This window comes from Microbacterium sp. G2-16M, assembly GCF_055809115.1.
Map to the genome: position 1 here is coordinate 3,408,206 of NZ_CM147897.1, position 103,863 is coordinate 3,512,068.

General features: G+C 71.1%; 104 protein-coding genes (1 of these 104 running past the window's edge). 83 read left to right on the forward strand and 21 right to left on the reverse strand.

Going from position 1 to position 103,863, the window contains the following annotated elements:
- The 3 genes in view from AC0L6F_RS16045 to AC0L6F_RS16055 are tightly spaced (each overlapping or abutting the next) and all read left to right on the forward strand, a layout consistent with a single transcriptional unit that may run on beyond the window.
- Positions 1 to 214 carry the end of a nucleoside/nucleotide kinase family protein gene (locus AC0L6F_RS16045; RefSeq protein ID WP_473538650.1) on the forward strand. Its footprint begins 308 nt before the window's first position, so 214 of the gene's 522 nt are visible here — the last part of the coding sequence; its start codon lies off the left edge, out of view; the stop codon is at positions 212 to 214.
- A complete protein-coding gene (gene truB / locus AC0L6F_RS16050) occupies positions 211 to 1,119 on the forward strand; it encodes a tRNA pseudouridine(55) synthase TruB (protein ID WP_473538651.1) in 909 nt (302 codons plus the stop codon). Before AC0L6F_RS16045 ends, truB begins: the two co-directional genes overlap by 4 nt.
- The gene (locus AC0L6F_RS16055; RefSeq protein WP_473538652.1) at positions 1,116 to 1,484 is read left to right on the forward strand and encodes a hypothetical protein; all 369 of its coding nucleotides are present in this window, start codon (positions 1,116 to 1,118) and stop codon (positions 1,482 to 1,484) included. The genes truB and AC0L6F_RS16055 overlap by 4 nt, the downstream gene beginning before the upstream one ends.
- 5 nt (positions 1,485 to 1,489) lie before the next feature.
- On the opposite strand, the gene AC0L6F_RS16060 is transcribed toward AC0L6F_RS16055, so the two are convergent.
- On the reverse strand, positions 1,490 to 2,704 hold the full coding sequence (locus AC0L6F_RS16060; protein ID WP_473538653.1) for a peptidoglycan DD-metalloendopeptidase family protein: 1,215 nt from the start codon (positions 2,702 to 2,704) through the stop codon (positions 1,490 to 1,492).
- A 162-nt stretch (positions 2,705 to 2,866) separates the two neighbouring features.
- On the opposite strand from AC0L6F_RS16060, the gene AC0L6F_RS16065 reads away from it, so the two are divergent.
- The 7 genes from AC0L6F_RS16065 (at position 2,867) to AC0L6F_RS16095 (ending at position 9,449) form a co-directional block, all read left to right on the forward strand.
- Complete coding sequence (locus AC0L6F_RS16065) at positions 2,867 to 3,316, forward strand: hypothetical protein (protein WP_274637535.1); 450 nt, start codon at positions 2,867 to 2,869, stop codon at positions 3,314 to 3,316.
- Positions 3,313 to 4,272, forward strand: coding sequence for a bifunctional riboflavin kinase/FAD synthetase (locus tag AC0L6F_RS16070; RefSeq protein ID WP_274637536.1), 960 nt, complete (start codon positions 3,313 to 3,315; stop codon positions 4,270 to 4,272). Before AC0L6F_RS16065 ends, AC0L6F_RS16070 begins: the two co-directional genes overlap by 4 nt.
- A 93-nt stretch (positions 4,273 to 4,365) precedes the next feature.
- Positions 4,366 to 5,307 (forward strand): sugar-binding transcriptional regulator, encoded by a 942-nt coding sequence (locus AC0L6F_RS16075; RefSeq protein ID WP_473538654.1) that lies wholly within the window; start codon positions 4,366 to 4,368, stop codon positions 5,305 to 5,307.
- Positions 5,304 to 6,071, forward strand: a complete 768-nt coding sequence (locus AC0L6F_RS16080) for a hypothetical protein (RefSeq protein WP_473538655.1) — start codon at positions 5,304 to 5,306, stop codon at positions 6,069 to 6,071. Before AC0L6F_RS16075 ends, AC0L6F_RS16080 begins: the two co-directional genes overlap by 4 nt.
- Positions 6,068 to 7,069, forward strand: coding sequence for a deoxyribose-phosphate aldolase (gene deoC, locus AC0L6F_RS16085; protein WP_473538656.1), 1,002 nt, complete (start codon positions 6,068 to 6,070; stop codon positions 7,067 to 7,069). The genes AC0L6F_RS16080 and deoC overlap by 4 nt, the downstream gene beginning before the upstream one ends.
- An 11-nt stretch (positions 7,070 to 7,080) precedes the next feature.
- Entirely contained in the window at positions 7,081 to 8,601 is a 1,521-nt protein-coding gene (locus AC0L6F_RS16090) for an aldehyde dehydrogenase family protein (protein ID WP_473538657.1), read from the forward strand.
- Complete coding sequence (locus AC0L6F_RS16095) at positions 8,598 to 9,449, forward strand: aldehyde dehydrogenase family protein (protein WP_274637541.1); 852 nt, start codon at positions 8,598 to 8,600, stop codon at positions 9,447 to 9,449. The genes AC0L6F_RS16090 and AC0L6F_RS16095 overlap by 4 nt, the downstream gene beginning before the upstream one ends.
- A 124-nt stretch (positions 9,450 to 9,573) precedes the next feature.
- Here the strand turns inward: AC0L6F_RS16095 and AC0L6F_RS16100 are convergent, their stop codons facing one another.
- Positions 9,574 to 10,974 carry an MFS transporter gene (locus AC0L6F_RS16100; protein ID WP_473538659.1) on the reverse strand — a complete coding sequence of 467 codons (1,401 nt, stop codon included), beginning with the start codon at positions 10,972 to 10,974 and terminating at the stop codon, positions 9,574 to 9,576.
- An 85-nt stretch (positions 10,975 to 11,059) separates the two neighbouring features.
- On the opposite strand from AC0L6F_RS16100, the gene AC0L6F_RS16105 reads away from it, so the two are divergent.
- The 5 genes from AC0L6F_RS16105 to AC0L6F_RS16125 all read left to right on the forward strand — a co-directional run bounded on the left by AC0L6F_RS16105 (position 11,060) and on the right by AC0L6F_RS16125 (position 18,584).
- Entirely contained in the window at positions 11,060 to 11,269 is a 210-nt protein-coding gene (locus AC0L6F_RS16105; RefSeq protein ID WP_259611625.1) for a heavy-metal-associated domain-containing protein, read from the forward strand.
- A complete protein-coding gene (locus AC0L6F_RS16110; protein WP_473538660.1) occupies positions 11,266 to 13,554 on the forward strand; it encodes a heavy metal translocating P-type ATPase in 2,289 nt (762 codons plus the stop codon). The genes AC0L6F_RS16105 and AC0L6F_RS16110 overlap by 4 nt, the downstream gene beginning before the upstream one ends.
- A 270-nt stretch (positions 13,555 to 13,824) precedes the next feature.
- Positions 13,825 to 15,981 carry a DEAD/DEAH box helicase gene (locus tag AC0L6F_RS16115; RefSeq protein ID WP_473538661.1) on the forward strand — a complete coding sequence of 719 codons (2,157 nt, stop codon included), beginning with the start codon at positions 13,825 to 13,827 and terminating at the stop codon, positions 15,979 to 15,981.
- Between the two features lie 96 nt (positions 15,982 to 16,077).
- Positions 16,078 to 17,106 (forward strand): ATP-dependent 6-phosphofructokinase, encoded by a 1,029-nt coding sequence (locus tag AC0L6F_RS16120; protein ID WP_259611626.1) that lies wholly within the window; start codon positions 16,078 to 16,080, stop codon positions 17,104 to 17,106.
- Positions 17,107 to 17,543: 437 nt separating this feature from the next.
- Positions 17,544 to 18,584 carry a hypothetical protein gene (locus tag AC0L6F_RS16125; protein ID WP_473538662.1) on the forward strand — a complete coding sequence of 347 codons (1,041 nt, stop codon included), beginning with the start codon at positions 17,544 to 17,546 and terminating at the stop codon, positions 18,582 to 18,584.
- Between the two features lie 109 nt (positions 18,585 to 18,693).
- Here the strand turns inward: AC0L6F_RS16125 and AC0L6F_RS16130 are convergent, their stop codons facing one another.
- Positions 18,694 to 20,823 (reverse strand): S9 family peptidase, encoded by a 2,130-nt coding sequence (locus AC0L6F_RS16130; protein ID WP_473538663.1) that lies wholly within the window; start codon positions 20,821 to 20,823, stop codon positions 18,694 to 18,696.
- A 174-nt stretch (positions 20,824 to 20,997) separates the two neighbouring features.
- On the opposite strand from AC0L6F_RS16130, the gene AC0L6F_RS16135 reads away from it, so the two are divergent.
- The 5 genes from AC0L6F_RS16135 (at position 20,998) to AC0L6F_RS16155 (ending at position 26,124) form a co-directional block, all read left to right on the forward strand.
- Positions 20,998 to 22,482, forward strand: a complete 1,485-nt coding sequence (locus AC0L6F_RS16135) for an anion permease (RefSeq protein WP_473538664.1) — start codon at positions 20,998 to 21,000, stop codon at positions 22,480 to 22,482.
- Positions 22,479 to 22,811 (forward strand): peptidase, encoded by a 333-nt coding sequence (locus tag AC0L6F_RS16140; protein ID WP_473538665.1) that lies wholly within the window; start codon positions 22,479 to 22,481, stop codon positions 22,809 to 22,811. The genes AC0L6F_RS16135 and AC0L6F_RS16140 overlap by 4 nt, the downstream gene beginning before the upstream one ends.
- Before the next feature lie 60 nt (positions 22,812 to 22,871).
- Complete coding sequence (locus tag AC0L6F_RS16145; RefSeq protein ID WP_473538666.1) at positions 22,872 to 23,795, forward strand: metallophosphoesterase; 924 nt, start codon at positions 22,872 to 22,874, stop codon at positions 23,793 to 23,795.
- A 112-nt stretch (positions 23,796 to 23,907) separates the two neighbouring features.
- Complete coding sequence (locus AC0L6F_RS16150; RefSeq protein WP_274637550.1) at positions 23,908 to 25,380, forward strand: aspartate ammonia-lyase; 1,473 nt, start codon at positions 23,908 to 23,910, stop codon at positions 25,378 to 25,380.
- A gap of 120 nt (positions 25,381 to 25,500) precedes the next feature.
- A complete protein-coding gene (locus AC0L6F_RS16155; protein ID WP_274637551.1) occupies positions 25,501 to 26,124 on the forward strand; it encodes a DUF4190 domain-containing protein in 624 nt (207 codons plus the stop codon).
- A 49-nt stretch (positions 26,125 to 26,173) separates the two neighbouring features.
- On the opposite strand, the gene AC0L6F_RS16160 is transcribed toward AC0L6F_RS16155, so the two are convergent.
- Positions 26,174 to 27,040, reverse strand: coding sequence for a fumarylacetoacetate hydrolase family protein (locus AC0L6F_RS16160; RefSeq protein WP_274637552.1), 867 nt, complete (start codon positions 27,038 to 27,040; stop codon positions 26,174 to 26,176).
- 60 nt (positions 27,041 to 27,100) lie between these two features.
- Here AC0L6F_RS16160 and AC0L6F_RS16165 point away from each other — a divergent pair, with 60 nt between their 5' ends.
- From AC0L6F_RS16165 to AC0L6F_RS16175, 3 genes are all read left to right on the forward strand, one after another.
- Positions 27,101 to 28,291 (forward strand): PrsW family intramembrane metalloprotease, encoded by a 1,191-nt coding sequence (locus tag AC0L6F_RS16165; RefSeq protein WP_473538669.1) that lies wholly within the window; start codon positions 27,101 to 27,103, stop codon positions 28,289 to 28,291.
- Positions 28,292 to 28,485: 194 nt separating this feature from the next.
- Positions 28,486 to 28,854: an FKBP-type peptidyl-prolyl cis-trans isomerase gene (locus tag AC0L6F_RS16170; RefSeq protein ID WP_259611630.1), complete on the forward strand. Its 369-nt coding sequence runs from the start codon at positions 28,486 to 28,488 to the stop codon at positions 28,852 to 28,854.
- Positions 28,855 to 29,002: 148 nt separating this feature from the next.
- Positions 29,003 to 29,569, forward strand: coding sequence for a YceI family protein (locus tag AC0L6F_RS16175; RefSeq protein WP_274637554.1), 567 nt, complete (start codon positions 29,003 to 29,005; stop codon positions 29,567 to 29,569).
- A 63-nt stretch (positions 29,570 to 29,632) separates the two neighbouring features.
- Here AC0L6F_RS16175 and AC0L6F_RS16180 read toward each other — a convergent pair whose 3' ends face one another.
- Positions 29,633 to 30,940 carry an MFS transporter gene (locus tag AC0L6F_RS16180; RefSeq protein ID WP_473540024.1) on the reverse strand — a complete coding sequence of 436 codons (1,308 nt, stop codon included), beginning with the start codon at positions 30,938 to 30,940 and terminating at the stop codon, positions 29,633 to 29,635.
- Between the two features lie 203 nt (positions 30,941 to 31,143).
- Between AC0L6F_RS16180 and rpsO the strand changes: the two genes are divergently transcribed.
- On the forward strand, positions 31,144 to 31,413 hold the full coding sequence (gene rpsO / locus AC0L6F_RS16185; protein ID WP_274637555.1) for a 30S ribosomal protein S15: 270 nt from the start codon (positions 31,144 to 31,146) through the stop codon (positions 31,411 to 31,413).
- Positions 31,414 to 31,532: 119 nt separating this feature from the next.
- On the opposite strand, the gene AC0L6F_RS16190 is transcribed toward rpsO, so the two are convergent.
- Positions 31,533 to 31,949: a 2-oxoglutarate and iron-dependent oxygenase domain-containing protein gene (locus AC0L6F_RS16190; RefSeq protein WP_473538670.1), complete on the reverse strand. Its 417-nt coding sequence runs from the start codon at positions 31,947 to 31,949 to the stop codon at positions 31,533 to 31,535.
- Between the two features lie 235 nt (positions 31,950 to 32,184).
- Here AC0L6F_RS16190 and efeU point away from each other — a divergent pair, with 235 nt between their 5' ends.
- The 3 genes from efeU to efeB are packed head-to-tail and all read left to right on the forward strand — an operon-like array spanning position 32,185 to position 35,689.
- Complete coding sequence (gene efeU / locus AC0L6F_RS16195; protein WP_473538671.1) at positions 32,185 to 33,165, forward strand: iron uptake transporter permease EfeU; 981 nt, start codon at positions 32,185 to 32,187, stop codon at positions 33,163 to 33,165.
- Entirely contained in the window at positions 33,162 to 34,391 is a 1,230-nt protein-coding gene (efeO, locus tag AC0L6F_RS16200) for an iron uptake system protein EfeO (RefSeq protein ID WP_473538672.1), read from the forward strand. The genes efeU and efeO overlap by 4 nt, the downstream gene beginning before the upstream one ends.
- On the forward strand, positions 34,388 to 35,689 hold the full coding sequence (efeB, locus tag AC0L6F_RS16205; RefSeq protein WP_473538673.1) for an iron uptake transporter deferrochelatase/peroxidase subunit: 1,302 nt from the start codon (positions 34,388 to 34,390) through the stop codon (positions 35,687 to 35,689). Before efeO ends, efeB begins: the two co-directional genes overlap by 4 nt.
- Positions 35,690 to 35,976: 287 nt before the next feature.
- Here efeB and AC0L6F_RS16210 read toward each other — a convergent pair whose 3' ends face one another.
- Positions 35,977 to 37,116, reverse strand: a complete 1,140-nt coding sequence (locus AC0L6F_RS16210) for an IS110 family RNA-guided transposase (RefSeq protein WP_473539975.1) — start codon at positions 37,114 to 37,116, stop codon at positions 35,977 to 35,979.
- 216 nt (positions 37,117 to 37,332) lie between these two features.
- Between AC0L6F_RS16210 and AC0L6F_RS16215 the strand changes: the two genes are divergently transcribed.
- Both AC0L6F_RS16215 and AC0L6F_RS16220 read left to right on the forward strand, forming a co-directional pair.
- Positions 37,333 to 38,529: an LLM class flavin-dependent oxidoreductase gene (locus AC0L6F_RS16215; protein ID WP_473540025.1), complete on the forward strand. Its 1,197-nt coding sequence runs from the start codon at positions 37,333 to 37,335 to the stop codon at positions 38,527 to 38,529.
- The gene (locus tag AC0L6F_RS16220; RefSeq protein ID WP_473538674.1) at positions 38,526 to 39,170 is read left to right on the forward strand and encodes an FMN reductase; all 645 of its coding nucleotides are present in this window, start codon (positions 38,526 to 38,528) and stop codon (positions 39,168 to 39,170) included. The genes AC0L6F_RS16215 and AC0L6F_RS16220 overlap by 4 nt, the downstream gene beginning before the upstream one ends.
- Positions 39,171 to 39,172: 2 nt before the next feature.
- Here AC0L6F_RS16220 and AC0L6F_RS16225 read toward each other — a convergent pair whose 3' ends face one another.
- Together AC0L6F_RS16225 and AC0L6F_RS16230 are read right to left on the reverse strand one after the other, a co-directional pair.
- Positions 39,173 to 39,331: a hypothetical protein gene (locus tag AC0L6F_RS16225; protein WP_473538675.1), complete on the reverse strand. Its 159-nt coding sequence runs from the start codon at positions 39,329 to 39,331 to the stop codon at positions 39,173 to 39,175.
- A 44-nt stretch (positions 39,332 to 39,375) separates the two neighbouring features.
- On the reverse strand, positions 39,376 to 39,561 hold the full coding sequence (locus AC0L6F_RS16230; protein WP_274637561.1) for a DUF5302 domain-containing protein: 186 nt from the start codon (positions 39,559 to 39,561) through the stop codon (positions 39,376 to 39,378).
- Between the two features lie 320 nt (positions 39,562 to 39,881).
- On the opposite strand from AC0L6F_RS16230, the gene AC0L6F_RS16235 reads away from it, so the two are divergent.
- From AC0L6F_RS16235 to AC0L6F_RS16245, 3 genes are all read left to right on the forward strand, one after another.
- Entirely contained in the window at positions 39,882 to 42,155 is a 2,274-nt protein-coding gene (locus tag AC0L6F_RS16235) for a polyribonucleotide nucleotidyltransferase (RefSeq protein ID WP_473538676.1), read from the forward strand.
- A gap of 238 nt (positions 42,156 to 42,393) precedes the next feature.
- Positions 42,394 to 43,458, forward strand: coding sequence for an aldo/keto reductase (locus AC0L6F_RS16240; RefSeq protein ID WP_473538677.1), 1,065 nt, complete (start codon positions 42,394 to 42,396; stop codon positions 43,456 to 43,458).
- A 94-nt stretch (positions 43,459 to 43,552) separates the two neighbouring features.
- On the forward strand, positions 43,553 to 44,155 hold the full coding sequence (locus tag AC0L6F_RS16245) for a histidine phosphatase family protein (RefSeq protein ID WP_274638528.1): 603 nt from the start codon (positions 43,553 to 43,555) through the stop codon (positions 44,153 to 44,155).
- A gap of 4 nt (positions 44,156 to 44,159) precedes the next feature.
- Here the strand turns inward: AC0L6F_RS16245 and AC0L6F_RS16250 are convergent, their stop codons facing one another.
- Positions 44,160 to 44,630: a GNAT family N-acetyltransferase gene (locus AC0L6F_RS16250; protein WP_473538678.1), complete on the reverse strand. Its 471-nt coding sequence runs from the start codon at positions 44,628 to 44,630 to the stop codon at positions 44,160 to 44,162.
- Between the two features lie 53 nt (positions 44,631 to 44,683).
- Between AC0L6F_RS16250 and dapB the strand changes: the two genes are divergently transcribed.
- Both dapB and AC0L6F_RS16260 read left to right on the forward strand, forming a co-directional pair.
- Positions 44,684 to 45,427, forward strand: coding sequence for a 4-hydroxy-tetrahydrodipicolinate reductase (dapB, locus tag AC0L6F_RS16255; RefSeq protein WP_473538679.1), 744 nt, complete (start codon positions 44,684 to 44,686; stop codon positions 45,425 to 45,427).
- Positions 45,424 to 45,876: a tetratricopeptide repeat protein gene (locus AC0L6F_RS16260; protein WP_259611635.1), complete on the forward strand. Its 453-nt coding sequence runs from the start codon at positions 45,424 to 45,426 to the stop codon at positions 45,874 to 45,876. Before dapB ends, AC0L6F_RS16260 begins: the two co-directional genes overlap by 4 nt.
- Here the strand turns inward: AC0L6F_RS16260 and AC0L6F_RS16265 are convergent.
- From AC0L6F_RS16265 to AC0L6F_RS16280, 4 genes are read right to left on the reverse strand one after another with little or no spacing between them, the layout of a single operon-like run.
- The gene (locus AC0L6F_RS16265) at positions 45,834 to 46,784 is read right to left on the reverse strand and encodes a TIGR01777 family oxidoreductase (RefSeq protein WP_473538680.1); all 951 of its coding nucleotides are present in this window, start codon (positions 46,782 to 46,784) and stop codon (positions 45,834 to 45,836) included. The two genes, AC0L6F_RS16260 and AC0L6F_RS16265, sit on opposite strands and share 43 nt — an antisense overlap.
- Entirely contained in the window at positions 46,777 to 47,202 is a 426-nt protein-coding gene (locus AC0L6F_RS16270; RefSeq protein ID WP_473538681.1) for an OsmC family protein, read from the reverse strand. Before AC0L6F_RS16270 ends, AC0L6F_RS16265 begins: the two co-directional genes overlap by 8 nt.
- Positions 47,203 to 47,254: 52 nt before the next feature.
- Entirely contained in the window at positions 47,255 to 47,728 is a 474-nt protein-coding gene (locus tag AC0L6F_RS16275) for a DUF4395 domain-containing protein (protein ID WP_473538682.1), read from the reverse strand.
- Complete coding sequence (locus tag AC0L6F_RS16280; RefSeq protein ID WP_259613369.1) at positions 47,721 to 48,155, reverse strand: thioredoxin family protein; 435 nt, start codon at positions 48,153 to 48,155, stop codon at positions 47,721 to 47,723. The genes AC0L6F_RS16275 and AC0L6F_RS16280 overlap by 8 nt, the downstream gene beginning before the upstream one ends.
- Before the next feature lie 73 nt (positions 48,156 to 48,228).
- On the opposite strand from AC0L6F_RS16280, the gene AC0L6F_RS16285 reads away from it, so the two are divergent.
- The 17 genes from AC0L6F_RS16285 to dapF all read left to right on the forward strand — a co-directional run bounded on the left by AC0L6F_RS16285 (position 48,229) and on the right by dapF (position 64,677).
- Positions 48,229 to 49,032 (forward strand): thymidylate synthase, encoded by an 804-nt coding sequence (locus tag AC0L6F_RS16285; RefSeq protein WP_473538683.1) that lies wholly within the window; start codon positions 48,229 to 48,231, stop codon positions 49,030 to 49,032.
- A 1-nt stretch (position 49,033) separates the two neighbouring features.
- Positions 49,034 to 49,564 carry a dihydrofolate reductase gene (locus AC0L6F_RS16290; protein ID WP_259611639.1) on the forward strand — a complete coding sequence of 177 codons (531 nt, stop codon included), beginning with the start codon at positions 49,034 to 49,036 and terminating at the stop codon, positions 49,562 to 49,564.
- 94 nt (positions 49,565 to 49,658) lie between these two features.
- Entirely contained in the window at positions 49,659 to 50,417 is a 759-nt protein-coding gene (locus AC0L6F_RS16295) for an SDR family NAD(P)-dependent oxidoreductase (RefSeq protein WP_473538684.1), read from the forward strand.
- A gap of 42 nt (positions 50,418 to 50,459) precedes the next feature.
- Entirely contained in the window at positions 50,460 to 51,437 is a 978-nt protein-coding gene (gene dapA, locus AC0L6F_RS16300) for a 4-hydroxy-tetrahydrodipicolinate synthase (protein ID WP_274637572.1), read from the forward strand.
- Entirely contained in the window at positions 51,434 to 53,113 is a 1,680-nt protein-coding gene (locus tag AC0L6F_RS16305; RefSeq protein ID WP_274637573.1) for a ribonuclease J, read from the forward strand. Before dapA ends, AC0L6F_RS16305 begins: the two co-directional genes overlap by 4 nt.
- Positions 53,114 to 53,377: 264 nt before the next feature.
- A complete protein-coding gene (locus AC0L6F_RS16310; protein ID WP_473538685.1) occupies positions 53,378 to 56,077 on the forward strand; it encodes a DNA translocase FtsK in 2,700 nt (899 codons plus the stop codon).
- A gap of 23 nt (positions 56,078 to 56,100) precedes the next feature.
- Positions 56,101 to 56,667, forward strand: a complete 567-nt coding sequence (gene pgsA / locus AC0L6F_RS16315) for a CDP-diacylglycerol--glycerol-3-phosphate 3-phosphatidyltransferase (protein ID WP_473538686.1) — start codon at positions 56,101 to 56,103, stop codon at positions 56,665 to 56,667.
- Entirely contained in the window at positions 56,664 to 57,209 is a 546-nt protein-coding gene (locus AC0L6F_RS16320) for a CinA family protein (protein WP_473538687.1), read from the forward strand. The genes pgsA and AC0L6F_RS16320 overlap by 4 nt, the downstream gene beginning before the upstream one ends.
- A 154-nt stretch (positions 57,210 to 57,363) precedes the next feature.
- On the forward strand, positions 57,364 to 57,672 hold the full coding sequence (locus AC0L6F_RS16325; RefSeq protein ID WP_259611643.1) for a helix-turn-helix domain-containing protein: 309 nt from the start codon (positions 57,364 to 57,366) through the stop codon (positions 57,670 to 57,672).
- Positions 57,673 to 57,675: 3 nt separating this feature from the next.
- Positions 57,676 to 57,903 carry a DUF3046 domain-containing protein gene (locus AC0L6F_RS16330; RefSeq protein WP_473538689.1) on the forward strand — a complete coding sequence of 76 codons (228 nt, stop codon included), beginning with the start codon at positions 57,676 to 57,678 and terminating at the stop codon, positions 57,901 to 57,903.
- Between the two features lie 413 nt (positions 57,904 to 58,316).
- Complete coding sequence (gene recA / locus AC0L6F_RS16335) at positions 58,317 to 59,369, forward strand: recombinase RecA (RefSeq protein ID WP_473538690.1); 1,053 nt, start codon at positions 58,317 to 58,319, stop codon at positions 59,367 to 59,369.
- Positions 59,366 to 60,190 carry a regulatory protein RecX gene (locus AC0L6F_RS16340; protein WP_473538691.1) on the forward strand — a complete coding sequence of 275 codons (825 nt, stop codon included), beginning with the start codon at positions 59,366 to 59,368 and terminating at the stop codon, positions 60,188 to 60,190. Before recA ends, AC0L6F_RS16340 begins: the two co-directional genes overlap by 4 nt.
- 46 nt (positions 60,191 to 60,236) lie before the next feature.
- Complete coding sequence (gene miaB, locus AC0L6F_RS16345) at positions 60,237 to 61,796, forward strand: tRNA (N6-isopentenyl adenosine(37)-C2)-methylthiotransferase MiaB (RefSeq protein WP_473538692.1); 1,560 nt, start codon at positions 60,237 to 60,239, stop codon at positions 61,794 to 61,796.
- Positions 61,793 to 62,779, forward strand: coding sequence for a tRNA (adenosine(37)-N6)-dimethylallyltransferase MiaA (miaA, locus tag AC0L6F_RS16350; RefSeq protein WP_473538693.1), 987 nt, complete (start codon positions 61,793 to 61,795; stop codon positions 62,777 to 62,779). Before miaB ends, miaA begins: the two co-directional genes overlap by 4 nt.
- Entirely contained in the window at positions 62,776 to 63,201 is a 426-nt protein-coding gene (locus AC0L6F_RS16355; protein ID WP_274637582.1) for a GNAT family acetyltransferase, read from the forward strand. Before miaA ends, AC0L6F_RS16355 begins: the two co-directional genes overlap by 4 nt.
- A gap of 39 nt (positions 63,202 to 63,240) precedes the next feature.
- Positions 63,241 to 63,789 (forward strand): dihydrofolate reductase family protein, encoded by a 549-nt coding sequence (locus AC0L6F_RS16360; protein WP_473538694.1) that lies wholly within the window; start codon positions 63,241 to 63,243, stop codon positions 63,787 to 63,789.
- 24 nt (positions 63,790 to 63,813) lie between these two features.
- Entirely contained in the window at positions 63,814 to 64,677 is an 864-nt protein-coding gene (gene dapF / locus AC0L6F_RS16365; protein ID WP_274637584.1) for a diaminopimelate epimerase, read from the forward strand.
- Between the two features lie 33 nt (positions 64,678 to 64,710).
- Here the strand turns inward: dapF and AC0L6F_RS16370 are convergent, their stop codons facing one another.
- Both AC0L6F_RS16370 and AC0L6F_RS16375 read right to left on the reverse strand, forming a co-directional pair.
- Positions 64,711 to 65,694: a zinc-binding dehydrogenase gene (locus AC0L6F_RS16370; RefSeq protein ID WP_274637585.1), complete on the reverse strand. Its 984-nt coding sequence runs from the start codon at positions 65,692 to 65,694 to the stop codon at positions 64,711 to 64,713.
- Positions 65,691 to 66,581, reverse strand: a complete 891-nt coding sequence (locus AC0L6F_RS16375; protein WP_259611647.1) for a haloalkane dehalogenase — start codon at positions 66,579 to 66,581, stop codon at positions 65,691 to 65,693. Before AC0L6F_RS16375 ends, AC0L6F_RS16370 begins: the two co-directional genes overlap by 4 nt.
- A 58-nt stretch (positions 66,582 to 66,639) precedes the next feature.
- Between AC0L6F_RS16375 and AC0L6F_RS16380 the strand changes: the two genes are divergently transcribed.
- Positions 66,640 to 67,110 (forward strand): MarR family winged helix-turn-helix transcriptional regulator, encoded by a 471-nt coding sequence (locus AC0L6F_RS16380; RefSeq protein WP_259611648.1) that lies wholly within the window; start codon positions 66,640 to 66,642, stop codon positions 67,108 to 67,110.
- Between the two features lie 74 nt (positions 67,111 to 67,184).
- On the opposite strand, the gene AC0L6F_RS16385 is transcribed toward AC0L6F_RS16380, so the two are convergent.
- Positions 67,185 to 67,826: a methyltransferase gene (locus AC0L6F_RS16385; protein ID WP_274637587.1), complete on the reverse strand. Its 642-nt coding sequence runs from the start codon at positions 67,824 to 67,826 to the stop codon at positions 67,185 to 67,187.
- Between the two features lie 53 nt (positions 67,827 to 67,879).
- Between AC0L6F_RS16385 and hflX the strand changes: the two genes are divergently transcribed.
- The gene (gene hflX, locus AC0L6F_RS16390) at positions 67,880 to 69,376 is read left to right on the forward strand and encodes a GTPase HflX (RefSeq protein ID WP_473538696.1); all 1,497 of its coding nucleotides are present in this window, start codon (positions 67,880 to 67,882) and stop codon (positions 69,374 to 69,376) included.
- A 17-nt stretch (positions 69,377 to 69,393) separates the two neighbouring features.
- Here the strand turns inward: hflX and AC0L6F_RS16395 are convergent, their stop codons facing one another.
- On the reverse strand, positions 69,394 to 71,295 hold the full coding sequence (locus AC0L6F_RS16395; protein ID WP_473538697.1) for a S9 family peptidase: 1,902 nt from the start codon (positions 71,293 to 71,295) through the stop codon (positions 69,394 to 69,396).
- A gap of 275 nt (positions 71,296 to 71,570) precedes the next feature.
- Here AC0L6F_RS16395 and AC0L6F_RS16400 point away from each other — a divergent pair, with 275 nt between their 5' ends.
- Positions 71,571 to 72,575: a methylenetetrahydrofolate reductase gene (locus tag AC0L6F_RS16400; RefSeq protein ID WP_274637590.1), complete on the forward strand. Its 1,005-nt coding sequence runs from the start codon at positions 71,571 to 71,573 to the stop codon at positions 72,573 to 72,575.
- A complete protein-coding gene (metE, locus tag AC0L6F_RS16405) occupies positions 72,572 to 74,905 on the forward strand; it encodes a 5-methyltetrahydropteroyltriglutamate--homocysteine S-methyltransferase (protein ID WP_473538699.1) in 2,334 nt (777 codons plus the stop codon). Before AC0L6F_RS16400 ends, metE begins: the two co-directional genes overlap by 4 nt.
- Positions 74,906 to 74,967: 62 nt before the next feature.
- Here metE and lexA read toward each other — a convergent pair whose 3' ends face one another.
- Positions 74,968 to 75,660 (reverse strand): transcriptional repressor LexA, encoded by a 693-nt coding sequence (lexA, locus tag AC0L6F_RS16410; RefSeq protein WP_274637592.1) that lies wholly within the window; start codon positions 75,658 to 75,660, stop codon positions 74,968 to 74,970.
- A gap of 255 nt (positions 75,661 to 75,915) precedes the next feature.
- Here lexA and AC0L6F_RS16415 point away from each other — a divergent pair, with 255 nt between their 5' ends.
- Genes AC0L6F_RS16415 through AC0L6F_RS16440 form a run of 6 tightly spaced genes read left to right on the forward strand, consistent with a single transcriptional unit; the run spans position 75,916 to position 80,203 of the window.
- Positions 75,916 to 76,299, forward strand: coding sequence for a LysM peptidoglycan-binding domain-containing protein (locus AC0L6F_RS16415; RefSeq protein ID WP_259611653.1), 384 nt, complete (start codon positions 75,916 to 75,918; stop codon positions 76,297 to 76,299).
- A 31-nt stretch (positions 76,300 to 76,330) separates the two neighbouring features.
- Positions 76,331 to 77,425, forward strand: coding sequence for a histidinol-phosphate transaminase (locus tag AC0L6F_RS16420; protein ID WP_473538701.1), 1,095 nt, complete (start codon positions 76,331 to 76,333; stop codon positions 77,423 to 77,425).
- Positions 77,422 to 78,033, forward strand: a complete 612-nt coding sequence (gene hisB, locus AC0L6F_RS16425; protein WP_259611654.1) for an imidazoleglycerol-phosphate dehydratase HisB — start codon at positions 77,422 to 77,424, stop codon at positions 78,031 to 78,033. The genes AC0L6F_RS16420 and hisB overlap by 4 nt, the downstream gene beginning before the upstream one ends.
- Positions 78,030 to 78,683 (forward strand): imidazole glycerol phosphate synthase subunit HisH, encoded by a 654-nt coding sequence (gene hisH, locus AC0L6F_RS16430; RefSeq protein ID WP_259611655.1) that lies wholly within the window; start codon positions 78,030 to 78,032, stop codon positions 78,681 to 78,683. The genes hisB and hisH overlap by 4 nt, the downstream gene beginning before the upstream one ends.
- Before the next feature lie 4 nt (positions 78,684 to 78,687).
- Positions 78,688 to 79,437 (forward strand): bifunctional 1-(5-phosphoribosyl)-5-((5-phosphoribosylamino)methylideneamino)imidazole-4-carboxamide isomerase/phosphoribosylanthranilate isomerase PriA, encoded by a 750-nt coding sequence (priA, locus tag AC0L6F_RS16435; protein ID WP_274637594.1) that lies wholly within the window; start codon positions 78,688 to 78,690, stop codon positions 79,435 to 79,437.
- Entirely contained in the window at positions 79,421 to 80,203 is a 783-nt protein-coding gene (locus AC0L6F_RS16440; RefSeq protein WP_274637595.1) for an SseB family protein, read from the forward strand. Before priA ends, AC0L6F_RS16440 begins: the two co-directional genes overlap by 17 nt.
- Before the next feature lie 9 nt (positions 80,204 to 80,212).
- On the opposite strand, the gene AC0L6F_RS16445 is transcribed toward AC0L6F_RS16440, so the two are convergent.
- Positions 80,213 to 80,608 carry a DUF1844 domain-containing protein gene (locus AC0L6F_RS16445; RefSeq protein WP_274637596.1) on the reverse strand — a complete coding sequence of 132 codons (396 nt, stop codon included), beginning with the start codon at positions 80,606 to 80,608 and terminating at the stop codon, positions 80,213 to 80,215.
- Positions 80,609 to 80,808: 200 nt separating this feature from the next.
- On the opposite strand from AC0L6F_RS16445, the gene infC reads away from it, so the two are divergent.
- From infC to AC0L6F_RS16545, 20 genes are all read left to right on the forward strand, one after another.
- A complete protein-coding gene (infC, locus tag AC0L6F_RS16450; RefSeq protein ID WP_473540026.1) occupies positions 80,809 to 81,471 on the forward strand; it encodes a translation initiation factor IF-3 in 663 nt (220 codons plus the stop codon).
- A gap of 68 nt (positions 81,472 to 81,539) precedes the next feature.
- The gene (rpmI, locus tag AC0L6F_RS16455) at positions 81,540 to 81,734 is read left to right on the forward strand and encodes a 50S ribosomal protein L35 (protein ID WP_259611657.1); all 195 of its coding nucleotides are present in this window, start codon (positions 81,540 to 81,542) and stop codon (positions 81,732 to 81,734) included.
- 32 nt (positions 81,735 to 81,766) lie between these two features.
- Positions 81,767 to 82,147 carry a 50S ribosomal protein L20 gene (gene rplT, locus AC0L6F_RS16460; protein WP_274637597.1) on the forward strand — a complete coding sequence of 127 codons (381 nt, stop codon included), beginning with the start codon at positions 81,767 to 81,769 and terminating at the stop codon, positions 82,145 to 82,147.
- 85 nt (positions 82,148 to 82,232) lie between these two features.
- Positions 82,233 to 83,048 (forward strand): TrmH family RNA methyltransferase, encoded by an 816-nt coding sequence (locus AC0L6F_RS16465; protein ID WP_259611659.1) that lies wholly within the window; start codon positions 82,233 to 82,235, stop codon positions 83,046 to 83,048.
- Positions 83,049 to 83,099: 51 nt separating this feature from the next.
- A complete protein-coding gene (locus tag AC0L6F_RS16470) occupies positions 83,100 to 83,891 on the forward strand; it encodes an amino acid ABC transporter ATP-binding protein (protein ID WP_473538702.1) in 792 nt (263 codons plus the stop codon).
- Positions 83,892 to 83,921: 30 nt separating this feature from the next.
- Positions 83,922 to 84,824 (forward strand): glutamate ABC transporter substrate-binding protein, encoded by a 903-nt coding sequence (locus AC0L6F_RS16475; RefSeq protein WP_259611660.1) that lies wholly within the window; start codon positions 83,922 to 83,924, stop codon positions 84,822 to 84,824.
- Between the two features lie 78 nt (positions 84,825 to 84,902).
- Positions 84,903 to 85,586, forward strand: a complete 684-nt coding sequence (locus AC0L6F_RS16480; protein ID WP_259611661.1) for an amino acid ABC transporter permease — start codon at positions 84,903 to 84,905, stop codon at positions 85,584 to 85,586.
- Positions 85,583 to 86,458, forward strand: coding sequence for an amino acid ABC transporter permease (locus tag AC0L6F_RS16485; RefSeq protein WP_473538703.1), 876 nt, complete (start codon positions 85,583 to 85,585; stop codon positions 86,456 to 86,458). The genes AC0L6F_RS16480 and AC0L6F_RS16485 overlap by 4 nt, the downstream gene beginning before the upstream one ends.
- Before the next feature lie 11 nt (positions 86,459 to 86,469).
- The gene (pheS, locus tag AC0L6F_RS16490) at positions 86,470 to 87,513 is read left to right on the forward strand and encodes a phenylalanine--tRNA ligase subunit alpha (protein ID WP_274637599.1); all 1,044 of its coding nucleotides are present in this window, start codon (positions 86,470 to 86,472) and stop codon (positions 87,511 to 87,513) included.
- Positions 87,513 to 90,023 carry a phenylalanine--tRNA ligase subunit beta gene (pheT, locus tag AC0L6F_RS16495; RefSeq protein WP_473538704.1) on the forward strand — a complete coding sequence of 837 codons (2,511 nt, stop codon included), beginning with the start codon at positions 87,513 to 87,515 and terminating at the stop codon, positions 90,021 to 90,023. Before pheS ends, pheT begins: the two co-directional genes overlap by 1 nt.
- 71 nt (positions 90,024 to 90,094) lie before the next feature.
- Positions 90,095 to 90,862: an ABC transporter ATP-binding protein gene (locus tag AC0L6F_RS16500; RefSeq protein ID WP_274637601.1), complete on the forward strand. Its 768-nt coding sequence runs from the start codon at positions 90,095 to 90,097 to the stop codon at positions 90,860 to 90,862.
- Positions 90,844 to 92,427, forward strand: coding sequence for a hypothetical protein (locus AC0L6F_RS16505; RefSeq protein ID WP_473538705.1), 1,584 nt, complete (start codon positions 90,844 to 90,846; stop codon positions 92,425 to 92,427). The genes AC0L6F_RS16500 and AC0L6F_RS16505 overlap by 19 nt, the downstream gene beginning before the upstream one ends.
- 30 nt (positions 92,428 to 92,457) lie before the next feature.
- Positions 92,458 to 93,225, forward strand: a complete 768-nt coding sequence (locus AC0L6F_RS16510) for a dienelactone hydrolase family protein (protein WP_473538706.1) — start codon at positions 92,458 to 92,460, stop codon at positions 93,223 to 93,225.
- 251 nt (positions 93,226 to 93,476) lie between these two features.
- Positions 93,477 to 94,520 (forward strand): N-acetyl-gamma-glutamyl-phosphate reductase, encoded by a 1,044-nt coding sequence (argC, locus tag AC0L6F_RS16515; RefSeq protein WP_473538707.1) that lies wholly within the window; start codon positions 93,477 to 93,479, stop codon positions 94,518 to 94,520.
- Entirely contained in the window at positions 94,517 to 95,674 is a 1,158-nt protein-coding gene (argJ, locus tag AC0L6F_RS16520; protein ID WP_473538708.1) for a bifunctional glutamate N-acetyltransferase/amino-acid acetyltransferase ArgJ, read from the forward strand. The genes argC and argJ overlap by 4 nt, the downstream gene beginning before the upstream one ends.
- A complete protein-coding gene (gene argB, locus AC0L6F_RS16525) occupies positions 95,671 to 96,576 on the forward strand; it encodes an acetylglutamate kinase (protein ID WP_259611668.1) in 906 nt (301 codons plus the stop codon). Before argJ ends, argB begins: the two co-directional genes overlap by 4 nt.
- Positions 96,573 to 97,787 (forward strand): acetylornithine transaminase, encoded by a 1,215-nt coding sequence (locus tag AC0L6F_RS16530; RefSeq protein WP_274637606.1) that lies wholly within the window; start codon positions 96,573 to 96,575, stop codon positions 97,785 to 97,787. Before argB ends, AC0L6F_RS16530 begins: the two co-directional genes overlap by 4 nt.
- Entirely contained in the window at positions 97,784 to 98,731 is a 948-nt protein-coding gene (gene argF, locus AC0L6F_RS16535) for an ornithine carbamoyltransferase (RefSeq protein WP_473538710.1), read from the forward strand. Before AC0L6F_RS16530 ends, argF begins: the two co-directional genes overlap by 4 nt.
- Positions 98,728 to 100,167 (forward strand): argininosuccinate lyase, encoded by a 1,440-nt coding sequence (gene argH, locus AC0L6F_RS16540; RefSeq protein ID WP_473538711.1) that lies wholly within the window; start codon positions 98,728 to 98,730, stop codon positions 100,165 to 100,167. The genes argF and argH overlap by 4 nt, the downstream gene beginning before the upstream one ends.
- Before the next feature lie 67 nt (positions 100,168 to 100,234).
- Positions 100,235 to 100,870, forward strand: coding sequence for a SatD family protein (locus AC0L6F_RS16545; protein WP_473538712.1), 636 nt, complete (start codon positions 100,235 to 100,237; stop codon positions 100,868 to 100,870).
- Between the two features lie 19 nt (positions 100,871 to 100,889).
- On the opposite strand, the gene AC0L6F_RS16550 is transcribed toward AC0L6F_RS16545, so the two are convergent.
- On the reverse strand, positions 100,890 to 101,486 hold the full coding sequence (locus AC0L6F_RS16550; RefSeq protein ID WP_274637610.1) for a hypothetical protein: 597 nt from the start codon (positions 101,484 to 101,486) through the stop codon (positions 100,890 to 100,892).
- 28 nt (positions 101,487 to 101,514) lie between these two features.
- Between AC0L6F_RS16550 and tyrS the strand changes: the two genes are divergently transcribed.
- Both tyrS and AC0L6F_RS16560 read left to right on the forward strand, forming a co-directional pair.
- Positions 101,515 to 102,861, forward strand: a complete 1,347-nt coding sequence (gene tyrS / locus AC0L6F_RS16555; RefSeq protein ID WP_274637611.1) for a tyrosine--tRNA ligase — start codon at positions 101,515 to 101,517, stop codon at positions 102,859 to 102,861.
- A gap of 52 nt (positions 102,862 to 102,913) precedes the next feature.
- The gene (locus tag AC0L6F_RS16560; RefSeq protein WP_473538713.1) at positions 102,914 to 103,714 is read left to right on the forward strand and encodes a DUF4184 family protein; all 801 of its coding nucleotides are present in this window, start codon (positions 102,914 to 102,916) and stop codon (positions 103,712 to 103,714) included.
- Positions 103,715 to 103,863: the final 149 nt, after the last annotated feature.

A 103,863-nucleotide genomic window follows, 5' to 3' on the forward strand; every position in this document is an offset into this window, starting at 1 on the left:
CGCCGCCTACGATCCGGCGCGCGACGAGCCCGCCGAGGCGCGCTGGCTGACCGCCGACGGCGACGCCGTGCTCATCGTCTCCGGGCCCGATCTCGGCCTGCCCGCTCTCGCCGCCGTCTGGGACTTCCGCATCGGCACGAGCGGACTGCTCGACGCCGTGATCGACGCCACCGATCCGCAGCATCCCGTCCGTCTGACCGGGGCGGCGTCGTGAGCGATCCCACCGGGATCCTGCTCGTCGACAAGCCGGGCGGGATCACCAGCCACGACGTGGTCGCGCGCGCCCGCAAGGCCTTGGACACGCGCAAGATCGGCCACGCCGGCACCCTCGACCCGATGGCGACCGGCCTGCTCGTCCTCGGCGTCGGCCCGGCCACCCGGCTGCTGACCTACATCGTCGGGCTCGACAAGACGTACACCGCGACGATCCGCCTGGGCCAGACCACCGACTCCGACGACGCCGACGGCCAGATCACCGCCCGGGCCGCCTCATCCGCCCTCGCCGCCGTCACCGACGAGCGCATCGCCGCCGGCGTGGCGGCCCTGACCGGACCCATCGCCCAGGTCCCCAGCCGGGTCTCGGCGATCAAGGTGGACGGCCGCCGTGCGTATGCGCTGGCGCGCGAGGGCGCCGAGGTCGAGTTGAAGCCGCGGGACGTCGTGGTCTCGCGCTTCGACGTGCTGGCGGACCGCCGCGGCGACGGATGCCGTGACCTCGACGTCGTCGTCGACTGCTCCACCGGCACCTACATCCGCGCGCTGGCGCGCGACCTCGGCGCCGCACTCGACGTCGGCGGTCACCTGATCGCCCTGCGTCGCACGCGCATCGGTCCGTTCGACGTCGCCGATGCCGCCCCCGTCGACGACCTGGCCGAGACCCCACTGCGCACGGCTGCGGCCGCGGCCGCCGCGGTCCTTCCGGCGGTGCGCCCCGACGCCGAGCAGGCCGCCGACCTGCGCCACGGCAAGCGGGTGAGCGGCCTGGCCGACGCCTTCACCGGGCCCCGCGCGGCCGCCATCGCGCCCGATGGCACGCTGGTCGGCGTGATCGAGCGGCGTGGAACCGGGCCTGCCGCGCTGGTCAAGAGCGTCATGAACATGCCCGAGGAGCACGCATGATCCTGTGGTTCACCCTCGTCACGGTCGCCGTCGCCGCGGTCGGCGGGCTGCTGTGCGTCGTGCTGGGGCTGGCCGGGCGCCGGCCCAGCGACCTGTCGGTCGGCGCCCTGGCGCTGCTGGAGCTGCTGCTGATCGCCCAGGTCGTGATCGCGATCGTGGCTCCGCTGGCCGGCAACCCGCCCAGCGGCAGCCTGCTGGAGTTCTGGGTCTACCTCGTCTCGGCGGTGCTCCTGCCGCCCGCCGGCGTCGCGTGGGCGCTGGTGGAACGCAGCCGCTGGAGCACGGTGATCATGGGCATCGCGGCGCTGGCGGTGGCGGTCATGGTCTGGCGCATGCACGTGATCTGGACGGTGCAGGCCGCCTGACCGCGTCAGCGCTTCGCGAGGTAGGCGGAGTGCACCCAGCCGGTCGTGCCCAGGTACACGACCTTGCGCCAGACGCCGCTCGTGGCCTTGACAGTGCCGACCGACGCGCCCCTCGGGATCACCCGGATCTTCGCCCCCGTCAGCGACGGGGATCTGCGGAAATTCAGGGCGCTCGTCGTCTTGTACGTCGCCGGCTTGGATGCCGCGGGCTTGGGCGCGGCGAGCTTGGATGCCGCGGGCTTGGATGCCGCAGGCTTGGACGCCGCGGGCTTGGATGCCGCGGGCTTGGGCGTGGCGGGCTTGGGGGCGGCGGGCTTGGGCGTGCTGCCCGGCAGGGCGGCGGGAGCGCCGGTCGGAGACGGGGCCACGACCGGGGGCTTGGCCGGGGCCGGGGGCTTCGGCGGCAGCGGCGGCAGCTTCATCGACAGATACCCGGACGACAGCCAGCCGCTCTGGGTGCCGACCCGGACGGGGAAGTAGCCGTTCGAGCTCTGTCCGGCGACGGCGACCGCCGCGGTGCGCACCGGCAGGACCCGGAGGACGGCGGATGACAGTGACGGCCCGGTCCGGAAGTTCAGCGGGGTCGTGACGTAGTAGGTGCACGTGGTCGGCGGCTTCGTGGCCAGGACCGCCTTCGCGCCGCGGTACAGGTCGACCCCGTACGTCTTCAGGAACGGCGCGGGATCCAGCGACCGGGCGGACCCGGGTGCACCCTGCCAGATCTCGAGGTGCAGGTGGTTGCCGCCCGAGACGCCGCTCGTGCCCACCTCGCTGATCCGCTGGCCGGCCGCGACGATCCTGCCGACGGTGACCCGCGTGGTCGACTTCCAGATGTGGTAGTAGATCGAGGTGTACGTCACCCCGCCCAGCGAGTGCCGGATCGTGATGTAGCCGGCCCGCGAACTCGTGCCGTCGACCGTGGCGACCACGACCCCGGCCGCGACGGCGTAGATCGGGCTGCCGCCGGGAGCGGCCATGTCCAGGCCGAGGTGGAACGTGGACGCGCCGGGGATCGACATGCATCGGGGGCCGTAGTACGACGAGACCGTGTAGCTCTTCGCCTTCAGCGGCGTCGTGAACGTCGTCGCTGCCGGCGGTGCGGCGGTCGTCGTCGAGATCGGGCCGGGGCCGGCCGCGGCGGCCGAGACCGGGGTCGCCAGCGCCAGGACGAGCGCGGCCGCGGCGAGGACGGAGGGGAGGGTGGAACGAATCGATCGCATGTGGGGCACTTCGGTGAGAGGGCGGATGAGGATGCGGTCGGATGCCGTCCGTCGGTAAATATTGTCACCCAACGGTGTGTCTGTCTACTGCTGAGATTGAAGTGGTGTATGTGACTTGCAGAGTGAGGGCGCCGGGCGTGGTCGAAGTAGGATCGAGGGGTCATGTCATCCCCTTCTCGCCCGCCCCGTCGGATGACCGGCATCGGCCGCGTCCTCGTCGTCGTCTACGCCGTCCTGGCGCTCGGTGCCACCGGTCGCTCGCTCGTGCAGATCATCGAACGGTTCGACCATGCGCCGCTCGCCTTCACCCTGTCGGCGGCCTCGGCGATCGTGTACATCCTGGCCACCCTCGCGCTGATCTTCTCTCGGCGACCGGTCTGGTACCGGATCGCCTGGGTCGCGATCTCGTTCGAGCTGGTCGGCGTCCTCGCGATCGGCACGCTGAGCCTGGCCCGCCCCGACCTGTTCCCCGAGCCCACCGTGTGGTCGTTCTTCGGCATCGGGTACGTGTTCATCCCGCTGGTGCTGCCGTTCTTCGGGCTGTGGTGGCTGATCACCCACCGTCCGGCGACGGCGGATGCCGCATCCCACCGGGCGGTGAGCGCCCGATGATCGTCTTCCGCGACCCCTCTGAGGTGCCCGCCGACTTCGGCCCGTCGGTCGTGGCGATCGGCAAGTTCGATGGCGTGCACGCCGGACATCGGGCGATCCTGGAACGCGCGAAGGTGGATGCCGCGGATGCCGCGGTGAAGGTGGTGGCGGTCACCTTCGACCGCAACCCGCTGGCCACGCTGCGACCCGAGCTCTGCCCCGAGGACCTCATCGGATTGCACCAGAAGCTGCAGCTGCTGGCCGCCAGCGGGATCGACGCGGCGCTGGTGCTCCGCTTCGATCAGGAGATGGCCGCACAGCCGGCCGAGGAGTTCATCGAGCAGGTGCTGGTGAAGGCGCTGGACGTGCGCACCGTGCTGGTGGGCCGCGACTTCCGGTTCGGGCGCGGCGGCGCGGGCAGCCCCGAGCTGCTCGAGCGGCGCGGTGCGGAGTACGGGTACCGCGTCGACATCATCGACGACGTCCGCGCCGTCACCACCGAGCGGCGGGTCTCGTCCACCTGGATCCGCGAGGTGCTCGCGGCCGGCGATGTGGTGACCGCGGCCAAGCTCCTCGGTCGCACCCACGGGGTCTGGGGCGAGGTCGTGCACGGGCTGAAGCGCGGGCGCGCTCTGGGCTACCCGACCGCGAACCTGTCTCCCGACATGGAGGGCTTCGTGCCGGCGGACGGCGTGTACGCCGGCTGGCTCGTGGACGAGGCCTCCGGCGACGGGCTGCACCCCGGCATCCGGTATCCGGCGGCCATCAGCGTCGGCACGAATCCGACGTTCGACGACGTGCCGCGCCGTGTGGTCGAGGCCTACGTGCTCGACGAGACCGACCTCGACCTCTACGGCCACCGGGTAGAGGTCGAGTTCGCCGACCGGGTGCGCGGCATGGTCGCGTTCGACGGCGTCGAGGCGCTGAAGACGCAGATGGCCGACGATGTGCGGCGGGTGCGCGAACTGCTGAGCTGACGGATGAGCACGCGCAGCACCGGCCTCTGCTCATATGTGCACGTACGTGCACGGATGCTGTGACCGGCGTATCCTCGACGGCAGGAGGATGCTGTGGACGAGGAGCTGCTGTCGGTGCGCGCCGCCGAGCTCTACTACGACGCCGGTCGCACGCAGGATGAGATCGGCGCGCTCCTCGGCGTCTCGCGCTTCAAGGTGGGGCGTCTGCTCACCCGTGCACGCGAGACCGGCATCGTGCGGATCGAGATCGTCCACCCCGGCGCGCGCCGGCTCGGGCTGGAGCGGGCCCTGGTCGCCGCGTCCCCGCGACTGTCCGAGGCTGTGGTGGTGCCCTCGCCCCAGGGCGATGAGGTCGCACTGACCGACCGCGTCGCCCAGGCCGCGGCCGATCACCTCCGCGCGCTGCGCCCGGTGCCGCGCACCCTCGGTGTCAGCTGGGGCCGCACGCTCACCGCGGTCGCCGCCCACCTGCCCGACGGCTGGGCGCGCGGGGTCACGGTCGTGCAGGTCAACGGCGGAGTGAGTGTGAACCGGCGTCCCGGCGGCGCCGCGCACCTGGCCGCCACCATCGCGGAGCGGGCGTCCGGCGCGGCCGTCCTCCTGCCCAGTCCCGCGATCCTCGAGCAGGAGCAGACCGCCCGCGCCATCCAGTCCGATCGCACGGTGGCCGCGGTGCTGTCCGCCGCCGCGCACGCCGACGCCTACGTGTTCTCCGCCGGCGTGTGCGACGCGACCTCCGCGCACGTGGAGAACGGCTACCTCGACGCCGACGGCATCCGGCACCTGCAGCAGCGCGGCGCCGTCGGCGACGTGCTCGGCCGCTACATCGACGCCGAGGGCAACATCGTCGACCCGGCGCTGGACGCGCGGACGGTCGGCATGCCCCTCGCGCGGCTGCGGCAGGCCGACACCGCGATCTTCGTGACCGCCGGGGCCGCCAAGCACGACCTCGCCCGCACCGTGATCGCCTCCGGGCTGTGTACGGTGGTCGTCACCGATGAGGCCACCGCCCGTTCCCTGCTGGAGGACGCATGACCACGATCTCTTCACCCGCCACCCCCGTCTCGCGGCTGCGTCGCGTCGTCGTCGCCGTGATCATAGTGGCGTTCACCATCGCCGCGATCGGCGGGATCATCGTGCTGCTGGGCGGTGACCTGGGCGAGACCGCCGCTCGCGTGATCGGCACCACCGCCGTCGTGGGCGCGTTCAGCGTCGCCGTGCTGTGCTGCGCCGCCCTGCTCGGCAAGCCGCTGCAGTCGGTGGGTGTCGCCGGCGTGATCGTCTCGGTCATCGCCGCCGCGCTCGTGATCTGGACCGTCTGGTACACCGGAGGATCCGACTCCTGGTGGGAGCTGACCTCGAAGCTGACCGGCACGGCGGTCATGCTGTCGATCGCCGCGTCGCTGGCGTGTCTGCTCCTGCTGCTGGCCGATCGCCGGCGCGTGGCCGTGCGGGTCGGCCTGTTCATCACGCTCGGTCTGTTCGCGGTCGTGGCGGTGCTGATCGGCGTCCTGATCTGGGCGCCGGACGCCGTCGACGACACCGTGTTCCCGCGGACCCTCGGCATCGCCGCGATCCTGGCGGCGCTGGGCGCGGTCGTGGTGCCGGTGCTGTCGCTGCTGATGCCCGACGCGCGCCCGCACAGCCTGTCGCACACCGCGATCGGGCGCCTCCAGGACGAGGCCGCTCGTCGGGGGATCGCGCCCGACGAGTTGGTGGACGCCCTGCTGGCCGACACCAGGATCACGGGCGCCGCGCCCACCTCCCACGAACACCAGCCACCTCTGGAGGAGAGATGACCACACAAGAACTCAGCCGCCGCACGGCGGTGGACGTGCTCGGCGATGCGCCCGACAACGGCACGCTGCGCCGGTTCCTGCACGGATTGCCCGGGGTCGACGCGGTCGGCCTCAGCCAGCGCGCGGACGCCCTGGGCACCCGCTCCATCAAGACCACGTCCAAGGCCTGGGCGCTGGATCGCATCATCGGCCTCATCGACCTGACCACGCTGGAGGGCGCCGACACCCCCGGCAAGGTGCGCTCGCTGGTCGCCAAGGCGCAGCATCCGGATGCCGGTGACCCGGCATGCCCGCCGGTGGCGGCCGTGTGCGTGTACGGCGACATGGTGCCGTACGCCGTCGAGGCGCTGGGCGCCCGGCACGGCGACCCCGACCAGGGGGGCATCTCGGTGGCGGCCGTGGCCACGGCGTTCCCGAGCGGGCGCGCCTCGCTCGGCGTCAAGCTCGCCGACACCCGCGATGCCGTGCAGGCCGGCGCGGACGAGATCGACATGGTCATCGACCGCGGGGCGTTCCTGGCCGGCGACTACTCGACGGTGTTCGACCAGATCGTCCAGGTCAAGGAGGCGTGCCGCCGCGCCGACGGCACCTCGGCCGCCCTGAAGGTGATCCTGGAGACCGGCGAGCTGAACACCTACGACAACGTCAAGCGGGCCTCGTGGCTGGCGATCCTCGCCGGCGGCGATTTCATCAAGACCTCGACCGGCAAGGTGGCGCCGGCCGCCACGCTGCCGGTGACCCTGCTCATGCTCGAGGTCGTCCGGGACTGGCATCGCCTGACCGGCGAGCGCATCGGGGTGAAGCCGGCCGGCGGCATCCGCACTTCCAAGGACGCCATCAAGTACCTCGTGACCGTCGCCGAGACCGCGGGTGAGGACTGGCTGGTGCCGCACCTGTTCCGGTTCGGCGCATCGAGTCTGCTCAACGATGTGCTGCTGCAACGGCAGAAGCTCGCGACCGGACGCTACTCCGGCGCCGACTACGTGACTCTGGACTGAAGAAGGACATCATGGGATTCCTGGAATACGCGCCCGCGCCCGAATCGCGCGGCATCCTGCACCTGAAGGACCGCTACGGCCTGTTCATCGACGGCGAGTTCGTCGACGGCACCGGCGGCTCGTTCACGACCATCTCGCCGGCCGACGAGGCCCCGATCGCAGAGATCTCCGCGGCCTCGGACGCCGATGTGGATGCCGCGGTGGCGGCCGCGCGGCGCGCGCACACCAGAGTGTGGGCGAAGATGAGCGGCCGCGACCGCGGCAAATACCTGTTCCGCATCGCCCGGCTCGTGCAGGAGCGCGCCCGCGAACTGGCCGTCGCTGAGAGCCTGGACAACGGCAAGCCGATCAAGGAGAGCCGCGACGTCGACGTGCCGCTGGTGGCGGCCTGGTTCTTCTACTACGCCGGCTGGGCCGACAAGCTCGACTACGCCGGGCTCGGCGCCGACCCGCGCTCGCTGGGGGTGGCCGGCCAGATCATCCCGTGGAACTTCCCGCTGCTCATGCTCGCGTGGAAGATCGCCCCGGCCCTGGCCGCCGGCAACACGGTGGTGCTCAAGCCCGCCGAGACCACTCCGCTGTCGGCACTGATCTTCGCCGAGATCCTGCAGCAGGCCGACCTCCCGCCGGGGGTGGTGAACATCCTCACCGGCGCCGGCGGCACCGGATCCGCCCTGGTGCGGCATCCCGACGTCGACAAGATCGCGTTCACCGGATCGACCGCGGTCGGCCGTGAGATCGCGCGCACCGTCGCCGGAACGGGCACGTCGCTCACCCTCGAGCTGGGCGGGAAGGCCGCCAACATCGTGTTCGACGACGCGCCCATCGACCAGGCCGTCGAGGGCATCGTCAACGGCATCTTCTTCAACCAGGGCCACGTGTGCTGCGCGGGCAGCCGGCTGCTGGTGCAGGAGTCGATCCACGACGAGGTCATCGACCGGCTGAAGACCCGGCTGTCCACCCTCCGGCTGGGCGATCCGCTCGACAAGAACACCGACATCGGCGCGATCAACTCGGCCGAGCAGCTGCAGCGCATCCGCGAGCTCAGCGACGTGGGCGAGCAGGAGGGCGCCGAGCGCTGGACGGCCGACTGCGTCATCCCGGACAAGGGGTTCTGGTTCGCTCCCACGGTGTTCACCGGGGTCGAGGCATCCCATCGCATCGCCCGCGAAGAGGTGTTCGGCCCGGTGCTGTCGGTGCTCACCTTCCGCACGCCGGCCGAGGCGATCGCGAAGGCGAACAACACGCCGTACGGTCTTTCGGCGGGCATCTGGAGCGACAAGGGGTCGCGCATTCTGGCGGTGGCCGACAAGCTGCGTGCCGGCGTGGTCTGGGCGAACACGTTCAATCGGTTCGACCCGGCCAGCCCGTTCGGCGGCTACAAGGAGTCCGGCTACGGCCGGGAGGGCGGGCGGCACGGCCTGGCCGCGTATCTGAAGCCCGCCGGTGCCGGGGCCCTCCCGGTCGTTGAGCGAAGCCGCGCGAAGCGCGACCGAGTCGAAACGACGACCAAGAAGGAGGCCCGCCGATGAGCGCCCGACTGACCGTGCCCAAGACGTACAAGCTCGCGATCGGCGGCGCGTTCCCGCGCAGCGAATCCGGCCGCACCTACGAGGTGCTCTCGGCCAAGGGCGAGTTCCTCGCCAATGCCGCGCTGGCCTCGCGCAAGGACGCGCGCGACGCCGTCCGGGCCGCGCGCGGCGCACACGGCGGGTGGGCGGGGGCGACCGCGTACAACCGTGGCCAGGTGCTGTACCGCGTTGCCGAGATCCTCGAGGGCCGCCGTGCGCAGTTCATCGACGAGATCGTCGCGCAGGAGGGCGTGAGCGCCGCCGCCGCGGCGACGCAGGTGGATGCCGCGACCGACCTCTGGGTCTGGTACGCCGGCTGGTGCGACAAGTACGCCCAGGTCGCCGGCGGGCTGAACCCGGTCGCCGGCGCGTACTTCAACATCTCGGTGCCCGAGCCCACCGGCGTGGTCGCGATCGTCGCGCCGCAGGACGACGCGCTGCTCGGCCTGACCGCGGCGGTGGCCCCGGCGCTGGTGGCCGGCAACGCCGTCGTGGTGATCGCCAGCCAGCGGCATCCGCTGTCATCGATCAGCCTCGCCGAGGTGCTCGCCACCAGCGACATGCCCGGCGGCGTCGTCAACGTGCTCACCGGGTCGCCGGCCGAGCTCGCCCCGTGGCTGGCCGATCACGCCGACGTCAACGCGCTCGACCTGGCCGGCGCCGCCGAACTTGACTGGGTCGACCTGCAGATCCGCGCGGCCGAGACCCTCAAGCGCGTCCTCCCGCCCGGCGAGCCGACACCGTCGCCGCAGCGGATCGCCGCCTTCACCGAGGTCAAGACCGTCTGGCATCCCAAGAGCATGATCTGACCGCGGCATCCGGTAGCTGCGGACGCTGCCGGACGGCGGTGATGGTCGGCTCATCTGTCGCTCTTGCGCACCAGGCGCGGCGTTTGCGCGCAAGAGCGACAGATGAAGGCGTCGTCGCGCGGCGTTATCGGGCGACCGGATCGACGTCCCTCGCCGGGTTGCGGATGCCGAGGAACGAGACGACGCCGCCGAGCGCCATCAGGGCGGCGGTGACGATCGCCGCGCGCCAGAAGCCGGCCAGGTCGAGCACGCCGCCGACGATGACCCCGAGGGTGGCCACGGCGATCAGCCCGGCCACGCGCGCGACGGCGTTGTTGACCGCCGAGGCGATTCCCGACCGCGCGGGGTCGATCGACCCGAGGACGGCCGCGGTCAGCGGCGCCACGGTCAAGGTCAGCCCGATCCCGAACAGGATCACCGACGGCAGCACCTGGGTCCAGTAGTCGAAGTCCTCGCGCACGGTCAGCAGGAGCACCGCCGACCCCGCCATCACGAGCGGACCCACGGTCATGAACAGCCGCGGCCCGATCCTCCCCGCCCAGCTGCCCACGTGCGAGCTGAACAGGATCATGATCACCGTGGACGGCAGGCTGGCCAGGCCCGCCAGCGTGGCCGGCAGTCCGGCCCCCTGCTGCAGGTACACGCCCAGCACGAGGCCGTTCAGCGAGAGCGCTCCGTACACGAACACGGTGGCGAGGTTGCCGGCCGAGAAGTTGCCGATGCGGAACAGGCCGAGCGGCATCATCGGCTGGGCGGCGAAGCGCTGGCGCACCACGAACCCGATCAGGCACAGCACGCCGATCGTCATCGTGCCCCAGATCGCGGGCGACGACCACCCCAGCCGCTCCTGCTCGATCAGCGCGAACACGGCGCCGGCCAGTCCCACGGTGCACAGCACGGCGCCCAGCCAGTCCACGCGCGCGCCCGGCTCGCGGTGATCGCGGTGGTGCAGGGTCGCCAGCAGCCACAGCGTGAGCGCGATCGGCAGGACGTTGATCAGGAACACCAGCCGCCACGACACCAGATCGACGAACACGCCGCCCAGCACCGGCCCCACCAGCATCGCGGCCGTTGTCGCCCCGGTCCAGGTGCCGATCGCCCGCGCCTGTGCCGGACCGCGGAACGTCGAGGTGATCAGCGCGAGCGAACTGGGCACCAGCAGCGCCCCGGCGATGCCCTGCACGCCGCGGGCGAGCACGAGGAACAGCGGGTCCGGGGACGCCGCGATGGCGATGGAGGCGACGGCGAACCCGATCAGGCCGGTGCGCAGCACGACGATGCGGCCGAACACGTCGCTGAGCGAGCCGGCGACCAGGATCAGCGCGCCGAGGGTGATCAGGTACGAGTCGACCACCCACTGCTGGGTGACGAGACCGCCGCCGAGGTCGCGTTGGATCGCCGGGAGGGCGACGGTGACCACCGTGCCGTCCAGGAACGACACGAACGATGCGAGGATCGCGATCAGCAGCACCCGACGCTGCGTGCGGGTGGGGGATGCCGCGGCATCCGCCTTCGTCTTGTCCACACCGAAACGATAGGGCAGATTCGGTCCGGAATACCCCCAGGGGGTATATGGTTGTGATGATCGAACCGAACAGCCGAGGAGAACCATGAGCACTGTCACCTATCGCGTCGACGGAATGACCTGCGGCCACTGCGCCCAGTCCGTGAGCCGCGAGGTCGGCGCATTGGCGGGCGTGACCGAGGTCGCGGTCGACCTGGAGGCGCACACCGTCGCGGTGACCGGCCCGGCGACCGAGTCGGATGTCGCCGCCGCCGTCGCCGAGGCCGGCTACACCGCCCGGGGTGCGGTGTCATGACCGAGACTGCTCTGCGCGAGGCGACCCTCGACATCGAGGGGATGACCTGCGCCAGCTGCGTGGCCCGGGTCGAGAAGCGGCTGCAGAGCGTGGACGGGGTGACCGCCGCCGTCAATCTCGCGACCGAGTCGGCGCGGGTCAGCTTCCCGCCCGGCCTCGACGAGCAGCGGCTGGTGGCGGCCGTGCGCCAGGCCGGATACGACGCCCGCATGCGCCATCCGGCGCCGGAATCGCAGGGGTCCTCCGCCGACGACGGGCACGAGGCATCCGCTGGCCCCGAGCCCGCCCCGGGCGAGGCATCCGGGCACGCGCACGACGTCGACGACGCCCCCGGCGGCACGACCCTGCGCACCCGGCTGATCGGCAGCGCCATCCTGGCGCTCCCGGTCGTCCTCCTCGGGATGGTGCCGGCATGGCAGTTCGTCGGCTGGCAGTGGCTCTCGCTCGTGCTGGCCACCCCGATCGTGCTCTGGGGCGGCTGGCCGTTCCACCGGGCCACGTTCGCGAACCTGCGCCACGGCGCCCTGACGATGGACACCCTCATCACCCTGGGCACCGGCGCCGCATACCTGTGGAGCGTGTGGGCGCTGCTGTTCGGCAGCGCCGGCGAGATCGGGATGACGCACGGCTTCTCGCTGTTCGAGCGCCCGGTCGACGCCACCTCGCTGGTGTACTTCGAGGTCGCCGCCGCGGTCACGGTCTTCCTGCTGCTGGGCCGCTTCGTCGAGCAGCGCTCCAAGCGCCGCGCCGGCAGCGCGCTGCACGCACTGCTCGAGCTCGGCGCCAAGGACGTCGAGCTGGAGTCCGGCGCGCGCGTGCCGATCGCGCAGCTGGCGTCCGGCGACGTGTTCGTCGCCCGCCCCGGCGAGAAGGTCGCCACCGACGGGCTCGTGCGGCAGGGCGAGGCATCGGTCGATCAGAGCATGCTGACCGGCGAATCGGTGCCGGTGGACGTGGCGGCGGGGGATGCCGTCACGGGCGGCACGATCGTCGCCGATGGCCGGCTCGTGATCGAGGCCACCGCCGTCGGCGAGGCGACGCGCCTTGCGCGCATCGCCCGGCTCGTCGAGGACGCACAGGTGGGCAAGAGCAGGATGCAGCGCCTGGCCGACCGCATCTCGGCGGTGTTCGTGCCGATCGTGATCGCGCTGGCCGTGCTCACCCTGATCGGCTGGCTGCTGGCCGGGCAGCCGCTGGCCTCGGGCTTCACCGCCGCGGTCGCCGTGCTGATCATCGCCTGCCCGTGCGCACTGGGCCTGGCCACGCCGATCGCGATCCTGGTCGGGACCGGGCGCGGCGCGCAGCTGGGCATCCTGGTCACCGGGCCCGAGGCGCTGGAGCAGGCCGAGCGGATCGACACCGTCGTGCTGGACAAGACGGGCACCGTCACCACCGGGCGCATGAGCCTGGCGTCGGTGTTCACCGACGGCGCCGACCCGTCGCCGGCCCTGCACCTGATCGGCACGCTGGAGTCGGCATCCGAGCATCCGGTCGCCCGCGCCATCACGGCGGAGGCCGACCCGTCGGGTGAGCTCACCGGCTTCCGCAACCACGCGGGACGGGGCGTGACCGGAGCGGTCGACGGCGTGCCGGTGTTCGCCGGACGCCCGTCGTTCGCCGCCGCACAGGGCGCACAGATCCCGGCGCGCTTCGCGGATGCCGTCTCGGCGGCCGAGAAGCGCGGCACGGCGATCGTCGCAGGCTGGCCCGATGACCAGGGGCGCCCACAGGTGCGCGCCGTGTTCTCGGTGGCCGACACGATCCGGCCCGAGAGCGCGGATGCCGTGGCCGCCCTGCATCGGCTCGGACTGAACGCGGTGCTGCTGACCGGTGACAACCGGTCTGTGGCGGCGGCCGTCGCCGGCGAGGTCGGCATCGACCAGGTCCGCGCCGAGGTGCTGCCCGAGGACAAGGTCGCCGAGATCGCCCGCCTGCAGGCCGCCGGGCACCGGGTGGCGATGGTCGGCGACGGCGTGAACGACGCCGCCGCTCTGGCCACCGCCGATCTCGGCATCGCGATGGGCGGCGGGACCGACGCCGCCATGCACGCCAGCGACATCACCCTGGTGCGCAGCGACCTGAGCGTGGCCGTGGACGCGGTCCGCTTGAGCCGACGGACGATGCGCGTCATCCGCGGCAACCTGTTCTGGGCCTTCGCCTACAACGTGGCGGCGCTGCCGCTGGCCGCCCTCGGGCTGCTGAACCCGATGATCGCCGGCGCCGCGATGGCGTTCTCCAGCGTGTTCGTGGTGCTCAACAGCCTGCGCCTGCGCTCCGCGCCCTGACCGGCCGCGCCGACCCGCACGGGTCCCTGCGCAGCGGCCCCTGATCGGCGGATCCCGGCTCGATGAGCAGGGATTCGCCGATCCGCGCTGTCGGCTCACGGGATCGCGGCGGTTATGCCGTAGAATGGTGCGCGGGGAACGGCACCCGCAGAAGCGGGGTTGCCAGCCATCGCCCCGGCCCGCGTCCGTGCGCCACCCGCCCGCGGAGCAACGCAGCACCGCCGGTTCCGGATCTTCGGGACCGACCGGCCATTCACGCTCAGGAGGAGCATGCCGACCACGGCAACCGCCACGTCACCCGCACGGCGACGCAAGTCGTCGGCCGCGCGCCGCGATGACGAGGCCCCCATCATCCCGATCCTCGCGCGCAAGGTGCGTGAGGTCGAGGCCAAAGCGCAGCGCGGCAAGCTCGGCCCCACCAACCGGGTGAAGTTCCAGGTGATCGCCTTCCTCGTTCGCGAGGAGCGCGCCCGGGTCAAGGCCGACACCGAGCTGGCCGACAGCGTCCGCGCCGAGCTGCTCAAGCGGCTCGACGGCGTCGCGACGATCCTGGCCAAGACCGCCGCGCGTGACACCTCGCTGATCCAGCTGCTCGAGGTCGACCAGGCGACCTCGCCGGTCGCCAAGCGCATGCGCCGGGACTGGCTACTCGAGTCCGGAGCGGAGCTGGCCCCGGACGAGCTCATCATCACCGATGCCGTGCCGATCCAGCAGCCCACGGTCGTGCCGGCCGCGCTCGCCGAGCGCCAGGTCGTCCCGCCGCAGGTCGAGACCCGCCGCGAGGCCAACCCCTTCCTCGCGCCCGACCTCAACCGGCCTGCCGCCAACGGCAGCCAGCGCCGGCGGCTGGACAGCTGGGAGCTGATGGGCCCGCTGTACAAGGCGTTCGAGTCCGGCGCCGGCGGGGGAGCGGCCTCGATGGACCTGCCCCCGGTGCCCGAGTTCGACCGGCTCTCGCCCCGCGGCCTGGAGGTCATGCCGCACCAGTCCCGGTTCCTGCAGGCCGTGCGCGACGGGCACCGCTCGTTCCTCCTGGCCGATGAGCCGGGCCTGGGCAAGACCGCGGAGTCCGTGCTGGCGGCATCCGTCGCCGACGCGTATCCGCTGCTGGCCGTCGTGCCCAACGTCGTGAAGATGAACTGGGCCCGCGAGGTGCAGCGGTGGACGCCGCAGCGCCGCGCCACGGTGATCTCCGGCGACGGCGAGGATGTGGACGCGTTCGCCGACGCGTTCATCGTCAACTACGAGATCCTCGATCGCCACCTGTCGTGGCTGAGCTCGCTGGGGCTGAAGGGGCTCGTCGTGGACGAGGCGCACTTCATCAAGAACCTCAGCTCGCAGCGGTCGCAGAACGTGCTCGCGCTGGCCGGCCGCATCCGCGAGCAGGTCGCCGATCCGCTGCTGCTGGCGCTGACCGGAACCCCGCTGATCAACGACGTCGAGGACTTCGACGCGATCTGGCGGTTCCTGGGCTGGACCAACGGGCAGAAGCCGGGTCCGGAGCTGATGGAGAAGCTCGATGCCACCGGTCTGACCCCCGCCGACAAGGCGTTCTACCCCGAGGCGCGCAGCGCCGTCATCTCGATGGGCATCGTGCGGCGCAAGAAGAAGGATGTCGCCGCCGACCTGCCCGACAAGATGATCGCCGACCTGCCGGTCGAGCTGGACGACGAGTACGGCCGGTCGATCCGCCAGGCCGAGCGCGAGCTCGGCGAGCGCCTGGCCGCCCGCTACCGTCGCATCATCGAGGCGCGCGGCGACCGGGGCCTCGCGCACAGTGAGGTGGACGACGACATCGTCCGGCTGGTCGCGCACAATGAGCTCGAGGAGTCGAAGGCGGCCGGCACGGGCTCCGAGAACGTGTTCACCATGGTCCGCAAGATCGGTCAGGCCAAGGCGCTGCTGGCGGCGGACTACGCCGTCCAGCTGCAGCGCTCGGTGGGCAAGGTCGTCTTCTTCGCCAAGCACATCGACGTGATGGATGCCGCGGAGGCGCACTTCGGGGCATCCGGCATCCCGCACGTCTCGATTCGCGGTGACCAGTCGACGCCTGCGCGGCAGGAGGCCATCGACGCGTTCAACAACGACCCGGCGGTCGGCGTCGCGGTGTGCTCGCTGACGGCAGCGGGTGTCGGACTGAACATGCAGGCGGCCTCGAACGTGGTGCTCGCCGAGCTCAGCTGGACCGCGGCCGAGCAGACGCAGGCCATCGACCGCGTGCACCGCATCGGGCAGGACGAGCCCGTCACCGCATGGCGGATCATCGCCGCGCACACGATCGACACCAAGATCGCCGAGCTGATCGACTCCAAGCAGGGGCTGGCGGCGCGCGCGCTGGACGGTGAGGCGGCCGAGGAGACCTCGAGCGATTCGGTGCAGCTGGCGGCGCTGATGCACCTGACCCGGCAGGCCCTGGGCGCGCAGTGACGTCGGGCCGGCTTCGCTGGCAGGCGGGATGCCGCGGGCAGTAATGTCGTCTGTGGCAGAGTCGCCGACATCCCTCCCCGAAGCAAGGATCACAGCATGAAGATCGGCATCCTGACCAGCGGCGGCGACTGCCCCGGCTTGAACGCGGTGATCCGCGGCGTCGTCCTGAAGGGGACGACGGCCTATGATCTCGAGTTCGTCGGGATCCGCGACGGCTGGCGGGGTGTGGTCGACGGGGACTTCTTCCCGCTGACGCGGCACGAGGTCAAGGGCCTGTCGAAGGTCGGCGGAACCATCCTGGGCACCAGCCGCACCAACCCGTATGAGGGCACCCGCGGCGGTGCCGAGAACATCTCCAAGACCCTGTACGGCCACCGCATCGACGGGATCATCGCGATCGGCGGCGAGGGGACCCTGGCCGCGGCCAACCGGCTGTCGGGCGACGGCATCAACGTGCTCGGCGTGCCCAAGACGATCGACAACGACCTGCGGGCCACCGACTATTCGTTCGGGTTCGACACCGCCGTCAACATCGCCACCGACGCGATGGATCGGCTGCGCACCACCGGCGACTCGCACCAGCGCTGCATGGTCGCCGAGGTGATGGGTCGACACGTGGGCTGGATCGCCCTGCACGCCGGCATGGCGGCCGGCGCCCACGCGATCTGCATCCCCGAGGTGCCGATGTCGATCGACGAGATCTGCGACCTGGTCACGAAGGCGCACGATCGCGGCCGCGCGCCGCTGGTCGTGGTGTCGGAGGGGTTCACCCTCACCGGCATGGAGGAGGCCTACAGCGACAAGGGCATGGATGCCTTCAACCGGCCGCGGCTCGGCGGCATCAGCGAGGTGCTCGCGCCCGAGATCGAACGGCGCACCGGCATCGAGACGCGCTCCACCGTGCTCGGCCACATCCAGCGCGGCGGCTCGCCGTCCGGCTTCGACCGGGTGCTCGCGACCCGGCTCGGACTGCACGCGGCGGATGCCATCATGGACGGCGCCTGGGGTCAGATGGTCGCGATGCGCGGCACCGACATCGTCCGGGTGCCGTTCGCCGACGCCCTCGGCGAACTGAACACCGTCCCCCGCTACCGCTACGACGAGGCTGCCGCCCTCTTCGGCTGATAGCCCCCCGGGCTGCGCCCCCGCCGCGCCCGTCCGTCCGCGCCGGCCCGGCCGCGCCCGTCCCTTCCGCGCTGCGCCCCCGCCCCGCTGCGCCCCCGCCCCGCTGCGCCCCCGCCCCGCTGCGCCCCCGCCGCGCCCGTCCCGGACGCGCCGGCCCGGGCGCGGTCGACGCGCCCCCGATCTTCGCGAAGCCGGGGGATCCTCGTCAGACCGATGACATGCGAGTGGGTCTCGCGGAGAATCCCCGGTCTCGGGGCGGATCGCGCCCGGTTTCGCGGAGGATCCCCGGTCTCGGCGGCAGCACCGCACGGGGATCCGGCGGCGCGGGGACCCGCCGGCTCCTCCCCAGACGCGCGTGGGAGCCGTGATCGCGCGAGCTGTCCACAGATCCGCCCAAGGGCCGGAACCGGCCCGGTGCCGGCATCCATGCTGGAGAGATGGATGTCGCAACGGAAACCGCACTCCTGCTGACCCGCGAACGGCCCGCCGAGGTGGAGCGGCTCGACCGGGACGGGTCGCTGCACCGCGTGCGCCCCGGCGCCTACGTGCGCAGGTCCGAATGGGGCCCGCTGGCACCGTGGGAGCGGTATGCCGTGCGTATCGAGGCGGTCGCCCGCACGTGGTCGGCGCCGGTGTTCTGTCTGGAATCGGCCTGCGCCCCGCACGGCCTGCCGCTGTTCGGCGAGCCTCGCGACATCCACCTGCTCAGCCCGGACGGCCGGTCCTGGCGCGAGGGCGACGTCGTGGTGCACGGAACACGGGATGAGCGCAGCACGGTCACGGTCGACGGCTTGACGGTGACCTCCCTGCAGGACACCGCGGTCGATCTGTGCCGCGTGCTTCCCCCGGCGTTTGCGCTCGCCGTGGCCGACCGGGTGCTGCGACTGCTCGCCCCGAACGACGAGACGCTCGCGGTGGGCGAGCACGGGCGACGGCAGTCGAATCGACGCGGGCTGCGTCAACTCGACTGGGTGCAGGACCGTGCGACGGCCCTGGCCGAGTCGGCCGGCGAGTCGCTCAGCCGTGCGGTCACCGAATGGCTCGGGTACGAGGAGCCCGAGCTGCAGGTCGGGTTCGCCTACGAAGGCGCGCGGGATCGGGTCGACTTCTACTGGCGGCGCCTGCGCCGGATCGGCGAATCCGACGGCTACGGCAAGTACGACGCGAACGACCCCGCCGCCATGAAGGCGCACTTCGTCGTTGAGAAGACGCGCGAGGATCGGCTGCGCCGCCACGAAGGCGGATTCATCCGCTGGGAGTGGGGGGATGCCATCCGGTGGCGGTCGCTGGATCAGAAGCTCGCACTGGGCGGCCTGGAGCGGATCCGCCCGCGGCAGCTCGCGATGCTCGCCACGCTCGCCGCCAACCCTCGGTCGCTGCCGGTGAAGCAGGCCGACACCGGGGCATCCGCCGCATCCCGGCGTCGAGGCAAGGGATCCTCCGCGAGACCCAGCGAAATGCGCCGAGTCTCACGGTGATTCCCTTGTCTCGGCGACTCGCGCCGGCCCGGCCCGGCCCGGGCCGGGCGCCGAGCCGGTCGCGCGCCGGGCCGGTCGCGCCCGGCCCGGGCCGGGGCATCGCCCCGGGCTACTGCTCGGCGAGGCCGAGCACGTCCAGCAGCCAGGCCAGCTCGTAGGCGCGCTCGCGCCACGCGTTGTAGCGGCCGCTGACCCCGCCGTGTCCGGCCACCATCTCGCACTTCAGCATCGCGTCGGCGCCCACCTCGCGCAGACGCGCCACCCACTTGGCCGGCTCCACGTACAGCACGCGCGTGTCGTTGAGCGAGGTCACCGCGAGGATCCGCGGGTAGGCGGCATCCTCCCGCACGTTCTCGTAGGGCGAGTACGACTTCATGTATGCGTACACCGCCGGGCTGTGCAGCGGGTCGCCCCACTCGTCCCACTCGATCACGGTCAGCGGCAGCGAGGGGTCCAGGATCGTGGTCAGCGCATCGACGAACGGCACGTCGGCGAGGATCCCGGCGAACAGCTCGGGTCCGATGTTGGCGACCGCGCCCATCAGCAGCCCGCCGGCCGAGCCGCCCTCGGCGACCAGGCGCGACGGGGTGGTGTAGCCGCTGGCGATGAGGTGCCGGGCGCAGTCCAGGAAGTCGGTGAAAGTGTTGCGCTTGCGCATCAGCTTGCCGTCCTCGTACCACTTCCGGCCCATCTCGCCGCCGCCGCGCACGTGCGCGACGGCGAACACGACGCCGCGGTCGAGCTCGGACAGCCGGGCGACCGAGAAGCCCGGGTCGATCGAGTGCTCGTACGACCCGTACCCGTAGAGGTGGACGGGGCGCGGCGACGAGCCGGGCTCGCCGAACGAGCGCTTCCACACCAGCGAGATCGGCAGCCGGGTGCCGTCGTGCGCCGTCGCCCAGACCCGGGCCTGGCCGTAGTCGTCCGGGTCGTAGCCGCCGAGCACCGGCTGCCGCTTGCGCAGCAGCATCTCGCCGGTGGCCACCACCCGGTCGTACACGGTGCCCGGGGTCACGAACGACCCGTAGCCGATCCGGATCACCGGCGGCGCCCATTCCGGGTTCCCGCCGAGGCCGGCCGAGTACAGCGGTTCGTCGAAGGTCAGCTCGCGGATGCCGGCGGTCGCGTAATCGAGCAGGCCCAGGCGCGCGAGCCCCTCGCGCCGATAGCCCAGCACCGCCCAATCGCGGAACGTCGACATGCCGAGCAGGCGTCGACCCGGCTCGTGCGCGACGACGACCTCGCGGACTCCCTGGGGGTCGGATGCCGCCACCCGCACGAGCTCGAAGTCCAGCGCATCGCGGTTGTGCAGGATGTACAGCACGTCCCGTCCGTCCACGATCGCGTGATCGCACTCGTATTCCACGCCCTCGGACCGCGGCCAGACGACCTGCGGCGCGGCGCGCAGGTCCGCGGCATCCACCAGCCATTCCTCGCTGGTCACCGAGGATCCCAGCCCGATCACGAGGTACTTCTCGCTGCGGGTGAACCCGGCGCCGACCCAGAACTTCTCGTCCGGCTCGTGGAACAGCGTGGCGTCGTCGGCCACCGGGGTCCCGAGCTCGTGCAGCCACACCGTGTCGGGACGCCAGGCCTCGTCCACGGTGGTGTACACGACGAACCCGCCGTCGGGGGAGAACGTCGCCCCGGCGAACGTGCCCTCGATCGTGTCGGGCAGATCCTCGCCGGTGCGCAGATCCCGCACCCGCAGCGTGTAGCGCTCGTCGCCGGCCACGTCCACGCCGTACAGCATCAGCGTGCCGTCGTCGGAGACCTCGAAGCTGCCCAGCGAGAAGAACTCGTGCCCGTCCGCCTCGACGTTCGCGTCCAGCAGCACCTGCTCGCCCGGGACCGTGACCTCGGGGGACAGCTGCGGCGGCGTCCAGTCGTCCGGCGACGCGAGCGGCGCACGGCACTGGATGCCGTACTGCTGCCCCTCCACGGTCCGGCCGTAGTACCACCAGTCGCCGCGCCGGGTGGGCACAGACAGATCGGTCTCCTGCGTGCGGCCCTTGATCTCATCGAAGATCCGCTCACGCAGCGGCGCGAGGTGCGCGGTGCGGGCCTCGGTGTAGGCGTTCTCCGCCTCCAGATGGGCGGACACCCGCGGATCGTCCTTCGCGCGCAGCCATTCGTATGCGTCGACGACCTCGTCGCCGTGGTGCACGCGGAGGGTCGGCTGGCGGTCGGCGATGGGGGCGGGGCGGGATGCCGCGGCCGCGGTGCTCTGATCGGTCACGGTGTTCCACGCTAGTCGCCGTGCCTGAGTGCGCGGGGTTCACGGAACCGAGCCGACCGTGAGAGGATTTCCCTGCCCCGGGAAGCCGGGGACGCGTCTTGCGTGAACTCTTCGTTCGCACCGGCCGATCACGTCGGCAGTTGTCCCGCCTCCCTCACTCCCGGAAAGCGCACGGTGGAAACCGCAGCTCTCATTGTCGTGCTGGTCATCGCACTGGCGCTGTTCTTCGACTTCACGAACGGGTTCCATGACACGGCCAATGCGATGGCCACGCCCATCGCCACGGGCGCGCTGAAACCCAAGGTCGCGGTCGGGCTGGCAGCCTGTCTGAACCTGGTGGGGGCGTTCCTGTCCACCGAGGTGTCCCAGACCATCTCGCACGGCATCATCCGCGAAGACCAGATCACCGATCCGGTCACGTTCCTGCCGCTGATCTTCGCCGGCCTGATCGGCGCGGTCTCGTGGAACATGCTCACCTGGCTGCTGGGGCTGCCCTCCAGCTCGTCGCACGCGCTGTTCGGCGGACTGATCGGCGCGACGCTCGTGGGCGTCGGCGTGTCCGGCGTGAACTCCGGCGAGGTGCTGGGAAAGATCATCCTCCCGGCCGTGATCTCTCCGCTGACCGCCGGGGTGATCGCGTTCCTGGTCACGCGGATGGCCTACGCGCTCACGCGTCGCTACGACGCCAAGCCCGACGGCCGCAGCGGCTTCCGCTGGGGGCAGATCTTCACCTCCTCGCTGGTGGCGCTGGCCCACGGCACGAACGACGCCCAGAAGACCATGGGCATCATCACGCTGACGCTGATCATGGCCGGCTGGCAGAGCCAGGATCAGGCCGAACCCCATCTGTGGGTGATCTTCGCGTGTGCGTTCACGATCGCCCTGGGCACCTACCTGGGCGGCTGGCGCATCATCCGCACGCTGGGCAAGGGTCTGACCGACGTGAAGCCCGCGCAGGGCTTCTCGGCCGAGACGTCGACGGCCGCCACGATCCTGGCCTCCAGTGCCCTCGGGTTCGCGCTGTCGACCACGCAGGTCGCCTCGGGATCGGTGATCGGCTCGGGGCTCGGACGCCGCGGATCCAGCGTGCGCTGGGGTACGGCGGGTCGGATCGCGATCGGCTGGCTGCTCACCCTCCCCGCCGCCGGGGCGGTCGGTGCCTTCGCCGCGCTGATCGTGGGCTGGCTGGGCAGCTGGGGCATCCTCGTGGATGCCGTCCTGGCGGTCGTCATCATCGTCGTCCTCTTCCTCCGGTCGCGCCGCAACGCGGTGACCGCCGCCAACGCCATGAGCGACGTGGCCGAGTCCGGGCGGGCCGTCAAGGTCAAGCGCAACCCGCCGCCCACCCGCCGCCAGCGTGCGATCATCCGCGAGGAGGAGCGCCGCAAGGCCGAGGAGCGCGCCCGGCGCAAGGCCGAGGAGCGCGAGCTCGAACGCCGACGCGCCGAAGAGGAGTCCCGGGCGCGCGCAGAGAAGAAGGCCAAGGCCAAGGCCGACGCCAAGAGATCGGCGGCCGAGAAGAAGCACGCCGACGCGAAGAAGAAGTCGGATGCGCACAAGACCGCGGACGGCAAGAAGAAGTCCGGCGCGAAGAAGAAGCCCGATGAGCACAAGGGCAAGGGCGGCAAGAAGGCTTCGGCCGGGAAGGGCGCGAAATGACCATCGAGATCGACTGGATCGCGTTCGTCAAGGTCTTCGCCGTGGCCCTGGTCGCCGCCGTGGTGGTCGTGGGCCTGTACTCGATCGGGCTGCGGCTGCTGGTGCGGGCCGGGCGGGTGCCGGTGGTGGCGCCGGCGGAGTTCACCGATGCGATCACCGTGATCAGCGCCAAGCAGGCGGCCAAGGCCGAGAAGGCGGCGGCCAAGGCCGCGAGGAAGAGCCCGCTGAGCGAAGGGCAGAAGCGGGTCGCGCAGCTGGGCGCCTACGCGTCGTTCGGCCTGTGCGCGGTGGCGGTCCTCTGCGGCATCCTCCTCATCGTCGTGCATTGATCCGGGCGACCGGACTCCAGGTCGCCCGGTCGTGACGGTGCCCGCACCTAGAGTGGGGGCATGGCCGATGCATCCGTCTCGTTCGGCGCGCACGCGCCCGCACAGCGACTGATCGTGCACGTCAGCGACACCCACTTCGTCGCCGCCAACCGTCGGCTGGGCGGCCGGTATGACACGTCGGCGAACCTCGACCGGACCCTCGCCGCCATCGAACGCCTGGCCGTGCGCCCCGATGCGCTGGTGTTCTCCGGCGACCTCGCCGACCTCGGCGAACCCGAGGCCTACACGCGGCTGCGGGCGACGGTCGAGCCGTTCGCCGACCGGCTCGGCGCGCAGCTGGTCTGGGTGGCCGGCAATCACGACGAGCGGCCCGAGCTGCACCGCGACCTGCTGGACCACGAGCCGACCGAAGAGCCGGTGATCGGGTCGTGGGACCTGGGCGGACTGCGCCTGATCGCCCTGGACACCTCCGTCCCCGGCTGGCACCACGGCGACCTGGACGACGCGCAGCTGGCGTGGCTCGCCGACCAGCTGGCGTCCCCGGCGCCGCTGGGCACGATCCTGACGATGCACCACCCGCCGCTGCCCAGCCACCTCCCGCTGTTCGACATCCTCGAGCTGCGGCACCAGGACCGCCTCGCCGCGACCATCGCCGGCACCGATGTCCGCGGCATCCTCGCCGGGCACCTGCACTATTCCACGCACGGCATGTTCGCCGGGGTCGAGGTGAGCGTGGCGGCGGCCACCTGCTACACGATGGATCTGGCCCGTCCGGCTACGCGGGTGAACGGAATGGATGCCGGGCAGTCGTTCCACCTGGTGCACGTGTACGACGACACGATCACGCACTCGGTCGTTCCGGTGGTCGAGGCCGAGACGGCGGACTACTTCGACGACGCGTGGCACGAGCGGATGTCGGAGCTCGACCCGCAGGAGCGGCTCGAGGCGTTCTCCCGCAAGCCGCCACGCACACCGCGGATGTGACGCCGCGGCCAGTCCGGCCGGTCTGCCTGTACGCGGCGTACAGCGGACGCTCCGCCGCCGGCGGGTAGGCTCGAGACATCCCGATTCCGCCGCGACCCACGAGGAAGCAACCATGGCTTTGGACGCAACGACGCGCACCCGCACCGAGACCGATTCGCTCGGCTCGCTGGAGATTCCGGCAGACGCCTATTGGGGCGTCCACACCGAACGCGCGCTGGAGAACTTCCCGATCGCCAAGCGGCCGATCTCGGTCTACAGCGAGCTGGTCCGCGGCCTGGCGATGGTCAAGCAGGCCTCGGCACGGGCCAACGCCGAGATCGGCGTGCTGCCCGCCGAGAAGGCCGACCTCATCGACCGCGCCGCGCAGCTGGTGATCGACGGCAAGTACCACGACCAGTTCGTCGTGGGCGTCATCCAGGGCGGCGCCGGCACGTCGACGAACATGAACGCGAACGAGGTCATCACCAACATCGCGCTCGAGCTGGCTGGCCGGGAGAAGGGCGATTACGCGTTCCTCGGCCCGATCGACGACACCAACCGCAGCCAGTCCACCAACGACGTCTACCCGACCGCGATCAAGGTCGGACTGTCGCTGATGCTGCGCTCCCTGCTCGACGAGCTCGACCTGCTGCGCACGTCGTTCCTGGCCAAGGCCGTCGAGTTCCACGACATCCTCAAGGTGGGTCGCACGCAGCTGCAGGATGCCGTGCCGATGACGCTCGGCCAGGAGTTCCACGGGTTCGCGACGACTCTGGACGAAGACCGCAAGCGCCTCGCCGAGAACGCGAGCCTGCTCACCGAGATCAACATGGGCGCCACCGCCATCGGCACCGGGATCACGACGCACCCCGGCTATGCGCCGGCCGTGCTGCGTCACCTGCGCGAGATCTCCGGCATCGACCTGTCCACGGCGACCGACCTGGTGGAGGCCACCAGCGACACCGGCTCGTTCATGTCGTTCTCGTCCTCACTCAAGCGCAACGCGATGAAGCTGTCGAAGATCTGCAACGACCTGCGGCTGCTCTCCTCCGGCCCGCAGGCCGGCTTCGGCGAGATCAACCTGCCGGCCGTTCAGGCCGGCTCCAGCATCATGCCCGGCAAGGTCAACCCGGTCATCCCGGAGGTCGTCAACCAGGTGGCGTTCTCCGTCGCCGGCGCCGACCTGACGGTCACGATGGCGGCCGAGGGCGGCCAGCTGCAGCTGAACGCGTTCGAGCCGGTGATCGCGCACTCGATCTTCCAGTCCATCACATGGATGCGCCAGGCGATGTGGACGCTGCGCGTCAACTGCGTGGACGGGATCACCGCGAACCGCGAGCGGCTCGGAGCGATGGTCGGCTCCTCGGTGGGGGTGGTGACCGCGCTGACGCCGTTCATCGGCTACGCCGCGTCGGCCGCGCTCGCCAAGACGGCGCTGCTGACCGGGCACAACATCGCGGATCTCGTGGTGGAGGCGGGACTGATGAGCCGCGACGAGGTCACCAAGCAGCTCTCGCCCGCCCGGCTGTCCGGACTCGAGACGGTCACGGCGGCGGTCCCGATCATGCAGGCAGCCGAGAACGTGATCGCCGACCCCGGAGCCTGAGGCGCGGATCGTCCGCACCGGGTGGGATGCCGCGTCCACGACACGATGCGATGGGGGCTGTGGAGTCGCGCCCTTCACCGCTAGCGTGGAGACATCCAACCGCTCACCGGAGGTGCCCGCATGACCAACGTCCCCGACTCCGAGAACCCGCAGCCGCCGACGAACCCGGCCCAGCCTCCGGCTGCCCCGGACGAGCCCGCGGCCGCTCCCGCGCCGTCGGCCGCAGAGCCGCCCGCCGCGACGGAGCCGCCCGCGCCCGCCGAGCCCGCCTACGGGCAGCAGCCGCCGGCCGCGCCGCCGTACGGACAGCCGGCCGCTCCGGGCTACGCCCAGGCCCCGGCCTACGGGCAGGCCCCGGCCTACGGGCAGGCCCCGGCCTACCCGCCCGCGCCGCCGGCGTACGGTCAGCCGGCACCGGCCCAGGCGCCCGGCCGGGTGCTCGGGATCGTGGCCTTCATCTGCTCGCTCGCCGGCCTGGTGACCGGCATCACAGCGCTGGTGGGCTTGGTCCTCGGCATCATCGCGATGGTGCAGAGCAAGAAGGCGGGTCAGAAGAACGGCTTCGCCCTGGCCGCCATCATCATCGGCGCCATTCTGGTCGTGCTCTCGATCATCGGCCTGATCATCGCGATCGCGTTCTTCGCGTCGCTGGCCGCCGCCACTCAGGCGTGCCTGGTCGACCCCACCACGGTCACCAACGTGTTCGGCATCCCGTTCGACTGCTCCGGCATCAGCCGGTACTGATCGCGGCATCGAGGGCGGCGCGGGCTCCGGCCCCGCCGCCTTCGTCGTGTCAGTCCAGGATCCGGCAGTGCGTGGTCAGCTCGCCGATCCGGTCGACGGCGACGGTGACCGTCGAGCGGTCGCGCAGGAAGATCTGCGGCTCGCGCGAATAGCCCGCCCCTCCCGGCGATCCGGTCGAGATCAGCGTCCCCGGCAGCAGCGTCGACGAGGTCGACAGGTGGGCCACCAGCGTCGCGACCGGGCGGATCATCTGCCCGGTGGTGGCGTCCTGCACGGTGTGCCCGTCCACGACGGTCCAGATGTGCAGGTCCTGCGGGTCGGGGATCTCATCGGCGGTGACGGCGAACGGACCGGTCGGGGTGAAGCCGTCGAACGACTTGCACCGCGACCACTGCGCCTCGGAGAACTGGATGTCGCGAGCGGTGATGTCGTTGACCACCGTGTAGCCCCACACATGGTCGAGCGCATCGGCGGCTGCGACATCCTTCGCCGGCTTTCCGATGATCACGCCCAGCTCGGCCTCGTAGTCGACCGATTCGCTGACCGAACGGCGCCAGGCCGTCGTGTGCTCGTGCCCGGTGAGCGAGTTCGGCCACAGGGTGAACACCGTCGGCGCGGTGTCGGCCTTCAGCCCGAGTTCGCTGGAGTGCGCCGCGTAGTTCAGCCCGACGGCAAGGACGACCGGCGGTGCGAGTACGGCCGAGGCGAAGGCGAACGAGTCCAGCGGATGCCCCGGGCCGGCCGCCGCCGTCGCGGCCCGGACCTGATCCAGCAGGGCGTCGCCGCCGTCGATGAGCTGCTGCAGCGTCACGGGTCCGCCGGGGAGGATGTCGCGCACGCGGTGCGCCCGGTCGTCCTGCACCACGGCCAATGTCGGATCGGGGTTCTCGGCACTGGTCACATGGGCGAAACGCATCCCTCCAGATTACCGCTGTGGGATCTGCCGCCCGCCCGGGCGGCCTCTATGCTGATCGGCATGTCCTTCCCCTCGCCGCTCGCGCACGGGAGCTCCCACCCGCCGGCGCCGGGTGGAGCGCCGGCTGCGCCGCCGCTGCCCGCGCTGCCGACGGCGCCGGGCCGGGGACGCCGGGCGGCGGTGTGGATCGTGGCTGTGCTGGTCGTGGCGGCGTTCGCCCTGGTGGCGTACTTCCTCGAGGCGCTGGGCCCGGCCGCCGCGATCATCGGCATGATCGTGGCGCTCGTGCCGCTGGGCGCCGTGCTGTTCGCGGTGCGCCTGATCGATCGGTGGGAGCCCGAGCCGCGGAGCTTGGTCGTCCTGGCCGTCGCGTGGGGGGCGATCGCGGCCGTCGGCATCGCCCTCGGCGTCGATCTGCTGCTCACCGTGCTGTTCGGCGTCGACGGCTCGGCTCCGCGCGAGGCCCTGGCAACGCGCGAGGCGCTGCAGGCGGTGGTCCAGGCGCCGATCGTGGAGGAGTTCGCCAAGGGCCTGGGGGTGTTCCTGATCTATCTGATCGCACGCCGCGCCTTCGACGGGCCGGTCGACGGCATCGTGTACGGCGCCCTGGTCGCGGCCGGCTTCGCCTTCACCGAGAACATCCAGTACTTCGCGGTGAGCCTGATCGAGGGCGGCACCGGCCAGCTGACCACGACGTTCTTCCTGCGCGGCATCCTCTCGCCGTTCGCGCACGTGATGTTCACCAGCGTGACCGGCTTCGCCCTCGGTCTGGCGGCCCGCCGCGGGGCGAGCGCCGCCGCCGCGGTCGCCCCCTGGATCGTGGGGATGTGCGGCGCGGCCCTGCTGCACGGACTGTGGAACGCGTCCGCCCAGTTCTTCGACTTCTTCGCGCTGTACGCGATGCTGCAGCTGCCGCTGTTCGTGCTGTTCGTGCTCGGCGTCATGATGCTGCGCCGGGAGGAGCGGCGCCTGACCCGTCAGCGACTCGGCGAGTACGCCGGTGCCGGGTGGTTCACCCCGCAGGAGGTCGAGATGCTCGCCACGCCCCGCGGGCGACGGGAGGCCCTGGCGTGGGCGCAGACACTGCGCGGCGACCGCACCCGGGTGATGAAGGGGTTCATCGCGGATGCCACGGCCCTGGCCGCCGTCCGGCAGCGCATCGTCACCGGGCGGGACCCCCGGGCGGCCGCCGACCAGCAGACACTCCTGGCGCGCACCATCGGCGCCCGCCACGCCCTGTTCGCCCCGTGAGGGCCGGCCGACTGGACCCCGGCGGGGGCCCTCAGCGGCCCCGCGCGCAAAGACTCAGCGCCCGGTGCCGCGGCGATGCCTGCGTGTCTACCGAGCGCTGAGTTGACCTGATATCAGGGTGACACGGGCCCGATGCTTCGTCAAGGCCTCGCCGCCGCGTTGACCGCATCGGCACCGTCGGGTTGGATGGAGGCATGACTGAGAACCGCACCAAGCCCGAGATCGACGCGCCCGAGGGCCCCGCCCCGTCCGAACTGGTCATCCGCGACCTCATCGTGGGCGACGGAGACGAGGCCAAGGCCGGCGACAACGTGACGGTCCACTATGCCGGCGTCGAGTACGAGTCGGGCGAGGAGTTCGACTCGTCGTGGACCCGCGGTGAGACGATCCAGTTCCCGCTGCGCGGTCTGATCCAGGGCTGGCAGGAGGGCATTCCAGGCATGAAGGTGGGCGGACGCCGTGAGCTCACCATCCCGCCGCACCTGGCCTACGGTCCGGCCGGCGGACACTTCCTCGGCGGCAAGACCCTCATCTTCGTGATCGACCTGGTCGCCGTCGGCTGAGCCGTCGCACAGATCCGTCGCACAGAGCGGATGCCTCACCCGGGGCATCCGCTCTCTTTTTTTGCATGCACGGGAATAGACCTGTGGGTGCTCCGGTTATCCCCTGCATACCGCGCCGCTCCGGGCGCCCGACAGCAGAAGGAACGATATGACGGACACGACCATCACCCCCGAGATCGCAGGTTACAAGCCCGGCACGTGGGTGCTCGACCCCTCCCACAGTGAAGTCCAGTTCAGCGTGCGCCACATGATGATCTCGAAGGTGCGCGGCACCTTCGGCGTCAAGAGCGCGACACTGACGGCCCCGGCGAACCCGCTCGAGGCCACGGTCGAGGCGTCGGTGGACGTCACCTCGCTGGACACGAAGGACGAGGGCCGTGACGGTCACCTGCGTTCGGCCGACTTCTTCGATGTGGAGAACCACCCGACGATGGAGTTCCGCTCCACCGGTGTGCGGCTGGAGGGCGAGAAGTTCCTCATCGACGGCGACCTGACCATCCGCGGCATCACCAAGCCGGCGACCTTCGACTTCGACTTCGGCGGCTTCGGCACCGACCCCTACGGCAACTACAAGGCCGGTGCGACGGCCAAGACGGTCATCAACCGCGAGGACTTCGGCCTCACCTGGAACGCTGCGCTGGAGACCGGCGGCGTGCTCGTCGGCAAGGACGTGACGATCGAGCTCGACCTGCAGGGCGCGCTGCAGCAGGACTGATCGGAATGACCCGGAGAGGGACGGATGCCGCGGCATCCGTCCCTCTCGTCGTCCCCGGACGCGTCAGGGCTCGGGGTGCAGGGCGTCGTACGCGCGGAACCGGGGGTTCAGCCGCACCAGGAGCGCGACCAGCCCGATGATGATCAGGCCGCCCAGCAGCGGCGGGAACCACAGCGCGGTGACGGTCGCGAGCGCTCCGGCGTAGAGCGCGCCCACCCGCGGCCCGCCCGCCACCACCACGATGAAGATGCCCTGCAGGCGTCCCCGGATCGCATCCGGCACCGCGGACTGCATCATGGTGGAGCGGTAGATGGCGCTCACATTGTCGGCGGCGCCCGAGACCGCGAGCACGACCGCGGCCGTCGCGATGAGCGCGACATTCGCCGAATCGGGCCCCACCCGGGCCGGGGCGAACCAGTGCAGCGCGGCGGCGACCAGGACCAGTCCGAACGCCAGGATCGCGGCCCCGTACACGATCACCGCCCGCTCGATTCCCAGCCCGTGCCGGCGCACCCGCCCGATCGGGCCCGAGAACAGACTCGACAGGAACGCGCCGGCAGCCACCGCGGCGGTGAGCACGCCGGTGGTGATGGCGCCTCCGCCCAGCAGCACCGCCCCGATCGCCGGGAAGAGTGTCAGCGGCTGGCCGAACGTCATCGCCGTGATGTCGATGAGGTACTGCAGACGGATATTGGACGCGCGCTTCAGGAAGCGCCACCCGTCCTTGAGCGATTCCAGCCCCGGCCGCACGATCGTGCCCTCGGGGCGAATCGAGGGCAGCGTCCACAGCCCGAGGAACAGCGACGTCATCATGACCACGTCGATCGTGTACGTCCAGCCGTACCCCGAGACGGCCACCAGCACGCCCGCCAGCGCCGGGCCGGCCATGATCATCAGGCCGGTCGAGATGCCCTGCAGGGCGGATGCCGCCGGCAGCAGCGTGATCGGGATGAGCCGCGGGATGATCGCCGAGCGGGCGGCCATCACGATTGAGTTGGCGGCGGAGTTGACGATGCTCAGGGCGTACAGCCACCACACGGTCTCCCACCCGCCCCAGGTGAGCACGGCCAGCAGCAGCGTCGAGGCGAATGTCACCGTGGCCGCCAGCAGCGCGACCACCCGACGATCGAACGCATCCGCCAGCATCCCGCCATAGAGCCCGGCCAGGATCATCGGCACCAGGCCGGCGACCGCGATCATCGACACCGCGAACGTGTCGTGCGTGATCGCGTACATCTGCAGCATGATCGCGACGATCGTGAGCTGTCCGCCGAGCCCGGACAGGGTCGATCCGACCCACAGCCGCGCGAATGCGGGCGAGGTGGTCAGGGGTCGCAGGTCGATGAAGTGCTCGCGCGACAGCCGGGCCATCACCGGGCCGATCCCGCCCGCTCCGCGTCCTGCACGAAACGAGGCTACCGGTCGCCGACGCGGGCGAGTGCCACCGCGGGCCCGGAGAGGGCGGCGGCGGATGCTGTAGACTGATGCGGTTGCCGTGAGAATCGGCCGCGGAGAAAGAGAGCTCGCGCATCAGGCGTCGGGCACCGCGCAACGAGAAGGAAGGGGATCACTTTATGGCACTGGAATCAGACGTCAAGAAGGCGATCATCGAAGAGTACGCGACGCACCCCGGTGACACCGGATCCCCCGAGGTGCAGGTTGCGATGCTGACGCAGCGCATCAAGGACCTCACCGAGCACCTGAAAGAGCACAAGCACGACCATCACTCGCGTCGTGGGCTCTTCCTGCTCGTCGGTCAGCGCCGCCGTCTGCTCGGCTACCTCCAGGACATCGACATCGCGCGTTACCGCACGCTGATCGAGCGTCTGGGACTTCGCCGCTAGCGCGACCAGCGTTCAATCGCTCCAAACGTTCTTGGAGGGCCGCCCCTGGGCCCACGCGCCGGAGGCTCCGCGCATCGCGCAGCGATGTGTGGAGTGGCGTGGGGAGGGGGCGGCCCTCGTCATTCTCCGGTGATCAGGTCGGCGTGCCAGCGGGCCGCGACGTCGGGATGGGCCCGCAGCCGCGACTTCAGCGCGTTCTCGCCGTACAGCGCGTGGATCGGATTTGCCGGGTCCTGCGTCACGCCCGTGGCGTCCACCTCGCCCCGCGTGCGCTCGCCGCCGACGCGGGTGTAGCCGCGGAAGTGCGGGCTGTGCACGTTCTCGATGGCCAGCTTGTCGGCCTCCGGCAGCGCGAAGAACGCTCGTGCCGTGCCCAGCAGCCGCGCCTCGAGACCGGGGGAGACGCCGGTGCCGGTCAGATAGAAGAAGCCCACGTCGTGGGTGGCGACGCGCAGCTGGTCGCGGAACCGTGCCGCGGCGTCGGGCCCTTGATCCAGCAGCGACAGGTCGAGGACCGGCAGACTCGTCTCGCTCATGGCTCGACGGTAGGCGGATGTCGCCGCCACGGCGTGGATGTTGCCCGGTGTGAACCGGGATGACGGGATATGACGTCGCCGACGCCGGGGGTTCGGCTTGAGCGCGTGTGCGGTCGAGGAGTAAGGTCGTACTTACTGAGGTTCGCCTTACCTGACTTCCGGGTTCGCACGGGTGCGGGGCGTCGATTCGACGCGAAGGCCGCCGTCGCCCCCTTCGATCGAGATCGGACCCGTCGTGCTCGCAACCTTCCTCATCGGCCTGCGCGAGGGACTGGAAGCGGCCCTCGTCGTCGGCATTCTGGCCGCCTACCTGGCCCGGATCGGACGCCGGGACGTGCTGCCCCGGCTGTGGATCGGCGTGGGGCTGGCGATCGTGCTCGCGCTCGGCGTGGGCGCGGTGCTCACGTTCGGCGAATACGCCCTCACGTTCCAGGGGCAGGAGATCCTCGGCGGCACCCTGTCGCTGGTGGCGGTGGCCATGGTCACCTGGATGATCTTCTGGATGCAGAAGACGTCGCGCCACATGAAGAAGGCGCTCGAGGGCAGCCTCGATCGGGCGCTGGCGTCGGGGACGCTGTGGGCGCTGGTGCTCGTCGGCTTCGTCTCGGTGGCCCGCGAGGGCATCGAGTCGGCGCTGCTGCTGTGGTCGATGACGCAGTCGTTCGGCACGTCGCCGATGGTGCTGCTGGGCGCACTCGCCGGTTTCCTGATCGCAGCGGCGGTCGGCTGGCTGCTGGCCCGGGGGATGCTGCGGCTGAACCTGCGCGTGTTCTTCGCGTGGACCGGCGGCTTCCTGGTCGTCGTCGCGGCCGGCGTGCTCGCGTACGCCCTGCACGATCTGCAGGAGGCCGGCGTGCTGCCCGGACCGTTCTCGGCGCTCGCACCGGTCACCGCCACCGGCGCCGTCGCCGTCGGCTGGTCCGGATTCCCCTTCGGCTGGGCCTTCGACCTGTCCGGCGTGATCGCGCCCGGCGGCACCCTCGCCACTGTGCTGCAGGCCGTGATCGGGTTCATGCCGCAGATGAGCTGGCTGCAGGTGATCGCCTGGGTCGCCTACATCGCCGTGGTCGGCACGTTCTTCCTCCGCGGCATCCGATCGCCCCGGCGCACCGTCACTCCGGCGCCCGCGGCGGATGCGGCATCCCCGTCCGCCCCGGTGGCAGATGCCGCCGCGCCGGCCTTCGCCCCCGCACGCCCCCATCAAGGAGCACAATGACCGCGCATCGCGCCCTCGCCCTGTCCGCCGCCCTCAGCGTCGCCGCCCTCGCTCTGACCGGCTGCGTGGCCAAGAGCGACGTGGCCACCGACGACGCGCTGACGGTGACCTCGACCGACAGCGACTGCACGGTCTCGACCGCATCGGCCGCCAGCGGCACGCTCGCCTTCGACGTGACGAACGCCGGCACCGCCGTGACAGAGTTCTACCTGCTCGCGCACGACGGACTGCGGATCGTCGGCGAGGTCGAGAACATCGCCCCGGGCGCCCGGCGCACCCTGACCGTCGTCGCCCAGCCCGGCGACTACTTCACCGTCTGCAAGCCGGGAATGGTCGGTGACGGGGTCGGCCGCGCCGCGTTCACGGTCAGCGGCGACGCGGTCACGGCCACCGGATCGGATGCGGCGCAGAAGACGCACGCCGTGGACCTGTACGTCGCCTTCGTCAAGGATCAGACCGGGCAGCTGCTGCCGGCCGTCAAGACGTTCGCGGCCGCGTACGAGGCGGGAGACGACGCGGCGGCCCGCGAGCAGTTCCCGCGGGTGCGCGCGTACTACGAGCGGATCGAGCCGATCGCCGAGTCCCTGGGCGACCTCGACCCGAAGATCGACTACCGCGAGGTCGACGCGAAGGCGGAGGGTCTGGAATGGACCGGCTTCCACCGCATCGAGAAGGATCTCTGGGTGCCGGCCAAGGACGCGCGCAACGCCGACGGCGCCACCCCGGCATGGCAGGACTGGGCGCCCTCCACCGCAGCCGAGCGCAAGACGATCGGCGCCCAGCTCGTGACCGACGTCCAGTCGCTGTACGACTACGTGCACGGCGCCGAGTTCGCCGGCACCCTCGAGCAGCAGGGCGTCGCGGCGCTCTCGAACGGCGCGATCGGCCTGCTCGACGAGGTCGCCAAGGGCAAGATCACCGGGGAAGAGGACTGGTGGAGCGGCACCGACCTCTGGGACTTCGCCGCGAACGTCGAGGGATCGAAGATGGCGTTCTCGCTCGTGCGCGACCTGGCCGAGAGCAAGGGCGAGAGCGGCGCGTCGCTGGTGGCGCGCATCGACAAGGGCTACGCCGCCCTGCAGCAGAAGCTGGCCACCTACGGCAGCGCCGAGAAGGGCTACGTCGCGTACGAGAAGCTCACCGACCAGGACCGCAGCGACCTGACCAACCTGATCAACACGCTCGCCGAGCCGCTCTCGCAGCTCACCGCGACGGTCCTGTCGTGACCGCAGAGCCCGCCGACACCCCGGGGCCGGACGAGGCTCCCGTGACCGGGCTGAGCCGGCGCGGGCTGCTCGGCCTGTTCGGCGCGGGCGCCGGCGGGCTGCTGGTCGGGGGACTGGGCGGCGCCGCGATCGGCGCGAGCGTCGCCTCCTCCGCCGGCCACCCGGCCGGCGGCACGCATCCGTTCCACGGCGCGCACCAGGCCGGCATCTCGACCCCGGTCCAGGAGCATCTGCACTTCGCCGCGTTCGACGTGCCCGCCGACGCCACCCGCGCCGATCTCATCTCGCTGCTGAAGGACTGGTCCTACGCCGCATCGCGCCTCACCCAGGGGCTCGATGTCAGTGCCACCGGTGCCGTGCACGGCTCGCCGCAGGCCCCGCCGGATGACACCGGCGAGGCGCTGGGCCTGTCGGCGGCGAACCTGACCATCACGATCGGGTTCGGGCCGGGGCTGTTCCGCACGGACGGCGTCGACCGCTTCGGCCTCGCCGGACGGCGGCCGGCACCCCTGGAGGACCTGCCTCCGTTCGTCGGCGATCAGCTGGACGCCCGGCTGTGCGGGGGAGATCTCTGCATCCAGGCCTGCGCCGACGACCCGCAGGTGGCATTCCACGCCGTGCGCAACCTCAGCCGCATCGCCTTCGGCCGGGCGCGCATCCGCTGGTCGCAGCTGGGGTTCGGCCGCACCTCGAAGACCACCGCCGATCAGTCGACGCCGCGCAACCTGTTCGGCTTCAAGGACGGCACCGCCAACATCCTCGCGGACGATCCGAAGGCGCTCGACGAGCATGTCTGGGTCTCGTCCGCCGACGGGCCGGCGTGGCTGGCCGGCGGCTCCTACCTGGCGGTGCGCAACATCCAGCAGCGGATCGAGACCTGGGACCGCGTGCGCCTGGTCGAACAGGAGCAGATCATCGGCCGCGACAAGGGCGAGGGCGCCCCGCTGTCCGGCGGCACCGAGTTCACGCCCCTCGACTTCCACAAGAAGGATGCGGCGGGTCGGCCCGCCATCGACCCCAAGGCGCACGCACGCCTCGCGCATCCGGATCTGAACGACGGGGTGCGCCTCCTGCGCCGCGGCTACAACTTCGTCAACGGCAACGACGCGACCGGCGATCTCGCGGCCGGCCTGTTCTTCCTCTCCTATCAGAAGGCGCCCGAGCGCTTCATCCGGGTGCAGCGATCGGTGGCCAAGGACCTGATGGCCGAGTACCTGGTCACCGTGGGCGCCGCGCTGTTCGCGGTGCCGCCGGGAGCCGGCTCGGGCTCGTACGTCGGCGCCGGTCTGTTCGCCTGATATGTAGCTTCGTTTGTCAAGGGGGCAGGGTGGAGCGCCGCCGGGCTGGCTGCTCGGCGGCGCTCCGTCATTCGCTCCAGGGCGTTTCGGGGTGCGGCGTGTCTGGTGACGCGTGGTCAGTCTGATATGCGCGGGTTGGTTACCGCATGACCCTGTTTCGGCGAGAACGGTCAGGCTGGTCTGAGGTCGAGCGTGGCGATCGTGGTCGCCGCTCACAGGCGAATCGCTGGTCCGTTCCTCACGCTGCATGCTGTCCGGTGGTGCCGGGCGGGCGAATGAGCCTTCGATCAGTCCATGACGGCCAGAGACCAGCACCAGCCGGCGAGCTCGCGGGCGATCGCGGTGTTGGCAACCGTGTGCTTCTTCTTGTGCGTGGTCAGGACCTGCCACCGGTGGTGCAGGCGCCGGTTGCCGGCATCACCGCGCGCGGCCGCACCAGGGGTGCTCTTCGCCCACCGGTCGGTCATCGTCTTCCCAGCGACGTAGCGGGCCTTGTGGTGCCAGGCGGCTTCGATCAGCAGCCTGCGGGCGTGCGTGTTCCCGGTCTTCGTGATCGCCCCCAGCGACCTTGACCCTCCCGAGGAGTGCTCGGATGGGACCAGGCCGAGGTAGGCGGCGATCGTGCGGCCGGTGAACCTGTCCCAGTCGCCGATCTCGACCGCCAACGCGAGCCCGGTGAGGGTGGAGATCCCACGCAGACAGGCCAGCCGGTTCGTCACCGCGGTGAACTCACTGTCGGCGGCCAGGTCGGCGATCTGCGCGTCGAGCCGGTCCCGACGAGCGAGGGTCATCGTGACCGCGTCGAACGCGGCATCGAACGCGGCCAGGGTGCCGCGTCCTGCGTCGCCGAGACCGTCTTTGCGGACCCGGCGCAGCCAGGCATCATGGGGCCGATTCCAGGTCACGGACCCGTCATAGACGATCCCGCGGCGCAGCAGCAGCTTCGAGAGCCGGTGACGCGCCGACAGCAGATCCGTGCGGGCATCGTCCCGGGCCCGCACCAGATCGCGGGCCGATTCCTCCGCCACGGTCGGGACTCGCACCGCAACCAGCTCGTCCATCCGCAGCAACCGTGCCAGCAGCAGCGCGTCACGGGCGTCGGTCTTCACCCGATCCCCGGCCGGGCGGATCAGCTTCGACGGCGCCGCGACCGTCACCGGCACCCCGGCCGCGATCAGCATGCGTGCCAGCCCGAAACCCGTCGGCCCAGCCTCATACGCGGCAGCGACCGGCCCGTGCTGCTCCGCGATCCCGGCCACCCACCGTGCCACCCCATCACTGCCCGGCGGGAGCTTCGCCTCGACCACTTCACCCGTCGACGTGTCCAACGCCGCCGCTCGCACGCTGCGCGCGTGCACATCCAAACCAATCGTCGTACGCTCGTTGAACACCAGGGCCTCCGCTGCATGTCGGCATCCCCAGCCCATCTGGGGATGATCCACGAATCTGCACCGTGAGGCCCTGGGCCACAAGACCAACCTCAGAACCCCACCCTCATAGGGTCTGATCCGCGACGGCCTCCAGCGGGAATACCCTGGGCGTGTCCGCGTTGCATAGAATACATTCACATGCATAGAAACGGATGCCCGCCCGCATCCGGGAAGCGAGAACCGATCGTGAGCGAGACCAGCACCTGGCCGGGGATGCAGTTCGGCATCTTCACGGTGAGCGACATCACCCAGGACCCCACCACGGGGCAGACTCCGAGCGAGGCCGAGCGCATCCAGGCGACCCTGACGATCGCCAAGCACGCCGAAGAGGTGGGGCTGGAGGTCTTCGCCATCGGCGAGCACCACAACCCGCCGTTCTGGTCATCCTCGCCCACCACGACGCTGGCCTACATCGCCGCGCAGACGAAGAACCTCATCCTGTCGACCGCGACCACCCTGATCACCACCAACGATCCGGTGAAGATCGCCGAGGACTTCGCCGTGCTGCAGCACGTCTCCGGCGGCCGCGCCGATCTGATGCTCGGCCGCGGCAACACCGGTCCGGTCTACCCCTGGTTCGGCAAGGACATCCGCCAGGGGCTGGAACTGGCGATCGAGAACTACGCGCTGCTGCACAAGCTGTGGCGCGAGGATGTCGTGGACTGGTCGGGCAAGTTCCGCACGCCGCTGCAGGGGTTCACCGCCACCCCGCGCCCGTTGGACGGCGTCGCGCCGTTCGTCTGGCACGGCTCCATCCGCACTCCCGAGATCGCCGAGCAGGCCGCATACTACGGCGACGGCTTCTTCGCGAACAACATCTTCTGGCCGGCCGAGCACTACCAGCGCCTGATCGAGCTGTACCGCCAGCGGTGGGAGCACTACGGGCACGGGGCGCCCTCCACGGCCATCGTGGGGCTGGGCGGCCAGGCGTTCATGCGCAGGAACTCGCAGGACGCGGTGAACGAGTTCCGCCCCTACTTCGACAACGCCCCGGTCTACGGGCACGGCCCGTCGATGGAGGACTTCACGAAGATGACCCCGTTGACGGTCGGCTCGCCGCAGCAGGTCATCGACCGCTACGCGGGCATGCGCGACCTGTTCGGCGACTATCAGCGCCAGCTGTTCCTCGTGGACCACTCCGGCCTGCCGCTGAAGACGGTGCTCGAGCAGCTCGACCTGCTCGGCGGCGAAGTCGTGCCCGCGCTGCGTCGGGAGCTCGCGCAGAACCGTCCGGCCGAGGTGCCGGATGCCCCCACCCACGCGTCTCTCGTGCAGGCGGCCTACGGCGACGGCCCGGTGCGCCAGCCGCGCCCGAACGCCAACCGCGGCGACAACGTCACCGGCGGCTCGCCGTATCAGGACAGCCCGGCTCCGGCCGGCGCCGCGTTCGGCCTGGGCGGTGCCCGATGAGCGCGCGTCGCATCGCCGTGGTCTCGGCGGGGCTGTCCACCCCGTCGTCCACGCGCATGCTGGCCGACCGGCTGGCCGTCGCCACGGTGCAGCAGCTGAGCACGCGCGAGGTCGAGGCATCCGTGGACACCTTCGAGCTGCGGGACTACGCGCACGCGATCACCGACAACATGCTCACCGGATTCGCCTCGGCGGAGCTGGAGTCGATGATCAACACGGTCGTCTCGGCCGATGCGCTGATCGTGGTCACGCCGATCTTCACGACCAGCTATTCGGGCCTGTTCAAGTCGTTCGTCGACGTGATCGACAAGGACGCGCTGTCCGGGCGACCCGTGCTCATCGGCGCGACCGCCGGCACCCCGCGCCATTCCCTGGCGATCGACTACGCCATCCGACCGCTGTTCGCCTACCTGCACGCCGCCCCGGTCTCGACCGGGGTGTTCGCGGCCTCCGCCGACTGGGGCGGGACCGGCGATCAGGTCGCGCCGCTGCACGATCGGATCGAGAGGGGTGCGGTCGAACTGGCCGACGCGGTCGCCGGACGAGCGCCGGCCCGGGCGTCGGATCCGTTCGATCCGGAGACCTACCTGGGCGGGGGAGACTCGTTCGCGAAGCTGCTCGGCGGGATCGCCGAGGAGTAGCCTCAGCCCTCGAACCCGGCTTCGAACTCGTCGAGCTCGTCTTCGACCTCGACGCGCTCGTCGGGGTCGAGCGTGGCGGGCGGAGGATCGAATTCCGCCTCGTCCTCCAGCGGGACCTCCCGCTCGTCGTCCGAGGTGACGGGGATGTCGTCGTCGTCCATTTCGCGCTCCTTGGCCGTGCGGATCAGGACTGTGGCAGCGCGGATCAGCCGCTCTTGCGGCGGAACTCGCGCTTGTGGCCGGCGCGCCCGTGCGGCTCCTGCACAGCACCCTGGCCATCCAGGTGGGCCGCGCCGTTCTGCTGCTGCGCGTTCTTCTTGTCGAGCGCCTCGCGGAACTTGCGCTTCACGTCATCGGATGCGGCACCGGCCGCGGTGTCGTCGTCGCTCATGTCTCCACGATAGGCCAGCCACGACATCCTGGCCACAGCACGTGCCCGAGGGGATTCCCGGGTTCCCCTGGTAGGCTCGTGAAGGCTGCCTTCGGGCATCCGCTCAAGTGAATACTGAGCTCCTGGAGCAGGCCGGCAGGAAGCTGGTCCCCTGTGGTGGGTTCCTCTCCGTGCGGAGGGTGATCTTCTACTGGTGGCCAGCGCAAGCGGTCCACGTGACGGCGATGCCGTCGCGCGCTCATATCTGTCTGTTCCTGCTCCTTCGCACGACCTCGCCCGCGATACGCGCGGGCGAGTCTAAACAAAGAAGGAGTGACCTCTTGGAAGGTCCTGAAATCACCGCCGCCGAGGCCGTTCTCGATAACGGCCGCTTCGGCACCCGCACCGTCCGGTTCGAGACCGGACGCCTCGCCCAGCAGGCACAGGGCTCTGTCGCCGCCTACCTGGACGAAGAGACCATGCTGCTGTCGGCCACCAGTGCGGGCAAGCACCCGCGCGAAGGGTTCGACTTCTTCCCGCTGACGGTCGACGTCGAAGAGCGCTCGTACGCCGCCGGCAAGATCCCCGGCTCGTTCTTCCGCCGCGAGGGTCGTCCCTCCACTGACGCCATCCTGGTGTGCCGTCTGATCGACCGCCCGCTGCGCCCTTCGTTCGTGGAGGGTCTGCGCAACGAGGTCCAGATCGTCATCACGGTGCTCTCGATCGCGCCCGGCGAGTTCTACGACGCGCTGGCGATCAACGCCGCCTCGGCGTCGACGCAGATCTCCGGACTGCCGTTCTCGGGCCCGATCGCCGGTGTCCGCCTCGCGCTGATCCCCGGTCACGGCCAGCACGAGGACCAGTGGGTCGCCTTCCCGAACGCGAAGCTGCTCGAAGAAGCAGTCTTCGACCTGGTCGTTGCCGGTCGCGTGCTCGATGACGGCGACGTCGCGATCATGATGGTCGAGGCCGAGGCCACCGAGCACAGCTGGAACCTCATCAAGAGCGGCGCCACCAAGCCCTCTGAAGAGGTCGTCGCCGGCGGACTCGAGGCGGCCAAGCCGTTCATCAAGCAGCTCGTCCAGGCACAGGCCGAGATGGCGGCGCACTCCTCGAAGGAGATCGGCGTCTACCCGGTCTTCCTGCCGTACTCGCAGGGCACGTACGACTTCGTCGCACAGCGCGCCTACGACGAGCTGGCCGGTGTCTACCAGATCGCCGACAAGGTCGAGCGTCAGAACGCGGATGACGCGCTCAAGGACCGCGTGAAGGCCGAACTGACGGCCGCCGTGGCCGCGGGCGAGCTGCCCGAGGTCGCTGCGACCGAGTTCTCCGGGGCGTACAAGGCGGTCACGAAGAAGATCGTGCGCGGACGCATCCTGTCCGAGGGCGTGCGCATCGACGGTCGCGGCCTGGCCGACATCCGTCCGCTGGATGCCGAGGTCCAGGTCATCCCGCGTGTGCACGGCTCGGCCATCTTCCAGCGCGGCGAGACCCAGATCCTGGGTGTGACCACGCTGAACATGCTGAAGATGGAGCAGCAGATCGACTCGCTGTCGCCGGTCACGCACAAGCGGTACCTGCACCACTACAACTTCCCGCCCTACTCGACCGGTGAGACCGGCCGGGTCGGCAGCCCCAAGCGTCGCGAGATCGGCCACGGGTACCTGGCCGAGCGCGCTCTCGTGCCGGTGCTGCCGGGACGCGAGGAGTTCCCGTACGCGATCCGTCAGGTCTCCGAGGCGCTGAGCTCGAACGGCTCGACGTCGATGGGATCGGTGTGCGCGTCCACCCTCTCGCTGCTGAACGCCGGTGTGCCGCTGCGCGCCCCGGTCGCCGGCATCGCGATGGGCCTGGTCTCGGACACCGTCGACGGCCAGACCCGCTACGCGGCGCTGACCGACATCCTGGGAGCCGAGGACGCCCTCGGCGACATGGACTTCAAGGTCGCCGGCACCAGCGAGTTCGTCACCGCCATCCAGCTGGACACGAAGCTCGACGGCATCCCGTCGTCGGTGCTCTCGGCCGCGCTGAAGCAGGCGCACGACGCCCGTCTGACGATCCTGAACGTCCTGAACGCCGCGATCGATGCTCCGGACGAGATGGCGCCGACCGCGCCGCGCGTGATCAGCGTGCAGATCCCGGTCGACAAGATCGGCGAGCTGATCGGCCCGAAGGGCAAGACGATCAACTCGATCCAGGACGAGACCGGTGCGACCATCTCCATCGAGGAGGACGGCACCGTCTACATCGGCGCCGTCGACGGTCCGTCGGCCGAGGCTGCTCGCGCCCAGGTGAACGCGATCGCGAACCCGACGAATCCGGAGGTCGGGGAGCAGTTCCTCGGCACGGTCGTCAAGCTTGCGACATTCGGTGCGTTCATCTCACTGCTGCCCGGCAAGGATGGCCTGCTGCATGTCAGCGAGGTCCGCAAGATCAACGGCGGCAAGCGGGTGGACAACGTGGAGGACGTCCTGGGCGTCGGCCAGAAGCTGCTCGTGCGCATCACGAAGGTCGACGACCGCGGCAAGCTGTCGCTGGAGCCGGTCCTCGAGGAGGCGGCCGAGCAGGATGCCGTCGCCGACGCGCCCGCGGAGGCCCCGGTCGAGGGCTGAGCGCCTCCGACTCCGGATGCCCGTCCCCGCAAGGGGGCGGGCATCCGTCGTCCACCGGCGGATTCGTCCCCCGAACAGGGGACAATCCGCACAGCATCCCCAAAGAGTTACCGAATGTTTACGGAATGGCCACCCCAAGACAGGGGAGTGTCACACATCTGACCTACTCTCTAAGTAAGCGCCGGGGGGCGCGAATCCCAGTGGTCGCGAATCCCGGCTGATTCGCGAGGGGGTGAGCATGGCAGCCGCGGGCGACGGTCCGGTCACACGGACGAGCGAGGGGCATCGGCGCACGGTGGCGCCGGTCACGCCCGCTCCCCCCGTCCTGCGCGCGCCGCCGCATCCGTCGGCGCCGATCCCGGTGCAGGGCGAGCCCATCGGGGCGCAGGTGCGCGTGACCCTCGGCGAGACCGGGATGACGGTGTTCCCGCTCATGCTGGGCGGCGCCGAGTTCGGCTGGAACGTCGACCTGGAATCCAGCCACGAGATCCTGGACGCCTACCTGCAGCTGGGCGGCAACGTGCTGCACACCTCCGACAGCTTCGCCGGCGGGCGCAGCGAGCACATCATCGGCGAGTGGCTGCGCACCCGCGGGGTCCGCGACGAGGTCGTGCTGGCGATCCGGGTGGGAGCGCATCCGGACAACCCGGGACTCGATCCGGTGAACCTCGTGCGGGCGGTCGAGGCATCCCTCACCCGCCTGGGCACCGATCACATCGACGTGCTGTACCTGAACGCCTCGGACGGCGTCGCCACGGTCGAAGACACGCTCGCGACCGCCGAATGGCTGGTCGAGTCCGGCAAGGCCCGCAGCGTCGGCGCGTTCGGCTTCAGTGCCGAGCAGCTCGTCGAGGCGCGCATCCTAGCCTCGGCCGGGTACCCGCGTCTGACGGTGCTCGACGTGCCGTTCAACCTGCTGCGCCGGAGCGACTTCACCGGCGATCTGCGGCTGGTCGCGGGTGCGCAGAACATGGCGGTCACCCCGTCGCACGCGCTCGAGCACGGCTACCTGGCGGGTCGGCATCGCTCTCGCGCCCAGGCCGGACGCTCGGTGCGCGGCGTGCAGCTGGCCGGCAGCATGAATCGCCGCGGCACCCGCACGTTGCGCGCGCTGGACGCCATCGGCACCGAACTCGGCGTGCCGCCGGCCGCGGTGGCCGTGGGCTGGCTGCTGGCCCAGCCGACCGTCGTCGCGCCGATCGTGAACGCGTTCGCGCCGGCCCACGTCGAAGAGCTCGTGCAGGGCGTCGGCGTGCGGCTCAGCCGCGCGCACCTGGCCGAGATCGCCCGCGCGTCCGACTGAACATCCCCGCCGTCCGGGTCCGGCATCCGATTCGTCGCATAGGCTGGAGGCGGGCCTTCGGGCCCGACAACCTCCGCCGATGAAGAAGGACGTCGTGACGCATTACATCTATCTCGTGCGGCACGGTGAGCATCAGGATGCCGAGCAGGGCGTGGCGGACGGGCCGCTGTCTGCGCGCGGACGGCGACAAGCCGAGGCGCTGGCCGACCGGCTCTCGGGGCTGCCGCTCTCGGCCGTCTGGCACTCGCCGCTGGAGCGCGCGGCCGAGACCGCCCGGGCCGTCGCCGACCGCCTGCCCTCCGTCGACCCGCAGCCGTCGGCGCTGCTGTTCGACTGCGTGCCCACCGGCATGACAGATGAGACCCCGGCCGTGTACGAGCCGTTCTTCGGCTCGGTCACCGAGGCCGAGATCGATGCCGGCCGGGCCCAGATGAATGACGCCGTCAACGCGTTCCTGGTGCGCAAGCCCGGCGAGGTGCACGAGCTGCTGATCACCCACAACTTCGTCATCAGCTGGTTCGTGCGCGAAGTGCTGCAGATGCCGGAGTGGCGCTGGATGACGCTGAACCAGGCGCACTGCGGCCTCACCGTCATCGCGCAGAAGAACGGCCGTCCGTGGAGCCTGGTCACGCTCAACGACCTCGGGCACCTGCCGTTCGAACTGCAGACCGGCCTGCCCGAGCCGCTCCCGGTCTAGGGCCTCAGGGCTCGAGCCGCTTCCCGTACCACCGGGTCGCGTTCGCGTTGTCGTTGTACGGCTCGACCTGCACGAACCCGGATGCCGCGTACAGGCCGCCGGCCGCCTCCAGGGTGTGGTGGGTGTCCAGCACGAGCTCGGCGGCACCCCACTCGCGGGCGCGCCGCTCCAGCTCGTTCAGCAGCAACCGGCCCCAGCCGCGTCCGCGGGTCGACGGCTGGAGGAAGAGATGCTTGACCTCGTAGCGCACGCCCGCCTCACCGTCCGGCAGGCGGCGGATCCCGCCGCACCCCACCGGCGCCTCCTGATCGTCGCGCAGCACGAGGAACACCCCGGCAGGCGGGTCGAACATCGCTCGCGGCGGATGCGCCGGCGTGTAGGTGCCGGGGAAGGATGCGGCCCGCATGGCGACGTATTCGTCGAGCAGCGCACGGGCGGTCGGATCGTCGACGGGTGTGGGGGACAGCGACACCATGAGTCGAGCGTACCTGCGCGTCTTCCCACCGCCCCGCACCGTAGGCTGGAGCCATGACGACACGCGTGGCCATCGTGGGGGGCACCGGCAAGCTCGGCGGCATCATCCGCGCGGTCGTGGAGGACGAGCCGGGATTCTCCGTGCACGCGGCGCTGTCCTCGCGCGACGACCTCGCGCAGATCGAGGGCGCCGATCTGGTGGTGGACGCCTCCACTCCGGCGGTGTCGATCGACGTGGTGCGGGCCGCCACCGAACGCGGCATCAACATCCTGGTCGGCACCTCGGGCTGGTCGACCGAGCGCATCGCACTGGTGCGCCCCCTGGTGGAAGCCTCCGGGACGGGGGCGGTGTTCGTCCCGAACTTCTCCCTCGGGTCCGTGCTGGGCTCCGCACTCGCCGCCGCGGCGGCGCCGTTCTTCCCCTCGGTCGAGATCGTCGAGGCCCACCGCGACACCAAGGTCGACTCACCGAGCGGAACCGCGGTGCGCACGGCCGAGCTGGTCGCCGCCGCCCGCACCGAACAGGGTCCGGTGCTGGCCCCGCACGTCGATCAGCGCGCGCGCGGTCAGCAGGTCGCCTCCGTCCCCGTGCACTCGCTGCGCCGGCCCGGGGTGATCGCCCGGCAGGAGGTCGTGCTCTCCGGGGCCGGCGAGTCGCTCACCATCGTGCACGACACGGTCGAGCCGGCCGCCGCCTATACGCCCGGCATCCGGCTCGCGCTTCGGTATGCCGTCGACGCGCACGGCGTGATCGTCGGGCTGGACAGCTTTCTGGACATCGGCCTGCGCGGCGCATGAAGACCCGCATCTCGGTCGCGCTGATCGCGGCCGTCCTGGTCGTCTACTTCGTCGTGATCGCCCGGTGGGCCTGGGCGCTGCTGACCAGCGGCACAGTCGTCGCGATCGTGATGGGCGCGGCACTGGTGGTGTTCCCGCTCGTGGCCGCCTGGGCGATCGGGCGGGAGCTGTGGTTCGGGGTGCGCGCCGAACGGGTCGGGCTGCGTCTTCAGGCCGAAGGCGGCATGCCGGCCGACGAGGTCGCCGTCCACCCCAGCGGACGACCGGTCCGCGCCGAGGCCGAGGCACTGTTCCCGCGATTCCGCGAGGACGTGCGGGCGCATCCGGACGACTGGCGCGCCTGGTATCGGCTCGGGCTCGCCTACGACGCGGCCGGCGACCGCCGGCGTGCCCGGTCGGCGATCCGTCAGTCGCTGCGGCTCGAGGCCGCGGACCGCTCCGCGTCCTGATCCGGCACGGCATCCGCGACCGCGTCCTCGACGGTGGGATGCCGGAACCGGAAGCCGGATGACGCCAGCACGGCCGGCACGACGTGCGCATCCGCCAGCAGCAGGGCGTCCGCGGCATCCCGCCCCAACACGGCGCGCAGCGCCCAGGACGGTGTCCTGAGCAGGTACGGGCGGTTCATCCGCATCGCCAGCGCGAAGCCGAGATCGTTGGCGGTCGCCCGGGTGGGGCCGGCGAGGTTCACCGGCCCGTCGATGTCGCCGTCGATGACGTGCCGGATCGCCCGGACCTCGTCCGACAGAGAGATCCAGGGCATCGCCTGGACGCCGCGGCCCAGCGGGCCGGCGACTCCCAGCCGGGTGAGCAGCATCAGCGGCTTCAGCACGCCCTCACGGTGCACGACCGGGGCGGTGCGCAGCAGGGCGACCCGCGCGCGCCCGGCGGAGGCTGCCGTCTTCTCCCACTCGCCGCAGACATCGGCCAGGAACGTGTCGCCGCTCGGCGCGTGCTCGTCGAGCGTGCGCCCGGGCGCGCTGCCGTAGAAGCCCACCGCGGACGCGCTGACGAACGCCGGCGCGTCGTCCCCGAGCGTCCGCAGCGCGGTCGCCAGGGTGCGGGTCGGGGTGATCCGGCTCCACAGCAGGGTGCTGCGGTAGCGCGCGGTCCACGGCATCCGGGCGATGCTCGCCCCGTTCAGGCCGACGACGGCTTCGGCGCCGGCGAGCACGCCCGGATCCAGCGGACGGGAGTCGGTGAGCCAGGCGACCTCGTCCGGGCTCTGCGCCGGACGCCGGACCAGTCGGGTGACGGCGACGCCGTCCGCGCGCAGCGAGGCGACCAGCGCCCGGCCGATCAGACCCGAGGCCCCCGCCACGACGACGCGGCGGGGACCGGCGGAGGCTTCAGCCAAGCGAGGCCTCGAGGGTGATCTCGATGCCCGCGAGCGCCTGCGAGACCGGGCAGCCGGCCTTGGCCTCTTCCGCGATGCGCTCGAAGTCGGACTCCTCGATGCCGGGTACGATCGCCGACACGTTCAGATGGCTGCCGGTGATCCCGGTGCCCGGGGTGAAGGTGACGGATGCCGATGCCTGCAGGCTCTCCGGCGGCGTCCCATGCTGGGTGAGGGCGTTGGACAGCGCCATGCTGAAGCAGGACGCGTGCGCCGCCGCGATGAGCTCCTCGGGGGTGGTGACCGAGTCCGACCCTTCGCTGCGCGCCTTCCAGTTCACCGGATACGGTCCCTGCCCGGAGCTGGTCAGACTCACCTGGCCGGACCCCTCGAACAGCGTTCCCTTCCACTGGGCGGTGGCTTCGCTCGTGACGCTCATCTCTGCTCCCTCGTCGGTGTGCCGCCAGCCTAATCGGCGGCGTCGACGACGGCTACGCCGCGGCGCGGCCGACCGCGCCGACGCGCTGCAGCAGCAGGTAGAGCCGGCAGCCGAGGCAGACGCCGAACGCGGCATTCAGGAACGCGGCCACGAACGCGACCGCCGCCGCGATCGGCAGCCCCCACGGCACACCGACCAGCTGCAGCGCGAGGCCGATGACGCTCACCAGCAGCCCGACCCCCTGCGCGAAGCGCGGCGGGCGCGGGTCCTCGAGCTCTTCGGGCGCCCTCAGCCGAGGTCGCACGGCCTTCCGGAACAGCACACCCCAGGGCGCCGTGCGCGGCCAGAGCACGCCCCAGAGGAACAGGAGCGCCACCACCACCAGCAGCACGAAGGCGGGCGTGACGGGGCCGGTGCTGTTGACCTCGGTGAGTGCGAGAAGGACCGTGACGAGCAGCAGCACCGAGGTGATGGCGGCGCCGAAGCGCGGGCCGCGCGGGTCGATGCCGACGGGGGAATCAGACACGGGCGGGGTCTCCGATCAGGCGGTCGAGTTCGCCGGTGACCGCCTGGGCGGCCGGCACGCCCGCGAAGCGGGTGTGCACGAAGCCGTCGGCGTCGAGCACGAACACGGTGGGGGTCTGCAGGATGTGCAGGCGCTTGGCCAGATCCGGCCGGCGCGTGAGGTCGACCTCGGTGAACAGGACGCCCGCACGCTCGCCGGCGATGACATCCAGCATCCGGCGCACCTGCGGGCATCGTGCGCACAGCTCGGTGCTGAACTGCACGAGCGTGGCGCGTTCGCCCCGCGGCCCGGTCTCGGCCGTGGCGACATCGATAGTGCGATCGGCGACGCGGCGGGCGCGTCCGTCACGGTGGCGCAGCATCCCGCCGACCACCAGGGTGACGGCGACCAGCACGGCGACCGCGAGCACGGCGATCCAGAGGGGCATATCGGTCACGGTAGCCGCGTCCTGCGCGGCGCGGGGCCGGATGACGGAGTGTGTCAGCGGGTATCGTGGCGGTGTGAGCATCCCCACTCCGTACGAGGACCTGCTGCGCGATGTGCTGGCGCACGGCACGCACAAGGACGACCGCACCGGGACCGGCACCACGAGCGTGTTCGGCCGCCAGCTCCGCTTCGATCTGGCCGAGTCGTTCCCGCTGATCACCACCAAGCGGGTGCACTTCCGCTCGATCGCGTACGAGCTGCTGTGGTTCCTGCGGGGCGAGTCCAACGTGCGCTGGCTGCAGGAGCACGGCGTCACGATCTGGGACGAATGGGCGGATGCCGCGGGTGAGCTGGGTCCCGTCTACGGCGTGCAGTGGCGGTCATGGCCCACGCCCGGCGGCGAGCACATCGACCAGATCACGCAGGTGATCGAGCAGATCCGCACCAGCCCCGATTCGCGGCGGCTGATCGTCTCGGCCTGGAACGTGGGCGAGATCCCGCAGATGGCGCTGGCGCCGTGTCACGCGTTCTTCCAGTTCTATGTGGCCGACGGCACGCTGTCGTGCCAGCTGTACCAGCGCAGCGCCGACCTGTTCCTCGGGGTGCCGTTCAACATCGCCTCCTATGCGCTGCTGACCCTCATGGTGGCGCAGCAGACGGGTCTGAAGCCGGGCGAGTTCGTCTGGACCGGCGGAGACTGCCACATCTACGACAACCATCTCGAGCAGGTGCGAGAGCAGCTGACCCGCGAACCCTACCCGTACCCGACGCTGCGCTTCGCCCGCACGCCCGCATCGATCCTCGACTACGACTTCGAGGACTTCGTCGTCGAGGACTACCGGCATCACCCGGCGATCCGCGGCGCGGTCGCCGTCTGAGATGGCGCGGATCGGCCTGATCTGGGCGCAGGCGCACGGTGGGATCATCGGCGCGACCGGCGGCATGCCGTGGCACGTCCCCGAGGACCTCGCCCACTTCAAGGAGCTGACCCTGGGCGCACCGGTCGTGATGGGTCGCCGCACCTGGGACTCCTTCCCCGACCGGTTCCGCCCGCTGCCCGGCCGGCGCAACATCGTGATCACCCGGAACGACGCCTGGGCGGCCGAGGGCGCGGAGCGCGCGGCATCCCTCGACGACGGACTGGCCCTCGCCGCCTCGGACGATCCGGACTGGATCTGGGTGATCGGCGGCGGGGAGGTGTTCCGCGAGGCCATGCCGCGCGCCCACCGGCTCGAGGTCACCGAGCTCGACCTCGCCGTCTCCGGCGACACGACGGCGCCGCCGGTCGACGGGTGGCGGGCAGTGGCGTCCGATCCGGACGCCGGCGCTCACGCCGATCCGGACGCCGCCATCGGGTGGCACACCTCCCGTTCGGGTGTGCGCTACCGGTTCGTGCGCTACGAGCGCTGACGCGTGCGGTGGCTGCCGCGCGGCGACCTTCGCCAGGCTCGGCAGCACTCGTGACCCCGGACGCCGCGCGCCGCCAGGCGTTAGCCTGTCACCCATGGTGACGGCGCTGGTGACGGGGGCGAGTTCGGGCCTGGGCGCCGAGTTCGCGCGACAGCTCGCCGACCGCGGCGCCGACCTCGTCCTGGTCGGACGGGATCGCGGTGCGCTCGGGGCGGTCGCGGGCGAGGTGGGCGCGCGAGGGCGCGGCGCCGACGTGCTCGTGGCCGACCTGCTCGATGCCACGGCGCTCGCCGCGGTGGCGGCACGGCTGACCGACCCGGAGCGCCCGATCGAGATCCTCGTGAACAATGCCGGGATCGGCCTGCCGCTGGCGTTCGAGCAGAATGACGTCGAGGTCGAGGTGGCGCATCTGCGTCTGCACGACGAGGTGGCGCTGCGGCTCATGCACGCCGCACTGGGGCCGATGCTGGCCCGCGGGCACGGCCGCATCCTGAACGTGGCTTCGATCGCCGCATTCATGCCGCGATCGACATACGGCGCCGTGAAGCAGTGGCTGGTGAGCTTCAGCCGCTGGGCGAACGTCACCTACGGGCCGCGCGGCGTGACCGTGACCGCGGTGTGTCCGGGCTTCGTGCACACCCGCTTCCACCAGCGGCTGGGTCTGCCGCCGGGACAGGAGGGGATCCCCGGTGCGCTCTGGCTGGATGCCGCGACCGTCGTCCGTGCGGCGCTGCGCGATCTGTCCCGGGGGCGGGCGGTGTCGATCCCGTCGCTGCGATACAACGTGATCGCACGCATGCTGCCGCTGCTGCCGGACCGTCTCACCGCGGGAATCGGCCGCCGCGGACGCTGACGGGGGGAGTTCGGCGGCGGCCGGACCGGATACCCTGAGACAATGACGCACACGGGCAACCCCTTCGGGCAGGTGATGGTTGCGCTGATCACGCCGATGACGGCGGACGGCGAGGTCGACTGGCCCGCCGTCTCGCAGCACATGGACGACGTGATCACCGCCGGTGCCGACAGCATCCTGGTCACCGGCACCACCGGCGAGACGAGCACGCTCACCGACCCGGAGAAGATCCGGCTGGTCGAGGTCGGCAAGGAGGTCGCGGCCGGACGGGCGAAGGTCATCACCGGCGGCGGCTCGAACGAGACCGCCCACGCCATCCAGCTCTATCAGGACAGCGCCAAGGCCGGTGCCGACGGCATCCTGGTCGTCACGCCGTACTACAACAAGCCGACCCAGGCCGGCATCCTCACGCACTTCCGGCTCATCGCCGACTCCACCGACCTGCCGATGATGCTCTACGACATCCCGGGCCGCACCGGGGTGCCGATCGCGTACGAGACGATCGTGCGCCTGGCCAAGCATCCGAACATCCTGGCGGTCAAGGACGCGAAGGGGAACTTCAGCGAGGTCTCGCGCGTGCTCAACCAGACCGACCTGATGTACTTCTCCGGCGACGACGCGAACGTGCTGCCGCATCTGGCGATCGGCGCGACCGGACTGGTCGGGGTGACGGCGAACATCGCCGCCCAGCCGTACCGCACGATCGTGGATGCGGTCAATCGCGGCGACCTCGCCGCGGCGACCGCCGCCCACCGGCAGCTGGAGCCGCTGGTGCGGGCCGTGATGACGCACGTGCCCGGCACGGTGGCGGCGAAGTACATCCTGCACGGACTGGGGCGGATCTCCAGTCCCCGCGTGCGACTGCCCCTGGTGGGGCCGGAAGAATGGGAGGCGGCCAAGATCGAAGACGAACTCGCGCTGGTGAAGGATGTGCCCGGCGCCGACTTCTCGAACTTCCGCCCCGACCGCAACGCCGCCGCCGGCGGCGCGCTGCCCAAGGTCTCGGGGACCACGCGATGAGCCCCTCCGAGGTCATCGCGCCGTCTCCGCTCGAGCCGGGGACCCTGCGGGTCACCCCGCTCGGCGGCCTGGGCGAGGTCGGACGCAACATGACCGTCTTCGAGTTCGACGGCCGGCTGCTGATCGTGGACTGCGGGGTGCTGTTCCCGGAGGAGAACCAGCCCGGGGTCGACCTCATCCTCCCCGACTTCGCCCCGATCCGTGACCGGCTCGACGACATCGAGGCCGTCGTGCTCACACACGGCCACGAGGACCACATCGGCGCCGTCCCCTACCTGCTGCGGCTCAAGGCCGACATCCCGCTGATCGGCTCCGGGCTGACCCTGGCGCTGGTGGAGGCCAAGCTCAAGGAGCACCGGATCAAGCCGTACACGCTCACGGTGCGGGAGGGGCAGCGCGAGAAGGTCGGCCCCTTCGACCTGGAGTTCGTGTCGGTCAACCACTCCATCCCGGATGCGCTGGCCGTCGCCATCCGCACCGCCGCCGGCATGGTGCTGGCGACGGGAGACTTCAAGATGGACCAGCTGCCGCTGGACGGCCGTCTGACCGACCTGCGCGCGTTCGCCCGGCTCGGCGAAGAGGGGGTGGACCTGTTCATGGTCGACTCCACCAACGCCGACGTCCCGGGCTTCACCCCGCTGGAGCGCTCGATCGGGCCGGTCCTGGACCAGATCATCGCCAATGCGCCGCGCCGGGTCATCGTCGCGAGTTTCTCCAGCCACGTGCATCGGGTGCAGCAGGTGCTGGATGCCGCGGCCGCCCACGGGCGCCGGCTGGCCTTCCTCGGCCGCAGCATGGTGCGCAACATGACCATCGCCGAGGAGCTCGGCTATCTGAACGTGCCCCAGGGCGTGCTCATCGACTACAAGAAGGCCAAGGACCTGCCCGACGACAAGATCGTCTACATGTCCACCGGTTCGCAGGGCGAGCCGATGGCGGTGCTGTCGCGCATGGCCAACCTTGACCACGCCATCGAGCCCGGGCCCGGCGACACCGTGATCCTGGCCTCCAGCCTGATCCCGGGCAACGAGAACGCGGTGTACCGCGTGATCGACGGGCTGATCAAACTGGGCGCCACGGTCGTGCACAAGGGCAACGCCAAGGTGCACGTGTCCGGCCATGCCGCCGCCGGCGAGCTTCTGTACTGCTACAACATCGTCAAGCCCCGCAACGTCATGCCGATCCACGGCGAGCACCGGCACCTGCACGCGAACGCGCAGCTGGCGATCGACACCGGCGTACCCCGCGAGCGCGCGATCCAGGGCGAGAACGGCACGGTGGTCGACCTGCGCGACGGCGTCGCCCGGGTCGCCGGCCAGCTGGACATCGGCTTCGTCTACGTCGACGGATCGACGGTCGGCGGGATCACCGACGCCGACCTGAAGGACCGCCGCATCCTCGGCGAGGAGGGCTTCATCTCCGTCATCGTCGTGGTGGATGCCGCGACCGGCCGGATCATCTCCGGCCCCGAGGTGCACGCCCGCGGCTTCGCCGAGGACGACGCGGTGTTCGAGGACGTCAAGCCCAAGATCGCCGCGGCCCTCACCGAGGCGGCCAAGTCGGGGGTGCGCGACACGCACGCCCTGTCGCAGGTGGTGCGCCGTACGATCGGCCGGTGGGTGAACCAGCGGCTGCGCCGCCGGCCGATGATCGTGCCGCTGGTGATCGAGGCGTAGCCCCCGACCGCCACTCCTTCAGGTCCCTGAGCGGCCGCAGCCCCCTCAGGTCCCTGAGCGGCCGCAGCCCCCTCAGGTCCCTGAGCGAGCGCAGCGAGACGAAGGGCCGATACCCGAAGCACTCGCCCTCCTCAGGTCCCTGAGCGGCCGCAGCCCCCTCAGGTCCCTGAGCGAGCGCAGCGAGACGAAGGGCCGATACCCGAAGCGCTCCGGTTACCCGCGTGGTTCCGCGGAAGTGTCGGCATCCCGCGTTACCGTGGAGCAATGGCCAAGACCAGCACGAGCAGTCGCGCGTCCGCGAAGGGCTCCTCGACGCGCGCCCGCAAGCCTGCGCCGGCACCCAAGCGGTATGTCGGCGAGCCCGAGAAGCCGCCGGTCGCCGTGCGCGCCTGGCTGGGCCTGGCGCACGTGGTGGGCGGGCTGTTCCGCGCCTTCGGCCCCGAGACCCTCGAGAAGGAGCAGCGCCGCGACGGGCTGCCGTTCCTGATCGTGCTGCTGGCGGTCGCCGGCGCGGTGGTCGAATGGTTCCTCATCGGTACGGCCGCCTCGGTGAACATCAGCGCGTTCTCCGTCGGCGCGCTCGTCGGGCGGGTCGCGTTCATCCTCCCCGTGCTGCTGATCCTGCTGGCCGGCTGGCTGTTCCGGCATCCGGCATCCGTCAACGACAACGGTCGCATCGGCATCGGCTTCGCGCTGCTCGTCCTGTCGATCGCCGGCTTCTGCCACGTGCTGGGCGGCCGCCCGAATCCGAAGGACGGGCTGCCCGCGCTCAGCGCCGCCGGCGGGCTGTTCGGGTGGATGATCGGCGAGCCGCTGAGCTATCTCACCCAGGTGGGCGCCGTGCTGGTGCTCGTCCTGCTGGCCGTGCTGTCGGTGCTCATCCTCACCCGCACGCCCCCGAACCGGATCGGACGACGCCTCGGCGACCTGTACGCGTGGATGTTCGGCGCCGAGCGCGCCGACGGCGCCGATCAGGCGGGCGAGCCCACCGGCAAGACCGCCGTGCTGCCTGAGACCGAGGCGGGCGACGACCCCAAGCTGCCCTGGTGGCGGCGCAACAAGACCGGCCGCGAGCAGGACCCGGACGAGGGCGCGGGTGTGGACGACCTCACCGAGCTGCTCTCGTCGGGCGAGAGCCATGGCGGGTTCGAGCAGGCGATCGCCCCGATCGTGCCCGCCACCCCGCCCCCGTTGCCGGACGCGGTCACCGAGATCATCGACCCGGCCGTGCTGGCCGGCGCGCAGCGCCAGGTCGCCGGCGGCGCCACCGGACTGCACGACGACAACGACACCGGGCCGGTCGACGACGGCACGCTCCCCGGCCTGACCGGGATCGGCGGCTCGGGCGAGCACCTGCCGACCGCGCCCTACCACCTCCCGTCGGTGCAGGCGCTGGCCGCCGGCGAGCCGGGCAAGGTCCGCTCCGAGGCGAACGACAAGGTGGTCGCCGCAGTCAGCGGCGTGCTGCAGCAGTTCAAGGTGGATGCTCGGGTCACCGGCTTCTCCCGCGGACCGACGGTCACCCAGTACGAGATCGAGCTCGGCCCGGGCGTGAAGGTCGAGCGGATCACCGCCCTGACCAACAACATCGCGTATGCCGTGGCATCCAACGAGGTCCGCATCCTGGCCCCGATCCCCGGCAAGAGCGCGATCGGGGTGGAGATCCCCAATGCCGACCGCGAGATCGTCACGCTCGGCGATGTGCTGCGCTCGCAGGCAGCCGCGAACTCGAAGCACCCGATGACGATCGGCGTCGGCAAGGATGTCGGCGGCGGCTACGTCGTGGCCAATCTCGCCAAGATGCCGCACCTGCTGGTGGCCGGATCCACCGGCTCGGGCAAGTCGAGCTTCGTCAACTCGATGATCACGAGCCTGCTGATGCGCGCCAAGCCGTCCGAGGTGCGCATGGTGCTCATCGACCCCAAGCGGGTCGAGCTGACCAGCTATGCCGGGGTGCCGCACCTGATCACGCCCATCATCACGAACCCGAAGAAGGCCGCCGAGGCGCTGCAGTGGGTCGTGAAGGAGATGGACATGCGGTACGACGACCTCGCGTCGTTCGGGTTCCGCCACATCGACGACTTCAACAAGGCGGTCGTCGCCGACGAGATCCAGCTGCCGCCGGGCAGTGAGCGCGTCCTCAAGCCCTATCCGTACCTGCTCGTGGTGGTCGACGAGCTGGCCGACCTCATGATGGTGGCCCCGCGCGACGTCGAGGACTCGATCGTGCGCATCACCCAGCTGGCCCGGGCCAGCGGCATCCACCTCGTGCTGGCCACCCAGCGTCCGTCGGTGGACGTGGTGACCGGGCTGATCAAGGCCAACGTGCCCTCGCGGCTCGCGTTCGCGGTGACCAGCGTCACCGATTCGCGCGTCATCCTCGACCAGCCCGGCGCCGACCGTCTGATCGGGCAGGGCGACGCGCTGTTCCTGCCGATGGGCGCGTCCAAGACGGTGCGCGTGCAGGGCGCGTGGGTGAGCGAGCCCGAGATCGAGAAGGTCGTCAAGCACGTCACCGCGCAGGCCCGCCCGGAGTACCGCGCCGATGTGCAGGCGGTCGTGCAGCGCAAGGAGGTCGACGCGGACATCGGCGACGACCTCGAGCTGCTGCTGGCGGCGGCCGAGCAGATAGTGTCGACCCAGTTCGGCTCGACCTCGATGCTGCAGCGCAAGCTCCGGGTCGGGTTCGCGAAGGCCGGTCGTCTGATGGACCTGCTCGAGTCGCGCGAGATCGTCGGCCCGTCCGAGGGATCGAAGGCGCGGGACGTGCTGGTCACTCCGGAGCAGCTGCCCGAGGTGCTGGCCCGACTGCGCGGCGACGAGCCGGCGGCGCCCGCCCCGTCGACGAATCCGCCCGACCCGTACAGCGGCGATCCGGTCGAGCGCCAGTTCGAGGGGATGCCGGTGGTCGAGGTCGACGGTGACGACGACGAGGACGCCTGGGGCCTCACCGGACGCGAGTGACCCCGCCCTGGGATACTGAGACCGTGACCGTCCCCCGCCAGCTGCCGAACGCGATCACCGGCGTGCGCATCCTGTGCGCACCCGTCTTCCTCTGGATGCTGCTGGCCGACCAGGGCGCGGACGGCCCGCTGCGCTGGTGGGCGGCCGTGCTGTTCATCGTGGCCATCGCCACCGACGGCATCGACGGGGCGATCGCGCGGCGCAATGACATCGTCACCGATCTGGGCAAGATCCTCGACCCGATCGCAGACAAGGCGCTCACCGGCTGCGCGTTCGTCGGCCTGTCCATCCTCGGCGCACTGCCGTGGTGGATCACGATCGTCGTCCTGATCCGCGAGGTCGGCATCACCGTCTACCGGTTCGCGGTCGTCAGCGACCACGTGCTGGCCGCGGCCTGGATGGGCAAGCTCAAGACCGTCGCGCAGGCGGTCGCGCTGAGCCTCGCGCTGCTGCCGCTGTGGGATGTGGTGGGGGAGTGGATCTGGTGGGTCAACGGCGTCACCATGGCGATCGCCGTTGCGCTCACGATCGCGAGCGGGATCGACTACGCGGTCAGCGAGGTGCGCGGCCGGAGGACGGTGCGGCCATGACCGGGACGCCCGATGGCGAGCCCGTGCAGGAGAGGCGTGAGGTGCCGGCGGATGGATTCCAGCCGCTGCCGGAGGCGCGCGAGCTCCTGGACCGCCTTGCCGCCCGTGGCTGGACCATCGGCGTGGCCGAATCGCTCACCGGCGGTCTGCTGACGGCATCCATCGTCGATGTGCCCGGAGCGTCCGCCCGGCTGCGCGGCGCCGTCGTCGCCTACGCGACCGATCTCAAGCACGCGATCCTCGGCGTCGACGCCGGGCTGCTGGCCGTGCACGGACCCGTGCATCCGGACGTCGCGCGGCAGATGGCGGTGGGGGTCCGGGGCGTCACCGGGCAGGACGGCGTCCCGGCCGACGTCGGCGTCTCGACCACCGGGGTGGCCGGGCCGAGCGCCTCGGACGGGCACCCTCCGGGCACCGTGTTCATCGGGGTGGCCACCCCGGCGGGCACCTCGGTCGTCTCGCTGCTGCTGGAGGGCGATCGGGACGCGATCCGGCGCGAGACCGTGCGCCGTGCCCTGCGCGCGGTCGTCGAGGCCGTATGAGTCCCTGCGCACCGCGGGAACAATGGCGATCTCGGTTCTGTTTCATTCGGCGATTCCCATTTGTTCCACAGCGCACGGGATTAGTCTGACCCCAGCGGGTGTTGTACTCTTGTGCACCCGGACAGCGAGGGAATCAGGTGAGGAGGGGCCCGAAATGATACTGGTTCGTCAAGAGATCGGTGAAGTCCTTCGCGACTTCCGCCAGCAGAAGGGGCACACCCTCCGCCAGGTGGCCGGCCGCGCGAGCGTGGCCCTGGGCTACCTCAGCGAGGTCGAGCGCGGGCAGAAGGAGGCCTCCAGCGAGATCCTCGCGTCGGTGGCCGAGGCCCTGGATGTGCCGATCTCGCTCGTGATGCGTCAGGTCAGCGACCGCATCTCCGTGCTCGAGGGTCTGCAGACCTTCCCGGATGTCGTACCCGACGACCTCGTCGCCGAGGTCGGCCCCGAACTGTCGCTGCGCTGACGCGTGCGGCGCAGTGAGTTCCAGCGCGCCGTGGCCGCCGAGTTCGGCAGCCGCGGCGCTGCTCTTGTCGCCGACCTGACGCTGACCGCGCTGGGAGACCGCACCGCGGCGCAGGCGCTGGACGACGGCATCCCGCCCCGCGAGGTCTGGCTCGCGCTGTGCGTGGAGATGGACGTGCCCGTCTCGCATCGCCACGGCGTCGGCCGCCTCGCCCCTCATCCCCGCCCCTGACCTCTTCGAAATCGTACGATCTGGCCGGGTGCACATGAAACTTGGCCGGGTTTGATGTGCAGTCGGCGATTTGATGTGCAGTCGCGGGGGCATCGGTGCGGGAAACGCCCGATTCCCCCGCGCCCGCCGCGGGCGACCCACCCGGAGCACGGCGTGTCGTCGAAGGTGTGTTCGAGTTCGGCGTAGGCTCCTGCACAGCAGGGGTCGTGAAGGCTTCTGTCCACAGATCGGGAGACGTCGGCAGAGGATGTCGGAGCCCGCTCGTACTGTGAACAGCGTCGAACGACACCTCCGCCTTGTCGCAGTCTCCGTCCCACCGGGCCATCCCACGGACGGAGCGCGACAGCCTACAGGCGACGGAACACCCCGCGGCGGACAGCCCGCCAACGGCCCGAGTGCAGAAGGAGCACACCATGCCCACATCCGCGGACCGCGAGAAGGCCCTGGAATCGGCCCTCGCCCAGATCGACCGTCAGTTCGGGAAGGGATCGGTGATGCGGCTCGGCAGCGACGAGCGCGCCCCGGTCGCCGTCATCCCCACCGGCTCCATCGCCCTCGACGTCGCGCTCGGCGTCGGCGGGCTGCCGCGTGGCCGCATCGTGGAGATCTACGGACCGGAGTCGTCGGGTAAGACGACCCTGACGCTGCATGCGATCGCGAACGCGCAGCGGGCCGGCGGCATCGCCGCCTTCGTCGACGCGGAGCACGCGCTCGACCCCGAGTACGCGAAGAAGCTCGGTGTCGACATCGACGCGCTCCTGGTCTCGCAGCCCGACACCGGCGAGCAGGCGCTCGAGATCGCCGACATGCTCGTGCGCTCCGGTGCCATCGACCTGATCGTCATCGACTCGGTCGCCGCGCTCGTGCCCCGTGCCGAGATCGAGGGCGAGATGGGCGACTCGCACGTCGGCCTGCAGGCGCGCCTGATGTCGCAGGCGCTGCGCAAGCTCACCGGCGGTCTGAACCAGACCAACACCACGATGATCTTCATCAACCAGCTGCGTGAGAAGATCGGCGTCTTCTTCGGTTCGCCCGAGACGACCGCGGGCGGCAAGGCGCTGAAGTTCTACGCGTCGGTCCGGCTCGACATCCGGCGCATCGAGACGCTGAAGGACGGCACGGATGCGGTCGGAAACCGCACCCGCGTCAAGGTGGTCAAGAACAAGATGGCGCCGCCGTTCAAGCAGGCGGAGTTCGACATCCTCTACGGCGTCGGCATCTCGCGCGAGGGCAGCCTCATCGACTTCGGGGTGGAGCACGGCATCGTCAAGAAGTCCGGTGCCTGGTACACGTACGAGGGCGAACAGCTCGGGCAGGGCAAGGAGAACGCCCGCAACTTCCTGATCAAGAACGCGGATGTCGCGGTCGAGATCGAAGAGAAGATCAAGACGAAGCTCGGCATCGGCGTGCCGAAGGCCGTCGAGCCGGTCGCCGAGGACGAGCTGGCGCAGCGCCGGCCGGCGTGACCGTGAGTCAGGACACCGGGGGCGGGCACGACCGGCTCGCCCCCGTCATCCCGCTGTTCGGCGGGTCTGCGGCCGCGCCGGAGCCACCGTACGTCGCCGAGCGGCCCGCTACTGCCCCGGCGCCCTTCGAGTCCGTGATCACAGAACCGGCGGTGCCCGTCGAGGCTGTGACCGCCGACCCGGCACGGCCGGGTGCCGAGGCCGCCGATCCGCCGCCGCACGCGCCTCCGCCGCCGCACGCGCCTCCTCCGCCGCACGCGCCCCCACCGCGGCCGGCGTCGTCCGATCCGGTCTGGCGTGCGCCGCTGGACGACGCGGACGGGTCCGATCTCGACGATCCGGGTGATCTGGACGAGCAGACCCGCGCCGAGGTGGAGACCGCCGAACGCAACCTGACCCGCAAGCTCCGCACCCGCCAGCTGTCGGTGTCCGAGGCGCGGGCCGTCATCGCCGAGCGTGACCTCGACCCGGTCGCGATCGCGTCGGTGCTGCACGGATTCATCCGGCGCGGGTACCTGGACGACCGGGCCCTGGCCGACCAGCTCGTGTACAGCGCGGTGGAGCGCAAGGGACAGGGGCGCATGGTCATCGCGCAGAGTCTGGCCAAGCGCGGCATCCCGCGGGACGTCGTGGATGCCGCGATGACAGCGCTCCCGGATGACGACGCGGATCGCGCGCTGGAGTTCGCGCGGCAGAAGGCCCGGTCGATGCGGGCGCTGGACCACGAGGTGGCGCTGCGGCGGCTCGTCGGGCAGCTCGCGCGCCGCGGGTACGGGGCGGGCGCCCTGGATGCCGCGCGCCAGGCGCTGGACGAGCTCTGACCGCACCGCCCGCCGCGCCGCGAGTGGCCCGTAGAATGGCCAGATCATGTCTGCCCCGTCCTCCACGCCGACCCTGATCGCGCCCTCGCCCGCCGCGGTGACCGCCGACGGCCACGCACGCACGTACGAGGTGCGCACCTTCGGCTGCCAGATGAACGTCCACGACTCCGAGCGGCTGGCGGGTTCCCTGGAGAGCGCCGGATACCGCCGCGCCGACACCGGCACCGAGGCCGACGTCGTCGTGATCAACACCTGCGCGGTCCGCGACAACGCGGCCGGCAAGCTGTATGGCACGCTCGGGCATCTGAAGAGCCGCAAGGACGCGCACGAGGGCATGCAGATCGCCGTCGGCGGATGTCTCGCCCAGATGGACAAGGAGACCGTGCTCGACAAGGCACCCTGGGTGGATGTCGTCTTCGGCACCCACAACATGGGATCGCTGCCGAACCTGCTCGAACGCGCACGGCACAACGGCGAAGCCGAGCTGGAGATCCTCGAGGCGCTGGAGGTCTTCCCGTCCACGCTGCCCACCAAGCGCGACAGCGCGTACAGCGGCTGGGTGTCGATCTCGGTCGGCTGCAACAACACCTGCACGTTCTGCATCGTCCCCAGCCTGCGCGGCAAGGAGAAGGACCGTCGCCCCGGCGACATCCTGAGCGAGATGCGGCTGCTCGTGGACGACGGCGCCATCGAGGTCACGCTGCTCGGACAGAACGTGAACTCCTACGGCGTCGAATTCGGCGACCGGCAGGCGTTCGCCAAGCTGCTGCGGGCGACCGGCGAGATCGAGGGGCTGGAGCGGGTGCGCTTCACCAGCCCGCATCCGGCGATGTTCACCGATGACGTGATCGATGCGATGGCCGAGACGCCCAACGTGATGCCGCAGCTGCATATGCCGCTCCAGTCGGGCAGCGACCGCGTGCTCAAGGCGATGCGCCGCTCGTATCGGAGTGCGAAGTTCCTCGGCATCCTCGAGCGCGTGCGCGAGCGGATGCCGGATGCCGCCATCACGACCGACATCATCGTCGGCTTCCCCGGTGAGACCGAGGAGGACTTCCAGGACACCCTGCGCGTCGTGGAGCAGGCGCGATTCACGAGCGCCTTCACGTTCCAGTACTCCATCCGCGAGGGCACTCCGGCGGCGACCATGGCCGACCAGGTGCCCAAGGCGGTCGTGCAGGAGCGCTACGAGCGCCTGCTCGCACTGCAGGAGCGCATCTCGCTCGAGGAGAACCAGAAGCAGGTCGGCCGCGAGGTCGAGGTGCTCGTGTCCACCGGGGAGGGCAAGAAGGATGCCGCGACCCACCGTCTGACCGGACGGGCGCGCGACAACCGGCTCGTGCACTTCGAGGTGCCGGCGGGGTCGCCGCTGCCGCGACCGGGCGACCTGGTCACGGTCACCATCACGCACGCGGCGCCGTTCCATCTGCTGGCCGACGCGCCGGACGGGGCGCCGCTGCGCATCCGCCGCACGAGGGCCGGCGACGCCCACGACCGGGGCCAGGCCGACTCGTGCGCGGTGCCCGCCCACGGCACCACCGGCACGACTCCCGGCGGCGCCGTCTCGCTGGGCTTGCCCGGCATCGGCGCGCCCGCCGGGCGTTGACCGAGCCCAGCCCGTCGACAGACGGCCGAGGGCAGGTCCCTGAGCGAGCGGAGCGAGACGACGCGCGACGCCCCCCGGCCCTCTGGGCCGTCGTCGGCGCCACGGGCACCGGCAAGACCGCGCTCTCGCTCGACCTGGCCGAAGCCCTCTCCGCCGGCGGAACGGCCGCCGAGATCGTCAACGCGGACGCCATGCAGCTGTATCGCGGTATGGACGTCGGCACGGCGAAGCTCCCGCCATCCGGGCGCCGCGGGATCCCGCACCACCTGCTGGACGTCCTCGAGGTCACCGACGACGCCGCCGTCGCCTGGTACCAGGGGGCCGCGCGCCGGGCGATCGGCGAGGTCCACGCCCGCGGCGCCGACGCCGTCCTGGTCGGCGGATCCGGCCTGTACGTCTCCAGCGTGCTGTACGACTTCCGCTTCCCGCCGCGCGACGCCGCCGTGCGCGCGGCACTCGAGGCGGAATTGGATGCGGTCGGTCCGGCCGCGCTGTTCGCCCGGCTGCGAGACGCCGACCCTGCCACCGCGCAGCGCATCGATCCTCGCAACGGCCGGCGCATCGTCCGCGCGCTCGAGGTGCTCGCGCAGGGCGCAGCCACCCACGGCGCCGTGCTGCCGGACGAGCCGGAGGCGTGGCATCCCGACATCCGCGTGATCGGCGTGCGCGTGGAGCGCGCCGAGCTCGTGCCGCGGCTCGATGCCCGGGTGCAGCGCATGTGGCGGGCCGGCCTGCTCGACGAGGTGCGGGCGCTGCGGGAGCGGGGCCTGGAGCGCGGCACGACGGCTCCACGGGCGATCGGCTATGCGCAGGCCCTGGCCCAGCTGAGGGGCGAGAGGACCGAGGCCGAGGCGGTCGCCGAGACCCAGGCGCTGACCCGCCGCTACGCCCGCCGGCAGGTGTCGTGGTTCGCGCGCTACTCCGACGTGCGGTGGACCGCTCCGGGGGCGGATGCCGCGGTCCTGGCAGACTGGGACGGATGAACATCCGGATCCGCGCGTTCGACCGCGCCGACACCGAGCCCGTGGTGGCGCTGTGGGAGAGCTGCGGGCTCACCCGCCCCTGGAACGACCCGCGCAAGGACATCGAGCGCAAGCTCACCGTGCAGCCCGAGCTGTTCCTGGTCGCCGTGGACGGCGACCGGATCATCGGCTCGGTGATGGCCGGGTACGACGGCCATCGCGGCTGGCTGTACTACCTGGCCAGCGACCCGGAGCGCCGCGGCGCGGGCATCGGACGCACGCTGGTGGCCGCGGCCGAACAGCGCCTGGTGGCGATGGGCTGCCCCAAGGTGCAGCTCATGGTGCGGCCCGACAACGAGGCCGCACGCGGCTTCTACGACGCGCTCGGCTACGAGCCGTTCCAGACGTGGGACACCGGCAAGCGCCTGATCCCCGACGTCTGAGCGAGAGCGGATGTCGGCACCCGCGGGCATCATGACGGGATGACCACGCACTTCTACACGGCATCGAGCCTGGACGGATTCATCGCCACGTCCGACCACTCGCTGCACTGGCTGCTCGACCAGGACATCGACGAGCACGGCCCGATGCACTACGAGGCGTTCATCGCGGGCATCGGAGCGCTGGCGATGGGCGCGTCCACGTATGAGTGGATCCTCGCGCACGACACCGGGCCCTGGCCGTACGCGCAGCCGACGTGGGTGTTCACCCACCGCACGCTGCCGGTGCCGGACGGGGCGGATGTCCGGTTCGTCGCGGGCGACGTCGCTCCCGTGCACGCCGAGCTGACCGCGGCCGCCGGCGACCGCGATGTCTGGCTGGTCGGCGGCGGTGAGCTGGTGGGGGCGTTCGCCGATGCCGGCCTGCTCGACGAGATCTGGGTGCAGTTCGCCCCGGTCACCCTCGGTGCGGGCCGACCCGTGCTGCCGCGGGCACTGGACCTCGAACTGGTGGACGTCGCCCGCAACCGCAGCTTCGCGTGCACCCGGTACCGGGTGCGGGGGCCGCTGGTCCGCCCGGAGTCTTCGTGACGCCCGGCCCATAGGATGGTCGGGATGTCTACCACCGTGTCTTTCACCAAGGGCCAGGGCACCGGCAACGACTTCGTCCTCGTGCCCGACCCCGACGGCGCCCTCGACCTGTCCGCCGATCAGGTGGCCGCGCTGTGCGATCGGCGCTTCGGCATCGGCGGCGACGGGATGCTGCGGGTGGTGCGTTCGGCGGCGACACCGGCCGGTGCCGATGCGGTGGCGGCGGGCGCGGAGTGGTTCATGGACTACCGCAACGCCGACGGCTCGATCTCGGAGATGTGCGGCAACGGCATCCGGGTCTTCCTGCACTATCTGCTCCAGACCGGGCTGGCGCAGCTGGGTGCGGACGACGCCGTCCTCATCGGCACCCGCAACGGCCCGCTGCGGCTGACACGCAGCGAGCTGGGCTACGAGGTCGACCTCGGACCGTTCCGGATCGAGGATGACGAGGTGCTCGTGCGCGCCCGCGGACTGGAAGTCGCCCGACCCGGGCTCGGCGTGGACGTCGGCAACCCGCACGTCGTGGTGGCGCTGTCGTCCGAGGCCGAACTGGAAGGGCTCGACCTCACCGCGATCCCGATCCTGGATCCGGTCCCCGCGGCAGGGGCGAACGTCGAGTTCGTCGTGCCCTCCGACCCGCTGGTCGCAGACGGCGTGGGCCGGCTGCGGATGCGCGTGTTCGAGCGCGGCGTGGGCGAGACGCTCAGCTGCGGCACCGGGGTGAGCGCGGCCGCGCTCGCGGTGCGCGAGTGGGCCGGGGCATCCGCCCCGGATCGCTGGATCGTCGACGTGCCCGGCGGCACCCTGGGCGTGCGCATGATCGGCGACCACGTGCTGCTGTCGGGACCGGCCGCGCTCGTCTATTCGGGGAGCATCGTCCTCGCCTGATCCCGAGACCCCGCGGCAGTCGATGCCCCGCCGCTATCCGCCCGCGGGTATCAGCACCACCTTCCCGTGTGATCTGCGCTGTTCGAGGATCTGATGGGCCAGCGGCGCCTCCTCAAGGCGGAGCCGGTGTCCTATCGGAGTGGCCAGCGTGTGATCGATCAGCGCCGCGAGTGATCGTTCTTCGAGGTCGCCCAGTCCGCCGGGCCGATCGAGGAGTCGTGCGCCGACTGCCGCGGTCACAGTGATCCCCGAGCGGTAGACGGTGTCCGCGTCGAGCGGGATGGAGGTCCCTGACGCAGTCCCGAACATGATCAGGCGACCGCCCACCGCGAGCATCGACATGGCCTGTGCGCCCAGCTCGCCGCCCACCCCGTCGAGCACGACGGTGGCACCGCTGCCGAGGGAATCGCGGACTGTCGTGGCCCACTTGGGTGTTGCGGAGTCGACGGCCGTCGCGCCGAGCGCCGAGACCATCGCACGATTCGACGTGCCGGTGACCAGCCCGATGACCTGCCCCGTGACGCGGCGCGCTGCCGCGACCAACGTGCTCCCGATGCCGCCGCTGGCGCCGGTGACGAGGACACTGTCGGTGGGGCCGAGTTCGGCGAGCTCCAGAATCGCTTGGACCGTGCGACCTGTGCCGATCGCAGCAACGGCCTCGGCCGGGTCCAGATGTGCCGGGAGGACATGCAGACGGTCGACATCGGCGATGGCCAGTTCTGCGTAGCCGCCACTGCCGACTCCGAGGTCTGCTGCGACGAACTTTCCGAGCCACGACCGGTCGTGTTCGGAGCCGACAGTGTCGACGATGCCTGCGACCTCTCGTCCGGGGGTCATCGGCAGCGGAATCCGGGTACGGGGCGGGCCGAGTCCGCTGCGAATCTGCGTGTCCAGCAGCTGCACACCGGCCGCGGCCACCCGGATGCGCACCTGTCGCGCATGTGGATGTGGAGCGGGGAGGTTCTCCAAGACCAGCACCTCTGGTCCGCCGTAGCGGTGCTGACGAATGGCCTTCATTCCGACTCCCGGTCGGCCCGTTGACTCATCCGCGCAGGTGAAGCGTGACGTGGCAGCCAGCTGTCGATGGCCCGGGCAAGTGACTCGGGCTGGTCCTCCGGCGCGTGGTGACCGGCAACACCACAGTCGACCACGTCGAGGCTGACGATGTTCTCGACCGCCCAATCGTGGACTGCCGGCCCCATGAGCCCGGGCCCGTCGTGGAAGACGGGCATCAGCTTCGGTATGTCAGTCGACGTCCGCAGCCAGTCGTCGTAGGCCTCGACTCGGTCGACCACATCGGCCGGTTCACCGTCGATGGGCATGGACCGGGACCACTGCAGCATCGGTCGGCGGGACTCAGGTGTCTGGTACGGAGCCCGGTAGACGTCGTGGTCTTGGCGACTGAGGTCGGCGATCGCGCCGGGGAGCGCCTGCTCGATGAACACGTTCGCGTCGAGAACTGCCCGCGGGCCGGCATCCGACTTCAGCATCTTGAACACCGGTCGGGCGGATGCGGGAAGATCCTCCCAACTCATCGGCCGGAGGATCGTCTCGAAGAACACGATGCCTTGGATCTGGTCCGGGTGGCGGGCGGCCCAATCGAGTGCGAGTGCACCACCCCAGTCGTGGCCGACCAGGATCGGCTCTCGGATGCCCATTGCCTCGAGCCACGCGTCGAGGTAGCGGGCGTGGTCGGCGAACGTGTAATCGATAGCGGGCTTGCCCGACCGTCCCATCCCGACCAGATCTGGTGCGAGGGCACGGAAGCCCTCGCCAGCCACTCCAGGGATGACGTTGCGCCAGAGGTGCGACGAGGTCGGGTTGCCGTGCAAGAACACGAGCGCGTCGCCGACTCCCGACGACTCGAAGTGGATGTGCGAGTCGAGGACGTCGATGTCAGGCATGGAGACTCCAGGGGTCCTAGGATTGTCAGGAACCTGCCCAATTGTAGGAGGTAGACAGGTGCCTGTCAATCCCGATGACCTCAGCCATGCCCGCCCGCGGATCTCGCGCCTTTCGCGAGTCATCCACGACGCCTATGGCCGAGCTGTCGATTCCGCGCTCGTGGCGGCAGGATTTCCTGACCTCACCGGCGGGCGGGCAAAGGTCCTTCCCTTCGTTCGGGATGATGGAATCGCGCTCGGGCGGCTGGCCGCGCTGGTCGGAGTCCGCAAGCAGACGGTGGCCGAGATGGTCACCCAGCTCGAACGCGACGGCTACGTTCGCACCGAGCTGAACCCCGACGACGCCCGATCGCGACTTGTGGTCCTCACCGATCGTGGCCAGCGCGCACGTCCGGTCGCGGTGTCTGCCGGCGAACGGGTGGAGAGGGATTGGGCGGAACTCACGAGTCCGGCCCTGGTCGAACGGCTCAGGTCCGACCTGCAGACGCTGATCAACGCCATCGAGACGGGGTCGTCTGAAAATCCGTAGATGACCGCGGACGCGGACGGACGGCAGGCTCTCGTCGGCAGGGTGACGTGCTTCGCCTCGCTGTCGTCGTGCCGTTACGGCAGCGGGATCGTGTCGGTCATCGGCGTCCCGTGATGACGCACCTTCAGCACGCGATAGCCGCGGCCGGTCGCCGCCCGATGCACGCTGAACGAATCGTGCAGGGTCGCGGCCAGCCAGCGCTGGAGCGAATCCGAACCGAGGTTCCGCTGCACCACGAACCACCCGTCGCTGCGCTCGTCCAGCCGGGGAATCCACCGCAGCAGCATGTCGTGCAGCTCGTTCTTGCCGACGCGGATCGGTGGATTCGACCGGATGCCGCGGAACACGACGTCGTCGGGAACATCGTCGGGGGTCACCGCGTTGATGTTGTCCAGACCGAGGGCGTCGGCGTTGCGGCGGACCAGATCGAGGGCCCGCTGATTGACGTCCACCGCCCACACGCGGGCGTGCGGGGAGTCCAAGGCGATGCTGAGGGCGATGGGCCCCCACCCGCAGCCGAGATCGAGGATGTCGCCACCCGGCGGAGGAGGCGGCGTGTTCGACAGAAGGACCTGCGTGCCCGAATCCACCCGGTCCGGACTGAAGACGCCACCGGCGGTGGTGACCTCGACGTCACGACCGGCCAGGCGCACCTGGATCGTACGGAGGTTCTCGGCACTGGCAGGGGTCGCGCTGAAGTAGTGCTCGCTGCCCATGAGGCTTCAGCGTAGCGGAAGGAAGAACGATGCCGGAGACTAGAGTGTTGCGAATGGATGAGAGCCCGACCGACCCCGTGGACCGCGTGCTGGCACGCGCGGACACGCACTCCGGCGTGCGCGTTTTCGGCAGCGCCCAGGCGCTGCAGAGCGACGAGACCGCGTCCGGGACCGGTGTCGACGGGGAGCAGTGGGACCGTGAGGAGCGCGCCGCCCTGCGACGCGTGCCGGGCCTGTCCACCGAGCTCGAGGACGTCACCGAGGTCGAGTACCGGCAGCTGCGACTGGAGAACGTCGTGCTCGTCGGCGTGCACCCCCAGGGTGCCCAGGAGGATGCCGAGAACTCGCTGCGCGAGCTCGCGGCGCTCGCCGAGACGGCGGGGGCCATCGTCCTCGACGGTGTGATGCAGCGACGCCCGCATCCCGACCCGGCGACGTACGTCGGGCGGGGGAAGGCCGAAGAGCTGCGGGGCATGGTCCTCGCCCTCGGTGCCGACACCGTGATCGCCGACACCGAACTCGCGCCGAGCCAGCGGCGCGCGCTCGAGGATGTCGTGAAGGTCAAGGTCATCGACCGCACGACCGTCATCCTGGACATCTTCAGCCAGCACGCGAAGAGCCGTGAGGGCAAGGCGCAGGTCGAACTGGCCCAGCTCGAGTACCTGCTGCCGCGCCTGCGCGGCTGGGGCGACTCGATGAGCCGCCAGGCCGGCGGACAGGTCGGCGCCGGCGGCGCCGGGATGGGCTCCCGCGGGCCCGGTGAGACGAAGATCGAACTGGATCGGCGTCGCATCCGCACCCGGATGGCGCAGCTGCGCCGTCAGATCAAGGACTTCGGTCCGGCACGCGCGGCCAAGCGGGCCGAGCGCAAGCGGCACACCGTGCCCTCGGTGGCGATCGCCGGGTACACGAACGCCGGCAAGTCGAGCCTGCTGAATCGCCTGACCAGCGCCGGCGTGCTCGTCGAGAACGCGCTGTTCGCCACGCTGGATGCGACCGTCCGCCGCGCTCAGGCCGCCGACGGCCGGGTGTACACGCTCACCGATACCGTCGGGTTCGTGCGCAACCTGCCGCATCAGCTGGTCGAGGCCTTCCGCTCCACCCTCGAAGAGGTGGCCGACTCGGACGTCATCGTCCACGTGGTCGATGCCGCCCACCCCGACCCCGCCGCGCAGCTGGCGACGGTGCGCGATGTGATCGGGGATGTCGGGGGCCGCGACATCCGCGAGATCGTCGTCTTCAACAAGGCGGATCTGGTCGGCGACGACACCCGCCTGGTGCTGCGCGGACTCGAGCCGACGGCGCTGTTCGTCTCCAGCCGGACCGGCGAGGGGATCGCGCAGCTGCGCCAGACGATCGAGGACGCCCTGCCGCTGCCGGCGGAGGAGATCACGGCACTCGTGCCCTATGACCGCGGCGACCTCATCTCGGCGGTGCACGAGTCGGGGATCATCCTCGAGCAGCGGCACGAGGCCGCCGGCACGCTCGTGCACGCCCGGGTGGGCGCGCAGCTGGCGGCACAGCTCGCCGCGTACGCCGTCACCGACTGAGCGTCACCGAAGGAGCGTCACCGGCTGAGCGTCAGCGGCTCCCCGTCGGCCGGGGTGAAGCCGAAGACGGCCCCCAAGAAGGCCAGTGACGTCTTCATGGCGTCCACCACGGTCTCGGAGCGGCGGAACCCGTGCCCCTCGCCGGGGTAGACGACGTAGGCATGCGGGATGCCGCGGGCCGCCAGCGCGTCGCGGATCGCCTCGGACTGGGCCGGCGGGACCACCGGGTCGTCGGCGCCCTGCAGCAGCAGCACCGGCACCCGGAAACGCTCCGGGTGCGACAGCGGCGACCGCTCCAGGTACAGCCCCTCGGCGGCCGGAAGCGGCCCGATCAGACCGTCCAGGTAGCGGGACTCGAAGTCGTGCGTGTCGGTGGCCAGCGTCCGGGCGTCGCCCACGCCGTAGCGAGAGATCCCCGCGGCGAACACGTCCGTGTTCGTCAGTGCCGCCAGCACCGTCCATCCGCCGGCGGAACCGCCCTCGATCGCCAGGCGCGCGGCATCCGCCCGTCCCGCCGCGGCCAGGCCCGCGGCCGCCGCGGCCACGTCGTCCACGTCGACCACGCCCCACTGCCCGCGCAGCCGCTCCCGGTATGCCCGGCCGTATCCGGTGGAGCCGCCATAGTTCACGTCCAGCACGCCGATGCCGCGGCTGGTGTAGAACGCGATGCGCGCGGATGCCGCGGCCGCCGTGTGCGCGGTCGGCCCGCCGTGCACGAACACGACGTACGGCGGCCGCTCTCCGGTCGGCGCCGTGACGTCGGGGTGGGTCGGCGGGTAATCGAAGGCGTGCACCGGTCCGTGCGGGCCGTCGAACGTCGCCGCCCGGGGCACCGGGTTCCACTCGGCATCCCAGGATGAGGCGCCGCCGCTGATCCGCTCGGCGCCAGCCGGATCCTCGACATCCACGAGCCAGACCGCTGGCGGGCCGGTCAGCCCGGCCGCGGTGAGGAGCACGCGGGACCCGTGCGCATCCTCGATCGAGGCGTTCGCGGTGGCGTCCACCCCCACCCGTTCGGCGCTCCCGGAGCCCGGATCGAGGATCACGACCTCGTCGCCGCCGTTCGTGCGGATCGCGACCACGCGTCCGTCCGCCAGCGGGCGGAACCAGCGCGTGCCCAGCACCCACAGCGGCCCGCCGGTGTCGGCGTCGGCGGGTGCGACCGGCCGGGGCTCGGCACCGCCCGAGACCCGGATCCGCCAGAGATTCCAGCGGCCGGTGACATCGTCGGCGTACAGCAGCTCGTCCGCGCCCAGCCACTCCGGCTGCAGCACCGCCGACGCGCCGGCGGCCACCGTCGCACCGGACGGGGAGTCGCCATCCGACAGCCGCCGCACCTGCAGCCGGGTGCGGTCCCACGGCATGTCGGGGTGGTCCCACGCGATCCAGGCGAGACGGCTGCCGTCCGGTGACAGCGCCGGGTGGGCGACGAAGTCGCTGCCCGAGGCCAGCGAGCCGATGATGGGCGTCTCGCCGGTCGTGATCTCGACGATGTCGCGCACCGGGACGCCCGCTCCGGCATGGGTCTCGCGGATCGCCAGCAGCCGGTCGTGCTGCACGGTCAGTCCGCCGTAGCGCTCGCCGCGACCGTCCGGAGTGAGGCGCCGGGACTGGCCGCCGGCCAGCTCCCACACGGCCTGATCGCTCCTCTCCACGAAGAAGAGGCGTCCGTCCGCGGTCGCGGCCCACGCCCCGCCGCCGTACTCGTGCACGCGGGATCCCACGTTCCACGGCGCGGGCAGCAGCACGCCGGAGCGACGTGAGTGCACGGTCATCCGCCCACCCTCGGCGGGGACGGACGCGCCCCACCAGATGTCGTCGCCGACGAACTGCGCGCCGTCGATCCGCGGGGCGGAGGATGCCGCCAGCTCGGCCGTGATCGGGGAGGGCCAGGTGCCGTAGGGGAGCGTGGAGGGCATCCTCCCACGCTAGTCTGCGGGGCTGGTGCCGGCCCGCCGAACGGCGCCCGCGGGCCTGCCTACGGTCGTATCCCTTCGTCGATATGGACCTCGAAACAGTGCGTCACACCCGGTGTCGACGCTGCCGGATGGCCCTACCGTGGTCGCATCGACGCCCGGTCCTCCCGGGCAGGAGCGACAGCCGAGCCCGGCACCCGCCCGCGAACACACAGCGCACTCCCGCGCTGGACCGCGGCCGCCCGGCCACCGCCCTTGCCACCGAACAGGACCCCGTCATGTCCCTCGCCGACGACCTCCCGCGCGGCGCCGACCTTCCCGAGGGGAGCGGCGCTTTCCGCGAACGCGGCACGCTCCCGTTCTCGTTCGAGCTGTACCCGCCGCGGATGCCGGAGGCCACGCCCGCGCTGCACGAGACCATCCGGCACCTCGCCGCAGCCGGGCCGCGCTTCATCTCCGTCACCTACGGCGCCGGAGGGTCGCACGGTGGCCGCTCGCTCGCCCTGCTCCGGCATCTGCGTGCGCACACCGCGGTCGAGCCGCTGGCGCACCTGACCTGCGTCGGCAACACGTATGCGGGTGCGGCCCGGCTCATCCGCGAGTTCCTGGACGCCGGCATCCGCAGCTTCCTCGCCCTGCGCGGCGACCCGCCGGACGGCGCGACCGAGGGTGACCGCTTCCTCGGCGATCTGGACAGCGCGGCACAGCTCGTGCAGCTGATCGACCGGGTGCAGGCCGAGCGCGCACCGTACGCCGAGACGCCGCTGGCGGGGCTGCCGGGCGCGGCCCGGCTCGATCGCCCGGAGCCGGTCCAGACCGCGGTGGCCGCGTTCCCGCACGGGCACCCGCGCTCGCGGCACCCGCGCGAGCACATCGACGCGCTGCTGGCCAAGCAGGCCGCCGGGGCGACGTTCGCGATCACCCAGCTCTTCTTCCACGCCGACGACTACCTCGGCTTCGTCGACCGGTGCCGGAGCGCGGGCGTGACCCTGCCGATCCTGCCCGGCATCATGCCGATCACCGCGCCGTCCCGCCTGCACCGGGTGCTCGAGCTGACCGGCCAGGACGTCCCCGCCGAGCTGTCCATCGGACTGCAGATCGAACCGGATGCCGCGGCCCGGCGGGCGTTCGGGATCGGCTACGCCGCGCGGCTGGCCGCCGAGGTCGTCGCCGGCGGCGCCCCCGGCGTGCACCTGTACGCCTTCAACAGCCATGACACGGTCCTCGCGGTCCTCCGCGAGGCCGGCATCCTGACCACCACCGACAAGGAGACCGTACGATGACCGCTTTCCCGCAGGGAACCATCCTGGGCTACCCCCGCATCGGCCGCCGCCGTGAGCTCAAGCACGCCGTGGAGGCGCACTGGGCCGGGCGGATCGACGAGGCCGAGCTCGAGCGGATCGCCGCGGCGCTGCGCCGCGGCACGCGTCGACGTCTGGTCGACCTCGGGCTCGGCGCCGACGACTCGTCCATCCCCGAGTCGTTCTCGTTCTACGACCAGGTGCTCGATGCGGCGGTGACCGTCGGGGCGCTCCCGGAGCGCTTCGCCGCGCTGCGCGAGCCGGACGGCACCATCGGACTCGGCGCGTACTTCGCCGCGGCCCGCGGCGACCGGGAGCGCGCGCCGCTGGAGATGACCAAGTGGTTCGACACGAACTACCACTATCTGGTGCCCGAGATCGGACCCGATACCGCCTTCGTGCTGGACGACGACCGGCTGGTGCGGCAGATCGCCGAGGCGCGTGCGGACGGCATCACGGTCCGTCCGGTCGTCGTCGGCCCGGTCACCCTGCTGGCGCTGTCGAAGGCGCCGGCGGCCCCTACGCCCGCCGGCTTCACCCCGCTGGACCGGCTCGAAGACCTGCTCCCGGTGTACGTCGACCTGCTCGCCGCACTGAGGGCCGCGGGTGCCGAATGGGTGCAGCTGGACGAGCCGGCACTGGTCAGCGAGAGCCTCCCGGTGGACGCGTCGCGCCTGGCGGCGGCTGCCCGGCGCGCCTACGACGTGCTGGGCGGCGGCGGCGATCGACCGTCGCTGCTGGTGGCCGCCGGCTATGCGCAGCCGAGCGCCGAGGCATGGCGCGCGTTGGCCGCCGCGCCGATCGAGGCCATCGCGCTCGACCTGGTGCGCGGTGACGTGCCGGAGCCCGCGGTCGGCCTGGGCGAGAAGACCCTCGTGGGCGGGGTGATCGACGGTCGCAACGTCTGGCGCGGCGATCTGGCCGCCGCATGGGACACGCTGGAGCGGCTGCGGCGCCTCGGCGCCGGACACGTCACGGCCGGGACATCCACCTCGCTTCAGCACGTGCCGCACGACGTCGCGGACGAGGCCGATCTCGCCCCGCGGCTCGCGTCCTGGCTCGCGTTCGCCGACCAGAAGGTGCGGCAGGTCGCCACGCTGGCGACCGGACTGGAGCGCGGACGCGCGGCCATCGACGAGGCGCTGGATGCCGCATCCGCCGCCCTCGCCGACCGGCGCAGCGCACCCGGGGTCCGCGACGGGGCGGTGCGGGTGCGCGCGGCTGCGCTGAGCGCCGACGCCTTCGTCCGCGGCGATCACGGGGCCCGCGAGGCGGCGCAGGATGCCGCACTGGACCTGCCGCCGCTGCCGACCACGACGATCGGCTCGTTCCCGCAGACCGACGAGCTGCGCCGCACGCGCGCCGCGCATGCGAAGGGGGAGATCTCCACCGCCGAGTACGAGCAGCTGCTGCGGCTGGAGATCACCACCGTGATCGGGCTGCAGGAGGAGCTGGGGCTGGACGTGCTGGTGCACGGCGAACCCGAGCGCAGCGACATGGTGCAGTACTTCGCCGAGAACCTCGACGGATTCGCCGTGACCCGCAACGGATGGGTGCAGTCCTACGGCACGCGCGCCACGCGACCCTCGATCCTCTGGGGCGACGTGTCCCGCCCGGCGCCCATCACCGTGCCGTGGTCGGCGTTCGCGCAGGCGCTGACGGACAAGCCGGTCAAGGGCATGCTCACCGGCCCGGTGACGATCCTGGCCTGGTCGTTCGTCCGCGACGACCAGCCGCTGGGTGAGACCGCGAACCAGGTCGCGCTCGCGCTGCGGGACGAGATCGCCGAGCTCGAGGCGGCGGGACTGCGGATCGTCCAGGTCGACGAGCCCGCGCTGCGCGAGCTGCTGCCGCTGAAGAGGGTCGGCCAGCAGGCCTACCTGGACTGGTCGGTCAACGCGTTCCGTCTGGCCACCGCGGGCGTCGTCCCGGCCACGCAGGTGCACACTCACCTGTGCTATTCGGAGTTCACCGAGGTGATCGACGCGATCGCCGCGCTGGATGCCGACGTCACCTCGATCGAGGCGGCCCGCAGCGGTGGGGAGGTCGTCGGCGACATCGCCGCCGCCGGCTTCGAGCGGGGCGTGGGACCCGGTGTGTACGACATCCACTCGCCGCGGGTGCCCCGCGTGAGGGAGATCACCCGGCTGCTGGAGCGAGCGGCCGCCGAGCTCGGGCTGCGGCAGATCTGGGTGAACCCGGACTGCGGCCTGAAGACGCGTGCCTACCCGGAGACGGTCGCATCGCTGCACAACCTGGTCGAGGCCACCCGACGGGTGCGCCTCGGGCTGGAGGTCGGCGTGCCGGCCTGATGCCGTGACGACGCGGTTCCGGGTCGGGGCGATCGCGCCCGGCCCGGAACCGCGTCTGCGGATCAGACCGCGCGCAGGACGGCGACGACCTTGCCCAGCACGACGGCGTCGTCGCCCAGGATCGGCTCGAACGCCGAGTTGCGGGGGAGCAGCCAGGTGTGACCGTCGCGCTGCCGGAACGTCTTCACCGTCGCCTCGCCGTCCAGCATCGCCGCGACGATGTCGCCGTTCTCGGCCGTCGCCTGCGACCGCACGACCACCCAGTCGCGGTCGCAGATGGCGGCGTCGATCATCGACTCGCCCTGCACCTTGAGCATGAACAGGTCGCCCTTGCCCACGAGCTGGCGGGGGAGGGGGAAGATCTCCTCCACCTGCTGCTCGGCGGTGATCGGCACCCCCGCCGCGATGTGCCCGACCAGCGGGACGAGGGCGGCGTCGCCGACCGCCGGGGCGGTGTCGGCGGGATTCTCGGTGCCCGAACCGGGCAGGTCGATCAGCACCTCCATGGCGCGCGTCTTGCCGGCGTCGCGTCGCAGGTAGCCGCTCAGCTCGAGCTGGTTCAGCTGGTGGGTCACGCTGGACAGCGACTTCAGGCCGACCGCGTCGCCGATCTCGCGCATGCTCGGCGGATACCCGTAGCGGGCGATCGAGCGCTGGATGACCTCGAGGATCGCCATCTGCTTCTCGCTCAGGCTCTTGCGTCGGCGCGTCTGTCGGCGCGGCTTGGGACCCGCGTCGTGCGATGCATCGGTCATGTCAGCTCCCGTTCTTGCCGCCGAGGCAGCGTCTTCGAATGTCGGAGGTCGGTGATGGGGTGGCCTCATCGAAACGGTATCCGTTCCCGAACCGGATCGAGGGCAACGCCGTCGCGTGTCGCCCTTCGAGTCGATTCGGGGAAGAGTCCGCTTGACAGTTTACAACATCGAAACTAGATTCGGAAGAGAAGTTCGGCACCGGTCCTCCCGGCCGAGGGTCGGCGCCGAACCTCTCCCCATCACTCGGAGGAACGCATGAGCACCATCGGCATCGCCAGCACGGCAGGGATCACGCCGCACAGCACGGCCCACGCGGCCACCCGCCTGCGACTCACCGCACGCGGTCGCCGTGTGCTGGCCGCCCTGGTGGCGCTGCCGGTCGCCGCGGCGATCGGCATGGCGGCGCTCAGCGGCGGATCGGCGCTCGCCTCGCGCGACACCGGGGCCGCGGCGGGGTCGTTCGCGATCGTGACCGTCAGCGCCGGCGACACGCTGTGGTCGATCGCGCAGACGGTGGCGCCGCAGGCCGACCCCCGGGACGTCGTCGACGGGATCGTGCGCCTGAACGCGCTGGACGGCGTCACGGTCGCGCCGGGCGATCGACTGTCGATCCCGACCGAGTACGCGCCGGCGAAGTGACCCGCCGGGCGCCCGCGGCGCGCGCTCTACGATGGGACGCGTGAGCCCCCGTCTGGAAGACCTGCCGATACGCGACGATCTGCGCGGACTGACACCGTACGGCGCCCCGCAGGCGCCTCTGCCGGTCGCCCTGAACGTCAACGAGAACACGCATCCGGTTCCGAAAGAGGTGTCCGACGACATCCTGGATGCCGTCGCCCTCGCGCTGCGGGACGTCAACCGGTACCCGGATCGCGAGTTCACGGTGCTGCGCGAGCAGTTCGCCGAGTACCTGGGTCACGGGCTGACGCGGGATCAGATCTGGGCGGCCAACGGGTCGAACGAGGTCCTGCAGCACCTGCTGCAGGCGTTCGCCGGACCGGGCCGGACGGTGTTCGGGTTCGCCCCGACGTACTCGATGTACCCGCTGCTGACCCGTGCCACCGGCGGGCAGTGGGTGGCGGGCGAGCGCGGTCACGACTTCACCATCGACGCCGCATCGGCCGCGGCGCAGGTGGCGCAGGCGCAGCCCGACGTGGTGATGCTGTGCGCACCGAACAACCCGACCGGCACGCCGCTGCCGCTGGATGTGATCGAAGCCGTGTACGAGGCGACCACGGGCATGGTGATCGTCGACGAGGCGTATTGGGAGTTCGCGCCGCGCGAGGAGCGCTCGGCGCTGACGATGGTGGCCGATCGACCGCGGATGGCGGTCTCGCGCACGATGAGCAAGGCGTTCGCGTTCGCGGGTGCGCGTGTCGGCTACCTCGCCGCCGACGCCGCCGTGATCGACGCCCTGCGTCTGGTCCGGCTTCCGTATCACCTGAGCGCGCTCACCCAGGCCGCAGCATCCGCCGCCCTGCGCCACGCCGAGACCATGCTGGCCACGGTCGACGACATCGTCGTCCAGCGCGATCGGATCTCGGCCACTCTGCCGGCGCTCGGCTATGACCCGTACGAGTCCTGGACGAATTTCGTCCTCTTCTCCGGCGTCGAGGACCCGGGTGCGACCTGGCGGGCCCTCTACGAGCGCGGCGTGCTCATCCGCGACATCGGGCTGCCGCACTGCCTGCGCGTCACAGCCGGCACCGAGGACGAGACCAGCGCGTTCCTGGATGCGCTGGCCTCGGTAGACTCGGCGTCATGACCAGCGCCGCCTCCCGCACCGCCTCGCGGACCCGCACCACGAGCGAGTCGACGGTCGAGCTCGTGCTCGATCTGGACGGCGCCGGCGCATCCCGCATCGACACCAGCGTCCCGTTCTTCGACCACCTGCTGACGGCGTTCGCGAAGCACTCGCTGACCGACCTCACCGTGCGCGCCTCCGGCGACACCGACATCGACGTGCACCACACCGTCGAAGATATCTCGATCGTGCTCGGCCAGGCCATCCGCGAGGCGCTCGGCGACAAGAGCGGCATCTCGCGCTACGGCGATGCGCTCGTGCCCCTCGACGAGGCGCTCGCCCAGGCGGTCGTGGACATCAGCGGGCGCCCGTACCTCGTGCACGACGGCGAGCCGGCCGGCTTCGAGCTGCACCTGATCGGCGGGCACTTCACCGGCTCGCTGGTCCGCCACGCATTCGAGGCGATCTCGTTCCACGCGGGATTGACCACGCACGTGCGCGTGCTCGCCGGCCGCGATCCGCACCACATCGCCGAGGCCGAGTTCAAGGCCTTCGCGCGCGCGTTCCGCCAGGCCAAGGCGCTCGACCCGCAGGTGGACGGCATCCCCAGCACCAAGGGCGCGCTGTGACCGCTCGCCCTCTCGTGGCGGTCCTGGATTACGGCTCGGGCAACGTCCACTCCGCGGTCAAGGCGCTCGAGGCCGCCGGCGCGGATGCGCGGCTGACCGCCGACCGCGGTCTGGCGCGGGACGCCGACGGACTGGTCGTCCCCGGCGTCGGCGCATTCGCCGCGGTGATGGCCGCGCTGCGCGCCATCCGCGGCGACGAGCTGATCGACCGCCGGCTGGCCGGGGGCCTGCCGGTGCTGGGCATCTGCGTCGGCATGCAGGTGCTGTTCGAGCTCGGCGTCGAGCGCGGGGTGGACACCGAGGGCCTGGGCGAGTGGCCGGGCGCGGTCACTGAGCTGGATGCCCCGGTCCTGCCGCACATGGGGTGGAACACCGTCGCGCCGGATGCCGGCAGCCGCCTGTTCGCGGGGATCGAGCGGGAGCGCTTCTATTTCGTCCACTCCTACGCCGCCGCGCAATGGTCGCTGCAGACGCAGGCGCCGTTCCCCGCCCCGGCCCTGACCTGGTGCACCTACGGCAGCGGCCGGTTCCTGGCCGCGGTCGAGAACGGGCCGCTGTCGGCCACCCAGTTCCACCCGGAGAAATCCGGAGCCGCCGGCATCCGCCTGCTGTCCAATTGGATCGACGGCCTGCCCCGGGCTACTGTGTGACCTCGTGCCCAGTGATTTCGCAGCCACACCCGAACTGACCCTCCTTCCTGCCGTCGACGTGGCCGACGGCAAGGCGGTCCGCCTCACCCAGGGAGAGGCGGGCAGCGAGACGGACTACGGCGACCCGGTCGAGGCCGCGCTGGAGTGGGCCCGGCAGGGAGCCGACTGGATCCATCTCGTCGACCTGGACGCGGCATTCGGCCGCGGCAGCAACGCCGGAGTGCTGCGCAAGGTGATCAAGCAGGTCCGGGGCGTGCAGGTCGAGCTGTCCGGCGGCATCCGCGACGATGCGTCGCTGCACGCCGCGCTCGAATCCGGTGCCACCCGCATCAACCTCGGCACCGCCGCGCTGGAGAACCCGGAGTGGGCGGCCGACGTGATCGGCCGGTACGGCGATGCGATCGCGGTCGGGCTGGACGTGCGCGGCACCACCCTGGCCGCACGCGGCTGGACCCGGGAGGGCGGCGACCTCTGGACCGTCCTGGACCGCCTCGAGGACGCCGGATGCAGCCGCTACGTCGTCACCGACGTGACCAAGGACGGCACCCTGCGCGGGCCGAACCTCGAGCTGCTGCGGCAGATCGCCGAACGGACGCCGAAGCCGGTGGTCGCCTCGGGCGGGGTGTCGAGCCTGGACGACATCATCGCGCTGCGCGCGCTCGTCCCGCTGGGCATAGAAGGAGCCATCGTCGGCAAGGCGCTGTACTCCGGGGCGTTCACCCTCGCCGAGGCGCTGGATGTCGCCAGAGACTGACGGCTGCGCCCACGACCCGCACGCGACCGACTCGGCCGGCGTGCCGTGGGCCGGCCGCAGCTTCCAGGCCAATCCGCACTCCGGCGACGACGGCTCGGCCGATCCGGCGCTGCTGGCAGCCCTCACCGCCTGCGCGGAGGGCGCCGGCGACCCGGTCGCGGTCGTGGAGGCCTACCGCACCGCGCGGCTGCTGATCCCGCTGGTCGCCGAGAAGGGCGACGAGGGGGTCGGGCCGACGGGTCTGACCGTCGACAAGACGCAGGAGCTGTCCATCGTGACCGTGGCCGCCCCTGACGGCCGCCGGGTGCTGCCGGTGTTCTCCTCTGTCGGGGCGATGCAGCGGTGGGATGCAGCGGCCCGGCCGGTGCCGGCCGAGGGCGTGCGCACGGCTCTGGCGGCGGTGGACGACGACACCGATCTGATCGTGATCGACCCCGGCTCGCACACCGAGCACGTGCTGCGGCGCCCCGCGGTGTGGGCCATCGCGCAGCAGCAGCCGTGGGAGCCCAGCTATCGCAGCCCCGACGTGTTCACGGCCCTGCAGGCCAGCGTGGCCCGCGAGCTGAACGTCATCGACCTCGAGGTGGCCCCCGGCGACCCGGACGGCCGACTGCGCGGCCCGGAGCTCGTGGTGCGGCTGCGGCTGATCGACGGACTCGACCGCGAGGCGCTGGATGCCGTGCTCGCCCGCCTCGCGCAGCGCTGGGCCGCCGACGACCGGATCGCCACCCTGGTGGACTCGCTCAGCGTCAAGCTCACCCGCTGAGCGGGCGGATCAGGAGACCGGTCCGGTCCACTTCTCGCCCGGACCCTGGCCGATCGGGTCGGGCACGGTGGAGGCCTCGCGGAACGCGAGCTGCAGCGAACGCAGGCCATCCCGCAGGGGAGCGGCGTGGGCGCTGCTGATCTCGGGCGAGCCGGCGGTGATGAGCCCCGCCAGGGCGTTGATGAGCTTGCGCGCCTCATCCAGATCGAGCTGGGCGTCGGGGTCGTCGGCCAGGCCGAGTTTGACCGCGGCGGCGCTCATCAGGTGCACGGCCGCGGTGGTGATGATCTCCACGGCGGGCACGTCGGCGATGTCGCGGGTCGCCGCTGAGGCGCGCTGCTCCTGCTCTTCCCACTGGGCCTGGCGCGCGGCATCCCGCTCGAACTCGTCCGGAATCGTGTTCACGTCGTACTCTCTGCTAAACTTGGGCGGGCTCCGGAGCGTTCTGCTCCGGAATGAAAGAGGATCACATCCCACCCGCGCTTGCCGTTCCAGGCTACCGGGTCGAGAGCACTCCGCCGCCGCGAGGCGGTTGTCCGGGTGCGAGAGCCGGTGCGTAGGCGCCGTGCGGGTGGAGTGGGCCGATTTCACCGCGATGCATCAGCATTGCGAAGCCATTCCACCGCACGAAAGAGGAGTTCCGCATCAGCGATCCCCGCACCAACGAGCGCATCCGCGTCCCCGAGGTCCGTCTCGTCGGACCCAACGGTGAGCAGGTCGGCGTCGTCGCCATCCAGGTCGCGCAGCGACTGGCACAGGAGGCCGACCTCGATCTGGTCGAGGTTGCGCCCAATTCGAAGCCTCCCGTCGTCAAGATCATGGACTTCGGGAAGTTCAAGTACGAGGCTGCGCAGAAGGCCAAGGAGGCCCGGCGCAATCAGGCCAACACCATCCTCAAAGAGGTGCGGTTCCGCCTGAAGATCGAGGCGCACGATTACACCACCAAGCTCAAGCGCGCCGAGGGGTTCCTCGAGGCCGGCGACAAGGTCAAGGCGATGATCCTGTTCCGCGGCCGTGAGCAGTCGCGTCCGGAGCTCGGCGTCCGCCTGCTCCGTCGGTTCGCCGAGGACGTCGCCGAGCTCGGCACCGTCGAGTCGACCCCGCGCATCGACGGGCGGAACATGGTCATGGTGATCGCTCCGCACAAGAACAAGTCCGAGGTCAAGACCGAGCAGAACGCGCAGCGCGCCGCCCACAAGGCCGCCGCCCGCGAAGCCAAGGCCGGGACGCCCGGCACGTCGGAAGCCGCCGCGGCAGACGCCGAATAGGCCCCCAAGCTCCCGCGACGCGGGATGACCATTCCCGCATCGCGGGATGCACCACGAAGGAAGAGAAGATGCCGAAGCAGAAGACGAACTCGAGCGCCAAGAAGCGCTTCAAGGTCACCGGGAGCGGAAAGATCATGAAGCAGCAGTCGGGCATGCGCCACAACCTCGAGGTGAAGTCCAGCCGTCGCACGCGTCGGCTCAACAAGGACGAGGCCATCTCGCCCGCGAACGCGAAGAACATCAAGAAGCTTCTCGGGCGCTGACGCGCGCCGACGCACGATAGGAACGAAACGAAATGGCTAGAGTCAAGCGGGCTGTCAACGCCCACAAGAAGCGTCGCGTCATCCTGGAGCGCGCCTCGGGTTACCGGGGTCAGCGTTCGCGCCTGTACCGCAAGGCGAAGGAGCAGGTCACCCACTCGCTGGTCTACGCGTACCGGGACCGCCGCAAGCGCAAGGGCGAGTTCCGTCGCCTGTGGATCCAGCGGATCAACGCCGCGAGCCGTCAGAACGGCCTGACCTACAACCGCCTGATGCAGGGTCTGCGTCTGGCCGATGTCCAGGTCGACCGCCGCATGCTGGCCGAGCTCGCCGTGAACGAGCCCACCGCGTTCGCCTCGCTGGTCGAGACCGCGAAGAAGGCGCTGCCGGAGAACGTGAACGCCCCCCAGGCGTGAGCTGACCCTCCTCGAACGGGCGTCCCTCCTCGGAGGGGCGCCCGTTCGCCTCTGTGGTTTCGGCGGGCCACCCTAGACTGAACCCGTGCTGGAGAACCCGCGATCCGCCCGTGCCCGCGCCGTCGCCAAGCTGTCCAAGCGCCGCGTGCGCGACGAGTCCGGTCTCTTCCTGCTGGAGGGGCCGCAGGCCGTCCGCGAGGCGCTCGCCTTCCGGCCCGACGGGATCGTCGAGCTCTTCGCGACGCCCACCGCCGCCGAGAAGCACGCCGACCTGCGCCGCGCCGCGGATGCGGCCGGGATCGAGCTGGTCTACACCAGCGAGCAGGTGCTCGAGGCGATGGCCGACACCGTCACGCCGCAGGGGGTGCTCGCGGTGGCGAGGCAGTTCCCGACCCGGGTGCGGGACGTGCTCGCGGCATCCCCTCGTCTGATCGCCATCTGCGAGCAGGTGCGCGATCCCGGCAACCTCGGCACCATCATCCGAGCCGCGGACGCGGCGGGGGCGGATGCCGTGATCCTGACCGGTCGGACGGTCGACCCGTACAACCCCAAGGTGGTCCGCTCGACCACGGGTTCGCTGTTCCACGTGCCGATCGCGTTCGGTGGGGACCTCGCCGAGGTGGCGTCCGCGGCGCGCGCGGCGGGCCTGCGGGTCATCGCCGCCGATGTGAAGGGCGACGACCTGCTGGCCGCCCGCGAGTCGGGGGCGCTGGCCCGTCCGACGGCATGGCTGTTCGGCAACGAGGCGCGCGGGCTGGACGACGACGCGCTCGCACTGGCCGACGAGGCGCTGCGTCTGCCGATCTACGGACGCGCCGAATCGCTGAACCTGGCGACCGCCGCCAGCGTCTGCCTGTACGAGTCGGCATTCGCGCTGCGTGCGTCGGTCACGGATCGGTAAACGTCACGCGTGCCCCTCGCGCAACTCCCATCGCACTCATAGGGTGTACCCATGACGATCCCCGATGACCCGGCACCCCCGACGTCGAACATCTCGGTCCGGCGCGGTGACCCGCTGGTCGTGATCACGGATGTGCAGAAGCACTACGGCGACTTCCAGGCCCTCAAGGACATCGATCTGACCGTCCACCGGGGCGAGGTGGTCGTCGTCATCGGCCCGTCCGGGTCGGGCAAGTCGACGCTGTGCCGCACGATCAACCGCCTGGAGACGATCACCAGCGGCACCATCACCATCGACGGCGCCGAGCTGCCCAAGGAGGGCAAGGGACTGGCCGCGCTGCGCAGCGACGTGGGCATGGTGTTCCAGTCGTTCAACCTCTTCTCCCACCTCACGATCCTGGACAACGTGACCCTCGGTCCGATCAAGGTCCGCAAGATGAAGAAGTCGGATGCCGTGGCCGAGGCCCGCACCCTGCTCGATCGGGTCGGGGTCGGTCAGCAGGCCGACAAGCTCCCCGGGCAGCTCTCCGGCGGCCAGCAGCAGCGCGTCGCGATCGCGCGCGCCCTGGCGATGAACCCCAAGGTGATGCTCTTCGACGAGCCGACCAGCGCGCTGGACCCGGAGATGATCAACGAGGTGCTCGACGTCATGGTCGGGCTCGCGCAGGACGGGATGACCATGATCGTGGTCACCCATGAGATGGGGTTCGCCCGCAAGGCCGCGGACCGCGTCGTGTTCATGGCCGACGGCCAGATCGTCGAAGAGGCCACACCCGAGGACTTCTTCACCAACCCGCAGTCGGACCGGGCCAAGGACTTCCTCTCGAAGCTCCTCACCCACTGACGGCAGTCCCCGCACAAAGGAGAATCACACATGCGAAAATCACGCATCATCGCGAGCCTGAGCCTGGCAGCCGTGGCCGCCCTTGCCCTGACGGCGTGCAACAGCGGCACGCCGAGCGACACCGGCAGCGACGGAGGGGCGGCTGCGGAGACTCCGTGGACGGTCGCGACCGATGTCTCGGTGCCCGACAGCCCGACATTCGAGCGCATCCAGAAGGCGGACAAGGTCACGATCGGCGTGAAGGAAGACCAGCCGGGGCTGGGCTACCTGGACACCACCACCGGCAAGCGCAGCGGCTTCGACATCGACATCGCGCGCTGGATGGCGGCATCCCTCGGCTACGGCGAGGACAAGATCGACTTCAAGCCGATCGCCTCGGCCAACCGCGAGCAGTCCATCGTGAACGGCGACATCGACTTCTACGTGGGCACCTACTCGATCACGGACAAGCGCAAGGAGCAGATCTCGTTCGCCGGCCCGTACTTCATCACCGGTCAGGGCCTTCTGGTCGCCAAGGACAACGACAAGATCACCGGCAAGGACTCGCTCACCGCCGATGACGTCGTCTGCTCGGCCACCGGGTCGACCTCGATCCAGCGGATCAAGGACGAGACCCCGGCCAAGACCAAGGAGTACGACACCTACTCGACCTGCGTGCAGGATCTGCTGCAGGGACAGGTGGACGCCGTGACCACCGATGAGGCGATCCTCCTCGGCTACGCCGCCCAGGACCCCGACCACCTGAAGACCGTCGGCGACGTCTTCAGCGAAGAGCGCTACGGCATCGGCCTGGCCAAGAACGACGCCGCGCTGCAGGCGTTCTTCAACAATGTGCTCACCGACGGTCACGACGTGTGGCAGAAGATCTTCGACAGCAACCTCGGCGCCTCCGGCGTCAAGTCCACCCAGCCCGAGGTCGACGCCGTCGGCTGATCCGGTCTCGGTCGGGCGGCGCGCACGCGTCGCCCGACCGATCATCCGGATCGACGCAGAAGGGCAGAAGGAGAGCGCATGAGCGACGTCGCCACGCTATGGGTGCAGGCCATCGAGGGCACGCTGGTGCTGTTCTTCGTCGGCGGGATCCTCGCCCTGGTCCTGGGCGTGATCGTCGGTGCCATGCGGGTCTCGCCGGTGCCGGTGGCACGGGCGGTGGGCACGGTGTACGTGAACTGGATCCGCAACACCCCCCTGACCCTGGTGATGTTCTTCTTCGCCTTCTGCATCCCGATCCTGCTCGGTCAGCGCATCAGCGCGATAACGCTGGCCACGGTCGCACTCGGCGTCTACACGGCCACCTACGTGGCCGAGACGATCCGCTCCGGCGTGAACACCGTCCCGGTCGGCCAGGCCGAGGCCGCCCGCGCGATCGGCCTGAACTTCGGCCAGGTGATGAGCCTGGTCATCTTCCCGCAGGCCTTCCGCTCGGTGGTCCCACCGATGATGAGCGTGCTGATCGCGCTGCTGAAGAACACCACCGTGGCGGCCGGCTTCTCGGTGCTGAATCTGGGGTCGGTCACCGCGAACCTCAGCGAGCACCGTGAAGCCGGCGGAAGCGGGAACATCTTCCTCGAGATGGTCACCGGTGAGAACCAGCTGCTCACGCTCCTGCTCATCGCCGCGATCTTCGTCGTGCTGGTGCTGCTGTTGGCGTGGCTGCAACGCGTGCTCGAGAAGAAGTGGAGGGTCGAGCGATGAGCTCCGTCCTGTATGACGTCCCCGGCCCCCGCGCGGTGCTGCGCAACCGCATCCTCGGCGCCATCACGGTGGTGGTGGTCCTGGTGCTGCTCGGGCTGGTGGTGTGGCGACTGGCCGCGACTGGACAGTTCACCGCGCAGAAGTGGTCGATCTTCACCTACAGCCGTCCTTGGCTGCTGATTCTGGAAGGACTCGGACACACCCTGGGAGCGTTCGTCGTCGCCGGGATCGGCGCGCTCATCCTCGGCTTCATCCTCGCAGTGGGGCGCTTGTCCGATCATGCCTGGGTGCGCATCCCGGTGGGATGGATCGTCGAGGTGCTCCGGGCGATCCCGGTCCTGATCTTCATGATGCTGATGTTCTACGGGCTGCCCGTGATCGGCATCCGGGTCGACCCCTACTACGCGGTCGTGATCGCACTCATCGCCTACAACGGCTCGGTGCTGGCCGAAGCAATCCGCGCAGGTGTGGAATCGCTGCCGCGCGGCCAGAAGGAGGCCGGGTACGCGATCGGCCTCCGCAAGAACGCCGTGATGCGACTCGTGCTGCTGCCGCAGGCCGTGCGCGCCATGATGCCGGTCATCATCTCGCAGCTGGTGGTCGCCCTGAAGGACACCGCACTCGGGTTCATCATCACCTACCCCGAGCTGCTGTATGTCATCAAGCTGCTGGGCAACCAGATCGAGTTCGGCTCGCCACTCGTGCCGACCGCGATCGTCGGCGGCACCATCTACATCGTGCTGTGCCTCATCCTGTCCTACGTGGCGTACCGCGTGGAGAAGAGCACGCGCCGCTCGCCGAAGGTGCCGAAGGGGGCGCTGCGCGACGGCGGCCCGACGACCGAGACAGAGGCGATCGCCACGCGCCGGTAGACTCGGTTCTCGTGTCCGACGACGTTTCTGAGATTTCCCCCGAGGCGGTGGATGCCGCCGTCACCGCCGCGCTGGCGGCCATCGCGAGCGCATCCGATACGGCCGCGCTGAAGGCCGCACGCGCCGCGCACGCGGCGGAGGGCTCGCCCCTGGCGAAGCTCAACGCACGCATGCGCGAGGTCGCGCCCGAGCACAAGGCCGAGTTCGGCAAGCTCATCGGGCAGGGCCGCGGCCGGGTCGCCCAGGCGCTCGCCGCTCGCGAGGCCGAGCTCGACGCCGCCGAGACCGCCGCGCGGCTCGAGGTCGAGCGGGTGGACATCACCGCGGTCGCCGCGCGCGCGAAGGTCGGGGCGCGGCATCCGCTCACGGTGCTGCAGGAGCAGATCGGCGACATCTTCATCGGCATGGGCTGGGAGGTCGCCGAAGGCCCCGAGCTCGAGCACGAGTGGTACAACTTCGACGCGCTGAACCTGGACGAGGACCACCCGGCGCGGCAGATGCAGGACACGTTCTACGTCGATCCGACCGCACGTCATCTGGTGATGCGCACGCAGACCAGCCCGGTGCAGATGCGCTCGATGCTCACCCGCGAGCTGCCGATCTACATCATCTCGCCCGGCCGCGTCTTCCGCACCGACGAGTACGACGCCACCCACCTGCCGGTGTTCACCCAGGTCGAGGGACTGGTCGTCGACCGGGGAATCACGATGGCGCACCTGAAGGGCACGCTCGACCACCTCGCCCGGCAGCTGTTCGGCGCCGAGGCGAAGACCCGGCTGCGCACCAACTACTTCCCGTTCACCGAGCCGTCCGCCGAGTTCGACCTGTGGCATCCCACCTTCAAGGGCGGAGCCCGCTGGATCGAGTGGGGCGGGTGCGGCATGGTCAACCCGAATGTGCTCCGTGCGGCCGGGATCGACCCCGAGGTGTACTCGGGCTTCGCGTTCGGCATCGGCGTCGAGCGTGCGCTGATGTTCCGCAGCGATGTGCAGGACATGCGCGACATGGCCGAGGGCGATGTCCGCTTCAGCGAGCAGTTCGGGATGGTGGTGTGATGCGCGTCCCGCTGTCGTGGCTGCGTGAATACGTCGAGGTGGCACCGGATGCCACGCCCGAGGACGTGCTGGCGGCGCTGGTGCGCGTCGGGTTCGAAGAGGAGGACGTGCACCGCTTCGAGGTGTCCGGCCCGGTCGTCGTCGGCCAGGTGCTCTCGCTCGAGCCCGAGCCGCAGACCAACGGCAAGACCATCAACTGGTGCCAGGTCGACGTCGGCGAGGCGAACGGCGGCGTCCGCGGCATCGTCTGCGGTGCGCACAACTTCGTCGCCGGCGACAAGGTCGTCGTCACCCTTCCGGGGGCGGTGCTGCCCGGTCCGTTCCCGATCGCCGCGCGCAAGACGTACGGGCATGTCTCGGACGGCATGATCGCCTCGGCCCGCGAGCTGGGGCTGGGCGACGAGCACGACGGCATCCTGCGGCTGGCCGACCTGGGCCTGGACGCCCCCGTCGGCACCGACGCGATCGCGCTGCTGGGCCTGGACGACGTCGCGGTGGAGATCAACGTGACCCCCGACCGCGGCTACGCGCTGAGTCTGCGGGGAGTGGCCCGCGAATACGCGCACGCGACCGGCGGCGCCTTCCGCGACCCGGGGGACCGGCAGTGGGGCGAGCTGGGGCAGCCCGAAGGCGGGTTCGCCGTGGTCGTCGACGACACGGCGCCGATCCGCGGCAACGCAGGCGCCGCCGAGTTCGTCGCGCGCATCGTGCGCGGCGTGGATGCCACCCGCCCCACGCCGCCGTGGATGATCGCCCGCCTCGTGCTGGCCGGCATCCGGTCGATCTCGCTGCTCGTGGACATCACGAACTACGTCATGCTCGAACTCGGCAACCCCGTGCACGGGTATGACCTGGACAAGCTGACCGGCGGCATCACGGTGCGCCGCGCGCGTCCGGGCGAGACGCTGACCACGCTCGACGACCAGGTGCGCGAACTGCACCCGGAAGACCTGCTCATCACCGACGAATCCGGCCCCATCGGGCTAGCCGGCGTGATGGGCGGCGCCACCACCGAGATGAGCCGCGACACGAAGAACGTGCTCATCGAGGCGGCGACCTTCGAGCCGGTCACGATCGCGCGCACCGCGCGCCGGCACAAGCTGCCCTCCGAGGCGTCCCGGCGGTTCGAGCGGGGCGTCGACCCGCTGATCCCGTTCGTGGCCGCCCGCCGGGTGGCCGACCTGATGGTCGAGCTCGGCGGGGGGACGCTGGACACCGAGATCGGCGGGGCCCTGTTCGCGGTCTACGAGCGCGAGGCCATCGCCCTGCCCAAGCCGTTCGCGTCCGCCCTCATCGGCGTGGACTACGCCGCGACCGAGGTCTCCGGCGCCCTTCAGACCATCGGCTGCGACGTGTACGACAACGGCGACCACTGGCTGGTCACGCCGCCGTCGTGGCGGCCGGACCTGACCGACAAGTGGACACTGGCCGAAGAGGTCGCCCGCATCGAGGGCCTCGACCGGGTGCCGTCGGTGCTGCCGACCCCGCCGTCCGGCAGCGGCTGGACCGCGTCCCAGCAGGCACGTCGGCGCATCGCGAATGCGCTGGCGGCGGCCGGGTTCGTCGAGACGCCGTCGTTCCCGTTCACCACGGCCGCGCAGAACGACCGCCACGGCTCCGCCTCCGGCGCGCACCTGCCCGGCATCCGCCTGGCCAATCCGCTCGACGGCCAGGCGCCGGACCTGCGCCGGTCGCTCATCCCCGGCCTGCTGCAGGTCGCGCACCGCAACCTGTCGCGCGGCTTCACCGACCTGGCGCTGTTCGAGACCGGGGCCGTGTTCCTTCCCGAGCCGGGCGTGGAATACGGCACCACGTCCGTGCCGCCCCTGGCCCAGCGTCCGGATGAGGCGACCCTCGCCGCGCTCGACGCCTCTCTGCCGCCCCAGCCTCGGCATGTGGCGGTGCTGCTGGCCGGCAATGCCACAGCCAAGCAGCCCGGGCAGCCGGCCGTCGCGGTCTCGCTGTCGGACGCCTTGGATGCCGTCCGCGTGATCGCCGTCGCCGCCGGCGCGACGATCGACGTGGCGCAGGGCGAGCGTGCCGCGCTGCACCCCGGCCGAACCGGGACGCTGACCGCGGCCGGCGCCGAGGTGGGCTATGTCGGCGAGCTGCTGCCCACGGTCGCCGAGGACGCCGACCTGCACGGCCGGGTGTACGTCGCCGAGCTCGACCTGGATGCGCTGCTGGCGGCCGCCGGGGCCCGTGTGGTCGCGGCATCCCTGTCGACTCAGACGCCCGCGACCCAGGACGTGTCGCTCGTGGTCCCCGTGGAGGTGCCGGCCGCCGAGGTGCGGCGGACGCTGAAGGACGGATGCGGCAGCCTGCTCGAATCGCTGCGTCTGGTCGATGACTACCGAGGCCCGGGGCTCGACGACGGCACGAAGAGCCTGACGTTCGCGCTGCTGTTCCGCGCCGCCGACCGCACGCTGGCCGCCGCGGAGGCCACCGAGGCCAAGCTGCAGGGGGTCGAGCTGGCCGCCGAGCGCTTCGGCGCCAAGCTGCGCGACTGACGCTGCGACGGCGCGAACTGTCCGCGGCATCCGCGCCAGCGGGATGCCGTCGCCCCGATAGGCTCTCAGCGATGGCCGAATCGATCCAACCCGCGCTGCAGATCCGCGGCCTTGCCAAGCGCTTCGGCGACAAGGTCGCGGTCGCCGGCATCGACCTCGAGGTGCCCACCGGCTCGTTCTTCGGACTGGTCGGTCCCAATGGCGCAGGCAAGACCACCACCCTGTCGATGGCCACCGGTCTGCTGCGGCCGGACGCGGGACGCGTCACGGTGCACGGCATCGACGTGTGGCAGGCGCCGGTGCAGGCCAAGCGCATCATCGGCAACCTGGCCGACGGCGTGCGCCTGTTCGACCGGCTCACCGGCGAGCAGCTGATCACGTACACGGCCATGATGTTCGGCATCCCGCGCCCCGACATCGCCCCGCGCGTGGCCGACCTGCTCGCGATGATGGACCTGCGCGAGGCGGCCGGCACGATCGTGGCCGACTACTCCGCCGGCATGACCAAGAAGGTCGCGCTGGCCTGCGCGCTCGTGCACGCCCCGCGCCTCCTCGTGCTCGACGAGCCCTTCGAGTCGGTCGACCCGGTTTCGGCCGCCAACATCGAGGACGTGCTGCGCGGCTACACCGCCTCGGGCGGGTCCGTCATCGTCTCCAGCCACTCCATGGACCTGGTGCAGCGCATGTGCGACCACGTCGCGATCCTCGCCGGCGGCAGCGTCCTGGCCGCCGGCACGGTGGACGAGGTGCGCGCGGGGGAGAGCCTGCAGGAGCGCTTCATGGCGCTGGTGGGGGGACGACACGTCGGAGAGGGACCGGCGTGGTTGCAGCAATCCTGAGGCTGAGATACCGCATTCTGCTCAATACGCTCAGCCGCAGCCCGTGGCAGCTGGTCGGCTTCGTGTTCGGCATGCTGTGGGCCGGGGCGGCCCTCATCCTGGTGCTGGCGGGCATGACTGCGCTCGCTGTGCTGCAGGGCCCCGACCAGGCACGGCTGGTCGCCGTGCTCGGCGGCGCGCTGCTGCTGGTGGGCTGGGTGGTCGGCCCGGTGCTCATCGCCGGCAACGACACGACCGTGGATGCCGGACGGCTCGCGCCGTTTCCGCTGACGACGCGCCAGATCATGCTCGCGCTGACCGGAACCGGGGCGACGGGCGTGCCGGGAATCGCGACGACCATCGCCGCGCTCGGCACCGTGGCCCTGTGGGTGCGCTGGCCGGTGGCGGCGCTGGCGGCGCCCGTGTGCGCCCTCATCGGGGTGGCGACCTGCGTGGTGGCCAGCCGGCTGATCGCGACGCTGTCGGCCGGCTTCGGCTCGGCCCGGCGGGGGCGGGAGGTCGTCGGAACGGCGGTCCTGATCCTGATGATCTTCTCCGGCCCGATCATCACCGGCGCCCTCGGTGCGCTGGACGCGGCCGGCGGTTCGCTCGACCGTCTGACCCAGGCCGCCGGGGTGCTCAGCTGGACGCCGCTCGGCGCGGCGTGGGCCGTGCCCGCCGAACTGGCGGTCGGCGCCTGGCTGCCGGCATTCGCCAAGACCGTCATCGCGGCGGCCACCGTCGCGGCGCTGTGGTGGGCGTGGTGGCGCGCACTGGCCGCGACGACCGCCGCGCCGCCGCGCCGCGCCGCGCGTGCGACGAAGTCGGGGGCGCTCGGGCTGTTCGGCCCGCTGCCGACGGGAGCCGCCGGCGCCACCTGGGCGCGCTCGCTCACGGCGTGGCTGCGCGACCCGCGGTATCTGCGTCAGTTCATCCTGGTGCCCCTGATTCCGTTCCTGTTCCTGTTCACCGGCGGTGTCGGCGGCGGGATGTTCTCGGCCTCGGCGGTGGTGGTGGCGTTCGTGCTGTCGATCGTCGGCTACACCGACATCTCGTACGACGGCACGGCGTTCGCCTCGGTGCTCTCCAGCGGCGCCCGCGGCTGGCAGGACCGCCTGGGACGGATGCTGGCGGCGGCGTCCGTGGGCATCCCGGCCGTGGTCGCCGTCGCGCTGATCACGGTCGCCGTGGCCGACGCCTGGCGCGTGCTGCCGTCGGTCCTGGCGGGGGCGCTCGCGCTGCTGCTGGCCGGGTACGGGGTGTCGGCGGTGTCGTCGGCGCTGATCGTCACGCCGGTCGCGGCGGCAGGCGACAGCCCGTTCAAGACCGTGCCGGGGCAGACGTTCGTGAACGGTCTGCTGGTGTTCGTGGTGACGGCCGCCGTGCTGGTGGTCGCGACGCCGTCGCTCGTGCTCGCGCTGATCGGTGCGCTCGCCGACCGCCCGCAGCTGGGCTGGATCGGGCTGGCCGTCGCACTGACGCTGGGAGCGGGTGCGATGATCGCCGGCGTGGTGACCGGCGGTCGTGCGCTGGACCGCACCGGCCCCGGGCTGCTGCAGCGCATCAAGGCGTTCCCCACCGGCTGAGCCCGGCCGGGCGGTGGGTACGGTAGAGGCATGCCCGCATTGATCACGCTGACCACACCCGACGGCGAGACGTTCGACTGCTTCGTGGCCCGGCCCGACGGCGTGCCGCGAGGCGGCCTGGTCCTGATCCACGAGATCTGGGGTCTCACCGAGCACATCACCGACGTCGCCGATCGCTTCGCCGGCGAGGGGTATCTCGTGATCGCCCCCGACATCCTCAGCCACGCCGGCGTCGAACCCGCCCTGGGCGCCGAGCTGTTCGCGCTGATGAACTCGGCCGACGAAGCCGAGCGCACGGCGGCCCAGCCGCGGATGCGCGAGTCACTGGCCGCCTCGCGCGCCCCGGAATACGCCGAGTGGGCGGTGGCCGCGCTGTGTGCGACGGTCGACCGGCTCGCCGCCGATCTCTCCCGCTCCGCACCGTCCGCGCCCGCGCCCGCCGCCGGCGGCATCGGCGTGGTGGGCTACTGCTTCGGCGGCACCTACGCGTTCCTCCTCGCGGCCGCGGACGACCGCATCCGCGCCGTGGTCCCGTTCTACGGCACGGCACCCGACCCCGAGCGCATGGCGCGCATCCAGGCGCCGATCCTGGCCCTCTACGGCGGCCGGGACCGCGCCCTGATGGATGCGCTGCCCGCCGTGCGCACGCAGATGGCCGCCGCCGGCGTGGACTTCACCGCACACGTCTATCCCGAGGCATCCCACGCGTTCTTCAACGACACCGGCAGCCGCTACGACCCGACCGCCGCCGCCGATGCATGGGAGCAGGCCACGGCGTTCCTCGCCGCGCACGTGTGATCCGGTCCGTTCGTGACGGGGCGGATTTGCGGATGCCCCGGGCCGGGCGCTATCGTCGGGCCATGCTTCCGGCCGCCCCGCACCTCGAGCCGCTCGTTCCGAGCCTCGGTCCGGCGCGCCGTCGCAGCGTTCGCCTGGGCGACCGCCGACTCTAGGCGACCCACGCTCCGCCCCTCCGGGCGGGTGAGGTGTCGCCGTCGTCGGCCCCTGCCGGATCCATCCGGCCGACCCCAGGAAACTAAGGTAGAAGAATGACCTATTCGGTCGCCGTCTCCGGCGCCTCCGGCTATGCGGGGGGAGAGATCCTCCGCATCCTCGCCGCACACCCCGACATCGAGATCCGCACCGTCACCGCGCACTCCAACGCCGGCCAGCCGCTCGTCGCCCACCAGCCCCACCTGCGCTCGCTCGCACATCTGGTGCTGGCCGAGACGACGCCCGAGGTTCTCGCCGGGCACGACATCGTCTTCCTCGCGCTGCCGCACGGGCAGTCCGGACAGTACACCGACGCCCTGGGACAGACGCCCCTGGTCATCGACGCGGGCGCCGACCACCGGCTCACCGGCCGCGCCGACTGGGACGCGTTCTACGGCGGGCCGTTCCACGAGCCCTGGGCGTACGGGGTGCCCGAGCTGCCCACGGCCACCGGCAAGCTGCGCGGCGACCTGGTCGGCGCGACCCGCATCGCCGCCCCCGGCTGCAACGCCTCCACCGTGAGCCTGAGTCTCGCGCCCGGCGTGGCGGCCGGGGTGATCGATGCGACCGACCTGGTCAGTGTGCTGGCGGTGGGCCCGTCCGGGGCCGGCAAGAGCCTGAAGCCGCACCTGCTGGGCAGCGAGATCCTCGGGTCCGCGAACCCCTACGCGGTGGGCGGGGTGCACCGGCACATCCCCGAGGTGAAGCAGGCGCTGCGCGCCGCCGGGGCCGCCGAGGTGCACCTCTCGTTCACGCCGGTGATCGTGCCGATGGCCCGCGGCATCCTCGCCACCAGCTCGGCGCGCATCGCCCCGGGCGCCACCGACGCCGACGTCCGCGGCGCCTGGGAGCGCGCCTACGACGACGAGCCGTTCGTGCAGCTGCTGCCCGAGGGCGTCTTCCCCCGCACCGCCGACGTCCTCGGCGCGAACACCGCGCTGATGGGCCTGCAGATCGATCGCGAGACGAACCGCGTCACGGTGGTGACCGCGGTCGACAACCTGGTCAAGGGGACCGCCGGCGCCGCCGTGCAGTCCATGAACATCGCGCTCGGCCTTCCCGAAGGCCGCGCCCTCACCGAGAACGGAGTGGCCCCGTGAGCGTCACCGCACCGAAGGGATTCGAGGCGGCCGGTGTCGCTGCGGGCCTGAAGTCCACCGGCAAGCCGGACGTGGCCGTCGTCGTCAACCGCGGGCCGGACAAGGTCGGCGCCGCCGTGTTCACGGGCAACCGTGCCAAGGCCAACCCGATCCTGTGGTCGCAGCAGGCGGTCGCCGACGGGGTGGTCGAGGCGATCGTGCTCAACTCCGGCGGCGCGAACTGCTTCACCGGCTCGTTCGGGTTCCAGACCACGCACCAGACCGCCGAGAAGGCCGCCGAGCTGCTCGGCGTGTCCGCCGGCGACATCCTCGTCTGCTCGACCGGGCTGATCGGCACCGGCGACGAGACGTTCCGCGCTCGGGTGCTGGAGGGCGTCGAGAAGGGCGTCCCGGCGCTGTCGCGCGACGGCGGCCAGGATGCGGCATCCGCCATCATGACGACCGACACCGTCAGCAAGACCGTGCTGCACACCGAGGACGGCTGGACCATCGGCGGAATGGCGAAGGGGGCCGGGATGCTGGCGCCCGGCCTGGCCACGATGCTCGTCGTGATCACCACCGACGCCGTGCTGACCGCAGCCGACGCCGACGCCCATCTGCGCCACGCCACCCGGATCAGCTTCGACCGGCTCGACTCGGACGGGTGCATGTCCACGAACGACCAGGTCACGCTGCTGGCCAGCGGCGCCAGCGGCATCGTGCCCGACCCGGGCGCGTTCCGCGACGTGCTCGCCGAGATCTGCATCTCCCTGGCCGAGCAGCTGCAGGCCGACGCCGAGGGCGCGAGCCACGACATCACGATCGAGGTCCGGCACGCAGCATCCGAGGCCGACGGCATCGAGGTCGGACGCGCCGTGGCCCGCAACAACCTGTTCAAGGCGGCGATCTTCGGCAACGACCCGAACTGGGGCCGGGTGCTGGCGGCGATCGGCACCACGCAGGCCGCGTTCGACCCGTACGACACGGATGTCTGGATGAACGGCGTGCGGGTGTGCACCGGCGGAGGGCCGGACGCGCCCCGCGAGGACGTCGACCTCACGCCGCGCGCCACGCACCTGGTCATCGATCTGAAGAGCGGCCCGGCGACCGTGCGGATCCTGACCAACGACCTCACCCACGACTACGTCCACGAGAACAGCGCATACGCCTCATGACCGACAAACGTCTGCAGGACACCGATCCGGCCATCGCCAGCGCGAAGGCCGAGACGATGATCGAGTCGCTGCCCTGGCTGCGGCGCTACCGCGATCAGGTCGTGGTGGTCAAATACGGCGGCAACGCCATGGTCTCCGAAGAGCTGCAGGACGCCTTCGCCGCCGACATCGCCTACCTCCGCTACGTCGGGGTGCTGCCGGTGGTCGTGCACGGCGGCGGCCCCCAGATCTCGGCGATGCTGGACCGGCTGGCCATCCCGAGCGAGTTCAAGGGCGGCTACCGGGTCACCTCGACCGAGGCCATCTCGGTCGTGCGGATGGTGCTGACCGGGCAGGTCAACCCGCAGCTGGTGGCGAAGATCAACGCGCACGGACCGATCGCGACCGGGCTGTCCGGCGAGGACGCGGGCCTGTTCGGCGGACGCCGCCGCGGGGTCGTCATCGACGGCGTCGAACATGATCTCGGCCGGGTGGGCGACGTCGTGCAGGTCGACCCGCAGCCGATCCTGGACCACCTGGCCTCCGGGCGCATCCCCGTGGTCTCGTCCATCGCACCCGACCTGGACAACCCCGGGCACTCGCTGAACGTGAACGCGGATGCGGCGGCCGCGGCGCTGGCCGTCTCGCTGAACGCCGCGAAGCTCGTCATCCTCACCGATGTCCCCGGGCTCTACGCCGACTGGCCGGACCGCGACTCGCTCGTCTCGCACCTGACCGCGCCCGAACTGCAGACCATGCTCCCGCGCCTGGAATCGGGGATGATCCCGAAGATGCGCGCGTGCCTGGATGCGGTCTCGGGCGGGGTGGACACGGCGGCGATCATCGACGGCCGGGTGCCGCATTCGGTGCTGGTGGAGATGTTCACGCAGAAGGGGATCGGGACAGAGGTGGTGGCACAGTGACGACGGCAGCCGACGGCGCGGGCACGTGGCAGGATGACGCGGCCCGGGACCTGCTCAACCTCGGCGGGCGGCTCGCGCTGCTCGTGCGGGGCGAGGGCTCGCACGTGTGGGATGCCGACGGCATCCGCTATCTCGACTTCCTCGGCGGGATCGCGGTCAACGCGCTGGGGCATGCGCACCCCGTGTTCGTCCAGGCCGTCGCCGAGCAGGCGCGGACCCTCGCGCACGTGTCGAACTACTTCGCGACCCCGCAGCAGCTCGAACTGGCCGCGCGTCTGAAGCGGCTGGCCGGCACCGGCGAGGGCGGGCACGTGTTCTTCGCGAACTCGGGGTCCGAGGCCAACGAGACGGCGATCAAGCTCGCGCGGCTGCACGCCCACGCCACCGGCAAGAGCACCATTCTGAGCCTGAACGGCGCTTTCCACGGGCGGACCATGGGCTCGCTGTCGCTGACGCCGAAGGCGGCCTACCAGGATCCGTTCCGCCCCCTGCTGCCCGACGTCGCCCACATCGACCCCACGATGGACGCGCTGGAGGCGGCGATCGACGACTCGGTCGCCGCGCTGTTCGTCGAGCCGATCCAGGGCGAGGCCGGGGTGGTGCCGCTGCCCGCGGGCTTCCTGCGCCGTGCACGCGAGCTGACCACCGCGCACGGCGCCCTGCTGATCGTCGACGAGGTGCAGACCGGGGTCGGTCGCACCGGCGCCTGGTTCGCGTTCCAGCACGAGGGGATCGTGCCGGACGCGATGAGCCTGGCCAAGGGCATCGCGGCCGGGTTCCCCCTGGGCGCGCTGGTCACCTTCGGCGACCACGACGCGTTCTACCCCGGAACGCACAACTCGACGTTCGGCGGCAATCCGCTGGCCACCGCCGTCGGCAACGCGGTGCTCGCCGAGATCGAGGACGGCGGACTGCTGGCTGCGGTCACCGAACGCGGGGCGCAGCTGCGGCAGGCGGTCGCAGGGATGCCACTGGTCTCCGGCACGCGTGGGGCCGGCCTGCTGATCGGCATCACCCTGACCGCGCCGGTCGCCGCCGAGGTGCGGGATGCCGCGCAGCGACGCGGACTCATCGTCAACGCGCCCACGGCCGACGTCATCCGCCTCGCCCCCGCCTACACGATCGGGGACGCCGAGGTCGACGAGTTCACCACCCTGTTCGCCGCCTCGCTCGCCGAGGTCGCCGCGACCCACCCGAAGGAAGACGCATGACCCGCCATCTGCTGCGCGACGACGATCTGACGGCTGCCGAGCAGGCCGAGATCCTCGACCTCGCCCTCGAGCTGAAGAAGGACCGCTGGGCGGCCAAGCCCCTGGCCGGCCCGCAGACGGTCGCGGTGATCTTCGACAAGTCCTCCACCCGCACGCGCGTCTCGTTCGCCGTCGGGATCGCCGATCTGGGCGGCTCGCCGCTGATCATCTCGACGGCCAACAGCCAGCTCGGCGGCAAGGAGACCCCGTCCGACACCGCGCGGGTGATGGAGCGGCAGGTCGCCGCCATCGTGTGGCGCACCTACGCGCAGGCGGGCCTGGAGGAGATGGCCCGCGGCACCCGGGTGCCGGTGGTCAACGCCCTGTCCGATGACTTCCATCCCTGCCAGCTGCTGGCCGATCTGCTGACGATCCGCGAGCACAAGGGCGCGCTGCGCGGTCTCACCCTCGCGTTCTTCGGCGACGGCAAGTCCAACATGGCCCACTCGTACATGCTCGCCGGGGTCACGGCGGGGATGCACGTGCGGGTGGCATCGCCGGAGGAGTACGCGCCGCGTGAGGATGTCGTCGCCGACGCGGACGCACGGGCGGCCGAGACCGGAGGATCGCTGACGCTGTACACCGACATCCACGAGGCCGCCGCCGGCGCCGACGTCGTCGTGACCGACACCTGGGTCTCGATGGGCAAGGAGGAGGAGAAGCTCGAGCGGCTGCGCGATCTGGGCGGCTACAAGGTCACCACCGAGCTGATGACCGAGGCGAAGTCCGACGCGATCTTCATCCACTGCCTGCCCGCGGATCGCGGCTACGAAGTGGATGCCGCGGTCATCGACGGCCCGCAGTCGGTGGTGTGGGACGAGGCCGAGAACCGGCTGCACGCGCAGAAGGCCCTGCTGGTCTGGCTGCTGCGGCAGAACGGCACCGCCACCGAGGATGCGGCATGACCGAGCAGCACGGCACCAATGAGCACGGCACCAATGAGGGAGCGCTGTGGGGCGCGCGCTTCGCCTCCGGCCCGTCGCCCGAGCTGGCGGCGCTGAGCCGGTCGACGCATTTCGACTGGGTGCTCGCGCCCTATGACATCGCCGGCTCGCGTGCCCATGCGGTGGCGCTGCATGCGGCCGGGTACCTCACCGACGAGCAGCTGCAGCAGATGCGTGCGGCGCTGGACGAGCTGGCGGCGGATGTCGCCTCCGGCGCGTTCGTCGCCGCGGACGGCGACGAGGATGTGCACGGGGCGCTGGAGCGCGGTCTGATCGAGCGGGCCGGCGCCGAGCTCGGCGGCCGGCTGCGCGCCGGACGCAGCCGCAACGATCAGATCGCGACGCTCGGCCGGCTGTACCTGCTCGACCAGTCCCGGACGATCGCCCGCGGCATCCTCCGCCTGATCGATGCGATCGTGGCACAGGCCGAGGCCAATCCTGAGGCGATCATGCCCGGCCGCACCCACCTGCAGCACGCCCAGCCGGTGCTGCTGGCCCATCATCTGCAGGCGCACGGCTGGCCGCTCGTGCGCGACCTGGAGCGACTCCGCGACTGGGCCGTGCGCGCCCGCGTCTCACCGTACGGCGGGGGAGCGCTCGCCGGCTCGAGCCTCGGTCTGGACCCGGCGCTGGTCGCCCGCGAGCTGGGGCTGGACCGCCCGGCGGAGAACTCCCTGGACGGCACCGCATCACGGGACGTGGTCGCCGAGTTCGCGTACGTCGCCGCGCAGATCGGCATCGACCTGTCGCGGTTCGCCGAGGACATCATCCTCTGGAACACCCGCGAGTTCGGCTTCGTCACCCTCGACGACGGATACTCGACCGGCTCGAGCATCATGCCGCAGAAGAAGAACCCCGACATCGCCGAGCTCGCGCGGGGCAAGGCCGGCCGGGTGATCGGCAACCTCGCCGGACTGCTGGCGACGCTGAAGGGCCTGCCGATCGCGTACAACCGCGACCTGCAGGAGGACAAGGAGCCGGTGTTCGACTCGATCGCGACCCTCGATGTGCTCCTGCCGGCCTTCGCCGGCATGGTGGCGACGATGCGGTTCGACACCGAGCGGATGGCCGCGCTCGCGCCCGAGGGCTTCTCGCTGGCGACGGATGTCGCGGACTGGATGGTGCGCCAGGGTGTGCCGTTCCGCGAGGCGCACGAGATCTCGGGCGCGCTGGTGCGCGCGTGCGAGCAGCGCGGGATCGGGCTGGCCGACGCGTCGGACGAGCTGCTGGCCGAGGTCACGCCGCACCTGACGCCGGCCGTGCGCGAGGTGCTGACGATCGAGGGGTCGGTGGCCAGTCGCGATGGGGCCGGCGGCACGGCGCCGGTGCGGGTCGGGGAGCAGCGCGCCGAGCTGATCGCCCGTGCCCAGGCGGTGGCGCACGCGCTGGGCCTGTGACGAGTCGATCGCCACACCGAGAAGCCATAAGCTTATATTTGTGAACTATCAGTGATACGCTGATGTCATGAACGTCGCCATGACGGTCGATATCGTCGGCTCCCGCCGCCTCGCCGACCGGGAGCACGCGCAGCGCGCCCTCGACGACGGCATCGCCCGTGTCGCGCACGATCTGCCGGTGGCGATCACCCGGCTGCGTCCGACCGTCGGCGACGAACTCCAGGGCGTGTATCCCAGCCTGGATGCGGCGCTGGCCACATCGCTGCTGATCCAGCTCGCCCTGCCCGACGACATCGAATGCCGGTTCGGGCTCGGCATCGGCGCGACCGGCACGGTCGCCTCGGCGACCGGACCGATCCCCGAGGGTCCGGGATGGTGGGCGGCACGGGAGGCGATCGACGCCGTGCACGCGCTGGCGAAGCGGACAGCGCCCAACGCGCGCACCCAGGCTGCGGCATCCGCCGACGAGTCCGCCGCGACGCGCGACGCCGTCCGGCACGTCAACGCCTATCTGCTCGCGCGCGATCAGATCGTGGGCACGATGAGCGAGCGCACGCGCACACTCACCTACGGACGGTGCCAGGGTCTCACGCAGAACGCGCTGGCCGCGCAGGAGAAGATCACCCAGTCCGCGGTGTCGCAGGCGCTGGCCGCCGGCGGGTCCGCCGCGGTGATCGAGGGCTACCGCCTGCTGCGCCCCTGACTCACCGGGTCGCCAGAGGTCACCAGATCGCCAGGCGCAGCAGCGCCCCCAGGACGCAGGCCCACAGCAGGCTCGCGAGGGTGCCGACGATGAAGCGCTCGCGCGATTCGGGCTCGCTGAGCTCCGAGAACCGGCCGATGCCCTTGACCGCGACGACCACCGCGATGGCCTCGGGATACCCCACGACGATCGCGACCACGGCCGCGAGCCGCTCGAGATACCCGATCACCCTGCCGCCGCGCATCAGGGTGCGCGGTTCGCCGGTCGCGGCTTCCTCGTCGCGCGCAGCCACGATGATGCCGCCGTCCTCGGTCTCGCGCACGCGCGACCCGGCTGCCACGTCCAGCACGCGACGCGAGATGGGATTGCCGCCGAGGACGGCCACCGCCACGCCCAGCATGGTGAGGATGAGACCCATCAGCGCGGGCGTGTTCACCGGCGAGATCGCGACCACCAGCAGTGCCACGACGACGAGGATCCCCGCGACCATCAGCGGATACGTGGTGGGGCGACGAAGCGCGATCACGATCAGCACGAGCGCGGCGCACAGCGCCAGGAAGAGGAAGATCGACAGGGCCGCCGTCAGCAGCACGTCCGTACCGGGGAACAGGACCATGAGCGGCAGTGTCTCACGTGGTGCGGACATGGGAGGGCTGGGCCGCGCTGATAGCCTGAAACGCGTGGCTGAATCCGCTCTGAGCGCCCTCGCACCCGCCAACGACCCGGCGTTCCCGAACGTCTGGGACGAACTGGTGTGGCGCGGCCTGGTGCACGTGTCCACGGACCCCGAGGCGCTGCGCGCCCTGCTCGGCGGCGAGCCGATCACGTACTACTGCGGATTCGACCCCACCGCCCCGAGCCTCCACCTGGGCAACCTCGTCCAGCTGCTGCTGCTGCGCCGCCTGCAGCTGGCCGGGCACAAGCCGCTGGGGCTGGTCGGCGGATCGACTGGACTTATCGGCGACCCGCGCCCCACGGCGGAGCGGACGCTGAACACCCGCGAGACCGTCGCCGAGTGGGTGCAGCGGCTGCGGGGTCAGGTCGAGCGGTACCTCAGCTTCGAGGGGGCGAACGCGGCCCGGCTGGTGAACAACCTCGACTGGACCGCGCCGCTGTCGGCGATCGACTTCCTGCGCGAGATCGGCAAGCACTACCGGGTCGGCACCATGATGAAGAAGGATGCCGTCAGTGCACGGCTGAACTCGGATGCCGGCATCAGCTACACCGAGTTCAGCTACCAGATCCTGCAGGGCCTGGACTTCCTCGAGCTGTACCGTCAGTACGGCTGCGTGCTGCAGACCGGCGGATCCGACCAGTGGGGCAACCTCACCAGCGGCGTCGATCTGATCCACCGGGTCGAGGGGGCGTCCGCGCATGCGATCGGGACCCCGCTGATCACCAACAGCGACGGCACCAAGTTCGGCAAGAGCGAGGGCAATGCGATCTGGCTGGACGCCGAGATGTGCAGCCCGTACCGGATGTACCAGTTCTGGCTGAACACCGACGACGGCGATGTGGTCGATCGGCTCAAGGTGTTCACGTTCCTGACGCGCGCCGAGATCGAGGAGTACGCGCGGCTGGTCGAGGTCGAACCCTACCGCCGCGCGGCACAGAAGCGGCTCGCGTACGAGGTGTGCACGACGGTGCACGGCGTCCAGACGACCGCGGCGGTGGCTGCGGCATCCGATGCCCTGTTCGGCACGGGGGATCTCGCCGCGCTCGATCCCGACACCCTGCGCAGCGCGCTGCGCGAACTGCCGCACGTCGAGGCGGGCCTGGACACCAGTGTGGTCCAGGCGCTGGTCGACACCGGGCTCGTCGCCAGTCTCTCCGAGGGTCGGCGGGCCATCGCCCAGGGCGGCGTCTCGCTGGACGGCGTGCGCGTCGAGGACGAGGGCGCGCTGGTGACCGGCGGGCTGCCGGGTGCGGTGTCCGTGCTGCGGCGCGGCAAGAAGACCCTGGCCGGCGTCTTCGTCACCCCGGGGCGCTGAGGCCGGTGCGTCGGCGAGGCTCGCCAATCCGCAGCGCATCGGGGGTCTGACGGTGCCGTTCACCCCGAGTCACGCGATCGTCGCTCTGCCGTTCGTGCGTTCGCCGCTGCCGGCGGCCGCGATCGCGGTGGGGGCGATGACGCCGGATCTGCCGCTGTTCCTGCGGGGGACCCCGATCGCGTACGAGTGGACGCACAGCTTCGCCTGGCTGCCGGTCACTGCGGCCCTGGCGCTGGTGCTCCTGCTGCTGTGGCGCGCCGTCCTGCGACCGGCGGTCCGGCAGCTGACTCCGCCGTGGATCGCCGCACGTCTCCCGGGGGAGTGGGATGCCGCAGCCGGCGCCGGCGTGCGGCAGACGTTCGCGCCCCGTCCGGGTGCGCGGTCAGTGCTGGGCGGCATCCTGCTCCCCGTCCTGGCGCTCGCGCTCGGGGTGGCCAGCCACATCGCCTGGGACGCGTTCAGCCACGAGGGGCGCAGCGGTGTCGGGCTTGTCCCGGCGCTGGATGCGCAATGGGGACCGCTGGTCGGGTACAAGTGGGTGCAGCACGGGTCGAGCATGATCGGGGTCGTCGTGCTCGCGGTGTGGGCGCTGCTCCGGCTGCGTCGTGCGCGCAGCGTTCCGGTGGTGCGGGTGCTTCCAGGCTGGATGCCGTGGGCATGGCTGCTCGCGCTGCCGGTCGTGCTCGGCGTGGCATGGGTGGCGGGGCTGGTCGTGCTCGGCCCGCTGACGGCACAGTTCACCGTCCAGCACCTGGCCTATCGCGTGCTGCCGCCGGCGTGCGCGGTGTGGGCGGCGCTGACGATCCTGCTCGCGATCGCCGTCCCGGCCCTGCGCCGCCGCAGCCGTCGCTGAGCGGCACGTCGGGCCGGATCGTGGAGCGCGATCGGGCGAGTGTGCAGGGTGAAATACGGGCTGACCGGGCAGACACGCCCGGGCTGCACGCCCGATTGGACGCACGCGTCGATCCTCGCGTACAGTATTACCTGTTCGCCCCAAAGGGT

Bases quoted from the DNA above. Each gene is read 5' to 3' on its own strand.
- AC0L6F_RS16055 (WP_473538652.1), top strand. From the start codon at position 1,116: ATGATCCTGTGGTTCACCCTCGTCACGGTCGCCGTCGCCGCGGTCGGC.
- AC0L6F_RS16060 (WP_473538653.1), bottom strand. From the start codon at position 2,704: ATGCGATCGATTCGTTCCACCCTCCCCTCCGTCCTCGCCGCGGCCGCG.
- AC0L6F_RS16065 (WP_274637535.1), top strand. From the start codon at position 2,867: ATGTCATCCCCTTCTCGCCCGCCCCGTCGGATGACCGGCATCGGCCGC.
- AC0L6F_RS16070 (WP_274637536.1), top strand. From the start codon at position 3,313: ATGATCGTCTTCCGCGACCCCTCTGAGGTGCCCGCCGACTTCGGCCCG.
- AC0L6F_RS16080 (WP_473538655.1), top strand. From the start codon at position 5,304: ATGACCACGATCTCTTCACCCGCCACCCCCGTCTCGCGGCTGCGTCGC.
- deoC (WP_473538656.1), top strand. From the start codon at position 6,068: ATGACCACACAAGAACTCAGCCGCCGCACGGCGGTGGACGTGCTCGGC.
- AC0L6F_RS16090 (WP_473538657.1), top strand. From the start codon at position 7,081: ATGGGATTCCTGGAATACGCGCCCGCGCCCGAATCGCGCGGCATCCTG.
- AC0L6F_RS16095 (WP_274637541.1), top strand. From the start codon at position 8,598: ATGAGCGCCCGACTGACCGTGCCCAAGACGTACAAGCTCGCGATCGGC.
- AC0L6F_RS16105 (WP_259611625.1), top strand. From the start codon at position 11,060: ATGAGCACTGTCACCTATCGCGTCGACGGAATGACCTGCGGCCACTGC.
- AC0L6F_RS16110 (WP_473538660.1), top strand. From the start codon at position 11,266: ATGACCGAGACTGCTCTGCGCGAGGCGACCCTCGACATCGAGGGGATG.
- AC0L6F_RS16115 (WP_473538661.1), top strand. From the start codon at position 13,825: ATGCCGACCACGGCAACCGCCACGTCACCCGCACGGCGACGCAAGTCG.
- AC0L6F_RS16120 (WP_259611626.1), top strand. From the start codon at position 16,078: ATGAAGATCGGCATCCTGACCAGCGGCGGCGACTGCCCCGGCTTGAAC.
- AC0L6F_RS16125 (WP_473538662.1), top strand. From the start codon at position 17,544: ATGGATGTCGCAACGGAAACCGCACTCCTGCTGACCCGCGAACGGCCC.
- AC0L6F_RS16140 (WP_473538665.1), top strand. From the start codon at position 22,479: ATGACCATCGAGATCGACTGGATCGCGTTCGTCAAGGTCTTCGCCGTG.
- AC0L6F_RS16145 (WP_473538666.1), top strand. From the start codon at position 22,872: ATGGCCGATGCATCCGTCTCGTTCGGCGCGCACGCGCCCGCACAGCGA.
- AC0L6F_RS16150 (WP_274637550.1), top strand. From the start codon at position 23,908: ATGGCTTTGGACGCAACGACGCGCACCCGCACCGAGACCGATTCGCTC.
- AC0L6F_RS16155 (WP_274637551.1), top strand. From the start codon at position 25,501: ATGACCAACGTCCCCGACTCCGAGAACCCGCAGCCGCCGACGAACCCG.
- AC0L6F_RS16160 (WP_274637552.1), bottom strand. From the start codon at position 27,040: ATGCGTTTCGCCCATGTGACCAGTGCCGAGAACCCCGATCCGACATTG.
- AC0L6F_RS16165 (WP_473538669.1), top strand. From the start codon at position 27,101: ATGTCCTTCCCCTCGCCGCTCGCGCACGGGAGCTCCCACCCGCCGGCG.
- AC0L6F_RS16170 (WP_259611630.1), top strand. From the start codon at position 28,486: ATGACTGAGAACCGCACCAAGCCCGAGATCGACGCGCCCGAGGGCCCC.
- AC0L6F_RS16175 (WP_274637554.1), top strand. From the start codon at position 29,003: ATGACGGACACGACCATCACCCCCGAGATCGCAGGTTACAAGCCCGGC.
- AC0L6F_RS16180 (WP_473540024.1), bottom strand. From the start codon at position 30,940: ATGGCCCGGCTGTCGCGCGAGCACTTCATCGACCTGCGACCCCTGACC.
- rpsO (WP_274637555.1), top strand. From the start codon at position 31,144: ATGGCACTGGAATCAGACGTCAAGAAGGCGATCATCGAAGAGTACGCG.
- AC0L6F_RS16190 (WP_473538670.1), bottom strand. From the start codon at position 31,949: ATGAGCGAGACGAGTCTGCCGGTCCTCGACCTGTCGCTGCTGGATCAA.
- efeO (WP_473538672.1), top strand. From the start codon at position 33,162: ATGACCGCGCATCGCGCCCTCGCCCTGTCCGCCGCCCTCAGCGTCGCC.
- AC0L6F_RS16210 (WP_473539975.1), bottom strand. From the start codon at position 37,116: ATGGGCTGGGGATGCCGACATGCAGCGGAGGCCCTGGTGTTCAACGAG.
- AC0L6F_RS16215 (WP_473540025.1), top strand. From the start codon at position 37,333: ATGCAGTTCGGCATCTTCACGGTGAGCGACATCACCCAGGACCCCACC.
- AC0L6F_RS16220 (WP_473538674.1), top strand. From the start codon at position 38,526: ATGAGCGCGCGTCGCATCGCCGTGGTCTCGGCGGGGCTGTCCACCCCG.
- AC0L6F_RS16225 (WP_473538675.1), bottom strand. From the start codon at position 39,331: ATGGACGACGACGACATCCCCGTCACCTCGGACGACGAGCGGGAGGTC.
- AC0L6F_RS16230 (WP_274637561.1), bottom strand. From the start codon at position 39,561: ATGAGCGACGACGACACCGCGGCCGGTGCCGCATCCGATGACGTGAAG.
- AC0L6F_RS16240 (WP_473538677.1), top strand. From the start codon at position 42,394: ATGGCAGCCGCGGGCGACGGTCCGGTCACACGGACGAGCGAGGGGCAT.
- AC0L6F_RS16250 (WP_473538678.1), bottom strand. From the start codon at position 44,630: ATGGTGTCGCTGTCCCCCACACCCGTCGACGATCCGACCGCCCGTGCG.
- dapB (WP_473538679.1), top strand. From the start codon at position 44,684: ATGACGACACGCGTGGCCATCGTGGGGGGCACCGGCAAGCTCGGCGGC.
- AC0L6F_RS16260 (WP_259611635.1), top strand. From the start codon at position 45,424: ATGAAGACCCGCATCTCGGTCGCGCTGATCGCGGCCGTCCTGGTCGTC.
- AC0L6F_RS16270 (WP_473538681.1), bottom strand. From the start codon at position 47,202: ATGAGCGTCACGAGCGAAGCCACCGCCCAGTGGAAGGGAACGCTGTTC.
- AC0L6F_RS16280 (WP_259613369.1), bottom strand. From the start codon at position 48,155: ATGCCCCTCTGGATCGCCGTGCTCGCGGTCGCCGTGCTGGTCGCCGTC.
- AC0L6F_RS16290 (WP_259611639.1), top strand. From the start codon at position 49,034: ATGGCGCGGATCGGCCTGATCTGGGCGCAGGCGCACGGTGGGATCATC.
- AC0L6F_RS16295 (WP_473538684.1), top strand. From the start codon at position 49,659: ATGGTGACGGCGCTGGTGACGGGGGCGAGTTCGGGCCTGGGCGCCGAG.
- dapA (WP_274637572.1), top strand. From the start codon at position 50,460: ATGACGCACACGGGCAACCCCTTCGGGCAGGTGATGGTTGCGCTGATC.
- AC0L6F_RS16305 (WP_274637573.1), top strand. From the start codon at position 51,434: ATGAGCCCCTCCGAGGTCATCGCGCCGTCTCCGCTCGAGCCGGGGACC.
- AC0L6F_RS16310 (WP_473538685.1), top strand. From the start codon at position 53,378: ATGGCCAAGACCAGCACGAGCAGTCGCGCGTCCGCGAAGGGCTCCTCG.
- AC0L6F_RS16320 (WP_473538687.1), top strand. From the start codon at position 56,664: ATGACCGGGACGCCCGATGGCGAGCCCGTGCAGGAGAGGCGTGAGGTG.
- AC0L6F_RS16325 (WP_259611643.1), top strand. From the start codon at position 57,364: ATGATACTGGTTCGTCAAGAGATCGGTGAAGTCCTTCGCGACTTCCGC.
- recA (WP_473538690.1), top strand. From the start codon at position 58,317: ATGCCCACATCCGCGGACCGCGAGAAGGCCCTGGAATCGGCCCTCGCC.
- miaB (WP_473538692.1), top strand. From the start codon at position 60,237: ATGTCTGCCCCGTCCTCCACGCCGACCCTGATCGCGCCCTCGCCCGCC.
- AC0L6F_RS16355 (WP_274637582.1), top strand. From the start codon at position 62,776: ATGAACATCCGGATCCGCGCGTTCGACCGCGCCGACACCGAGCCCGTG.
- AC0L6F_RS16360 (WP_473538694.1), top strand. From the start codon at position 63,241: ATGACCACGCACTTCTACACGGCATCGAGCCTGGACGGATTCATCGCC.
- dapF (WP_274637584.1), top strand. From the start codon at position 63,814: ATGTCTACCACCGTGTCTTTCACCAAGGGCCAGGGCACCGGCAACGAC.
- AC0L6F_RS16370 (WP_274637585.1), bottom strand. From the start codon at position 65,694: ATGAAGGCCATTCGTCAGCACCGCTACGGCGGACCAGAGGTGCTGGTC.
- AC0L6F_RS16375 (WP_259611647.1), bottom strand. From the start codon at position 66,581: ATGCCTGACATCGACGTCCTCGACTCGCACATCCACTTCGAGTCGTCG.
- AC0L6F_RS16385 (WP_274637587.1), bottom strand. From the start codon at position 67,826: ATGGGCAGCGAGCACTACTTCAGCGCGACCCCTGCCAGTGCCGAGAAC.
- hflX (WP_473538696.1), top strand. From the start codon at position 67,880: ATGGATGAGAGCCCGACCGACCCCGTGGACCGCGTGCTGGCACGCGCG.
- AC0L6F_RS16395 (WP_473538697.1), bottom strand. From the start codon at position 71,295: ATGCCCTCCACGCTCCCCTACGGCACCTGGCCCTCCCCGATCACGGCC.
- AC0L6F_RS16400 (WP_274637590.1), top strand. From the start codon at position 71,571: ATGTCCCTCGCCGACGACCTCCCGCGCGGCGCCGACCTTCCCGAGGGG.
- metE (WP_473538699.1), top strand. From the start codon at position 72,572: ATGACCGCTTTCCCGCAGGGAACCATCCTGGGCTACCCCCGCATCGGC.
- lexA (WP_274637592.1), bottom strand. From the start codon at position 75,660: ATGACCGATGCATCGCACGACGCGGGTCCCAAGCCGCGCCGACAGACG.
- AC0L6F_RS16415 (WP_259611653.1), top strand. From the start codon at position 75,916: ATGAGCACCATCGGCATCGCCAGCACGGCAGGGATCACGCCGCACAGC.
- AC0L6F_RS16420 (WP_473538701.1), top strand. From the start codon at position 76,331: ATGGGACGCGTGAGCCCCCGTCTGGAAGACCTGCCGATACGCGACGAT.
- hisB (WP_259611654.1), top strand. From the start codon at position 77,422: ATGACCAGCGCCGCCTCCCGCACCGCCTCGCGGACCCGCACCACGAGC.
- AC0L6F_RS16440 (WP_274637595.1), top strand. From the start codon at position 79,421: ATGTCGCCAGAGACTGACGGCTGCGCCCACGACCCGCACGCGACCGAC.
- rpmI (WP_259611657.1), top strand. From the start codon at position 81,540: ATGCCGAAGCAGAAGACGAACTCGAGCGCCAAGAAGCGCTTCAAGGTC.
- rplT (WP_274637597.1), top strand. From the start codon at position 81,767: ATGGCTAGAGTCAAGCGGGCTGTCAACGCCCACAAGAAGCGTCGCGTC.
- AC0L6F_RS16470 (WP_473538702.1), top strand. From the start codon at position 83,100: ATGACGATCCCCGATGACCCGGCACCCCCGACGTCGAACATCTCGGTC.
- AC0L6F_RS16475 (WP_259611660.1), top strand. From the start codon at position 83,922: ATGCGAAAATCACGCATCATCGCGAGCCTGAGCCTGGCAGCCGTGGCC.
- AC0L6F_RS16480 (WP_259611661.1), top strand. From the start codon at position 84,903: ATGAGCGACGTCGCCACGCTATGGGTGCAGGCCATCGAGGGCACGCTG.
- AC0L6F_RS16485 (WP_473538703.1), top strand. From the start codon at position 85,583: ATGAGCTCCGTCCTGTATGACGTCCCCGGCCCCCGCGCGGTGCTGCGC.
- pheT (WP_473538704.1), top strand. From the start codon at position 87,513: ATGCGCGTCCCGCTGTCGTGGCTGCGTGAATACGTCGAGGTGGCACCG.
- AC0L6F_RS16500 (WP_274637601.1), top strand. From the start codon at position 90,095: ATGGCCGAATCGATCCAACCCGCGCTGCAGATCCGCGGCCTTGCCAAG.
- AC0L6F_RS16510 (WP_473538706.1), top strand. From the start codon at position 92,458: ATGCCCGCATTGATCACGCTGACCACACCCGACGGCGAGACGTTCGAC.
- argC (WP_473538707.1), top strand. From the start codon at position 93,477: ATGACCTATTCGGTCGCCGTCTCCGGCGCCTCCGGCTATGCGGGGGGA.
- argB (WP_259611668.1), top strand. From the start codon at position 95,671: ATGACCGACAAACGTCTGCAGGACACCGATCCGGCCATCGCCAGCGCG.
- argF (WP_473538710.1), top strand. From the start codon at position 97,784: ATGACCCGCCATCTGCTGCGCGACGACGATCTGACGGCTGCCGAGCAG.
- argH (WP_473538711.1), top strand. From the start codon at position 98,728: ATGACCGAGCAGCACGGCACCAATGAGCACGGCACCAATGAGGGAGCG.
- AC0L6F_RS16545 (WP_473538712.1), top strand. From the start codon at position 100,235: ATGAACGTCGCCATGACGGTCGATATCGTCGGCTCCCGCCGCCTCGCC.
- AC0L6F_RS16550 (WP_274637610.1), bottom strand. From the start codon at position 101,486: ATGGTCCTGTTCCCCGGTACGGACGTGCTGCTGACGGCGGCCCTGTCG.
- tyrS (WP_274637611.1), top strand. From the start codon at position 101,515: ATGGGAGGGCTGGGCCGCGCTGATAGCCTGAAACGCGTGGCTGAATCC.